Source organism: Paenibacillus sp. Y5S-9, from assembly GCF_036894235.1.
Lineage (GTDB): Bacteria > Bacillota > Bacilli > Paenibacillales > Paenibacillaceae > Paenibacillus.
In genome coordinates, this window is the sequence record NZ_CP145887.1 from 6459201 (window position 1) to 6574543 (window position 115343).

Consider the following 115343-nt stretch of genomic DNA (forward strand, 5'->3'; position numbering starts at 1 on the left):
AGTACCGGGGACAGGAACAGTGCGTTCAGCACAGACTTGCCTTTGAAATCGTAACGACTGAGTGCATACGCAGCCGGAACTCCGAGCACCAGCGCCAACAGGTTCCCCAGCAGGGAAATGATGATGGACGTTTGGAATGTGCGGAGGAAACCGCCTGTGTTGAAAATATTCTCATACCAGCGGAAGGAGAACCCTTCCGGCGGAAATTTGAGTACCGTTCCCGGTTCAAACGAAGTGACCGATATGATCAGAAGCGGGCCCAGCAGAAAGATAAAGACCAGCAGACTGAACAGGCCCAGCCCGATATGTTTCTCCCGCATATGTCTACCCCTTCGGATTTAAAGTTTTGGCCATTTTGTTCATGACACCGACCACGACAAATGTAATCACAATCATAATCGCGGCAACAACCGAGGCCAGATACCAGTCGTTGAGGGTCATGGCGTTTTGATACAGGAACGTAGCAATCACGCGTTGCTTACCTCCAAGGAGGGCAGGTGTGGTATACGCCGTCAGGCTTCCAACAAAGACAAGCACGGCACCGATCACAAGTCCTGGCACAGCCAGTGGGAACACGACCCGGCGGAATGCCGTAATGCGCGATGCACCCAGACTTTGTGCTGCTTTGAGCAGGTCACCGTCTATGTTCTCAAGCACACCCACCAGAGAGATAATCATCAGCGGCAGGAACAGATGCGTCAGACCGATCATCATCGCTGCCGGTGTATACAGAATATCCAGCGGCTTGTCCACGATACCCAGACCAACAAGGGTGTTATTGATCAGTCCTTTGCGTCCAAGGATAATCATCCAGCTAAACGAGCGCACGACCGGACTCGTCAGCAGTGGGAAGATCGCCAGTGCCAGCAAAATGCCTTTGCGGCGCGGCGCTTTCTGCGAAATATAATAAGCTGTCGGGAATCCGAGCACCACACAGACGATGGTGGTGACCACGCTGACTTGCAGCGTCGTAAGCAATATTTTCAAAAAGTATGGGTCTCTGAAAAAATGCATGTATCCTTCAAACGTGAAGGAGTTTTCTTGGAAAAACGTCGACCCGATCGTCAGGACAATCGGAATGATCATAAATGCCGCCAAAAACACGAATCCCGGCAGCAATAGCCAGTAGATTACTGATTTCTTCATCGCGATACTCCTGACTCTTAAAATGGTTTTATTCACACGTTTCAGTGGCGCACATTTCAAAAATAAACGTCCACGTTCATCGCACCAGCCGTTCCGGTTACGAATCGTTCTTACGATCGCTGTTATCCTTGGATTTTCTTGATCGCCTTCTTAATAGAAGGAAAAATCCAAGGATAAAGGCGAACGCTGCCGCTTCTACAGAATCGATTTCGTCCCCTCCACTACCAGCAAAATACGTGGGGTTGATTTTAGACTGAACCCCAATGCCGTGAAGATCATAACTACGCGTTTAACGCGTTGATAAACAGTTCAAGGAAGCTTTCTGCATCTACGGTTTCGCAGACGAGGGTGTTGGGCTGCTCGCCCAAACGGTTTTGGAAGTCACATACCATCTGGCCATCGCACAGGCGGCTGGCGGTTTCGACATCGACGTAATACGATTTGCGTCCTACCAGTTCCGGGGCAAGGGCTACGCCTACTGCCAACGGATCATGTAAAGCGCAAGCGCGGACGCCGTTCATTTGTTCGTAACGGTTGATGTAAATCTCCGTGCTTTGAGCAACGTACGCGCGCAGTGCAGGATCAGTGAGGCGCTCAATCGTTGCTTCATTCAGCAATGTTTGACGCGTCACATCCAAACCGACTTGGGTAAGCTTCTCGATGCCTGCGTGCAATACGATGCGTGCCGCCTCTGGATCAGCGTAGGTGTTGTATTCGGCTGTTGGTGTAATGTTGCCATGTCCGCGAACCACACCACCCATGAAGATGACTTCCTTCAATAAAGAAGGCAATTCAGGACACTTCATCAGCGCGAGTGCCAGATTGGTTAATGGAGCTGTCATGATCAATGTCAGTTCGCCTGGATATAACCTGGCCTGCTCCACGATAAAGTCCGGCGCAAAACCATCCTCGGCTTGCTTGGAAACTGCCGGACCAGGCAGCGCACCGCCCAATCCGTCCTGTCCATGTACCCGGTGTTCATAATGCGACTTGCGAGTGAGCGGTCCAGCTGCTCCGGCAAAGACCGGGATCGTTGGTGCACCCGCGAGTTCAAGAATTTTGCACGTATTCTCTGTTGCCTGCTGGAGTGATACGTTCCCACAGACTGTGGTGATGCCGAGAATGTCCAACTTCCGACTTTTGACGGCCAGCAAAATCGCCAGTGCGTCGTCAATCCCCGTGTCCACATCCAAAATGATGCGATTCAGCGCTTCACTCATCCGTTCTCAACTCCTATACGGTGATTGGTTGCTTGCTGCAAATGATATAAGTTTCAACTAAAGAATATTTACACTTACCACTCCGTTGACAGAACAACCTTCCGATCACTGTTATCCCCAGATTTTTTGATTATATTTTTCATAAGATAACTTTTAAGACATCCTGTTACTTGTTTTATTGTGCAATCTCACGGTTCCAACGATCTGTCCAGCCTTTAACCTGTTGATTCACGAATTCCATATCCAGCTTGTTCAGCTTCTCAACAACTTCAGCGCCGTATGTTACGCCTTCTGCTTCTTCAGCAGTCAGTTCAACCTTTGTGTTAACCGGGGAATCGACTTTAGCTTTGGCAGATTTTGCTTGTACATCCTGGCTAAGCTGCCAGTTGATGAACTCTTCAGCGAGCTCTTTGTTTTTGCTGCCCTTCACGACATTGATCGTGTTCATAACGGCATATGCACCTTCGCTAGGTGTAACAAACTTTGCATTAGGCACGGCTGCTTTCAGATCTTTGAAATACATTTCCATGATCGGTCCGCCAGCAATCTCTTCTTGGGAGAACATGTTCACGAATTCGGACGTTTGGCTGTAGAATTTCACCACATTGCCGCTTAGTTTTTTCAGTTCAGCAAATGCCGCATCTTCATTAAACGTATCGTTTCCAGCTACACGAGAAGCTGCATCCACAATCATTGGGCCTGCTGTTGCCGTAATATTCGGAATGGTCAGGTTACCTTCGAACGCCGGGTCCCACAGGTCACTCCATGAAGTCACTTCTTTGGATACGAGATCCGGGTTATAAGCGATACCGAGCTGTCCAACCGTGTAGGCCGGGCCATAATCTTCACCAAGTGGTGCTTTTGCAATATCATAAATGTCATTTACATTTGGAATTTTGGAGCGGTCGATTTTCTCAAACAGACCTTCATCGATACCTTGTTGTGCATAATAATCAGACAGGTAGATAACATCGACATTTGATGTACCCTGACGAATTTTATTCAGACGTTCAGCGTTATTGCCGACTTCGAGCACGATGTCTACATTATGTTCTTTTTCGAATGGACCAAATACTTCTTCATTGAAGAAATCTTCAGAGAAGCCCCAAGTGGAGATAACCAATTTGTTCGCTGCGGTCCCTCCACTGCCTGATCCGCCTGTTGCATCATCCGTGCTGCTGCCACAACCTGCAAGTAATACTGATGTCATTGCCACTGCTGCCAAACCGCTAATCCACTTTTTCATCATGATCCTGATTCCCCCTGATATGTGTGTTTTAACAACCCAACCATTAAGTTGAACTAAATTGATAACACATCTTACGTAGAAAACAGAAAGAACCTGGAGAAACGAAGTGTTCGCCTTTATCACAAGATTTCTCCCTTATTTAAAGGAAATAAAAGAAATCTGGGGATAACAGCGATCGAAGGGTCTTCCTGATTTTCGAAGAATCTGATGTGTTATACAGGGTTAGTTCGACTTAAAAAACAAAAAGAAAAGCATTCTTGTATAAACAAGAACACTTTTCTTCGTAAACAAAGGAAAGCGACACCCGCTGCCGGTACATCATCGGTTTCTGCTTCAGAATCAATCCAAAGACAGACGCCATCATATGAAATTGTACGGAACCTGATCATGAATCGGCCATAACCTCTGTATACATCAACAAGAATTAATCCTGAAGATCCATCCTTAGGCCTGTTCCAGAATCACATTTGTGATTGCCCACTGAGTGGACGCATCATAATCCCGCAATATAGCTTCAATTGGCAAACCCATGTGTTGCTCGAGCTTCTCCCGGAATTTCTTCTTATATAAGACAGACATGCGGAAGTCCACTTCCAGCTTTAAGCCGGGGGCCTCCCCTTCCAGGGCGTCAGAGCGCGGTGAACGTCGGTGCTTCGCGTAGAAGGTCACAATATTCTGGTCAATGGTCACTCTCAGGAGAGTGGTGCCAAATCCGAACAGTTCCTTCGAGATTTCGTTATAATACTGGCACATCTTCTTCTTGCTCTCATTGCTGTCCAGTAGTTCCATGAACTCACCCACATCTCTTACTACCGTACATTCGACGTGTTAACACGATTGATTATACATAAATCTTCTGAAATGAGCAACCCAAAAGATATACTTAACATGTAAATTACACACAGAAGCGAACGATAAGACATTTACCCTCAAAAACAATTCGTCTTAAACCACAGTGAATTTACATTAAAATGCCTTCATGTCAGTCCTATACTATTGTTGCTTCTAAACTACGTTTTAATACACAGCATTCGAGTCTTCGTTTCAACTTTCTCTCTGTAGGGGTATTAATTCCTGCGAAACATAGACAAACTTCGTCATCAACCGTTAAAATGAGACACAATGTTGACATGTTTTTATTTTCTAGAAATTGGAGGCTTATACCATGAAATGTCCAGTATGTAATCATGAAAATGGAGATGCCCATTTTTGCGAGAGGTGCGGCTCTAATCTAACGCAAACAACCTCATCACCAACTCCTGTACCGAACCCGGAATCTGCTGCTGCTTCCGAACCCGAATATACCCGTTGGTCCAGCACACAGGCTACCTCTTCCCAGGCATCCGCTCCATCCAACACACCATCCGTATCCATTCACAAGGAACAGGCGAGAGAATCAACAGGTACCAATGACCATGCTTCTGCAGGAGACAATAGCTCCAATCAGTGGAATAATATTGTGCAGAATGAGAAAGTTCAGCAAGCCAAAGAAGTAAGCAAACAGTATCTATCCTATTTCCTCAGTGTATTGGCCCGTCCTTATCAGACGATGAAAACTGTTGGCGACCAGCATTCCCTAAACGGATGGCTAACGATGGCGCTGATTGCAGTTCTATCTTCTACATACTTCTTAATTACCTTTAGTCGCATAGGCATGGACGGCTTGTTCATTGGTGGATTTTTAAGACCGCTATTGTTCACCATCATTATTCTGATTGCCTCTATTGCACTGATGTACGCTATTCTGAAGATTGAAAAAATAACCTTCCGTCCCAAAACACTGGTTGCCCAGTTCGGTACATTGCTTGTTCCTGCTGTAGTATCCCTTGTTCTGGCGAATCTGTTTATTATCATCTCTTATTCCATCGCGATCTCCTTGCTTGCTGTCTCATATATCATTGTCTTTGTCGCTCTGAACTCGGTGCTGTTCCAATATCCACTGAATCGCACCAAAGCAGCCATCGACAGCATGTACAGCGTACTCATCGCCAATGCGGTCATATTCTTTATTCTGTATCGATTGCTCGGTGAGATTATTATTGGACTCATCAGTCTGATGCTTTCACCTTTTGGACGTCTGTAAAATAGTTCAGTTGGAATAAAGCTGTTTACACTCGTTACTTCGATGACAGAACAACCTTCCGATCGCTGTTATCTCCAGATTTTTTTATTCACTTTTACAAAGGTGAAAATCTGGAGATAAAGGCGAACGCTTCCGCTTCTTCAGGTTCTTTCTGTCCTCTACGTTTCGTGTAAATGGTTATTCCAATAAATAAAATTTTACTGACTCTTTAAATTTATATTTAGGCGTTCCCTGCTCACGCGGGGAACGCCTTTTTTTGGTTTTCCAAGGCAGCGTTGCGCCGAGCATGTACAATACACTATAATGTGTAGTGCAACAGGTATGTTCTTATTTACGTAATAAACCAATCCAGCAACTCTCGTTACGTAATAAGAGGATTTATCGTTGCCATCAACACTACATAATGTAGTGTATTAATTACTCATTTTACAAAGAAAGCAGAGGAACTCTCTATGGACATGACTCATATGGATCATATGCAAATGGAGCACGAGGCAGGTACATCCTACCTGTGGCTCATCGTAGGTGTAATCGTGTTTCTGTTCTCCATCGCCGCCTATATCTGGGCATCACGCACACAGGGCAAAATCCTGGGCCACATGAAAAAGAAAGAACGCGCGGACATCCACAAAAAAAGTCGCTCCCTTCGGCTGGCTGCACACGTAATGATGGCTGTGTCGATTGTTACGTTTGGTCTGTTTTTCATGCAAGGTGCAGGTAAAACCTATAATGTAGCTGATCTGGAATCCAACGCAACAATCAATGTGACGGACGATAAATATTATGGGGCTGACCATACGGAGGACCCTATCCAGTATGAGATGAAGATCCCAACTTCAGGGCCGCATAATCCGCATGATATCAAGTTTGGATTTTACACCGACTTCCCGGGTTATAATTACCTGGTACACAATCTGGAGCACGGGGATATCATCATCTATTATCGTGAGAACGCAAGCGAGGACTTGAAGGAGCATCTAAAATACCTCGTCAAATTCCGGGAAGCTGGGGCAGGTATACTTGCCGTACCAAACAAGGATATTCCCGAAGGCAGTGAAGTCGTAGTGACCGCATGGACCAAAACGATGAAACTCGACCAATTCGACGATGCCAAAGTGGGTACTTTTATCAATAGATATATTAATCAGGGACCAGAAAAGATTCCTGCCTCTGTTCGCCAGGGCGGCGGAACAATGTAATGATGTAATGACGTAATCACTTAGTCATGTGAAGCCCCTCTAAGTCGTAACCATGAGGTTTGTTCCAATGATGGGCATGGTCGATATAGGATATAAACGTAATTAGCTCCCGGATCAAATTGACACGGGAGCTAATTCTTTATGGACCGGATGCCGATATTTCAAGTAGAAAACTGTACATTTGATATATACAATACATACGAACCAAAGAAAAACGACAAGCACTACCAAGTAAAGAGACAAAGAGACGATTCATCCAACAGATCAAGGGGGAACACTTTTACCAATGAACAGTTTGTTTATGCGGATCTTTTTATTTTTTTCCTGTCTGATGCTGGCCGCGGGTGCGGTTCTTGGCATTACAATGTACCGTTCATCGGCTCAACTGGTCGAGCAGTCCATGGGGATGCAGGCACAGGCTGTGGCTGAACGGGCAGCTGCACTAATTGACACTTCTCTTTATGCACCACTCAGTACCGGACAGGGCGAGACAGCGTATTATGGCACATTACGTGAACAGCTCAGTCAACTGCGCGAGGCCAATGGGCTCAAGTATCTGTATACACTTGGTACACGCGAAGAAAATGGAACAAATACATATTACTATGTTGTGGATGGAGCTGCTGCCGATGTGGCAGAAGATGACTTCTCCCCTTACGGTTCCGCAGAAGAGAACCATTATGAAGGAATGCTGCAAGCTTTTGAACAGAATGAACCTATTCGGGGCGAACTCACACAGGATGAATATGGCGCTACCATTACTGCGTATGTGCCGATCCACGGAGATGACGGAAAAGTACTGGGGCTGGTCGGTGCGGATCTGGATTCCACTGCGGTATATGAACTGATGTCACGCAACCGGATGACCATGATCTGGACAGCCCTGGCTATTGTGCTGCTCAGTGTCTTGCTGGTGTATGGATTCGCCCACTACTTGACCCGACCATTGGTGAAGTTGAAGAAGTTAATTACCCAGGTAGGAAAAGGCGACCTGACCGTCAACGTTGAACTTAGCCGCAAGGACGAGGTGGGACAGCTCGCTTCCGAGTTCAAACATCTGGTTACAGGTACCCGGGATGTCATGACGGGCATCCGTCAAAGCTCCGATTCTCTGCTACAGGCTGCAGAAGGAGTATCGAAACATTCACAGGCAACTGCCGAAGCTAGCCAGCGTATTGCCGAGCATACGAATCATACAGCCAGTGGAGCTGCCGAACAGGTGGCTCGTGCTGGCGAAGTTACGGTAGCCATGGAAGAGATTACGCGCAGCATGCAGCACATTGCGAATTCTTCTTCTATAGTCGCAGATGTATCACAGGAAACGACCAATAACGCGGTGCAAGGTCAAGCCAACATCAACACGGCGATGGACAGCATGGATAAAATTCATCAAGCAAATGTGCAGATGGTGGCCTCCACCTCTCAGCTGGAGCAGTACTCAGGTAAAATTGAATCGGTGGCACATCTGATGAAAGGCATCGCTTCACAGACCAATCTGCTCGCACTTAATGCAAGTATTGAAGCGGCTCGTGCAGGAGAATATGGCAGCGGGTTTGCGGTGGTTGCCTCAGAGGTTCGCAAACTTGCGGGGGAATCAGAGCAATCGTCCCAACATGTAACCGAACTGATCGCCGAGATGACACGCCAGACTGCCCTGTTGTCGGAACATATGTCTGCCAGCACATCAGCAGTCCAATCCGGTCTCGCTGTTGTTCAGGAGGCAGGCCGTTCGTTTACATCCATTCATACCGGAATCGAAACGATGAATGAACGTCTCCACGAAGTATCCGCAGCATCCGAGCAGCTGTCTGCCAGTGCAGAAGAAGTGTCCGCTTCCGTGGAGGATATGGAACATATCTCACGCGAATCCTCTTCAAGTATCCAACAGGTGTCTCATGCTACCGGAAGCCAACTGCAATCCATGGATGAGATGAGTGCATCCGCCGAATCTCTGCGGGTATTGTCCAGTGAGCTGAACGGATTGATTAGTCGATTTAAAATATAGCGGGCAGCTTAGATTGTTATACAGATTGAACTAAAGAATATTCACACATGCCACTTCGATGACAGAACAACCTTCCGATCGCTGTTATTCTCAGATTTTTTGATTCTTTTTTCAAAGGTTAAAATCTGAGAATAAAGGCGAACGCTTCGCTTCTCCAGTTTTTTCTGTCCTCTACGTTCTCGTGTAAAATGATTGTTCAATCTATATTGATCAGCCCACAACAAAAAAGCCGCACGGCAGGGACGGGATTATGGGGTCAACCCCATTTCCGGACACTGCCTGCGGCTTTATTTTTGTTGTACCTTTAAGGATGGCAAGCCCAGAGGCTGCCTGAATTAGTAGCGCTGCGGAGCAGCTTTTTTACCCAAATCCGTCATGTACGTAAAGAACGCTTCCGGATCGGTATCATACACCAGTTGTACTGGACGTCCGTCTGCTTGCTCCACCGTGCGGCCCTGGCTAGGACCATCCGGGATGACAATGCAGTTTACGGTTTTCTTCTTCACGATGTCCTCGCGTCCAACGGAAGCCGTTGTCAGCACATCCCACAGATAGTATGTGGAATTTGTCTCACTGTACACCAGTGGCGGACAACCTGCGTAACAGTTACCCAAGAAGTCAACGCCTTCGAAGCGACGCTCTGCTGCCCAGCGGTTACGAACAGCTGGTGTCAGAGGTACTTTGTTTGTGCTTTCCAGTGCAACCAGATCGATCTGTATGCCGCTCTGCCACACACGATAAGCCGCTTCCGGGTCCCAGAATACGTTCCATTCAGCTGTACCATCATGCTCAGGCTCTTCTACGTTACCACGCTCAAATGTGCCACCCATCCATACCAGCTTGTCGATTTTCTCTTCAATGTCTGGTGCTTCGTCGAGTGCACGCGCAAGGTCAGTCAGTGGGCCTGTGAACAGGAGCAACGTTTTGCCTTCGGTATTGCGCACTTTCTCGATCAGATGCTGGTGTGCTGGAACAGTAGAGAGTGGTGCTTCCATTTTGCCGGATTCATTCAGTACTGGAAGTGCATCTACATAGAAGGAATGCAGTCTCCACGCCGCAGGAAATGGATTTTTCCCTCTGGAGTTGGATTTGGATACCTCTACGGAATATGTACCGAAACGATCGATAATTTTACGGCTGGCATCTGTTGCTGGCTCCAGATATCCGTCTGCCGGAATAACCGATACGCCGGTTACATGTACATTGTCCATTTGCAGAAGCATGAACAGCGATACGAGGTCATCCACGCCGCCGTCATGGTTGAAATACACATTAAGTTGGTTCGTCATGCTTGCTTTCATCCTTCCCCTGGTTGTCCCATTGTTGTTAATTCTATCGTCTGCCCAAGGCCGACGCTTCCTCTATTATGTCCCAAAACACTTGGTTACGTAAACCTTCCCCATACAAAGAAAGCCAGGATCATGCCTCATCCTGCGGATATTTTACAGTTCCACCATTCCATCTCAGGAGGACAACGGGTTGAGGTCATCATCGTTCGGAAAATAAAGAAATGGACAGCAGGCTTCAAGCACCGCTGTCCATCTCACCAATCCATGCATTACACGGACTGGTTCTGTTTCTCCTCATTCTTCTCTGCAATTGGAACATACTTGCCTGGCCAGAAAGCCCATTTGCCCAGCAATGCGGTGATAGCCGGCACCATGAACGGACGAACCAGGAAGGTATCCAACATCACACCAACAGCTGTGATTATACCAAACTGCACCAACACCTGAATTGGCAATGTAGCAAGTACCGCAAATGTTCCTGCCAAGATCAGACCTGCAGATGTAATAACAGAGCTTGTCTCGCCAACACCTTCTCTAATCGCTTGACGAAGCGGCATCGTTTTGCGTTTCTGCCAGATGCTAGAGATCATGAAGATGTTGTAGTCTTCACCCAGTGCCACGAGGAATACGAAGGAATACAGCGGAATCGCTCCCTGAATGGCATCTGCGCCAAGTCCGTAGTGAATGATGATCCAACCCAGACCCAGTGCAGAGAAATACGACAGAACAACCGTTGCAATCAGATACGCCGTAGCTACAACTGAACGCAGATATAATAGTAATAACAATGTAATCATACCGATGACCACGGGAATAATGATCTTGGCATCCCGTTCTCCAGCCACTTCAATGTCATACTGTTCAGCCGTCTGACCATCGATCCAGACCTGACTGTCCACATTAGCTACACCAGCTTCTTGAAGCGCCTGTTCCGCAGTAGCCCGCAGATCTGGAATATGCTGCATTGCCTCCATGGAATATGGATTCAGATTAAATTCCACGTCAAAGGCGGTAATGTTGGCATTCTCGGCGCCCTGCTGGGCATCGCCTACTTTGCTAATGTAATCCAGCGATTCGAGACGCTGCTTCAGATCAGTTTCTTTGCCTTCGGCATCAACGATCACTTTCACTGGAGCCAGCTCACCTTGGGAGAACTGTTCACCGATGACGGTGAAACCTTCGCGGGAAGGCACATCCTCCGGGAAAGAAGACAACAGATCATACGTGAATTTAACCTGAGTAGAAAATGCCGCCAGTCCTCCCAGCAATACCAACGTAATTGCAAGAACGGTCCATGGCTTTGTTACTACAACACGGCCAATCCAGCTTTCCTTCACTTTGCGCGGGGCAGGAGCCGGTTTTCCTTTTTTCTTCGCACGTTCCACTTCCATCTCATGTGTACGTGGTACGAACGGGTAGAATGAACCCCGGCCAAAGATCGCAAGAAGTGCCGGAACCAGCGTCAGACTTGCAATAAACATGATAAAGATGGACAGACTGAATGGTACGGCAAAGCGATGATATGCACCATATTCAGCCAGCAACAGCACCAGTAGTGCTGCAACGACCGTGAATCCACTCATGGCAATGGCGCCGGAAGATCCGGTGATTGCCTGGAAGATAGCTTTCTTTTTATCCGGCTCATGATAGAGAATTTGACGGTATCTGGAGATCATAAACAGGCAGTAATCCGTTCCTGCTCCAAATAACAATACGGTCATGATCGAGATCGACTGTGCGTCCACCGTGATCCAGCCCTGATCCGCCATGAATCCGAGAATGGGGCTTGTCACCATATACGCGAATCCAACGGCAATGATCGGGATAATCGCCAGCACTGGCGAGCGATAGATCAACAACAGCAGTACTAAAACCAGTACAACCGTAGCAATCAGCAAGGATACATCGGCGGAAGAGAATAGCCCGCTCGCATCAATGGATATCCCTACTGGTCCTGTCACACGGGCAATCAGTGTATTGGTATCATCTATGGCTACATCGAACGGGTTTGACCCGAAGATGTCTTGTGTTTTTTGCTCAAGTGCTTCAATAGCTTCCTTCAATTGTTCCGAATCGGCACCTTCATTGAAGAAAAGTGGCATAACCAAAGTACTTCCGTCTTCCGAAAGCTGGCCTTTCAATGCCTGTGGTGGTAATTGATAGAGTGGCACAACGGACTGTTGTTGTTCTACCGGATCTTGATCCAGTCGTTCCGTTAATGCCTGTATGTTCTCAATCTGCTCATCCGTCAGACCGCCGGCTTGACGCCATACGATCAGCGCGGGCAGTCCTTCACCGCCAGGGAATTCCTTCTCGGCAAGTGCAGCTGCCTGAACCGATGGTTTGGATTCACTCAGATCCTGTGCGTTATTGGTTTCACGATCACCTACAGCAGGCCATACCATGCCAAGCACAACGGCGATAATGATCCATACCAACAGTGTAATCCATTTGCTTCGTTTGCCGGCAACCCAGCGGCCGTAACCCGAACCTTCCTGCATTGTCTCTTCATCTCCCTATTCTGTTTCTATGAAGCCCTAATATATATGATGGTGTAGTAATGAACCACGGGTCATAGTATAATCGAGTTAATTATATATACCGGAAGGTTAATTTTGCAATGCCTAATTTTGTGAACACTTCTAACAAGCAATTAAATACGTAAAGAGGTATGTACTTATGAGCAAAAAAACAAACATTCCCCGTTCACCGGGTAGACCCAAAACAGGTGTGGATCAAGCATCTGTGCAATCCAACATATTGATGACCGCTTCACGTCTGTTTATGGAATACGGGTATGAGCCCGTTTCTCTCCAGCAGATTGCTTCATTATGCAATGTAACCAAAGCATCGATCTATTATCACTTCACCAGCAAAGCCGATCTGTTCACCGTTGCCATTACCCGAATGATGGCGATGGGCATGCAGCAGACTTCGCTCCGTCTGGAAGAACCCGGCTCATTGCAAGAAAGGCTGGTTAAGGTTGCTGAAGCGAAGATGCAGCACTCCCATATTGAGACGGAGACCATGATGCGAGAAGCCGAGAAACATCTGGATACGGATCAACTCGCCCAGATTCGAGAAGCGGAGGTTCGCATATTTGAAGTGCTAGCCACCCATTTTCAGAAGGAGATGGACAATGGTTACTTGCGGGTCGGGAACCCCATGCTGCTTGCCCATGCATTTACGTCACTGCTGATGCTCGCGAACCGCGAAGATGTACGCAACATGAATGACGGTAGCATTGAGGAACTCGCACGGGAACTGGTGGCGCTATTTCTGGATGGAGCGGTTAAGCGGAACTAAAATATATAGCTGTATCTCAAAAGTAGTTATGCCAAAGAACCATCGGGCGATGCAATGAACACACCTACCGATGGTTTATTGGTTAAAATCTAATCATGATTATAGGACTCTGCTCCTGAAAGTTTTGAATTGATCCTGTAATTACTTACCTGGTACTTAATCGACAGTGATATAAATAGATATATTAGGGCCATCACTACTATTCTCCGTATAGAATTTACCTTCACCCGTTGGTCTTCCGTTTTTAAACATGCCCACATAGACTAACTTACCGTTTAAGTACCCTTTACCTTTGCCGGTAATAGCTCCATTTTTAGCCTGCCCATCATAGATGATTACACCATCTTCGTACAATTTAATTTTGCCAGAATACGTGGGTACTCCTTTATCAAATGCACCAACATAGGCAATTTCTCCATATTGATATGCTTTACCTTGTCCCTGTGGCAAACCATTCTTAAACGTACCCTGATAGAACATTTCACCATATTCTGTATACCACTTACCTTGACCATGAAACGAACCATTCAAAAAATCACCCTTATATTTAACCGTTCCATCTGGATAATATTCGGTACCCTTACCTGAAGGAAGCCATGTTTCCTTATCCACCTTACCAACATAATTAAAATTTCCATTTGGGTAATAAGTCTTTCCCTGTCCATTAGAAATATCCGAGTACAGCTTTCCATCTGCGTTATACCTTTTTCCTTCATGAGGCATTCCCGCTACAAACTTACCTTCAAAGCTCTTCTTCCCATTTGGAAAGTAGGATATTCCTTTACCATTAGGAACACCATTTTTGACTTCTCCCACATATCTGTGTTTCTCACCAGAAAGAGTAATATAGATTTCTTTTTTCGCTGCTAAGACCTGTCCAGGTGAAGTAAACAGCGGTGTAGCCAAAAATAAAAAAACAGTAAACCACTTCAAACAATTCTCTAACTTTCGCATTTCGTTAAATCCCCATTTCTATTCTTATAGAATCTATCGGCCTGCTAAGGTAAACTGATACGTCTCTTTAAGACTATGAATGTCTGGTTTACTACAACGCAGCTATGTATACAGTACAGCAAATCAAAATATGTAATTCGAGCAGAGTAATACGAATCTTCAAACCAGGTTTCTCTTCGACTTAGCAAGCACGACAATACTTATATCGACCATTATAGCTACAAGCATGAGAAAATATGGTAAAGTGTTGTTAATTATCTATTTCCCGTTGATTAATACGATACATAACATGAATAACACTAGCCTTGAACCCATAGGAGGAACAACTAATGTCACATTCAAAACCTTCCCCACGTATCCCCCGTCTGCTAGAAACGTCGCGCATATATCTGCGTCCTTTCGAGATTACAGATGTGGTGCTTATTTCCCCGGTCTGTGTGACGCCGAGATGCGTAGGCTGACAGGAACACAGAACAGTTTCACACGCGCTCAGGTTGAACGTTATGTTGAGAATGCAGCACAGGATGACTCCAGATTGATGCTACTGATTGCTTTACAGGAGAATGACCAGATCATCGGAGATGTCGTCCTGATGGACATGCATGCCAAGAATCGCAGTGCACACATCCGGGTTGCCATCAATCATGCCGAGCATCAAGGAAAAGGTTACGGTAGCGAGGCTTTGCTGCTTATGCTGGACTACGGCTTCGGCATCTGTAACCTGCATCGAATCGAGCTTGAGGTGTACGCCTTTAACGAGCGAGCCATTCGCACGTATGAGAAACTTGGATTCCAGCGTGAGGGTGTGAAGCGGGATGTCTTGTTCTACAACCATCAATATCATGATGCGATTCAGATGAGCATGCTGGAGGATGAGTTCAGACAACGTCATATGAAAGATCAGGTAAGGAATGTTCGATTTTTCGATCAGCTAAAATCTAACTAAAAAACCGGGGGATTTAATAACCCTCCCCGGTTAGAAACTTCAGATGACCCGTCAGCACCGACAGCTCGGCGGGTGTCTTCATATATAATTCGCCATCCGTGTCAGCTGACATCGGCGCATCTGTGTTCACTTTTAGCGTAGATGCCTTGAAGTATGAAATGCTCTCACTCTGAGGTTGCCAATCTCCCTCCGGCTTGTGCGACAGAATCTCTCGCAGCAGCGGAATGCCTGTCTCATGAATAATGAGCACGTCCAGTTCGCCATCCTGCAACGCATCCGTTGCAAAGGGCAGGGCATTTGTTCCCAGAAAACGGCCATTAGCTGCATAGATCATCACCGCTTCGCCTTCCATCTCTTCCCCATTTACTTCCAGTTGATAACGAAACGGCTCTGTATGACTAATCGTCTGCAACGTGCTGATAAAATAACTGAGCTTACCCAGCGCACCTTTCAGATTCTCGTTAATATTCTGCGATGCATCACTGATTAAGCCAATACCGAAAAAGTTCGTGAACACCCGATCATTGGCTCGTCCAACATCAATGGATACCACCCGACCTGCAAACATTTCTTGTGCGGCAGTCTCTGCATCCGGTGAAATGCCGAGCGAACGTGCAAAATCATTACAGGTACCTCCAGGCAATACACCAATCAACGGAGGATGTTGCAGATCAGCCAGTCCATTCACGCATTCATGTACTGTGCCATCCCCACCCAGGATAAACACCACATCGAATTGTTCCCCGCGCTCACGACACAGCTTCTCCCCTTCACCCGGTTCATCCGTACGCACAATGACGAGTTCATGCACAGCTGGAGCCAGCATACCAGCCACAAGGCCCACTGTATTCTCACGATTAGCCTTGCCCGAATGATGATGATGAATTAACAACGCTTTGTTAAACTCCATCCCTCTTCCTCCATTCCAATGCTTGTTAACCTTTACCCACAAAGGTCGAAGCCGTAAACAAGCCTTGCGCTAAGTACTCATCATGATTCCGAATAGGTTTCCCAATCAGGTATGCATCCTAATCCTCATTCATTCGTAATAGCTATATAAGTTCAACTAAGAATATTCACACTTGCCACTCCGATGACAGAATAACCTTCCGATCGCTGTTATCCCCAGATTTTTTTGATTTAATTTTGCAAAGGTGAAAATATGGGGATAAAGGCGAACACTTCGTTTCTTCAAGTTATTTCTGTCCTCTACGTTCTCGTGTAAATGTAAGGTTCAACTTATAAAGATGACCCGTTTATCTTATAAAACCATTTCCTTGTTTAACCAGATGTATGCATGGAAAAAAGGGTTTCTCCGCACCTTAATGTCATAAGGCCGCAAATTTTGCTGGTGAGAACCCATTCAAATCGAGTCAAAACGGTTATATCTATACCATATACGAATGGAGGGATTCCCTATGATTCCGGCAACGTTGGAACAATTGGAGCAAGTTCGCAAGGAATGCCGTACCATGGTTCGCAAAAGAGCTACCGCTTCTGCCGGCACAACACTCGTTCCGCTGCCCGGTACAGACGTACTGGCTGATGTGGGGATGCTGATGCAGCTGTTGCCTGCCATTAACAATAAATTCGGATTATCACAAAAACAGCTGGATGGCATGGACCCCGAGACCAAATCCATGATCTATGGATTCGTCATGTCCATCGGAAGCAAAGTCATCGGTCGTATGATCACCAAGGAATTGGTGGCACAGGTTCTGAAAAGAGTCGGCGTACGCGTAGCCACCAAATCCGTCGCCAAATTCGTCCCATTTGCAGGACAGGGACTAGCTGCCGCACTCAGCTTCACAGCCATGCGCTATGTGGGTAACAAACATGTGGATGACTGTTATGAAGTCGTCAAACGCATGATTGAGCAGCGCGAATTGATCCCGGGTGAACCCGCTCCGTCTGCACTGGAGGAAGTGAACAGCGACGACGCAAAAGTAGAAGTGAACTCGATCTCTAGCAACGGAGCAGATGAACCTGCAAAGGAGACTAAGGATCAGTAAATAAATACTTCATATCTCAGCGTCAATCCTCTGGAGATACGACAAATAGCCGGGAACCCTACTAGGGTGCTCCCGGCTATTCTTTTTAATTACATCTGTAATCAGATCGCCTGCGGTTGTTGCTCCGCAAATTGACTATTGTACAGATCCGCGTAGAAGCCCTGACTTGCCATCAATTCATCATGATTGCCCTGTTCAATCACATTACCATGATCCATAACCAGGATCAGATCGGCGCCGCGAATGGTGGACAAACGGTGTGCAATGACAAAGCTTGTGCGATCCTTCATCAGATCATTCATCGCTTTCTGGATAAATACTTCGGTCCGTGTATCCACGCTACTTGTCGCTTCATCCAGAATGAGGATGGCTGGGTTCGCCAGAATCGCTCTTGCAATGGTCAGCAACTGTTTCTGCCCTTGAGAGATGTTCGACGCCTCTTCATTCAGCACCGTGTCATAACCATCAGGTAGTGTACGGATAAAGTGATCCGCATGTGCCGCAACGGCTGCCTTGATGACATCCTCTTCCGTAGAACCTTCTCGACCATAAGCGATGTTGTCCCGAATTGTTCCGTTGAACAACCAGGTATCCTGAAGCACCATGCCGAACAGACTGCGCAACTTGCCACGCTCCATGTCCTTAATGTCGGCACCGTCAATCGTAATCCGACCATCCTGAATTTCGTAGAAACGCATTAACAGGTTGATCAGAGTTGTTTTACCGGCTCCCGTTGGTCCAACAACGGCTACCGTCTGTCCCGGTTTTACATCAATATTCATGTTATGAATGAGCAGTTCATTTTCTTTATATCCAAAATTAACACCTTGGAATGCAACCGCACCTTTAGGCTGCTGTAATTGCACGGGTTGTTTGGACTCCGGAACTTCTTCCTCTTCATCCAGCAACTCGAATACCCGTTCTGCCGAAGCAATCGTTGATTGAATGATATTGGAGATATTTGCAATCTGGTTAATCGGTTGTGTGAATTGACGGGAGTACTGTGTGAAGGCCAGAATATCCCCGATAGAGATCGATCCGCGTGTAACGAAAATCCCACCAACCACACAGATCAGCACATAACCCAGGTTACCGACAAAACTCATGAGCGGCATAATAATACCCGAGATAAACTGGGCTTTCCAGCCGGATTCATACAGTTCTTCATTGACCTTCTCAAATTGCTGTACGGATTGTTCTTCACGTCCAAATGCTTTGACAACCTTGTGTCCCGTGTACATCTCTTCGACATGACCATTCAGTTCCCCAAGGGATTTCTGTTGACCTGCAAAGTGTTTTTGCGAACGGGATGCGACCAGCATGACAACAACCAGACTGAGTGGCAACGTCAAAATCGTGATCAGCGTCATCCATGGACTAATCGTCAGCATCATGATAATTACGCCGACAATTGTGACGATAGACGTAATGAACTGTGCCAAACTTTGCTGAAGTGTATTACTGATATTGTCCACGTCATTCGTGGCACGGCTAAGTGTCTCCCCAGTTGTGCGGGAGTCAAAATATTTCAAAGGAAGACGTCCAACCTTCGCACTGATCTGCTCACGCATGTCATACACAATACGCTGGGCCACACCGGCCATCAGATATTGCTGAACATACATAAATGCAGCACTGAACAGATAGAGTCCGCCAAGCAGATATAATACTTTCATTAATGCAGGAAAATCAATCCCGGCTCCCTGCACACCCTGAAGGATGGCAATGGCGCCTTTACTGAGAATATCCGTTCCTTCTGCCATAACTTTTGGACTGATGATGCTGAATACGGTACTCAAAATGGCTGCAACCAGCACACCTAACAGACGAGAACTATGGGGCTGGAGATAACGAATCAAACGACGCAGTGTGCCTTTGAAATCTTTTGCTTTCTCAGCGGGAGGTCGCATGCCCATTCCGGGACCTGGACCCGGCCCACCAGGGGGACGATGCGACTTGCGTTCTGTACGTTCACTCATGCGATCTCCTCCTCTGTCAGCTGGGAGGATACAATCTCGCGGTACACTTCATTGTGCTCCAACAGCTCTTTATGTGTTCCTGAACCGACAATTCGGCCCTCATCCATGACCAGAATACGATCGGCATCCATTACTGTACTTACGCGTTGGGCAACAATCAGCACAGCCGCTTCTGTCGTTTCGGTCTTCAGTGCAGCACGAAGTTTAGAATCCGTTTTGAAATCGAGGGCAGAGAAACTGTCATCAAAGATATAAACTTCTGGACGGCGAACAAGTGCGCGAGCGATAGACAGACGTTGCTTTTGTCCACCAGACACGTTGTTACCACCTTGCGCGATCAGGCTGTCATATCCATCTTTCATCTCGGTAATGAAGTTCTCTGCTTGAGCCGTACGAGCCGCATGAACAACTTCATCCATTGTGGCATCGTCTTTCCCGTGACGGATATTCTCTGTAATCGTACCCGTAAAGAGGACTGCCTTTTGTGGTACAAAGCCAATTTTGGCACGCAGATCTTCCTGCCGAATTTCACTCACATCCGTACCATTTACCCGAACACTGCCTTCGGTCACATCATAAAATCGTGGAATAAGGCTGAGCAATGTCGATTTTCCAGAACCCGTACCACCGATAATGGCTGTTGTCTCACCTGAGCGAGCTGTGAAGGAGATATTGGACAAAGCTGGATTCTCTGCACCCGGATAACGGAAAGTTACATTGTCAAACTCAATCATACCCTGCATGGATTTCATGCCAAGAGGCTGCTCGGGATTGCTAAGATCCGGCTGCATATCAAGCACTTCGTTGATCCGTTCTGCCGATGCCGAAGCTCTTGGAATCATGACAAAGATCATGGAAACCATAATCAGTGAGAACATGATTTGCATTGCATATTGGATGAAGGCAATCAATGCACCGATATTCATATTGCCGCTGTCGATCCGCATTCCACCAAAATAAAGGATGGCAATCATCGAAAAGTTCATAACCAGCATCATCACAGGCATGATGGTCGCCATGAGCACATTAACTTTGATCGATGAATCTCTCAGTTCGGTGTTGGCCCCGTTAAAGCGCACTTTCTCATGCTCCCCACGGTTAAAGGAACGAACAACCCGAATCCCTGTTAACTGCTCACGCAGCACCAGGTTGAGACGATCCAGCTTTTTCTGAATGGTTTTGAACAAAGGTAAACCCTTGGCACCAATTAGCGCAATGGCTCCACCCAGTACCGGAAGCACGACCAGGAAAATCGTAGATAATTTGGCGTCCTGAGATACCGCCATGAAGATCCCCCCGATACACATGAGGGGAGCCATAATCATCATGCGCAGCATCATCGTAAGTACGTTCTGTACCTGCGTAATGTCATTCGTCGTACGCGTAATCAGTGAAGCAGTACCCATCTTATCGAACTCCTGTAGCGAGAAGTTCTCCACATGGCGGAAAACTCTGCTGCGCAGTTGTTTGGCAAATCCACCCGCTGTTCGAGATGAGAGGTAACTGGCGATCACCGAACACGCTGTTCCACCAATCGCGATAACCAGCATCCATCCACCAATCTGCCAGATATACGGGATATCTCCTTTAATGATGCCGTCATTCACAATATCTGCCATTAGTGTAGGCAGGTACAATTCGGCAAGCGACTGAAACAGTACCAAAACCAGAATGAAGATAATCGGTATTCGGTAAGGCTTCAGCATGCGAAACAATTTCATCATGGCGTATCATCTCCTTGTGTGGACGTCTCCGTCTGTTGGAAAACCACTGTATCAAAAAAGGTATAAACCTTGGTCAACAACTCCGTCAAATGAATGCTTTCTTCCTCACCCAAATGCTCGACGAGCTGGTTGAATGTTTGCATGCGCTCCTCATGTGCCGCCCGAATAATGTTTCGCCCTGCCTCCGTAATGGTGATACGCACAGCACGGCGATCCTTCGGGTCCATCGTTCGTTCCACCAGCCCTTCGTCCTCAAGCCCACGAATAACCGGGGTTATCGTTGGTGATTTCACCCGCAGTAACGCACTGATTTCCGATACTTTTAGCCCTGGACGACTCTCATTCAGCTCTCTCTCAAAATCTGGCGGATTATCCCGCCAATCCAGACGTTCTCCCGGATGCGTACCATGCAGCAAACAAGCCAGCACCATAATTTCATTGTGATTGCGCCCATGAGGTTTATGTTGCCTCCATTTGCCTTTATTAAACTGCATGATGGAGTACAAAAGCTTCTGAGCGACCGGATCTATATCCGTCATAATGGGTCCCTCCTTCTTTCTCTTTATCATTCCATAGATATCCAACATCATAGGACATCTATTAAATAGCAGTACAATTAAATAGATTCACAATTAATTAGGTTTACTAAGTATATTATCGCAAGAAGCCAATGTCAAACATCTAAAAATAACCAATATAAACCCATAACCAAGAGCCCACTCGCGCTTGATTATGGGGTTTATCATTTTGCCGTCATTGGAGCCAGATATACTTATTATGTGCAATGCCATGAATCCAAATTACAAAAAAGCTCCCATTCTGACTCCAGTGGATGATGACCCTGGGTAAGCAATGGGAGCATTTTTATTGTAATGGAAAATTAGAAACTAGAGAATCTCCTGTATTGCATAACTTGCATGATTAAATGCGCTTGTTAATCATCAAGACTGTGAAGCAGAGACTGTTTTAAGCACTGAGGCAAAAGGGAAATATTCTTTTGCATTGTTGTAGGCAATGCCCTGTACGATCTGACCGAGCAGCTCCAGATCCTGCGGTGCCTCCCCTTGTTCGGCCCATTCACCAATGAGGTTGCAGACGAGACGACGGAAATACTCATGCCGGGTGTAGGACAGGAAGCTGCGTGAATCAGTCAGCATGCCGACAAATCGGCTGAGCAGTCCCACATTCGCTAGTGCCTTCATCTGAGCAAGCATGCCGTCCTTTGTATCATTGAACCACCATGCTGCGCCAAGCTGGATTTTGCCCGGAATACCCCCACCCTGGAAGCTGCCGATGATCGCCGCGAGCACCTCGTTGTCCCTTGGATTCAGAGAATACAAAATCGTTTTGGGTAATGCCTGTTGCTGCTCCAACGCGTCGAGCAATCTAATCATCGCTGCGGAAAGCGGCGTATCATTGACTGCATCGTAACCGGTATCCGGCCCAAGCTTGGCAAACATCCGCGTATTGTTGTTACGGGCTGCATTAATGTGGAACTGCATCACCCAGCCTCGCTCTGCATACAGTTTGCCAAGGAACGTCAGCGTTACCGTCTTGTACTTGTCCTCTTCCTCACGAGTTACCTTCTGACCCGCAAGTGCCTTGGCAAAGATGGCACCCGCCTCTTCGCGTGTAGCCACGCCGTAAGGAACATAATCGAGTGCATGGTCAGAGACTCTGCCGCCTACGGAATGGAAGAATTCCACCCGGGACTCCAGTGCGGTAAGGAAAGACTCATAATCGGAAATCGCGGTGCCGGATGCCTGTGACAGCTTGCCCACCCATTCCACGAAGGTATCCCGGTTCAATTCCAAGCCTTTATCCGGGCGGAAGGATGGCAATACGGCGGTATCAAAGCCTTCGATCTCCTGAATCTTCAGGTGATACTCCAGAGAATCGGTTGGATCATCGGTTGTGCACACAACAGTGACATTGGATTTGGTAATTAGATCACGTGCACCGAATCCGTCACTGTTCAGTTTGGCATTTACTTTGTCCCAGATGGTTGGTGCGCTTGTCTCATTCAGTACTTCGTAGACGCCGAAATATCGCTGTAATTCCAGATGAGACCAGGCGTACAGCGGATTACCGATCATCATGGGGACCGTTTTGGAGTAAGCCAGGAAACGATCGTAATCGGTCACTCCTTCGCCGCCGGTCACATATTGCTCTTCAATTCCGTTTGCGCGCATGAGCCGCCACTTATAGTGATCACCGTATAACCAAGCCTCTGTAAGATTGCCAAAGGTTTTGTTCTCGTAGATCTCCTGAGGACTGAGGTGGCAATGATAATCAATAATCGGCATGTCTTTGGCATAATCCTCATATAACTTGATCGCCGTTTCATTGTGCAGCAAAAATTGTTCATCCAGAAAAGATTTCATTCGCCTCGCACGCTCCCTTTAGGTGAGTTTACGTTCATATGGGTTCACTTCCCATCTTTACGCTACACTGTTTGCCATCAAAGTTCAATATAAAATGATAGCGTTATCAAAAAAGGTTGATTTAGGCATATATTCGGGAACAAGGTATACTGGATTTAACGCAAGGATGCTGATCTGAAGATCACACAAGGAGATGAAATGAATTGAAAGTTACTTTTCTCGGCACAGGAGATATGTTCAGCGTGGAGCAGCACCACAATAGTATGCTGGCTGAATTCGGAGACACGCATCTGGTCATTGATTTCCCAGAATCAAATGCTAAAGCACTCAAGGAATATGGGTTCGCCATGACCGATATTCACAATGTGTTCATTACCCATTTGCATGAAGATCATATTAATGGTGTACAGATGCTGGGTTATTACGCACAGATCGTAGGCGACCACAAACCTCGTCTGTTCATCCACGAACAATTGGTAGATCCGCTCTGGAACATTTTATCCCCCGGCATGCGCTACACAACGGATGGTGAACGTACCATGAGCGATTACTACGATGTCGTCCCCCTGCCAGATGGAGGCACATTCGAACTGGGCGGCGTGACGTTTGAGACGTTTCGGACCCAACATGTTCCCGGTATGGTCAGCAATGGACTTCTCGCCAAGCCTTACTTCTATTATAGTGCTGACAGTACACTCGACCAAGAACGGGTGGAGCAAGTTGCCGCTGATGTGCAGCTGATTTTCCATGAATGTCATATGCATGATCTGGTGATCAAATCCCATACCTCTTTGAAGGATCTGGAGCAGTTACCCGCGGAAGTGAGACAAAAAACCGTACTGATGCATTATCATGACGAGTACGCAGATGCGGACAAACGGGAACAATTCAACCGCAAGCATGATCTGCGGATGGTTGGCACGCTGGAATCCTTTGAACTGGAGCAGGTAAAACCACAAACCTGAGAAGCCTGGAGCATTTTCAATGGAACGAAGTGAGTTCAATCGTATGTGGGATACGATGAATCAGTATTTTGAAAAGTAATAATTTTACTATCTCAAATAGATGAACCGGCAGCGTCTACTCAGATACCTAATACGGGACTGGTGGGTGCTGCCTTTATTAATCTACTCTCTCCCAATACCTCATATACTCAATCGTTCTCGGAGACGGCTCGGCATGGATATAAAAATAATCTTCCGTTCGCTGATCATTTGGCCCATAAGAAATTTTGATATACATATCTGCATAACGCTGGAGGATATTGCTGTCGATCTCTACCTTCGACTTCAAAATATAATTCCTGCCCAAACTCAATCCAAGCGGTTCTTTATCTGGCTCCAGACTTATCTCGTATGTATTGCTCACATTGGAATGAAATAGCTCTCCGGCATCAATTCGATTCATCATCTCAGGACGGAGAGTGAATGATTGAATAACATTCACCATAGGCACACGAGCCCCATTAACCAAAATCTCATAAGAAATCCGGTCAACTCCAGATACATGACTCACATCGACTGTTGCTGTCAGGCTATACTTATCTGGTGAATGCCCCTGGAACGATTCTGGTCGCTTCGTAACCCGTTCATTCAAATCTCTACGCTCCGAATTATATGTATATTTATCGGTTCGTTTGGGTTCACCCCCTGGTCCCTGATTTGTCCCCAAACCGCAAGCTCCTAGACACAGGGCTATTACTAATAAATACGTGACCAACAGGAAGAAACGGTTCAACTCTCTTTTAGGACTCATGTCATCCCTCCTTCTCAAACCCTCTGTAAGAATATCGCTTGATTGTTACATTGTCTGATCTGATTTTCTCATTTGATTTTCTAACACTCCATATTTGGATTATTGTACCATACAGTAAGATATGCAACCCAACGGTTTCTTTTTCACTTCATGTTTTACTTCACGTTCATATTTGTAACAGTGATTGGTTTGCCTATGGTGAGCGTTAACCCACGTTAAGCTAACGAATCTGAGAGGCCTTATTCGGCTGAAATCTGAGTCTTTAATATTCTAACGAATCTCAGACGCGTTATTCTGGTGATGTTGCTCCAATTGGCACTATTTCAATCGTTTTTGAGAGTAATAAGGTTACTGAGATTCGTTAGAATTCCAATAACGCTAATTCAGTGCAAATAAGGTGCGCTCAGTTCGTTAGGATGGAGTTTTAGTTGTACCTAGAAAAATGCAAAAAACCACCTGGACACAGGTATACTCGCTCTCCTGTTCAGATGGTTTAACGATAACGATCTATCTATATACTGTTTGTATGCGGTCGGTGTACCTTTTCTTATCCTGCCTGGCACATGCCGTTACTCAGCGTCAGCGCAGTCCTCATTCTGTTCAGGAAGAGCCCATACCGAGACGCCTCCACCGCATACATGGAAGGTGGCCCAGCCGTCTTCCTCAATGGTAATCTGATCATCACAGCTGTTCGTCAGATCCACCCAGACTTCACCAGCACGATGCTCTCCGATAAACATTCTCTTCTCACCGTCATCCCCGTTGGAGATGACCACTGCACAACCGGAGCCTTCGATTTCCTCTACGCCGCGACGCACCCAGCCAATCGTATTCGCGTGATCGAAGTAATCTTCCTGCTCTCCATATGCCTTGTTGCAGCGGGCAGACAGCAGAATGTCCAGAATCTCCTTTTTGCCATCCACAGGTTCAGGTCCACCAATGCCATAATAATCTCCGTAAAATACAACCGGATAACCATCACGACGTAATAGCGTCAAGGCATAAGCGCTCGGCTTAAACCAATCTCCAATCCATGATTCCAACGCTTCATGAGGTTGTGAGTCATGGTTATCTACAAAAGTTACCGCATGGGTAGGATGCGTCTGCACCAGGGTGTCATCAAAAATTTTGGAGAGATCAAAGTCTCTGCCTGCAAGCGAAGCCTCATGCAACTTGTAGTGAAGAGACACATCAAACAGGTCGATCTGATAGTCTACCGTATCAAGGAATTCACGACATGCATCCAGGTTCGAATTCCAGAACTCACCTACGATGTAGAAATCCTGACCGCGTTTGCGGATCATCTCTGCTGCGAACTCCTTGATGAATTCATGATTGATATGCTTAATCGCATCCAGCCGGAACCCACCGCACTGAAGGGTATCGATCAGCCATTTCCCCCAATCGATCATCTCGCGCCGAACATCCGGGTGGTTATAATCTATATTGGCGAACATCAGATAGTCATAGTTGCCAAACTCATCATCAACATTCTCATTCCATTTTTTATTCTCTCCTGCGATGCGGAATACACCTGTTCGTTCTCCCTTGGCGTCAAAGTCTGTACCGTTGAAATGTTCAGAACTCCACTTAAAGGAGGAGTATTGATCTCCGCGACCCGGGAATGTGAATTTGGTCCAGCCCTTAATTTCGAACGGCTCAGAAATTTCCTTCGTTCGATCATTCGGATCAACCTCGATCACTTTGAACACTTCCGTCTCATCTGCTCCGGCCTTGTGATTCATAACCAGATCCACATAGACGGCAATGCCGTTCTTCTGACACTCAGCAATGGCCTCCACCAGTTCCTGCTTAGTGCCATATTTGGTTCGTACGGTACCCTTTTGATCAAATTCGCCCAGATCGTACAGATCATATACACCATAACCTGTATCTTCTGCTGACACTGCCTTGGTTACAGGTGGAACCCATACCGAGTCAATACCTTTGGCTTTCAGTTCCGGGGCCATTTCAGCCAGTCGCTTCCAATGATCTCCGTCTGCAGCCAGGTGCCATTCAAAAAACTGCATCATGGTATGATTTCTCTTCATTATAACCGACCTCCTTGATTGCTTTCGAAGCGGACCGCGGAACGGATAGGGTAATCGCCGTTGTTCGTTCGTTGCTAACCAAGTTATAACCCTTTCACCCTACCCTTCAATCATATAAAGGAAAGAAATCTGAGAAAATGTTAAACTTCTTGGTTCAGCATTTGCCTGATTCTATTGAAATTGCTGTGGAGATACATCATATTCAAATTCGTTTATAGTCCCGCCACTCCTCGGGCAGCAGGGAACGATACGGTTCCTGGATAAAACGATCGTCGACCAGCACCAGCACACCCCTGTCTTCCTCCGTCCGAATCAGCCGTCCACCCGCCTGCAGCACCTTGTTCATACCCGGGAAAATATAGGCGTAATTGAATCCGTTGCGTCCTGTCCGATCATAGTAATCACGTAATACGTTGTTCTCCAGACCAATCTGCGGCAGCCCCGCACCTACCACAACCACGCCATTCAAGCGATCTCCCGGCAGATCGACACCCTCTGAGAATACGCCACCCATGACGGCAAATACCAAGCGTGTTCGTTCAGGATTCGGCTGAAATCCATCCAAAAACTGCTCCCGTTCCATTTCATTCATGCCTTGCTTTTGTATAACCGTATCCGCTTCAATCGGAAGTTGTGCGTAGGTCTCATATATCTCGCGCATATAAGGGTAGGAAGGGAAGAACACCATTAGATTACTGCGCGGCCATTCGCTTACGAGCTGTTGTAGCATCTCTGCAATGGGACGCCGGGACTGTTCCCTGTCCTTATAACGCACAGATAAGGGCAGGAGTCTCACATCCAATTGTTCGCGCTGAAACGGCGATGGAATCTGCAATGTATAATCCTCTTCCTCTGCACCCAGCATATCCCGATAATAGCGAAGGGGTGACAATGTGGCCGAGAAATGAATGAGGGAGCGGAATCCTTTGGCCGTCTGACGAAGCAGTACCGAAGGGTCGAGACAAAATAACTTCACTCTCACTTCACTTCGAACACACTCTGCATACGTAATAAAACGTTCATCATACAGCTTGGCAATGCGCAGGAAATTCTGTGCCGTGAAGTAGGCATCCAACAGCAACTGATCCGTCTCGGCATTCCCCGAGCCACCTTCAACAAGGCATTGCTCCGCGACCATGACAAAAGGTTCCAGCCGTTCAATCAGTTCCTCCGGTGCTTCCTGCTGGATGATCTTTCCTTCTTCTCCACCGTTTTTCCGAAGGGTAATCAGATACTTATCAATGGCCCCCGTGTAGTCAACAATGGCTTTGGCAGCAGGCACACTGCTGTCCAGCGACTGGAACTCTCTTTTCACATCCAGAAATACTGCCTTCTCCAGCTCGGCGGAAAACATCATTCGGCCACGATCGACCAGATTATGAGCCTCGTCCACCAGTAACACCGTCTTGCGTTTCTGCTCTTCCAACATTCTTTTCAGAGAGATCCTCGGATCGAAAATATAGTTATAATCGCAGATCACCGCATCGGCTGCATACGCCGCATCCAGTGAAAACTCAAACGGACACACCCGATGTTTGCGCGCATACTGCTCGATGACCGGACGTGTCATCAACGTCTCATGTTCCAGCATGTCCAGCACGGCTCCGTTAATACGGTCATAATATCCTTCACACATGCCGCACTGCCCCATATCACAAGCTTCCTCTTCCTTAAAACAAATCTTGTCCTTCGCTGTCAGACTGATCACATGCATCTTCAATCCTTCCGACTGCATCCGGGCAAAAGCTTCTTCCGCCGCCACCCGTGTCGTCGTCCTTGCGGTCAGATAGAACAATCGGCTCGCTTCGCCTTCGCCAATCGCTTTGACTGTGGGGAACAGCACGGACATCGTTTTACCAATGCCTGTTGGTGCTTTGGCCATCAACCCCTGACCCTCACGGATCGTCTTGTATACAGCTCCTGCCAGCTTTCGCTGTCCCTCCCTGTATTTGCGAAAAGGAAACGGCAGCTCTCGCACACTGATATCACGCTTTTCTTCATACGCAGCGATCATCTCTGCATATGGCGCATAACCGGCAATCACTTCTGCAGCAAACCGCTCCAGTTCCTGTCGATCTGCCATTCGGCGAAACCGTCTTTCTTCATGGGTCACCGAATGCACATACGTCAACTGCACTTGCATGCGTGGTTGATCTTGCTGAACGGCGTACATGTAGGCATACATCATGGCCTGCGCCCAGTGTACGGGAAGACCTTCTCCCAGATCATCCAGATTGCCCGCAGTTGATTTGATCTCATCCACCGTCAACTGACCCTCCAACCGGATCAGGCCATCACATCGTCCCTCCACCACATAGGTCAGATCCCCATGTTGAATCTCAGCCTCGAGCACAATCTCTTTTAAATCCTCTTCCGTGTACTCCTTCTGTACCCGCTGATGGATTCGAGTTCCCTCCTGCATCGATGCGTTGGTCCGGAACCCTGGACGTATGCTGCCACTGCGGTACACATACTCCACCAAAGGTCTAACCGATATCCGAATTGTTGTTGTCATACGATCACCCGTTCTGTTTGTAGTGATTATACTTTATCATGAAATATGCTTTTGGACACAGCACCACCTCGAAGAAGTGGAAAATATTATAAAGAGAGATTGACTTCCCATCGTCCCATAAGTAAAGTTAACTTTACGTAAAGCAAACTTTACTTGTGGGAGGATATACTTGCAAAATCTAATTAGAGACAAACGAATACATATGCACATCACACAGGAAGAACTGTCTCAACGCCTAAAGGTCTCCAGGCAGACCATCATATCGTTGGAATCCGGTAAGTACAAACCTTCTCTTGTGCTTGCTCACAAGCTTGCCCAATTATTTGACTGTCAGATCGAGGAATTATTTATTTTTGAAGGAGATGAGAATATTGAGTTCTGAATTACTGAATCGGATGATCGGTATCGGTGGAATTGTAGCTGGTTTGTTATTTGCAATAATCATTATTTTTTTCACAAGGTCGATTGCAAAAAAGCACAACGGACTGGATGAGCGGTACCTCTATTGTATCACGAGAGCAAAGGCCTTCTCCTGGAATGCGACAACCATCAGTCTTGCTCTGGCTTGGATCCTTGTAGTTATCCTAGACGGGATATCGCTTTCCTTTTTCATTATTACTGCAGTGTTTGTCATTCATTGTTTATCTTCTATTGCGGCAAACCTGTACTACTCAGCTCGGAATTAGCCCACCTGTCCGATACATGTGAACCGATTGGACTCGCTGATTTCCATATGCTATCTTGAAATAGAATGTACTTAATAAGGAGGCAGCTTCTATGTATATCTATTTGGTTCCTTCACCGATTCCAGATGCACTTGCTGCATACCCGCATCTGACTTTGCGAAGCGAAGAGCAGGTGCGTCTGGCTCTTGAATCCGCAGAACGCCTGATGAATATTGAGTCTGATGATAAAGTAGCCGCATATGAAGCTTTTGATGCCGCAGGCTCCTGGACTGGCGGAGGTTTTGCTGTTCTCAACAATATCCCTGTCACAGAGGATGGACGAAATGATTTCGAAGAACGGTTTAAGAACCGTGCCCGCAAGGTAGAAGACGAGCCTGGCTTTGTCGGTATTCGTGTGCTTCGTCCTCTGAAGGATGACACATATGTCGTACTTACACTCTGGCAGTCGGAGGAACATTTCAAAGGCTGGCAGGAATCCCAAGCATATAGTCACGCTCACCGTAACCGCAGTACAAGCGAAGGGCTGACCGCACAGAAGCCCACCATGTTCCCCAGACCTTCTTACGTTACAACGTACACTATAGAATAACGAAATTGGGTCACATCTGGCTTTTATCGCAGTAGCCCATGCTTTTTCGAACCTCTTCCTGCATGGAAGAGGTTTTTTGCCGTCAATTGTAGAAGGCTCTCATTTTTGACACAGCCATGCTGAGATAGGATAATACTTGTTAAATGAAACTTCGGAAGGGAAGGCGGTACCTTGTCACGCAGTTCACTCACCCGATTTCTAAGCGGACCGTTTATATTCTTTACCATTATCATGATGATCAAAAGTTCACTGGCTTGGATCGTTATCTTCGATGACATCCCTGTCTGGAAACCACTGCTGACCGAATTGCCGCTCATCTGGATCGGATTCTGTCTAATTGAGTGGTTTGCTGCCAAGCGGCGGATGTGGATATACCTTGCCATGAATTTGCTGCTCTCAGGGATTTTCTTTGCAGCCATCATGTATTACAAATACTATGGTGTAATCGTTAACTATCATGCGTTGGCACAGGTGAATCAGGTGACTTCGGTCAAGAGCAGCATGTTCTCTTTGCTTGATCCCTATTATTTGTTTATTTTTGCAGACGTGCTGATCATTGGGGGGATACTCATTCGTCGTCGGATCAAACTCGGGAGTACAGAACGCCCGAACCGCATTCCGCTTGAACGACATGCCAGAAGACGTGTTGCTTCGGTCATTCTGACCCTGTCCATGATCCTCTGCATGCTTAACATCTATCCCAATCGGGCCAGCATGAGTGAGCTTACACAAGCAGAACAGATGGGCATCCTCGGTTACGAGGCGTATACCATCCTGGATCGACCTGATAAACCTGTGCCCATCGCTCACATTGATCAGACTGACATCGACCAACTGAAACAAACGACCGAACTTCCTGCGATTGTGGAGCAGGGTGCCACGAGCGGACGCAATGTGATTATGCTCCAGTTGGAATCGTTCCAGAACTTCCTGATTGGATTAGAGGTAGATGGACAAGAGATCACGCCTAATCTGAATCAATTGGCTAGACAGAGCCTGTATTTTCCGAACTTTTATCAGCAAGTGGGACAGGGAAATACATCGGATGCAGAATTTGTTGTGAACACATCGTTCTACACCCCGCCGAACGGGGCAGCAACAACTGTATATGCAGATAAAGCTCTGCCAAGTCTACCCAAGTTGATGTCAGCAAACGGGTATAAGACAGCCACATTCCATACAAATGATGTTCGTTTCTGGAATCGGGATCAGTTATACAAGGCACTTGGATACGACCAGTATTATGATATTGATTATTTTGGCACACAGGACTCTATCGCCTTTTCGGCCTCGGATGAAGTACTGTATTCCAAAACACTGGATAAGCTGGAATCCATGCAGTCTTCGGGCGATCCCTTCTATGCCCATATCATCTCCATGTCAGCCCACCACCCGTACACTTTGCCTAAAAACAAGGTGAAACTGACGCTGCCAGAGCGTTACAAGGATACGTTGCCCGGTGATTATCTGATATCACAGCATTATGCAGATCAGGCGGTTGGACAGTTGATTGCTGGATTGAAAGAGCGGGGATTATGGGAAAATAGCTTGTTTGTCTTGTATGGCGATCATCTGGGGCTTCCCATCTATTCACTGGATCGGGAAGACAAAGTCGTCATGAAAGAGTTGTATGGTCGGGAATATACATCAGCAGATATGATTAATATTCCACTCATTATCTCGGCACCGGGCGTTACCCCGGGTGTACAACTGGAACAGATCGGAGGTCAGGTGGACATTCTGCCAACGATTGCGGGACTCACCGGAGTATCACTGGAGGACCAATTACATTTCGGACAGGATCTGCTGCGTGAAGGCGGAAATCTTCTACCGGAACGATACTACCTTCCTTCCGGGTCTGTGCTAAACGATGCTTCTCTCTTCATACCGTCAAAAGGATACGGGGATGGGACGCATTATTCCCTAGCTGATGCGGGCAGACAGGATGCCGGACAACAGCAGATGGATGTTCCTTTAGAAGAAGTGCCGAAGATTTCTGCGGACAAAGTACCTTCAGCATTCACCACACCCAATAACAGTGGGGTGCCCTCTTCACGGTTTATAACAAAGGAACAATATGATCGAGCATTGGATCTTGCACACTTGTCCAACAGTTATTTGAGCCAGCTACCGGATCGAAAGACTATACAATAATTGAATTTTTTCACTCGAACTCATCCATGCGGCGACCTTCCTCTTTATCATAGAGAGAACGGTCGCTATTTATATTACGGAACCAGACTAGTGGCTATCCATTCGTGTGAAGACCATCAAAGAGCCAATTTCCTTCCTCGGAACGAATGAAATAGAGATCCAATGCACTGTTTCCATCAGACCATACTATAGCCATATGTAAAATGACACGATCTGAATCCAGAGGATTAAATCCACGGTACTCCAAATTATTCAGGCTAACGTTCTGCAGGAAAGGGACTTCGAAATCCCCCTGTTCCAGTTTCGAAATAATGATATTGTTCTGCTGCGATATTTCTATGTTCGGTGAAGACACCGATTCAAGATATGTATAGTTATTGGATTGCATCGCCGCCATCAGTTTAAACGTTATGTTCAGCGTTTCTCTTAAACTTTCTAATTCTTCCTGCTCTTTTGCATCTTTTTCCTTCTGAATTTGTTCGGTATCTATGGCATCCTTGCGCTCCCTCTCCTGTACGTCTAGTAGGGAAGCATCGTCACTTGAACTGCAGGCTGTTAAAAATAAAGCGAGCATCCATATCAACAAGATTTTGCTTTTTCTCATCCAATCCCCTCCTTCATAAAATAACACAAACACATATCTTCCATATTTATGGTAACATATTCCATATAAAAAAAGAGTATCTTGTTCGTTCTGAAAAATAAACAAAATAAGACCCGAACCTGTTAGTCCAGGCTCGGGTCTTTCATATGTTTACAACGGCAGTAACGCAACCGACTTGCGAGCAGTCAATTGATCCACCATGGCAAGCCATTCTTGCGGTTTATTCGGTAACACCGCATAATATCGATTCAGGAAATCAGCCACTAAGCTCGCTGACAGTTCACCAAGCGACTCATCACCTGGCATGAAGCACAGGTCCAATCCGCCAACCGCTTCCCCGTCCCCTTGCCAGGATGGATGAACATATGGGAAGTCCAGACGCTGATATCCCAGATGGGACAGCACTTCGCGACGCACATACGGGTCCATCGGCTTGATGCCGCCAAACTCGTGATCCTGACTCAAATAAGGGTTATAGATTTCGGCAAACATGCCGAACAATTCTTTCCCGTTTGCCGCAGCCAGCTTCTGCAGATCACGCTTGCGGTGATTCGCCAGGAAACTGCCAATTCCCAGACCTTCGCGCCCAATAATCGTGAAGTCCGTCATGGCTACGTTCCAGTCCTCGTAATATCGGTACTCTGTCGCTCCAACAACCTGTCCCTCATGCACAGCCACGAACACCCGAATACCCGGATCTTCCAGCGGTTCTTCCCACAGGGGGAAGTCCAGCACTTCTTCCCGCGGGAAGATCTCCTGCATCAACTTGTGCATTTGGGCAAACAATGGATCTTTAATGGATGTAATACGCGTGAATTCCATGACTAAATGCCTCCTCGATCGATGATGTATTGCATTTGATATTTTTTATTTGAACGGGTTCCGCCACTCCATCAGGGCCGCATAATTGCAGGACTCCTCATCGTCCAGATAATCTGCGGTTACGCCTACTGGCATGCGGCCACAGCGAAGCAGGAACGATATCACCGGGTCACGTTTCTCTCCCGCTGCTACCTGATCCAGATATTCCTGCGCAGACAGTTGGTCTGCAACCAGATGATAACCGGGCATTCTACCAGCACCTAGTAACCGGTCCATCCCCTGAGCGATGACAAGGTGGTACATCGCCTGCATCATAAGCTGAGCCAGTCCCCATTTGCGGTACTTTGGACGAACACAGAGATCAACAATATACAGCGTGTTGCCATCTGGCTGGTGGTTACGAATATAGCCGTCATCCGTTACTTCGGCCCAGGTATGACTTGCTGGATGTGCAGGGTCCCACTGCATCCGCAGCGAGGTCATTGAGCCAGCCAATTCTCCACCCACTTCAATACAGATGGCACCCTCCGGGTAATGCTGCACATGACTTGTGAGTTGCTCGTGACTCCAGAGCAGCTCTTCCGGATAAGGAGGAGGGAAACTCTCCGCCTGAATGCGAATGAGTTCCTCAAAGTCGGCTGTAACATAATTCCGGACGACTGCTTTTACCCTTTTGCCACTTCGCTCCGGGTCGGTGATCAGCATTTCTTTGGTATACATGTTGCCGGGTCACCCCTTTCCACTGACAAAATGAATTCCCTGCTCGTTTCGTTCGGTTTTAAGAGCAACTTGCTACTCCCAATCGGTATACAGATCAGTACGGCGGTCACGCCAGGTCGTTACCGATCCACGTTCGCGTACCTCATACAACAAGTCCAGATCCAGATCGGCGGTCACGATCATATCGTTGTTAATCTCACCTTCGGCCAGAATGCCACGTGGCGGGAACGGAATATCATTTGGTGTAATAATCGCTGCCTGTCCATAGTTAGCACGCATGAAATCAACGGTTGGCAGGTTGCCCACTGTTCCGGTTAACACAACGTACACCTGATTCTCCACCGCGCGGGCATGACTCGTATAACGCACACGGTAGAATCCGTGACGATCGTCCGTGCATGAAGGACAGAAGATCACGTCAGCACCTTTGGCTTTGGCCATCCGCACAATTTCCGGGAACTCAATATCGTAACAGGTCAGCATCGCAATACGGCCTTTATCCGTGTCGAACACCTCAAGTCCATCCCCGGGAGCCATATTCCATTCCTGCACTTCGGTTGGTGTAATGTGAATCTTGTCCTGGCGCGCGATGCGACCATCCGGGTAGAACATGTGGGCTGTATTATACAGCTTCCCCTCACGTCGAATGACGTGGGTTCCACCGATAACGTGCATACCGTACTTGGCAGCAAGCGACGTGAACAGTTTTTCATATTGCTCCGTAAAGTTCGGCAGATCCTCAATTGTCAGTGCATTGCCTTGTTTGTCCCCAATGGACATTAATTGTGTTGTGAAAAATTCCGGGAACAGCACAAATTCGGTTCCGTATTCGCTCGCTGTCCGTATGTAATGCTCAGCCTGAGCGGCGAACTGCTCAAACGAGCTGATTGTATGCAATTGGTATTGTACAGCGGATACCCGCAGTTTCATGTTCGTACACCTCCACCATAATTATGCTTCCATTGTAACAACGATCCGGGGTCAACAAAAGAGTATTTACACTGGGCACTACAATGACAGAATAACCTTTCGATCAATCCCTTACTCACCCAGCATCGACTGTGTGAATCCAATCCATTCTCTCGTGGCAAATGAAAGATAGCGATCCTTCCGCCAGATCATGCCGAGCTGCCATGGAATCACCGGTTCCACCACGGGTATGATGCGCACGCGCATATGGTCCACCTCACGACAGATCGTCTCTGGTAATAAGGCTACACCCAGATTGGCGGCAACCATCGCGCTGAGCAGATCCCACTGAGAGCTCTCATATACCACCCGGGGTTGGAACCCGGCATGCTGACAGGCCACAATAATCCGGTCATGCAATGCAAAATCTTCCCGAAACAGTACAAAGGCGTCATTTTCCAGTTCATGCAGCGCAACCGCTTCTTTCCCCGCAAGTGAATGTGAGGGGTGTACAAGCAGGTTCAGTTTCTCTTTGACAAACACAAAATGATCCAACAACTCATCCACGGTTGGCAGTACGGCAACGCCAATATCCAGAGCACCACTGATCACATCGGCCTCCACTTTTTTGGCACCATCCTCAAATAGTTGAATGGTCACCTGCGGGTAGGCTTTGTGAAATTCACCAATAATCATGGGAAAAAAGCTGGACCCTACCATCGGCGGCAAGCCAATCCGCAGATGGCCTTTCTTCAAGTTCATCAGATCGTCCAATTCGGATGACAGACTGCGGAATGATTTTTCAATCTCAAGTGCCTGCCGAAAAAACACATGGCCTGCATCGGTTAGTTCAACTTTCTTCCCATAACGGTCCAACAACGTGATACCCAACTCCTCTTCAAGACTCTTGACCGTCTTGCTGATCGTGGGCTGGGTGATATACAGCACCTCGGCGGCTTTTGTAAAACTCTGCTGCCGGGCAACTTCCAGAAAATATTGCAAATGGCGGATATCCATCGGTTGATTCCCACCTCTCATAGATAAATGGAATAGTAAACATTCTTAATATGCATTTTACTCATGAAAGAATGCCATGTAAAATTTGTGATATCAAATGAATCATTTTCATTTTCATAATAATTCAAAGGATTACGTTGATTATATAAGGAGGGATTGAAGTGAAAAAGTGGGGCCTTGGTATTGCACAGGTTGCGCTCTTAATGGTTTTTTCACTGCTCATGGACCTGCTGGCCCGTACTCTCCATCTTCCTGTACCGGGTTCAATACTCGGTATGGTCGTGTTATTCATTCTGCTTCAGACCCGTGTCGTGAAGCTGCGCTGGATTGAAGTTGGAGCTGCCTGGCTGCTCGGTGAACTATTGTTATTTTTTATCCCGTCAGCCGTTGGCATTATGAACTATATGCCCATGTTGGAGCATGACGGATTGCAAATTTTATTCATCGTACTGCTTAGTACTTTCCTGGTCATGTCCTGCACAGGCCTGGTTGCTACACGAATTGCCAAACGAAAGGAGCGTCACACCGGATGATTGGATTTCTCTGTCTGCTGTTAACCGTCGGTATCTATGGAGTCGCCAAACGAATGTATCGTAATCTGCCAAAAGTATATCTGTCTCCGTTGCTCATTACACCGCTTCTTGTCGTTGGCATATTACTTGCAACCGGAACGGATTATGCCACGTATAGCAGTGGCGGCAAATGGCTGAGTCTGCTTCTCCAACCGGCCACCGTGGCTTTTGCCGTTCCGCTTTATACCTTTTTCCATGTACTGAAAAAACATATTTCCGAGATTGTCTTCAGTGTCATGACCGGCTCGGTCGTTGCAGTACTTTCCTCTGCCCTGCTCGCCAAATGGTTGCGTCTGGATTCCGGTCTCATTCATAGTCTGATCCCAAGATCGATTACCACCCCAATTGCCATGAACGTTTCGGCTACCATCGGTGGCATACCCGCAGTGACAGCTGTTTTTGTTATTATGACTGGTCTGCTCGGGGTGATTATGGGCCCTTCTATCGTCAAAATGCTGCGCATCGATGGGGAGATTGCACGAGGCACACTGTTTGGAACCGGTGCCCATGGCACAGGGACATCCAAGGCGTTTGAACTGAGTTCCCTGACCGGTACCATCTCCAGCATCTCTATGGTGCTCGCTGCATTGTTCACTTTAGCGGTTGCACCCATGCTTTCCAAACTTATTTTCCCATAATAGATGGAATTATCCCACTTTTTTGAAATATTATTGTTGTATTAAAGCCCTTTCTTCCTTACAATAAGGACAGGTTTTAATTGTGAATATTGCGGGGGAGATGCGATGAAAAGAACCGGAATGAAGAGATCTCTGGACCGTCTTGGACGAATTGTCCTTCCCAAAGAAATGCGGGATACGATGGAAATCCATATCGGCGATCCGCTTGAGTTTTTCATTGAAGGGAAAGAGTTGATTTTAAGAAAGTACAAATCAACATTATGTATTTTTTGCGGTGATGTAGATACGGAAATGTATTTCAAAGAACAATTCATCTGCCGGACTTGTGCAATTCAATTAAAACACCCGGATGACTCTCCCGACTGGTTCGTACCTCAGAACAAACAGGCTCCTGCACCCGTGGAGCGTCCTGCTTCCAAATCCGCCTCAGTCTCATCTCCCGCTAGGGAAGAAGGGACCACAGCTGACAACCAAGAATACCCGGACCTGCGGCCAAAGACGGCACGCATGCTGCAACAGATGAAAGAAATTGTTGAACAGAATCCCGGTTTGGCTCAACAGCAAATTGCGGAAAAGCTTGGCATCAGCCAAGGACGCGTCTCTCAATTAAAAAAATTACTATAATCAAAATGGCATTCGATCATTTATAGTCAGAAGACCTTCCGATCAGGAAGTCCCGCTGCAAGAGAACCCGTTGTTTTTCGTGGGTTCTTCTTTTTTTATATTCATATCGTAATGGAAAGGAGTTCTATGGATAAAATTCTGTATTTATCACAATTCGACCTCATGTCCTCCTTGTCGGAGGCAGACCTGATTGAAATGGATGGGATGACTTCTATTACGACCATACCCAAAAACAAACAGATCCAGACACCCGATACGTTTACAGAAGGTTTCTATTTTGTAAAACGGGGAAAGGTTCGTTTATATACATTAAATCCGGAGGGCAAACAGTTCACTCTCGATATTTTGACGGAAGGTAACGTGTTTGGAGAAATGAACGGAATCTCACTCGGAACACGCACCGTTTATATCGAAACGATGGAGGAGTGTGATATTTGCCTGATGAACAAACAACGTTTTGAGCAGTTTCTGATTGAACATCCGAAATTCATGATGAGACTGATGAACGTACTAAGCGAGCGGATCAAGCAAATGAGTGAATTGACACAGACGCTCGCACTCGGAAACCTGCATGAAAAGGTGCTACATAATCTCTTCCGCCTGGCTGAACAGATGGGATGGATCGAAGAAGATGAGTTCTGCAATATTCAACTCGCACTGACCCATCAGGAGATTGCCTGGATGGCAGGAGCCACACGGGAATCGGTCACCGTCGCCATGCAAGAGTTAGCAAGAGCAGGCCGTATTCGTACCGGATTCAAGTCAGTTTCCCTTCATCGTGACGAAATCGCCACCCTTCGGAAAATCACTGCCCACTTGTAAGATGCCTTACATCCCTGTCCTCCAGCAAGTTGTAACGTATAACTCATGATGTTATACAACCAAGGAGGAATATACTGTTGAATGCTAAGCCAGATCTATTTATCCCTGAAGACATTTTTCTTCGCAAAGGTGCCCGTAAAGCAACGGAAATCCCTGAGCATATCCGCAATTGGCTACAAGCAGGACATATCGAATCGGTCAATCTGACCGAATGGCTGGCTGTAGATCATGTTTCTCTTTTTCAGAAGGTTACCCATGAATGGGGAATAGATGCCGAAACCAGAGCAATTACAGAGCAGTTAACACAGATGGATGAGCAGCGGATCATGAAAATCATCCTGGCCATAGCCATGCAATGGCGTAATCTGTTGAAACGTCTAACAATGAATGAACAAACGAATCTCTTTCGTTCCATTGCAGAACATCGTTCAGATAGTGTTCGCTGCTGGGCCGCTTATATCATTGGGCTGGATTCCGGTCTGAACCTGACTGAAAAGTTGGAACATATTCGGCCCTTTGCAGCAGATCATCACTTTGGCGTAAGAGAAATTGCCTGGATGGCTGTACGGGAGTCCATTTCTGCCGAATTGTCCTCAGCTTTGCACGATTTGATCCCATGGAGCGTTGACCCTGATCCACTGATCCGTCGCTTTGCCATAGAATCAATCAGACCTCGTGGCGTCTGGGCCAAGCATATTCAGGAGTTAAAAGAAAATCCGGCCATGGCCCTTCCCTTGCTTGACGCGGTGAAATCCGATGCCCATAAGTATGTGCAGGATTCGGTAAGTAACTGGCTGAACGACGCCAGCAAGACGAATCCAGAGTGGGTGCGGCAGGTCTGCGCCACTTGGACTCAGCAGTCGGATACCCAACATACGCGGCGAATCGTTACACGTGCCACGCGAAGTCTTACATAAAAAAAAGATGACCACCGCTCACTGGCAGTGGTCATCTTCTGCATAGGCATCCGCGTTTACATTCCTTTTGACAGGAATACCTTTTCCACGGTGAACAGCCCAATAACGTCCCCTCTTATCTTTAACTTACGCCTGAACTGCGTCCATCTGACCTTCTTCTTCCGCTTCCAATCTGCGCATACCCACAACCAGAACAATAATGTTAGCTACCAACAACACAGCCGGGAACGGAACAGCAGCGTATTGTGCATAGATCAGATGACTTCCCACGGCCCCAATCAGAATAAATGTCAGTATGCCAGAAGCCAGGATGCGAGTCCGTGGAATGCACAATCCTACTGCACTAAGCAACTCCGCGGCACCGAGCAGATACATCGTCCATGTTGGATAAGAGAAACTCTCGAATGTCTGAATCATCATGTCTGCTCCACTAATCTTGTTAAACCCCGTCATGACGAAGACACCTGCTAACACAACCAGAAAAACGTAACCCAAAATCTTGTTCATATGTAGATCCTCCTGTAACAAATTATATGTTCCTACTATGTAATGATTATTTTTGCTGCACATTGTAAAAAAAGAATCTATGTAAAAGTTCCCAAAGGTCACTTTGTTTTCAACCATTCAGCCCAGTTCAATTTTCAGAATAGTACGCGTTCATATTATACGTATTATTTATCACCAACTTACTTTTGTGAAGTTAGTATATAATAATAATATAATTTCTTCAAGTAATTTTTCACTGTATGATGTATAATACATACAAAAGGTATGTTACAGTATATTTTGTAGTAACCCTCATTTACTTGGATGTCCTATATTCTTAAAGCGGCAGAATCCATGTCCTTTCATATACAACCTGCGAAGAAAATAATCATGAATCGAGGTGAACACGTTGAAGCTGAAAAAAGTAAAAGCACCAAGTCCCTGTATGATCACTCAAGCCATAGACATCATAGGCAAGAAGTGGGTACTGTTAATCATGTACCAACTGTTGTCCGGACCCAAGCGGTTTACGGAGCTTGAAGCAGAGATGGCGATCAGTGGACGACTTTTATCGGAGCGATTGAAGGAAATGGAGACGGAAGGTATCGTAACCCGGCACATGTTTCCCGAGATACCTCCCCGTGTAGAGTATGAATTGACACCGAAAGGCAGAGCCATTGAACCTGTCATTGATCAGATCTACAGTTGGTCATCCGACTGGTTGAAACAGCAGAAATCCGAGTAGTTGAATTGCTGCTCAATAATCTCTACTCAACACAAATACGCCTGAATCAGGCTGATCTGCGGATCATTCCCTGATTCAGGCGTATTTATATTACCTTCAACCTTTTAATGAGAGAGATGTTTTGAAGGCTGAAGCTGTACAGGCAGACCGGAATCTGCCGATGCCAGCGCCGCCGTCGTAATCTCCTGTGTACGGCAGGCATCCGCATAATCGGACAGAATTCGTGAACGGTCTCCCGTACGCAGGGCATGAATGAACGCTTCATTCTCACGCTCGTATGGATTATGTCCTGCCGGAATCTCCAGACCTGCCATCGCATGTGTTGCTGCACTTGGCAGAAGCAAACGTTCTGGCGTCCAATCCCACACGCCTGCATCCGTGTAGAACTGGAGCCCTGCGCCGCCCTCACCGTCTGGCAACAGACATGTATTGGCGATACTGGCAATCGCTCCACTTTCCAGCTTGAGCGTCACATTCGCCACATCAGCAACGGTCACATGCTCATGCTTCTCATGCATGCTTCGCTGAGCTGCTACAGCATATACCTCCGTAACTTCTCCTGCACAATACCGAAGCAAGTCTACAATATGTGTAGTCTGCTCGACGAATTGTCCTCCTGAACCGTCCTGACGCCGCCACCAGGCGACCCCTGGCATTCCGCCCATCCAGCGGCCAAGAGCCATGCCGACCGTCTGTTCTTTCATTGCTTGCTGCAGGACCTGCGCAGCCTCCTGATAACGGAAATGGTAACCGACAGAGGTTAACAATCCGCTCTTTTGCACCTGATCCAACACCTGACGCGGAACATCCATTCCGGTGCTCAAAGGTTTCTCCACCAGGAATGGAATACCGCGGCGAATTAATTCGGACTCAATCGATCCGTGAGACATCGGAGGCACACAAATATACACCGCATCCAGCTTCTCACCATCCAGCATATGTTCAAGTTCCCCGTAACCAACAGCATCATAAACCGAGGCCATAGCCTCTGCCTTTTCGAGCGATGTTCCACAGACACTCGCAACACGAACACCTTCCATCCGTGCGAGAATATCCGCGTGTACCTTACTGAACCAGCCTGTTCCAATGATTCCGATCTGTAATGTCATGGATGTAATCCCCTCTCTATGTTACACGCTTACATGTTCCATTCGACTCTCGATCTTGAAATCCTGCCTTAGATTTTGCCGGATGCTTCCAGCAACAGCTGATCCAGTTCCTGTGTATGTTTAACCTCTTCCTCTTCAGACCAGTTCAAACGACCTGCCATATACGAGATAACCGCTGCTTTATAGCGACGAACTTCATCAATACGGAAGAATAAATCACCTGTTCTTCGTACCAAAAAATCAGACGGAGTTACAGCCATCTCTTCATCAATCGCGTAACTTAACATCAACAATAGCTCCTGTGGCATGCCATGAAGTTCGGACTTGGTGCGTGGATCGGGCATTCGCTCATATAGTGCCTCCACATTGGAACCATACGTGCGGACCAGTCGCTCCGCAGCAGGTCGAGCAAGTCCCAAGGCAACACCATCCTTGATCTTGCGCTCCGCGTACGATACAAATCCAGCCGAACCCCCTACGTCACCGCCAGAGATGGGCATCTTTTTTGTTACACAAGGGCCTATGGAATGTCCACTCTCCTGTTTCATCTGGCGTGCGACCAGATCAACAACCATCTCGGCCATTTTACGGTATCCGGTTAACTTGCCCCCGGCAATCGTAATCAGATTGGATTCGGATACCCAGACTTCATCTTTACGTGAAATTTCGGAAGGATTCTTGCCTTCCTCATGGATTAGTGGACGTACACCCGCCCATCCGGATTCCACATCCTCGGTACCAATCCGTACATCTGGAAACATGCCATTAACTGCATCAATCACATAATCGCGATCCGAGTCGGAAATTTGCGGGTGTGCAGGATCATCCTGATATACAGTGTCGGTTGTTCCTACATAGGTTTTGCCATCACGTGGGACAGCAAATACCATTCGACCATCTGGTGTATCAAAATAGACGGCCTGCCTCAATGGGAATCGTTCACCATCAAAGATCAAATGAATGCCTTTGGTCATCTGCAGCGTTTTCCCCTGGCGCGAACCATCCAATTCCCGCAGACCGTCCACCCATGGACCGGAAGCGTTGATCACCTTGCTTGCTTTCAGCGTATAAGTCTGCCCATCGATCTGATCCATGGCTTCAATACCTGTAATCTTGCCATTCTCCTTCAGGAAACCTTTCGCCTTAACGTAGTTCACTGCCTGTGCCCCACGTTTGACGGCTTCTTTCATAACTTCTATGGTGAGCCTGGCATCGTCAGTCCGGTACTCCACATAGAGTCCACCACCCAACAACCCCTGTTTGCGTAATAAAGGTTCACTATCTGACACCGCTCCAGCATTCAACATTTGGCGTCGTTCACTGCGCTTCACCCCGGCGAGCCGATCATACACCATCAGTCCAATGGATGTGCTAAAGCGGCCGAACGTGCCTGCCGTATAGATCGGTAACAACATCGGTTCCGGTGTTGTCACATGTGGCCCATTCTCATAAACGACAGCCCGCTCCCGTCCTACCTCAGCAACCATCTTCACTTCATATTGCTTCAAATATCGCAATCCGCCATGGACAAGTTTGGTCGATCGACTGGATGTACCTGCTGCAAAATCCTGCATTTCTACAAGCGCTGTCTTCAATCCACGGGAAGCCGCATCCAATGCAATCCCTGCGCCTGTAATCCCACCACCAATAACTAATACGTCAAAATGTACATTCGCCATGTTTTGCAAATATTCGGTCCGGTGTGCTGACGAGAACGTTTCTGTCATTCTTGAACCTCCCATTAATTTCCTTTATGTTTCCGTAAAAAAACAAAAAAAGGACCACGTCATTCGCTCAGCAATTGCTGAGCGGCACGTGGTCCCTCCCGATCTCCAGACATCATTTTTTAACTTGTGCCTTTATCCTATCACAGATTTTTGACGGCGTGAAGTCCTGAAATGACACATTATTCAAAAAAAATTCAAAAAGTTGTTCTGCCAAAGGATGGAATTTCAAATGAATCCACTAACCTTGTATTTTTCCTTATAGTGGGTATATATTCCGCCTTCTTCAGGAAGAATAACCCTGTAAATCATGCATCATTTTCCACCAGTAAATATCATTTATAACATATGTTTAGCTAAAAAGTACAAATACCCACACCAAGAAATATTCATTTCATTCCTTTTATTTAAAAGCCATTGCTGCGTTCACTGCACGCTTCCAGCCTGCATACAGTTCTGTTCGTTGTTGCTCAGCCATAACAGGCTGGAAGACACGCTCCGTATTTTCATGATCCGTCAGTTCATCCGCACTCGTCCAATATCCAACCGCCAATCCTGCCAGATAAGCCGCACCCAATGCTGTTGTTTCATTCACCGTTGGACGTTCGACAGGAATGCCCAGAATATCACTCTGGAATTGCATGAGGAAATCATTGGCCGCCGCCCCGCCATCCACACGCAGAGCATGCACGGGAATACCCGAGTCGGATTCCATTGCCTCCAGTACATCTTTGGTCTGATACGCCAACGCCTCAAGCGTAGCACGGATAAAGTGTTCCTTCGTCGTGCCTCGGGTCAAGCCAAACACCGCACCCTTAACCTCACTATCCCAATACGGACTGCCCAGTCCCACAAATGCAGGTACCATATAAACACCGTCTGTTGAAGGTACACGTGAGGCGTAATCCTCGCTATCTTTTGAAGAGCGAAGCATTCTTAATCCGTCACGCAGCCACTGAACCGCAGACCCTGCAACAAAAATGCTGCCTTCGAGCGCATATTCAACCTTGCCATTCATCCCCCAGGCAATCGTTGTAATCAGTCCATGATTGGATTGTACCGGGCTCTCGCCCGTATTCATAAGCATAAAACAACCAGTACCATATGTATTTTTCATACTGCCCTTGGTGTAACAGCCCTGACCAAACATCGCTGCCTGTTGATCTCCTGCCGCTCCCGCAATCGGAATCCGATGACCGAAGAAATGATAATCTGTTGTGTGTGCATACACCTCGGATGAACCTCGCACCTCTGGCAGCATCGCCTTAGGAATGTCGAGGATATCCAACAATTCGTCATCCCATTGCAGATCATAGATGTTATAGATCAGGGTACGTGAGGCATTGGATATATCCGTGACATGTGTACCCCCGCTCAGTTTCCAGATTAGCCAGCTATCAATCGTGCCAAACAGCACTTCCCCCTTCTCTGCCCGCTCCCGGGCACCAGGGACATGATCCAGAATCCACTTAATCTTTGTTCCCGAGAAGTAGGGATCGATCAATAATCCTGTTTTGCGACGGAAAAGGTCCCCGAGTCCCTGTGTCTTCAAATCTTCACAGATGTCTGCGGTCTGTCTGGACTGCCATACCACTGCATTATAGATGGGTCTGCCTGTTTCTTTGTCCCATACCACAACGGTTTCCCGCTGATTTGTAATTCCAATCCCGGCAATCTGGACAGGCTTGATCCCGCTCTCTGCCAGACATGAAGCCATCACGGCAAGAATGGAACTCCAGATTTCGTTGGCATTCTGCTCTACCCAGCCCGGCTTGGGGAAATATTGAGGGAATTCCTGCTGTGCAATGTGCACAATCTCTCCGCCACGGTTAAACAGAATAGCTCGAGAGCTTGTTGTTCCCTGATCCAGAGCCAATATATATTTTTCCATACAGACAACCTCCTGTTGTGGGTTCTTTTTACGGTGTAAGCGATTTCTCGAAGTGTCGGATCAGATCTGCGTTGGATGTGGTCACTGCCGTAGCCCCGACGCCAAGCGCAAGTTCAACCTCTTCCGGTGAACGGATCAATCCCCCCGCAATAATGGGTATCCCCGTACGCACAGATACTTCCGCAATAATATGCGGAATGACGCCAGGTAGTACTTCAATATAATCAGGTTGAGTTTTGGCCAGCAAGAGATAACTCTTCTCCAATGCATGGGTATCCAGCAGAAAAATACGTTGAATCGCTGTAATGCCTTTCTGCTTTGCTTTCTGAATGACACTCGCTCGCGTAGAGATCAGTCCTGCCGGGCGAATGTGCTGACACAGATACTCTGCCGCATACTCATCGTTTTTTAAACCCTGAACCAAATCTGCATGCAAAAGTATCTTCTTGTCATACCGCCGCGCCTCGTCCATTACACTCTGAAGCTGTGCAATATGGGTTTCCAGCATCACCCCATAGGTATAAGGGCCTTCAATCATCGCTTCAAACTGCTTCATGCTCTTTGCAGCCGGCAACATACGTTGTCCCTCAAATGGCACCTTCGTTCCTCCCGCATTCATCAGATGACTATATTGTATATTCCGTACTGTGAGAACGGCAAGCCATTCCGTGAATCAGGAAAACCTGATCGCTAACCTATCATCCATACAAAAAAAGCCGCTGCTGCACTTCTCCATAACGGAGAGTACAACAACGACTATTCAGCTAATCGAATACGTCTATTAATAATGATTAAGCCTGCGCATGCGGAAGCAGCGTATCTGCCCCAGCCCATCCATCACTTTCTGCCAAGTGACCGGAACGGTTCACTTTCGTTTGCAGGTACTTTTCGTTAAAAGCAGAGCGATCTCCCCATAGTGGAACACGTCCGCCCACATTCAATCCCGCTTCCTGCAAGGCAGCCAGCTTCCGTGGATTGTTGGTGATCAATGTAACCGGAGCAGAACGAAGCGCACGTAACACAGCAATGGCATCGTCATAATTACGAGCATCGTCCGTGAATCCGAGCTGCAAGTTCGCATCTACCGTATCCAGACCTTCTTCTTGCAAAATGTACGCCATGGCTTTACTGAACAGACCGATGCCACGTCCCTCATGGTTCGCAAGATAGAACAGTGCACCTGCTCCGTGAGCGGCGATCATTTTCATGGATTGCTCCAATTGGAAGCCACAATCACAGCGTTTGCTGCCAAAAATGTCGCCTGTATGACAGATGCTATGCATCCGGATCAGCGCTTCTTGTGCTTCGGCAAAGTCACCATACACCAGAACACTGGATTGTTGACGCTCTGCCAGTTCAGCACTAGCAAGAGATTCGATTAACTCGCCGCTCTCCATCGCTTTGTCCGATTTCATCCAGCTGTACCACTGGAATGTCTTGGTCTCCCCATCGAGGTTAACCGGCAGCTTGATTGGTCCCACCAGGTATATGAACTCTTTTCCACTCGGAAAAGTCTGAATTTTGGGGGCAAGCAGTTGAATAATATGTGAATTGATCATTGTCGTTCCTCCTGTTTAGGCCAACTTGTATGTTGATTGATTCGCATCCAGAGCGAAATTGGATCACTTGGATATTATATAGTACGTATCTATATTATTCTCATCATCATTAGTTACTTTATGTAAGTTAGTTTAGAATAAAAATTATAATGTGTCAAGTAACTTTTATTTTTAAAGTAACTACCCAATTTATGTTACGCAATCGACACAAATATGTGTTTCATTTCAGGAATATTGGGTATGAGTTTATAAACTGCTCATACACTAATGTTGTAGTCCAAAGCACTTCATGCCTCGAACTTAACGATGAGGGGGTAATACACATGATCCGCCGGAAAAGAACATGCTGGACAGCCATACTGATGGTCTGCGTCCTGCTCATAAGCGGATGCTCCATCTGGCCCGGACAGGACGATTCAGCGAACAACAAAAAGGTAACGCTTACATTATGGTACTGGAATCGTTCCATCGATGATAAGTTGATTGCCAGGGCTAAGGAAAAGTTCCCCAATATCGAACTGACAGCTCAGAAAATCGGCGGTGATTTCAAAGCAAAACTCAAAACAACACTCGCTGCACGCTCAGGTGAACCAGACATTGTGGCATTGAACGACTGGATCATGGAGCTATTCCCCAGTGAGGACCGTTTCTATAATCTGTATGATCTCGGTGCAGGAGATATTGAAGACCAATATCTGCCGTGGAAATGGAAGCAAGGCGTTACGCCAAGCGGACAGATGATTGGTTTCCCGATGGATACGGGCCCAACAGCCCTCTTCTACCGAGAAGATCTGTTCAATGAAGCCGGATTGCCATCTGATCCCGAAGACGTTACACGCCAGATCAACAGTTGGGATGCATATGCTGCTGCCGGAGAACAGCTCAAGGAAAAATTCGGAGGCAAGGTTTTTCTAACCGACAATATTGCAACCGTTTACAATCAAGTCATATCGCAGTCTGCGGAGCGTTATTTCCGGCCGGACGGGTCCTTTATCGGCATGGATTCCGCTACTGTGCGCAAGAGCTGGGATACGGCCGTTGCTTTCAAAGAGAAGGGACTGCTAGCCAATGCAGATGGCTGGACTCCAGGCTGGAACGCCGCGATGAATAATGGCGAAATCGCCTCTTTTGTAGGTGCTGTCTGGATGAAACAAGTTCTTCAGGAAGCCGCTCCGGATACATCCGGGAAGTGGCGGGTCGCTCGGGCACCGGGGGGAGATGGCAACAACGGAGGATCATTCCTGTCCATCCTGAAGTCGAGTGAACATCCTCAGGAAGCCTTTGAACTGGTTCGCTGGCTGCAAAGTCCCGAAAATCAACTGGAGCAATATCAGACATTGAACCTTTTCCCTTCTGCACCAGGTGTATTTGATGATCCTGCCATGAAAGAAAAAGAACCTTTCTTTGGTGGACAGGCGACAGGGCCTGTATTTGCCGAATCGGCACAGGATGTGCCGGATGCTTTCTTTGGCGAAAGATACCCATCCGTTCACAACATTATCACCCGGCGGCTGAATGATGTCGCGAAGCAAAATGCCGATCCACAGCAGGTCTGGACGGATACGGTACACCGCGTCGAGCGGGAATTGCAGCGTTAACCTGAAGAACGTGTGGTTTCGTTATCCGCAAAGGAGGAATTCATATGGCTGTAACTGAACCTCGTCTTACTCCCGATCCCGGACATGCAAGACCTGATCTGGATCGGCAGAAGTCACTATGGGCGAGAATGTGGGAACATCGTGCACTTTATGTTGCGATATCGCCGTTTTATATTCTGTTTGCGGTATTTGGGCTGTTCCCAATCGGGTTCTCACTCTATCTGGCTTTTCATAAATGGGATGGCATCGGTGTCATGACGTTTAACGGACTCAACAATTTCAAATACATGCTGACTGATGCCGAGTTCTGGCAAGCCGTGGGCAATACGTTCATGATCTGGATCTATTCGACGATTCCGATGCTCTTCTTCGCCCTGATTATTGCCTTTTTGCTGCATGCACCATTTGTGAAGTTCCGTACCCTGTTTCGGGTCGGTTATTTCCTGCCAAACGTCACATCCATTGTGGCGGTAGCCATAATCTTCGGTGCTTTATTTGCCAACAATTATGGCTTTCTCAATTATCTGTTGCAGTCGGTCGGGCTACCGGTTGTGGAGTGGCTTAATGCACCATGGGGCATCAAAGTTGCAATCTCCTCCATGGTGGTCTGGCGCTGGACCGGATATAACGCCGTCATCTATCTGGCCGGACTTCAGAGTATTCCGCAGACATTATACGAAGCAGCCAAGATTGACGGCGCATCAGCGATACAGTCCTTTTTCCGAATTACAATTCCGATGCTGCGTCCAGTGATCCTGTTTACGGTCATTACATCAACGATCGGGGGTATGCAGCTGTTCACCGAGCCTCAAGTATTGGTAGGTAATGATGGCGGCGCTGGCGCAGCAGGCATGACGATTGTACTCTACCTCTACCGTGAATCCTTCATTAACAATTACTTCGGATATGGCGCTGCCGTTGGTTGGGGCATGTTCCTCATTATCGCCCTGTTCTCGATTGTGAACTGGAAGCTTGTTCAAGGCAAATCATCCTGATGTGACAAGGGGGAGCGCTTATGGCGTCCAAACACCTCAAATCGCTGGTGTTGTATACCGGTCTTATCGGGGGCATGCTCATATCCATGTTCCCGTTCTATTGGCTGATTGTAATGTCTACCCGGACAACGTCCGATATCTACAAGTTCCCACCGCAGCTCTGGTTCGGGGGTGAACTGTGGAATAATATTACGCGGGTGTTACAGCAGATTGACTTCTGGGGTGCCTTTCTGAATACGTTGTTTGTGTCGGGCCTCGTGACCATTCTTGTACTGTTTTTTGACTCACTGGCGGGGTTTGCGTTTGCGAAGTTTGAATTTCCCGGCAAAAAGTGGCTCTTCATCCTGCTGCTCGCCACCATGATGGTACCTTCTCAGCTGTCGCTGGTGCCTTCCTTCGTACTCATGGCTACGTTCGGCTGGGTCGGTTCCTTCAAAGCCCTCATTATTCCGGGCATGGTGAACGCCTTCGGTATCTTCTGGATTCGCCAGTATGCGACAGAGTCGATTCCGAACGATCTGCTGGATGCGGGCCGCATCGACGGCTGTAATTTCTTCCGCCTCTATTGGAACGTGGCGTTGCCGATTCTGCGACCTGCCTTTGCTTTCCTCGGCGCGTTCACCTTTATCGGCGTATGGAATGATTATCTGTGGCCTTTGATCGTCCTGACGGATGAACGCAAATACACGTTGCAGATTGCGTTGTCTCAATTGAACGGACTGTACAACACAGACTATGCCATGGTCATCGCAGGCACGTTGCTTGCCGTCATCCCACTCATCGTGATGTTCCTGTTCATCAGCCGCCAGTTTATTTCGGATATTGCCGCTGGAGCAGTGAAAGACTAAGATTGTGGCATTTTGATCCATCCCTCAAGTCTGATATTCTTATCTATAGATGAAATAACAGATGCCATATAAGTTGGATGAATAGCGCCACGTGCGCGGAGGGGACAGAAAGAGCCTGAAGAAATGGAATTAAAAGTTTTCCAGAGGAAAGCTACTTCGAAAGCATATGCTTCGCATTTACGCGATCGGAAGGCTTTCTGTACCCGAAGTGTTAACGTGTAACAGCATTCATTTCACTTATATATTCAAGAAAGAGGGATGACAAAATGGCTTCTTCACCCTATATGATCGGCGTAGATATCGGCACAACCTCCACCAAGGCCGTCTTGTTCGAACAGAACGGAACCATTGTGGCACAAGGCAGTGCCGATTATCCGCTGCACACCCCCACACCTGCGATTGCGGAGCAGGATGCGGAAGATATTTTCAAAGCAGTCATTACATCGGTTAAACAGGCTACCTCCAAAGCTGGAGGTAAGCCAGAGGACATCCTGTTTGTATCCTTCAGTTCGGCCATGCACAGCATTCTGCCTGTCGATCAACACGGCACACCGCTGATGCGGGCCATGACATGGGCAGATAATCGCAGTGCCGAGTGGACTGAAGCACTCAAATCCGAGATGAATGGTCATGAGATCTATCTGAGAACAGGTACGCCGATCCATCCGATGTCCCCACTCACCAAGATCATGTGGCTCACTCGGGATCAACCGGAACTGTTCCAACAGACACACAAATTCATATCCATGAAAGAATATGTCTTCTATAAATTATTTTCTGAATACGTCATTGATCACTCCATGGCCTCCGCCACCGGACTCATGAATCTGGAGAAACTCGACTGGGATGCAGAAGCGCTGCATGTGGCGGGCATTACGCCAGAACACCTGTCCCGATTGGTCCCAACCACACATGTGCTGAAACATGGATTGCACCCGGAGTATGCCAAGGAGATGGGCATTGCGGTCACCACACCGTTTGTCATCGGGGCAAGTGATGGCGTGCTCTCCAATCTGGGCGTTAACGCCATTGATCCAGGTGTCGTGGCCGTGACCATTGGTACCAGTGGAGCGATTCGTACAGTCGTAGATAAACCGGTGACCGATCCAAAAGGACGTTTCTTCTGTTATGCGCTCACGGAGGATGCCTGGGTCATTGGTGGACCGGTGAACAATGGCGGTGTTATTTTCCGCTGGATTCGGGACGAGTTTGCGGCTTCCGAGGTCGAGACGGCGAAACGACTTGGAATTGATCCATATGAAGTGCTCACTCGTGTTGCGGAAAATGTACCTCCGGGTTCGGAAGGTCTCTTGTTCCATCCGTACATGACAGGTGAGCGGGCTCCGCTCTGGAATCCGAACGCACGTGGCTCGTTTTTCGGCCTGACGCTACATCATAAGAAAGAACATATGATTCGCGCTGCGCTCGAAGGTGTATTGTTCAACCTGTACACGGTCATGCTGGCGATTGAAGAAAAGATCGGTCGTCCGAAAAAAATTCAGGCGACAGGCGGCTTCGCCCGCTCTGAGTTGTGGCGCCAGATGATGGCCGATATTTTCGATCAGGATGTCATCATTCCTGAAAGTATCGAAAGCTCCTGCCTCGGCGCAGCCGTACTGGGCTTGTACGCCCTTGGCCGCATCGATTCCCTGAGTGCCGTCTCCGGCATGATCGGATCAACGCACCGGCACCAACCAGACCCGGACAGTGTCCGTGTTTATCGGGAGTTGCTGCCCATCTTCATCCGCATCTCCCGCAAATTCGAAGAAGAGTATGCGGATATCGCTGCTTTTCAGAATAAGACGATGCAAGGATAATTGCGGCAGGGGATTGCAGGCAGGATGACCGGGGATAGGACGCTGTGAGGAATAGAGGGTCAAAAACCCAGGAAGTTGTTACACGTTGAACGGCCAAACGTTGAGTGAGGAATAGGCTAACGAATCGTAGACGTCTTATTTAAAGCTTTTAACATGTTTTCAAAATCTAACGAACCTGAGACACCTTATATCGGCGTACATGCGCACAAAACTGCTCTAGAACCTAATATGTAGCCAATTAACGTGTCTGTGGTTCGTTAAAAAATTATTTTCTCCAAATATCCTCCAATAGCGCGTCACAGGTTCGTTAGAATTAATACGAGATGCCGTAAGTTAAAGAGGCCCACCCCGCCATGGTTATGTCCATATGGGAGTGGGCTTTTTTTTCATGCACAGACTATATAAACTCTATTTAGATTGGATCAAATTTATCTCTCAGCATACTTGGAGCTTCCCTTTATGTTCTATTAAAGTATCCAGGGGCCGCCACAGCAACCGTCCTAAAATAGAAAAATCTCTTTTCCAGTTCCTGATTCTCTGGTGAAAACTCGGTCAGAAACTCAACTGAATTCAACATTTCTTCGGTCATCACGCTAGGTCTCCACAAAGCCAATTGGATGTCTTTGAAAATAAAAGAAAATCCCAACTCCGCATCGATGTCTCGAGTATATGGTGTCTTACTATCTATTAGCTTAACGAGATCATCAGCCTTTGTTCGAAAAACATCAATATTATCATATGTAAGGACAACATCAGACTCATCAGGTGGATAATCGTGTGGATTACTTACTTCAATGAAATAGAGTTTATGTTCCGAATCATACTCCAATTGGTTATAGAGCTGACTAATCTCCGGGGTGATGCACTCAATGATCTCTTCTACCTCTGATTTACTCATTCCCAACTTAAATGGTCCAATACCAACCATGGGTATGACCTCTAAAGGTTCCATGACGTTTCGGTTCCCAACTTCGTTCATGTAGTTCACTCCTCTTTATTCCAACAAATAAGAATTATAACATTCATCCCTGTATTCTAATCCTACCCTAAAAAGAATGATTGATCATGTTGGGTATAACAAAACCCCACAGCTTGAAAAAACGGTGGAGTTAAGTTTTCCTATCTTTTATTGACTCAGATTTCTAACCACTATAGAAATAAAATCCTAGATTTTAATTATTGATTATACTTGCTGAACGCATTCTGGTCGGCTTGTACATTCTCCAGATACACAATCTGCCCCGCATCATTTACACGCGCGATATCAATGCCTGCTTTGGCATATACCGTTCCGTCCGCCGCTTGTCCGCATACTGCCCAGTTCGTTTGGTAGCTGCCGTCAGGCTGTTGCACCCACGCATCCCACATATGTTTTACATCCTTATTGTATTCGTAGAAAGCTTTCATGAAACCGTCGAATCCTGTTCGACTAGTGCCGTTAAGCACAATCTCTGCGTCAGGTGTAAACAGGGACAATAAATCCTGCATGGCGCGATCGTCTGTAAGTGAAGCATCAAATAAACGGAAATAGTTGTTCAACAGTGTAGTTGTATTTGTAGTACTCATTCATATTCCTCCTAGAATAAAAAGCCGTTTTTCAATCTTTCAGTTCGAATATTTTCGAACTAACTGAAAAGAAATGTATCATACTTCTTATACTCCCCGCAAGGTATAGTTCGAATTTTTTCAAACATTGAAAGGTACAGCCGAATATGCTAACGTCATAGATATGAGAACTCCAACGATACCTATGGCTTCGGAATTGAAACTGACCACGGTCTGCAATGCATTGGGCGATCCGATCCGCATGAAAATTGCACACTGTCTGGCCAGCTCTGGCGAGAAAAACTGTTCCGCCTTCGAAGTAGACCATATTTCCAAATCCACGTTGTCCCATCACATCAAAATTTTACGTGAAGCTGGCGTGATCCAGCCTCGCATTGAAGGTAAACAGCACTTTTATTCCCTACGAAAGGAAGAACTAAACGTACGTTTTCCAGGCCTCGTCGAGATGATTCTGAATACAACCGAGGAATACGCTCATTAAGTGGGTCTGAGATAAAGCATCACATTGATCATGATCGCAATTCCCATAAAGGAGGCTAACCATATGGACAAAAAAGCGGCAAAGATACTGCTGAGCACCTTCTGGGGAGGTGGGGGCTGGAAAACAACCTCTCTACCCTTCTCCGGGGAGGAATTTGAATATGCCAAAAGTAAAGGTGTCATGTTCGATCCACTCACGATCACGCATGACGAGATTGTCCAGCGTCTGTACGACATGCATCAGGATGACTCGTTTAAAGAACGGGTAATTTCGGCCTTTTTACATAGTCTGTCCACCAAAAAAGTCTATCTACGCAGCGCATTATCCAGCTGGGCTTTAACATCGAACATGCCTTTGCATACCTACGCGGAACGCCCTGCCCTTCACCCTAACACCAGTGCATGTGGAGATTGTAACTTCCTGCGTCTGCAGTCAGACAAAGAATATTCCAACATCGACCTAAACGTCCTGAACTTTGAACGGATCAAGTGGGGCGGCGTGCGTCACGGCTGGCTTATCTATTGCCTGATGGATCTGGAATTGCTGCTTCAGGACAACGATGCAAACTATGAAGTAACTCCTGAAGACCAAGCCATCCTGGTCAACCTGCTTGAAGCAGCGCAGACGGAAGATCCCAAGGACAGTGCACGTTCACTGGAGAAGAAGTGGAAGGATCTCTTCCCTTCCAGCAAACAGGAGCGAGATGCCCTGCTGGAAATCTGGGCAGCAGCCGGCATACTGGTTCCTGGAGATAAACCGAGAAAACGCAAAGGTGGTTCCAGCGATTTCGTCTTTGCAGCAACCTGGCAAGGTGATGATGGGTATCATGCAGAAGCCGTAAAACATTATTTCGGCTCCTATCTTCCTCAAATGTGATAAAACCTGAACTTTTGCTCACCTTGACGTGTGTCTGGTTACAATAATGACATCGACAGATTTCCTGTTTAACTCGTATAATAAGGGGAAATTGGTAGATGGGAGTGAAACAAGCGAGTTTATGGTATACATACTGGCTTTTATAGTGTCTTTTGCTGTCGTGGTTCTGCTTATTCCGCCGCTTGGTCGATTGGCTCACCGGCTCGATTTTGTGGACAAGCCTCGGGAAGATGTGGAGCGTAAGCTGCACAGGCAACCTATCCCGCTCACGGCGAGTTACGCGATATTTACTGGATTTTTCCTGACATACATTGCTCTGACCAAAGAAATCACATGGGAAACAGCGGCTCTGGTCGCTGGTGGTATGCTTCTGCTAACGATTGGTACCGTTGACGACTGGTACAAAACAAAAGGCAAAGATTTTCCTGCCCTGCCCAAAATGCTCGTACAAGTCTCTGCGGCAGTACTCGTATTTGCTTCTGGTATTGCGTTCACCGGATTCGTGAATCCCTTCAATGCGGAATATGTCATGCTTCCGATCTGGCTGCAATTCATTCTCACGATCCTGTGGATCTTCGGAGTGACAACCGTCATCAACTTCTCGGACGGCATGGACGGACTGGCTGGCGGATTATCAGCTATCTCGGCGATTACCCTGTTCATCGTGGCGCTTGCCAAAGGTCAAACGGATTCCGCACTCATGTCGATCATTCTGGTCGGTGTAACCATCGGTTATCTGAAGTACAACAAAGCTCCTGCCAAAGTGTTCATGGGTGATGCAGGTGCTACGTTCCTTGGCTTCATTTTGGCGGTTATCGCTCTGGATGGTGCATTCAAACAAGCAACCATGTTGTCCATCTTCATTCCGATTTTGGCGCTCGGTGTACCGATCTTCGACAACATCTTTGTCGTTATCAAACGTTTCATTCAAGGTAAAGCGATCTATCAGGCCGACGCGAGTCAAGCACACTATCGACTGCTGCGTGCCGGATTGAATCATAAACAGGTTGTTGCTGTGCTCTATCTCGTCAGCACTTGTCTGTGCCTTTCCTCCATCATATTGATGTTGGTAGAGATGTAAGTATCCGCAACAAAAGCGGTCATATCCGAATATAAAAAGAGACGAGTCCAAGATTACTTGGCTCGTCTTTTTACTATGCTTATCTGATTCGGCGCTCACTCGCTACTCATTCGGTGGCATTTGCTAAGATGCACCTTCATGTGTATAACAGTTCGGTTCAACCATCTGGACTGGTAAGCAGTATCCACATGTCTTAAACCTCAGACGCTCACAGTCTCACACTTATCTGGAAGCTACGGGTGGCAACGGTTGTGCCTGTTGCTGCCGACCTGTCCATCCCGGCCGATCAAGTTCAATGAGACGGCGGTATCGCTCTTCCCCAGCCAGCAATTGTTCGTGAGAACCCTGCATGGCGATCTTTCCATTTTCCATAAAAATAAGTTCGTCCATCTGTTCCGCACCAATCAGGTGATGGGTGACCCAGATCATCGTTTTGCCCTGCAAGCTGTCCAGAATGGTTCGCATAAGCTCGCGTTCAGTCACAGGATCAAGCCCAACGGTTGGTTCATCCAATATAATAACAGGTGTCTCCCGGAGCAGTACCCGGGCCAGTGCAATTCGTTGTCTTTCCCCACCGGAGAAACGCAGACCTGTCTCCAGCATCGGCGTATCATACCCCTGCGGTAAAGATTCGATCAGACCGGATAACCCTACTTGCGCGGCCACCTGACGAATCTCCTCATTCGTTGCATGTGGACGACCAATCCGCAAATTATTGGCTACCGTGGTGTCGAACAGGTGAGGACTCTGATTCAGCACCGCGACAACATCAGTGACACTCTCACCCAAGGTCTGCACAGACATATTATTGATCAGAACTTTCCCCGCAGACGGAATTAATGCCCCCTGAATCAGCTTCAACAATGTCGATTTGCCGCCGCCGCTTCGTCCAAGAATAGCTAATCGTTTGCCTTGTGGCAGATGAAGAGATACATCCTGTACGGCGTAGGAATCATCCGCTGCATAACGGTAACTTACGCGATTAATCTCGATGTCTGCTCTGAGTTTGGGTGGAATGCGAAGACGAATTCGTCTGTCCGGGGTATCATTCGCAGCTGGCACAGACTCAGATGGCTTCCTAGCCATCACGATGCCGTTTTTTACTACAGAGATCGAGTCACCCGTTCCGCCAACATCGTCCGCTCCATGCTGCACCGGAAGATGCTCTTTCCCTTCCAGCTGTTTCAAGCGGTCCAGCGATTCCCGGTATTGTGGAAGATGCTCCACTGCATCCCCTACAGGCAGAAGTGATTCCGTAAGTGGAAATAACACCAGCACAAAAGCAGCAATCATCACGGCAGGTAACTGTCCGACAGAAGCGGCGTTCCCAGCCCATAACGTAACCGATAATACCATCAGGCCAATGACACACTGGGCCATCAGATCACGCCAGCGTGTCCAACGCCGCAACTTGCGAAGAATCGCGTCGACCTGTTCCTCCGCCTCTTCCTGCTGCTGAACAAATTCCGCGGCTCGCCCACTTGCAAGCCAATCCCCCAGTCCAAGCACACCGTCAGTCAGACGGGTATACAACCTGCTATTTTCCTTTTTCAGCCGTACACGCCATTTCCACGTCACTTTCAGGGAAATCGCAGGTAACACGGCAACGAGAAATAACATATACAAGCCCATCCACACCGCAAATCCCAGATCCACACTGCCAAAAGCAATCACAGCTGCACCGTACATCACAAGCGCGGTAACAGCGGGAAACACGGTACGCAGATAGATATCTTGTAACCGCTCCACATCATCGGCAAGTGCTCCAAGTACATCTCCTGTCTGCATTCGAGAGCGCAGGAACAGGGCCTGTGGCTCCAGAATGCGATATAACTTCACCCGCTGATCGGCCAACACCCGCAGTACGGCATCATGGCCTGCCAATCGCTCGATATATCGAAAGACGGCGCGGAATATCCCAAATGCACGTACACCAACAATAGGTACATACACCATCAGAATATTTTCAGGACGCAGCGCAGACTTGGAGATCAGAAATCCGGAGGTGAACAACAACAAAACCGCACACAAGGCAGCACAAGTGCCTAGCGCAATGACTGCAATGAATCTCCAGCGGTACTGTGTCACATACGGAGCAATCCAGCTATTTTTTTCTTTTCCGTTACGGACGGTCTCCATATGTTCATATCCGGACTTCATTTTATATCGCCTCCATCTGGGCCTGAATCATCTGATAATATACACCTTGTCGTGCCAGTAATTCCTGATGTGTTCCCGTCTCTGCCACTGTGCCGCCATCCATGACAATAATTCGATCCATATGCGGCATCCAGTGCAGGCGATGGGTAGCCAAAAATACAAGTTTTCCTTCAAACAGCGGCATCATCGTCTGTTTCAATTCATACTCTGTTTCCACATCCAGATGAGCTGTCGGTTCATCAAGCAGCAGGATGTTCCGTTTACTAAGCAGGGCTCTTGCCAGCGCCACCCGTTGCTCCTGCCCACCACTGAGCTGTCTGCCGCCAGCCCCAATAGGCTCATGCAACCCACCGGATAATGAGGACAGCAGCTTGGTTAATCCAGCTGCGCTAATGGCCTTAGCCACCTCCGCATCCGAAGCCTCCGGCATGTAGAAACGAACGTTATCGGCCAGACTTCCACTAAAGATATACGGATGCTGCGGGATAGCTGCCGTCTGTCTTCGCCAGGATTCGAGCATATCCGATGTAACTGGCTGTCCGTTAGCCAAAACTTGACCCGACGTAGGCAATTGGAAACCAGCCAACACATCAATCAACGTGGACTTGCCTGCTCCGCTGGCGCCAATAATACCGATTTTGCCGAGACCTGTAATCTGAAATGTGACATCCTTTAGCGAATAAGGACCTTCATCATCATGCCGTACCTGTACATCCGTTAGAGCCAATCTGCTATTCTCATTCCAAGAGAACACTGAGGAAGAGGAAGAAACAAGCTCAGGAGTAGTAGAAACAGAAGCAGGATCAGGAGCAAGATGCCCCGCAGCCGTTTTATCATTCAACACGACACGTATGGTCGAAGTAGTAGCTTTCCCCTTACCCGAAGATAACGATGATGCAGATCCCGTCCCATCCTCTGCCATGTCCGCGTGCGCAACAACGTTTGCATAGGCTTCTTTCTGTTTCCGCTCAGCAGCTTTCCCCCGTTCAATCACCTGATTAATGGCCGCTCCGGCTTCCTTACCGTCCAATGTGGCATGATAATCAGCGCCGAGCATACGTACAGGCAGGAAATATTCGGGTGCCAGAATCAGTACCGTCAGTGCAGGACCAAGCAGCATATGCCCTTCCGTCAGACGTAATCCCAGACCAACCGCCACGGAAGCAACGGACAGCATGGTGAAGAAATCGAGCGCAAACGAAGAGAGAAAGGCCATGCGCAGGGTAGACATCGTCGCCTTCCGATACCGCTGACTGACCCGCAGAATGGACCCTTCGTGTGTTTTGCTCTGTCCCAACGTTTTCAGCGTTTCCAGACCCCGCAAGGTATCAACAAAATGGTTAGCGAGTGCTTTGTAGGACCTGAATTGTCCATCTATCTTGCGCTGCGCAGCCAAACCAATCAGAATCATGAACACGATCAGGATCGGGAGTGTCAGCATTAGAATAACCCCGGACATTAGATCCAGCTTGAACACATACAGCAGAATGACGATAGGTGTGAATCCTATGCCCAGCATACGAGGAATGAATAGTTCGAGATACGTCTTGTATTGAGCTGTTCCCTCACGTGCCAGGGTAACCAGATGGCCTGTGCCTTCCGTCTTGGCATAACGCGGCCCGAGCCTGAACCACTGCTCCACCATCTGTCTGCGCAGATCAGTCCCTGTCCTCTCCGCATATCGCGAGGTCACGAGTTGTAACCAGAAGGATAAGGGGTAGCGGGCGGCAAAAGCAGCCAGGAACAGCAGCAGTACCGGGTACTGCTCCGTTACGGATGAACCTTCAAACAATGCCGTGATAGCCTGTGCCAGCCATTTGGCTTGCATAATGATCGTCATCGCCTGTAGCAGCACCAGCGCTGAGGCCAGCGCAAGTACCGGCCGGATGCCCGGCAGCTTCATCAGCCCCCGTCCCATATCAGTACTCCAGGTGGTGCTGCTCGTTCAGACGTTTGCGGAAGATATAATAACTCCAGATCTGATAACCGAGAACAAACGGTAGCAGTGTGCAGGCTACAATTGTCATTACTTTCAATGAATAAGCGCCCGATGCGGCATTGTATACAGTCAGGTCATATGCCGCTCCAAAGGAACTCACCATCACTCTTGGGAAAAGTCCGATAAAGACCGAGGCAAAAGCAATTGCAATCACTGCCCCAGTCATCCCAAAAGCCCAGCCTTCACGCTTCTGACGAACAAAGTATGCCGCAAGTGCAAGCGAGACTGCGCCGAGTACAACCATAATCCAAAGAGCCCAGCCGCGTACGGCGAACACATCGGTCATGAAATACGTCATTAACGCGTAAACAGCGAGCAGTGCAGCCAGCGGCAGCATTAATTTTTGCGCTGTCTTCAAGGCACGCTCTCTGAGATCACCTACTGTTCGTAGTGATGCAAACAGCAATCCATGAACCAGACACAGCAGGGTTACGCTCAAGCCACCAATCACGGTGTACGGATTAACAATATCGAGGAATCCTGCACGCAGCTGCATCTCCCCATCAATGGGCAGACCTTTCATCAATGTGGCAAAGACCACGCCGAATAGGAAAGGCAAGAGCGCGCTGGAGACAACAATGATGATGTCCCACGTTTTGCGCCAGCGCTGCTGTTTCATTTTACTGCGGAATTCGAAAGCAACTCCGCGACCAATCAAGGCGAGTAACACCACTACAAGTGGCAGGTAAAAACCACTGAACAATGTGGCATACCAGTGCGGGAAGGCGGCAAACATCGCGCCCCCTGCTGTAATCAGCCATACTTCATTACCATCCCAGAACGGACCAATCGAGTTGATCAGAGTCCGGCGTTCACGATCTGTTTTGGCGATAATACCTGTAGACATCCCCACACCAAAATCAAAACCTTCCAAAAAGAAGAAACCAACAAACAATACGGCAATCAGCAAAAACCACAACTCACTTAGTGACAACGGAATAACCTCCATCCACGCCGAACGGATCGGCCGATTCATCGTGATCTTCTGGCTTCTCGACCGCAAACGGCCCTGCCTTGATCTCACGTACGAACAGGTATACCATCACGATTCCGAGAACCGTATACGCAGCTGTGAACGCAATGGTCGAGAACAGGATCATTCCTGCGGATACATTCGGTGAGACTCCGGCTTCGGTGGTCATATAACCAAATACCGTCCATGGCTGTCTTCCAACCTCGGTCATAATCCAACCTGATGTATTGGCGATAAACGGCAAGGATATAGCGAATACCATCAGACGCATAAACCACTTCCCAGCGACCTCCAGCTTCTTACGCATGGCTAGGAACGTACCGTATAGCGCCAGTGCAATCATCAAACCACCCGCTGCAATCATGATACGGAAACTCCAGAACGTTGTCCGTACTGGCGGGATATAGTCCCCCGGTCCATACGTCTGTTCATACTCAGCTTGAAGCTCCTTCATGCCTTTGACACTACCGGAGAACTTGCTGTAGGACAGGTAACTGAGCAATCCAGGGATTTTGATCTCACCCGTACTCTCCTGTTTATCCGGATCGATAAAAGCGACCACTGTCCATGGTGCCGGATCTTCTGTCGTTGTCCATGTGCCTTCACTGGCTGCCATCTTCATCGGCTGTGTCTCCACGAGATATTGAGCCTGGAAGTGTCCGGAGAAAGCTACACCAAACGAGGAAACAAGAGCGATAATGATCGCAATATTAAACGATTTGCGGAAGATCTCCACATCCTGCTTTTTCATCAATTTGTAAGCACTGATCCCGGTTACGACAAAAGCCCCTGTCATCAATGCCCCAAAAATCGTATGTGGGAATTCGACGAGAAGCTGACCATTCGTGATGAGTGCAAAGAAATCATTCATCTCGGCTCGGCCGTTGTTAATCTCAAACCCGACAGGATGCTGCATAAATGAATTGGCTGCCAGAATCCACAGCGCGGACAGGAATGTGCCGACAAACACCAGCCAGATGCAGGCCAGATGCACTTTTTTGGACAAACGATCCCATCCGAATATCCACAACCCAATAAATGTAGACTCCATAAAAAACGCCAGTAGCGCTTCAATAGCCAGTGGCGCACCGAACACGTCCCCGACAAATCGGGAGTACTCGGACCAGTTCATACCGAACTGGAACTCTTGCAAAATACCTGTGACTACCCCGACGGCAAAGTTAATCAGGAACAGCTTGCCCCAGAACTTGGCCATCGTTTTGTAGATTTCCTTCCCCTTAACAACGTACAACGTCTCCATAATCGCAACCAACAGTACAAGACCGATGGATAGCGGGACAAAAAAGAAATGGAAAATCGTTGTAAGTGCATATTGGATACGCGATAACATAATCGGATCCATACCGTTACCCCTTCTTTCTGTTTACTTCGCAGTATGTGTATCTGGCATTGAAGCTGCACCTTCGCTGTCTGTCCGCCAAATACGTTGATGAACGTATTGTGCCAGATTACCTATTTTATACATGTGAGAATTATCACAATCTTCGTCTCTAGAGCAAAAAAAAGTGATCCTAGTCACACAAAAGATAAAATTCAGCCTATTATCACAGCTTGCCAACTGCATCTATTCATGGAAGATACTCATGTTTGGGACGGAATGCCCATATGTTAGTCTCAGGCATATCATGCGAAGTACCGTGAGGGCTTTACATATGAAGTGAAAGCATGAAGCAAATGCAGAGCGAATGACGCTCCATATTACAGTCAAGGTGAGGTGAACTATTCATGGAAAAACCTGCACTACTACCAGGTAAAGACACCGAAGCCAGCCTGGATAAGGTCAGTACAGCACAGTCCCCTGTCCGATATGTTCTCTTCCCTCGCAAAGGTGGCTGGTCATCCTTTCCCTATCCCGATATTGCTGCACTGCTGTCGATCGAGGGAGAGGTCTTCTATGTCAGCAGCCTGACGCAAACAGAAGATGTACCTCCGGTCATTACCGTCATCTCCCTCCCTGAAGCCGAGCAGCTATTGCTGGAACCTCGCACCGTAGCCGTAGTCACTCATCCTTACTGGCTCATGGCTGCAGCTTCGCTGGAACCGGAGCTATGTATTGTTCTGCTCCCTGAGCCTGCCGGAGACGAAGCATCTTCCCCACTGTGGGAGAGCAGCATTTCCAAACTGGTCGGTATCGCTGATCTGGTCGGTACATCCTCCGAAACACGATATATGAAGCTGTTATTCCAAGGCGTACGCGCCATCTGGCTAGGAGGTGAAGATCCTTCACCCGCGGGTACGATGCAAAAGGATGATCTCGAAGTCCCTCTCCGGGACTATGAACTGTTCTTCCTGTATGCACTGCGGCAGATTCTGTCAGGCACTCTGGATAGTGTCTCCCTGCTTCAATGCAGTGTACGTGCCGACTTCTACCGCCAGCTTCGTGCCAAAGCAGGTGCACATGAGACGATATCCTTTTTGCTGGCAGCCTATGAATACTTGCTTGAAGATCGGCGGGCCGTCCATTCGTTGCAAGAGGCCTTCACCCATGCAGTCATGAATGGTCGCAGTGATTGTGTGATCTCCCATTATCGATTCCTGTCTGCCATTCATGCCCGGGTTGGAGAGTTGGAGGACGCCCTGCGAGTGTACGGAATTAGTGCATCCGATGAGCAGGAACGGCATCATTATGAACAGTTATGTCGCTGGCTGGAGGCAGGAGAAGATCAACTTGTACGAGCGGAACTACTGCGTATGAACGATGATTACGGAAATGCCCTGCGTATCCTGGACGAACTTGGTGGAGAAACGGCGAGACATTGGAAATTCCGCATCTACCAGGAGACTGGACGTGTGGAAGAGGCACTGGCTCTGGTGCATGCAGTCGATATTCAGGATGATGCCAGTCGCCGGGATTATCAGCAATTATCCGGCAGTGCGCTGGCACTGCGAGGGGAACGGCACGGGGCAGTCCGACATTTTCTCGAAACGGCACTGGAGGATGAAGATGCGCTCGCCCGGATTGTCGAACTGGAGTTGTTGGATCATGCTGTACAGCAATTGCTTGGGGAGGTGCCATGATGCTGGACCCTAAGAAGCGTAGACAACAGTTGAATGGGCCAATGGTTCACAGGGATATCCGAACCGAAACCACCTACACGCCAATCGAAACAGTCGATCGAACACATAAAGACGCATTGGAAAATGGAGATCACACCCCGAATCATGCGCAACCAACGCAGGACATCCGAAGCCAAGTGCATCACTGGAATGATTCACAAGGTCAGGAAGAACAGAGTGCAGCTATAACACAAGAGGAAACAAGTGTATTCAAAGAGCCCTTCTCCATTCGTCGGGTTCGCAAAAGCAAAGGCAACAAGCTGACCGCCATGCTCCAGGTTCGCAATGAACGTGGCCGATACCTTGAAGAAGTATTGCATGATCTGAGTGAGTTCGTGGATGAGATCGTGATTGTGGACGATGCCAGCACAGACGGAACACCGGACATATGCAAAGCCTATCCAAAGGTGGTCCGTCTGGAGGTATTGGAGAAACCACTGTTCGTCGAGGAATGGCGCCTTCGCAACACCTTATGGCAAGCGGCTGCGGGAACACGTCCCGACTGGTTGCTTTCAGTTGATGCGGATGAGCTGTACAGCTCAGAGGCCAAGAAAGCCATACGCACTCTGATTAATCAGGAGTATGCGGACTGGTTTGCATTTCGATTCTACGACATGTGGGGTGGCCGGACCCACTACCGGGAAGATGATCTCTGGTCTCTGCACAAACGGCATACCGCTTCACTTGTACGGTATATGCCTGGATATCCTTATTTTTATCCACAACAGAATCATCACGTCCCTCGTCTTCCCTTGTCCTGCACTGTATTGCCTGGGGTCAGTACGGAACTGAAGGTTCAGCATCTCGGCTGGGCCGGCAGTCTGGAGGACCGGGTTCGTAAATATTTGCGTTACAAGCGCATTGATCCTAGCGGTGAGTGGGGTAATCTTGCACATTACGAGTCTATTCTCGATCCGGAACCTCGGCTGATTCCCTGGAAGGAGGGACCGTAAGATGGGCGTGGTGAGTATTCTGACGCATAGTTTCACCGACGGGTACAACCGGGAATTCGGTCGTGTATTTGGGGGTGGACTGGAACGCTATATTCTGGATCTGTGCAGTGTCATCCGAGGACTCGGGCATATTCCCGAGGTTCATCAGCTGTCCTATTTTGAAGCATTCCAGACTCGGACGGAGCAGATTGATGTATTCGGTTATTCGTACGACATGGATAATGTACCGGAAGCCTTTGACCGGATGGCAGCCGCAGCGCGCGGCCCCGTGATCTATGCCAGCTGTCTGTGGCAACCCATCACCTACAAACCCGGCAGTCTTGGCATCTGTCACGGCATTAACTGGGATCGTCCCGGACTGCCACTGGAGACAAAACAACAAGTAGCAGAACACATTCAGCTGGCTCTGGATGGACTCGTGCGCATTGTATCGGTGGATTCTCATTTCCAGACCTTTTGCCGAGCTGCATGCACCTATACCGATCCAAGACAGGTTGTCCTGATTCCCAATGCAGTGGATACGTCCTATTTCACACCTGCCCCACCAACGCGAACCTTTGAGCAAGAACAGGAAGACGAATGGCTTGTCGCATGGAAGAATGATCTGGCGAGTCATGAAGAAAATGTTGGTGCATTTATATCAGGGGTGCAAGCTGTGGAAGGCCAGGGTGGAACGAGTGGTGATGGAGCGAACAGTGGTAAGGCTAACAGAGATGGCGATGGGGATACAGATAGCGATCAAGAACGAGAGGGGAAAGGAACGGTAGATCTCCATTTGCAGTTATCGAAACTGGAAGAAGTCGAGGCAGATGGCGAAACGTATAGGTTTGCTCATAACCACCGAAATTCAAAGGATTGGGCTACAGATATTCTAGCAGAAGCAGATGCTGAGTATCAGGTTAATGGTCCGATTCAGGGACAGGTTGAAAAGGAAGCTATTGATGCTCGTGTGACCTCACCCCGCCCAATTCGCATTATCTACCCACGCCGCATCAGCATGGAACGGGGTATTATTCCAATGATGCTAGCGGCGGATAAACTACTTGGAGCCTTCCCGGATCTGGAGGTTGAATTTGCCGGGGAACTGGTCGAAGGCAGCACGGTCGGGAGAGTCTTTCGTTACTGGCACTGTACTCATCCACATGCGGAGCGAATTAACCAGCGCACGTATGATTTCCGGGATATTCGGGAGGCCTACCATCAGGCAGATATCGCCGTAATTCCAACCGTCTTCTCGGAAGGCACCTCCTATGCCTGTCTGGAAGCAATGAGCTGTGGACTCCCGGTAATTGCCTCCAATGTTGGCGGATTAAATGATCTGATTCAGGATGGTTTTAATGGGCTGCTGGTACCTCCTGGTGAGCAGGAACTAACCGCTGCACTGGTGCGTCTTGTACAGGATCGGGCCGAGCGAGAACGACTGGGAATCTATGCGCGAGAGACTGCACTGTCGTATGATCTTGCCAGGTGGCGGAGCCGGTGGAGCACGGTGTTGGAATCTTTTTTGGCAGAGACAGGATTAAAGGAGGGAATTCGGGGATGATGGATACGCCCAAGGCAACGGAATTCATGGAATCAAGATACATTAGGCAAAGTGACCCTAAAACGGACACATTGGTCTTCCCGCTGCATCCGGCATGGTGGAGCCGTCCCTACGAATATGAATGGGCCCGGCGATTTGCACGTCCAGATGATGTTGTCCTTGATGCAGCCTGCGGCATCTCCCATCCATTCAAATTCTGGCTCGCCGAACACTGCCGCGAGGTTCACGCCTGCGACTGGGATGAACGTATTTTGTCTGAAGAGGCGATAAGACTGGATATTGTTTCTGATTTTGGCGAGCAAGCCGCCCAGGATCTGCCGGAATCAACTCTCGTCCAATTGCACCGTGCGCAGGCCAATCTGGCCCAGCTTCCGTATGAGTCTGGTAAGTTTGATCGGGTGTTCTGTATCTCTGTACTGGAGCATCTGGATACGGGTACTATGTTGCGGGCGTTCCGTGAATTCGCCCGGGTGCTGAAGCCAAACGGACAGTTGATCGCTACCTTCGATGTACCCGAGATGCGGCCGGATCTGCTGGAGACAATCATGGCTGTCACCGGATTAACCATTGAAGATAAGCTGAATGTGGAAGAGCCGGACGATGCTATCTGGTCTGACATGTACGGCACGCCGATCCGCTGTTTTCGAGCGGTGATATGCAAACGTTGAGACAAATTGGGTTACGTTGAGTACAGAGTAAGGAACGAAGGAATGAGGGATCGAGCTATTGGCAACGGAACCATGCACGGTTCGGGAAATGCTCCGATGACCGGTAGCTCCGTTGCTTTTGCATTTTCAATGGGATAGGCTATTGAGAAACAGTTCGGGATTAAAGGGATTGGGGGTTGGGGACTAGAGACTAGAAATAAGAGATTAGTGATCAAAGATCAAAGATCAAAGATCAAAGATTAAAGATTAAAGATTAAAGATTAAAGATTAAAGATTAAAGATTAAAGATTAAAGATTAAAGATTAAAGATTAAAGATTAAAGGAAATTATAGGTGTACCAGTAACATGTTGCACTGGTTGGTGTACTCTTTGGCAGAGGCTGCGCCGGGTGATGTCAGGCGCAGCAGGGTGTGCAGGCCCGGCGGGATTGCTGTCGCCGGGCGACCTGTGGCGGCAGATTGCCGCGCAGTGAGTTGGGCCGATTTGGCCCATTCACGTGCCTGGTTCTGCCGCCCGGCGAGCAGCGCGAGCGTGCCCGCGAGGAGCGCGTGAGCGGTGCGCTCCGGGGCGGGCACTTCGTCCGCGTGGGGCTGCTGCGCGCCGTCAGGCGTGCCGCATAGCGCAAGCAGCCCTTCGCGGACGCTATCGGGTGCGCGCAGCAACCCGCAGCGTGCCGCAGGCGGAAGCGCTGCAAGCAACGCCAGCGCGCCGCATGGCGGCAGGGCTTGCAGCAGGCGCAGCCATGCGGCCCAGGCGCCTACGCCGGCGAGCGCTTGCGCAGCGGCGAGCACGTCGCCAGGCGCAGGCGTGGCCGGGCCAGCGGGCGTTGCGCCGCGGGGCGGGCTGCCGCAGCTGCACGCCGAGGCGTAGCTGCCGGCCAAGGCCCCGCGCTGCAGCAGCGCCTCGGCGGCGTGGGCCGCAGCGGTTAGCGCTGCCTGCTGGCGAGCCGCCGCTCGGGCGTTGCGCCCGCCGGGCTGCTTGTGGCCCAGCGCCCACAGCGCGAGCGCCGCCTCTGGCCCGTGCTGCGCATGCGCCGCCCAGGGCTGCAAAGCCGCCCGAGCCTCGGCGTCCTCGCCCAGCTGGGCCAGCACAAGCCCGGCGGCCAGCGGCTGTGCCCGCAGCGGGCCAGCAAGCGCAGCCGCATGGCGCAGCAGCCACTCCGGCCGATGCGCAGCCAGCGCGGCCGGGATCAACGCTTGCCATGCCGCAGGCGGCAAGCTTACCCGAGCGGCGGCGCTGGCGATGGCGTGCGGCCGACCAGTGGCTGCGGCCAGCAACAACAGCCGCTGCCATGCAGGCAAGCTGCCGGGTTGCATGCTTAGCGCCGCCGTGTATGCGGCTTCTGCCTCTGCCCAGCGGCCAGCCCGCTCATGCGCCATGCCTTCCAGCGTCAGGCTGCGGTAGGTTCCAGCACCAGAGACTGATGTATACCTGCTGGCTGTGGAAGCAGCGGATTTAGCCTGTTTTAACCAGTTCAAGGCCACATCCTCTCTCCCTTGATCCAGTTCTAGTACAGCACCAAGCTCCAACAAATCCGGGAAATCCTCATACACGGGTGCCCATGCTTCCACCACAGCAAGCGCCCTGTCCGTGCTGCCAATCTCTCGCCAGGCGTAAGCCGTTTTCAGCACCAGATCCGAGTGATATCCGCACTCCGGTGTAAGCTGTGCCAATAATGGCTGCAACAACCGGAGTGCTTCATCATACTTCGCTTGCTGAAACCATTCGGCAGTCAGAGCATATAACAACTCCGGTCGATCTCCCTCCTGATTCAACGCGGAACGTATCAACTGCATGTTGCGTGCACCTTTATTTTTGGCAGTAATCGCCTGCTCCAGATATCCGTAATGAATGACTTCAAGTCCAGAATGAAGCACACCTTGCGGAGCCAGTGCCATGATGGACGAAGCAATCTCTTCATGAATTCTGCCCTGAAAGGCAATTCGGGGATCATTTCGGAACAATCGACATACCGCATCCGTCACACGCTCTTCACCGGACACACCCAGCAGACTTGTGACCTGTATCCAATATCCCCATACGTCGTCTCTGCTTGCCGCTAACAACTGCACGAGTTCTGCCTTCATCTGCGGGGTCTGTACCCAGACTTCATCCGCATCAAGCACCAAAATCCACGGTTTCGTAGCAGCCGCCAGCGACAGATTACGGGCTTCACTGAAATCTCCGTTCCATTCCGCACGGATTACAACAGCACCATGGAGACGTGCAATTTCAGTTGTATCGTCTATCGAGCCTGTGTCCACAACGATGATCTCATCCACAACATCCTTGACTGCATTCAAGCACCGCTGTAGTGACCCGGCCTCATCCTTCACGATCATGCACAAGCTGATCCCTGACTCCACATTCACCACCATCCCTCACCAACGGAGTTCGCCCCCATTCAGAACCCAGCTGTATATACTTTAACTCCCTCACTCACCTGATTCCTCTCAGCTCTCAAACCCGTCCGCTCCCGGCAACTCCAGCCGAATATGCTGAACGACAGGCCAACAACGGTGCCGCTGTCCATCTGCATGCTGAGCGAACACCTCCAGATGATGGTCCGCAGCACTGACCAATCCTTTCACCAGCCAGCTTGTTCCCGTCAGGGTATCCGAAGCCCCAGGGAACGACTCCATGTCACCGGCCTTCCCGTTTTCCTTTTTCCCTTCCATCTCTTTCTCCTTCTCTTCCACTCGACCGCTCTCTCCCACCAATAACCCTGCTCCCGCCAATTGCTGTCGACACATCTGAATCAGACTATGCAACTCTTTCCATCTCCCCGACTGTACACATCCTTCCATCATCAGTCCGAGCGCCTGCCAGCCGTCATACTCTGCTCCCGCAACCGTTACGTCCATGCTGGAGTTCATATCCTTCTTCTTTGCCACTCTCAGACCAACCGTTCTCCCCGTCTGCACAGTAGATTCCTCATCATTAGTTACTGCTGCACCTACCTGAGAACTACGCTTCAACCACAACGCCAATGGATCATCTCCGTTGACTTCCTTGCCCTCGATCCACTCCAACCGTTCGAGCCATCGGGCAGACGAGATCGCAAGCAGCCCTTTTTTCCGCTGCACAGGTTCCAGTTTCAGACGCGCCTTGTTCCATCTTCCCTGTTGGATTTGGAGCATCGCCTCCGCCACAGATAAGCGCTCCCTCATCTCTCCGGTGGGTTGTGAGGATACATCCGGTAACAATTGAAGAGCCGCATCATAACAACGGGATTGTTCCAGAATGCCCAATACTTTGTGTGTTGCCTCTTCCGAAACGAGTGCAAAGCACTCCTTCACCAGCTCTGGAATCTGATGTTCCTGCCCGGAGACTCGCATAATGCGGAATATCCGATAAAGCGGCGGCAACAGACTGGATTTGGTGCGCACCGCTTCCACGTAAGCATCCACCGCACCCTCCAGATCTGCCCTTCCTTCCAGCAATCGTCCTAACGTATACCACGTCTGATAGGTGCCGATGCCTTCTTCCGTATGGTATATGGGCGGAGGTGGCCCCATACGGACAGCTTCACGCAGCGAATATTCTGCCCGATCTGCATCACCCAATGCGTCTGCACATACCCCGCGATGGTGCATCAGATCCGTGTACTCTGGAAAGAGTTCAAGCGCAGCATCAATGCGATCTAATGCCTCCTGCCAGCGATTCAGATGCTGGAGACAACGAACTTCATACTTGAACAGCAGATGCGCGTAACTGGTCACCGCAGGATCAATCCCCATCCGAGCCACACCAAACGTCTCCAACGCCCGCTCCGCTTCCCCCACACGCAGATACTCGACACCCAGATTATAGTGATGGAACGGCTGATCCGGTTCTTCCTCCACTGCCTGTTGCAGCAGGCGGACATTGCGGTTCACCTTATCTTTGCGCTCCACAATCGCCGTCTGATACCCATAATGATGGATGACCATGTCCGTCACATGAAAAGCAGCCTCTGGATTAATACGGCAAATCGCCGCCGCAATCTGCTCATGAATCCGACCTTCGAACCGATGGCTAGGAGCATTGCGGAAGAGACGCAAAACCGGATTCACGGTAACCCCTTGCTGACCCGTACCTGTATAGTTATGAATGTTTAAAAACAATCCGTCACATCCGCTGACCGCCGTCCAGCTCCTGATCTGCTCCCGCGCAGCCCTATCGAGCGCCTCGTCCGCATCAAGAAAGAGAATCCAGTCGCCGGAAGCGCGCTCCAGGCCAGCATTCCGTGCTGCGGCAAAATCTTCGCACCACTCAAATGCCACAACCACCGCTCCATATTGCTTCGCAATCTCCGCGCTGCGGTCCGTCGAACCGGTGTCCACTACAATCATTTCGTCCACCGCTCCCTGGACACTGGCAAGACAATGAGGCAGCAACTCTTCTTCATCCTTCACGATCATGCATAGGGAAATTCGTTCCGCTCGCAAGCTGATTCCTCCTTTCCTTTGCATGGAAAAGCGTACGCCACGGGATGCCTTCGGTCGTTCGTAGCCTTTGTTCCAGTGCAGTATATTGTGCAGAGAGTACACCTGAAGACGAAGAACGAACCATTTCCTGCTGGATGGCCTCCATTGCCAACCGCATGTAACATACAGCTGCTCCAGCTCGGGCCTGCCATATATCAGGCTCCCGCTCCAGAGCCTGCTCGAACAGAGAGAGCGCTTGATCATTGTGGCCTTTGGCATACAGCGTTTCACCAAGCCAGAATAACCCTTCGGCATCCAGCTCACTCTCGGTCATGCACTGAATCAGGATGTTCGCGGCTACCATGGTATACCCCTGACGATACAGCAGACTTGCAAACTCCCGTCGTAAAGTTACAGCCGTTCCCCAATGATCACACATCATCATGGCCCGTAACTCATGCAGTTGCTCAGCAAGTGTAAGCTGTCCTGTCTTTACGGCTTGCTGCACAACCTTTTCTGCTACCATCTCTGCCTGCGGACCCCATTGCATAAGCTTTTGTTCCTGTGAAGCAGGTTTCATGCTTTGCGGCTCTTTGGTTAACTGATTCAGCAGTCGATCCATGACCTTCCAAACGTTCTTTTCTTGTTGAAGCGTAGTTGCGAGGAACGCCTCGGATAATCGTAATCCGTTGGTCCAACAAGCCAGTGCCCAATCCATTCTGTGCTCCCCCAGCAGATTGACTTCATTTACACACCCTGCGCTCCAGTGTTCTTCTGCCAGTTGCAGCGCTTCGGAAACCCTATTCGCACACAACATCCAATGTATTCGATCCGCTACATGGATACGAGCGGTACGCACATCAGTATCCAGCATTTTCAATGCCTGTTCATATGCCCCACAGCCTGCTAGAACATAAATCAACTTCACCAGATGGTCCTCATTTGTCACTGCATATGAATGGGGCATTTCACCACGAATCGAATCACCGCGACCCGATTCCTCGAATCCTCGGCATCTGGCGAGCAATGTTTCTGCTATGTTCTCATCCGTCTCACCGGATTGTTGCAGCACATCTGCCAATCCTGCCCATGCCGGAGCATACGTGAACATGCTGTCCAGAGCCAGCCCGTACAGGTGTGCAGACTCATTCAGGAATCCCCGTTTCTGCGCAAGTCTTGCCATGGCGGTATAGGCGCTGTAACTGTCAGAACCTGCTTCCGTTACATACTGTGCATCAAACTTACCTCTGCCATCACTCTGTCCAACACGGTCCATTCCCTCCCGACAGTTCGTTGCTCGGGCATACGATTGATATGCACGCTCCTCCAAACCTTGCTGTTCCAACGTCTCCCCATACAACAGATGCAGATCAGCATAGGATGGATAACGCTGTCTTTCCACAGCCAGAATTGCATGCGCCTCGTCGTAATGTTCCGATCCTACAAGGGTCTTTGCATAATCTCTAACCAGTGTAGAACGATATGGCGCGAGCGACTCTGTCAGGCGCAATGATTCACGGAACGCTTCAATTGCCTTTTCGACCTGACCAAGCTGGCAATATGTTACTCCCAGATTGTACAGGTGAAAAGGCTGTGCAGGCTCATCTGCGAGTTCCCGCTCAATCAGTTTCAAATTACGTCTTGGCTTATGCTCTTGCGCAATCGTTGAGGCCAGATATCCATCATGAACCAGACATAGTGGAGCAAGCGGTTCAGTCTCGATCAATTGGCTTTGTTCATCTGTATAGGTCTCGCTCTTATTCATATCAGCAGCCTCATCCAGGACAAGCTTGCTTGGCATACAACGAACCAACTGCTCATGGACACGTCCCACATATCGATATCCCTGATGAGCACGGAACAGCCTCACTGGCTGAGAGATAACGCTCTCTTCCACCCCTTCACCGTATCGATTTTCTATGGTAATACGTAATCTCGAAATGCTTTTATGGACTTTAGGTAAATAATTCAGCAGTTCTTCCAATCCCTGCGTAACGTACTCATCAGCATCCAAACATAGAACCCATTCCGTACTCGCCAGAGGCAGACTGATATTTCGTGCATGGGCAAAATCATCTTCCCAACAGGCGTGCAACACCGTTGCTCCGTACGTTCTGGCGATCTCGGGTGTACCGTCAGATGAGCCAGTATCAGTGATAAAACATTCCGTGCTGATATGCTTCAAGCTGTCGAGACAGCGGGGCAGGTGATGTTCTTCATTTTGCACAATCATATGAATTCCAAGTAAACGGTTCTTCAAATGCAACCACCTCCAATACAAAAAAGTACATGAAGTCCACCAAAGGAACTCCATGTACCTATATGACAAATAAATGGGTTATGTGCCTTGTCCATTGAAGAACACATCAATCGTGCTTGGTGCGCCGATTAGGCTGGAGCGGTAGGAAAGACGCGTATATTTGAGAAAACGCTGTGGTACCAATACATCCACTGACCCGGACAAAATGCCCGTTACTGTCGTCACATCCGTGTACCAGTTTGTTCCGTTGGCGCTGATCTCAACAAGAGCATCTACCCGGTTTACACCCGGCCCCCGGTTATATACAAAGAAAGAATACGTGCCAAATACACTGGTCGTAACCGCTGGAAGCGCTGTGAAGGTGTTGGCGGTCGGGGTGCTTATGAGTTGAGACTCCTGAAAACTCTTCTGTGAAATGGACGTCACACTGCTAAGTGTCCCCGCTGTAATTGTGGCTCCGAGCACACTGGTAATCGTTCCGTTCAACAAGTTTGTCAGTGTTCCGGCGGTGATCGTTGCCCCGAGTACACTCGTAATCGTACCATTCAGCAGGTTCGTTAATGTACCAGCAGTTACGGTTGCGCCAAGTACGTTTGTAATGGTTCCGTTCAATAAGTTCGTCAGTGTTCCGGCGGTAATGGTTGCTCCCAATACACTCGTGATCGTACCATTCAGCAAGTTCGTCAACGTACCCGCTGTTACCGTTGCACCGAGTACACTGGTAATGGTTCCGTTCAACAGATTCGTCAGTGTTCCTGCTGTTATTGTCGCTCCGAGTATACCTGTGATGGTACCCGCTGTAATCGTGGCCCCGAGCACACTGGTGATCGTCCCGGCGGTAATCGTCGCTCCCAATACACTTGTGATTGTACCATTCAGCAAGTTCGTTAATGTTCCCGCTGTCACCGTGGCCCCGAGCACACTCGTGATTGTTCCGGCTGTAATGGTCGCTCCCAATACACTGGTAATCGTACCATTCAGCAAGTTCGTCAGTGTTCCCGCTGTCACCGTAGCTCCGAGTACACTGGTGATCGTTCCGGCTGTGATCGTCGCCCCAAGTACACTTGTGATCGTACCATTCAGTAAGTTCGTCAGTGTTCCTGCGGTCACCGTGGCTCCGAGCACACTGGTGATGGTACCATTCAGCAAGTTCGTGAGTGTTCCCGCTGTTATGGTTGCCCCGAGTACACTGGTAATCGTTCCGGCCGTAATCGTTGCACCCAATACACTGGTGATCGTACCATTTAGCAAGTTCGTTAATGTACCCGCTGTAACTGTGGCTCCAAGCACACTGTTGATCGTACCTGCCGTGATCGTCGCTCCAAGTACACTCGTGATGGTTCCGTTCAGAATGTTGGTAATGGTTCCGGCGTTAATTGTAACCGTGGTCAGACCTGAGATGTTACTGATGGTTCCGTCCAAAATAATACCAACCACGTTCCCGCTCGTATCCGTTCTGACAGGCTGGGCTGTGCCTGTACTATCCTGGCCAAAAATCAACGTTCTCAGATTGTCCGGATTCGTATTAAACGTTGTAAAGTTAGGCATGTGCCTCGTCCTCCTCCCTGGTCAAATCTGTGAGATCATAACTCCCTTACGGCATACGCTGTGCCTGAAAGTAAACATCGAGCCGGGTCGGTTGATCCGGTTCAACGGATCGAATTGCAAGCCGGGTATAGTGCAAAAATCGCAATGGTACCAGCGCTTTGGTCTGACCTCCCGCGACCACCTCCTGGCTGTCCACAGCATAATCCACGGCATTGGGGCTGATCTGGATCTGTACAAGAGCCGGATGTTTTCCCCGATTCACAACGCCATAGGTATACATGCTGAGTGATGAGGTGTCTTGTGCCGGGAGTGAATCCATGCTGCTACTGGTTTCGGCTCCGACATACGTATGCTCTGTAAAACAATGAATAGCACCAGGGAGTTTCGTGCGTGAGGAAGCACCCTGCTTGAACCGGGGACGAGTAATCCGGGAACAAGGGGGTTTCAGCAATTTAGCGCGGCAGGAATGACGGGAGCGGCGGCGACTGACATATTTAGTTGCTTGCTTCGTTCTCTTCTTGCTTCGCTTCGCTGTTCGACTCATCTCGATTTCCCCTTAAAAAATGTGCTTACGCATCGTATGCCCGGTTTGTATATGCGGGCACGGCATCTGCCGTTATTTCCAGATATACGGCTCAGTCCCCAATCCATTTTGCTTCTTTTCACATACACTGCAAGTACAATGAAATGCGAATCAATCGGAATGTTGCTCAAATGAACTGGTCTATGGGAGGTGGATGAGATGACCAACTATAATGTATTCAACCAATCTAATCGTCCCCTGTTTACTCAACTGACCAATACCTTCTCAGCCCCCGGCATTGAAGCGTCACCAGACAGCGGTGCAGCTGCTGCAGGCAGTTTTTTTGCCCTGACGACCAACAATTCCTCGATTCCTTCCAACCAGAACCTTCTTCTACAGATCCTGAATGCGGCCGGCAGCGGCCGAACAATACGCATATCCAGCCTCACAGGAGGCACAACAGCGGCAGCTACTCTTGTTATCTATTCTGGAGGAACCGTGACTGTTGGTAGCACACCAGTGCCCGTCAATACGTTACTTGGAAATACCAACGCCAGTGTAGTTACCACAAGGCAAAATACTGGTACCCTGGGGGGAACCTTCACGAGCATTGCAAGTATTCCGCTCACCGCAGGAATGTATTCACTGGATCTGAATGGCTCCATTATTGTGCCACCGGGACAAACATTATCCATTAGCGTAGGCACGGGGAATCAGACGGCAGCCATTAATCTGTTCTGGTGGGAATTCTGAGTTTGATCCTGATAAAAGGAGGTGCACACATTGCCAAACAATAATGTATTCAATCCGTTAAGCCAGCCCGTCTATACGTCCAACACAAACACGTATATTTCTCCCGGCATTGTTGCACCTCCGGAGAATAATGCTGGCAGTACAGGAAATCTGTACAATGCGGGTTCCACCAACTCCACAACACTGGGCTTGCTGGGAGGAACGGTTATCGCCACCGTACAATTGGCCAATCCAGCAGGGAGTGGGAAAACCCTATACGTATCACGGCTCTCCGGTGGAATCACGGTTGCACTGAATCTGTTGTCATCCTTCAGCGGTTCCATGAGTCTGAGCGCTAATGGAACACTGACATCGCCCACCACACTCACGCCGGTAAACAGCAATCTTTCCAGCAGCAATACCAGTGTAGCCATCGTACGATTCTCTGCTGCTGCGCCTTCAGGAGCGACCCCATTGATGGCTATGCCCCTTCAAGCAGGGCCGTTTCTGTCCAATGAATTTGGCCGTTATGTGGTTCCTCCAGGTCAAGCTATTAACCTCTCTGTCAGCGGATCACTTTCGGTTGGTGGACTGATGGCCTCTACTGCTTATTTTGCTTGGTGGGAAGTGTAATTCGCTCAATCGTGCTTAACAATGCAATGTGCAAACAGCCGCCTTCGGATGAGTACCGAAAGCGGCTGTTCGTTATATTGTAGATTTAATGATGATTAAAAATGTCCGGACAGGCTGTCAGACCGATTCCTGCGGAATGATCTCTTTGGCTTCAGACACGAGAGGCTGCTTCCCTTCCCACAAAATGCGTTGCAGCAGTATGCCGGCAAGACCAATCACCAGCGTAGCGAGACCGATATATTGAAAGGTAGGACTCGGCCCTGCAACTCGGATGAGCGCCCCACCTGCAAGTGGAGCTACGACCAGTACAACACTGGATAGTGAATTTTGGATGCCGAAGACGCGCCCTACATAGGCAGGAGGGGTCTCTTTTTGCAACAAATAATTCAGTGTTACCATAAAGAGTCCATTACCTATCCCGATACAGAGACCCCAGATAATGACCCAAATTTCAGGTGTTTGTGGGCCGATCCACCCCAATGCAGCGATTCCAGCACCTACGAACAGATATCCTCCACCCAGTCCCCACCCATACCCAATTCTCGGCAAGCGATTTAACAACAAAATGATGATTACTGCCCCTGCGCCTGCAGATGAACCCAACCAGCCGAGCAGTGATTCATTACCTGGCTTGATCTCCCGAAACAGGGTCGTAAACTGATAATCAATCATTAGAATGGCCATGAGTCCAAAACAGCCGAACAGAATCGTACTCAGCACGGTGCGACTGCTCTGTATAAAACGCCAGCCTTGCTTCCACTGGGAGAACAAAGATTCCGATCCATCCTTTTCACTATTAGCACTTCCGTCTGATTCAACGGACTCCGACTTCTCCACCAAACGCCGCAAGGGCCATAATACCGCACCCGACAACAGGCGGGTACAGGCATTAATGACAATACAGATTTGTGGTGAGAAAAAGGCCAAAATGACTGCACCCAGAAGTGGTCCCGCCACTTTCGAACACTGGCTTACAAAACCGTTTAGGGACGATGCCTGAAACAGATGCTCCTCTGCCACCACCTGGCGGGTTAACGCCTGCTGAGCTGGAACGTGAAAAACCCCCATCATGGCACGTAGAGCAAGAAGTGGAAGCAGCCAGATCGGGCTTGGTGCGAATAAAATAGCAACGGTTAATCCCACGGTGATCACATCACACAGGATCATGATTTTCACTTTGTGCAGTCGATCAGCAAGGGCACCTGCAAAGGAGCCCAGCAGTATGCCCGGGACAGCCATACATACAGGAATAAGCGCAATAATCAGCGGATCGGCACCCCATCGGTAGGCCACCATCACCTGGATGGCAAGTGCATCGAACCAGTCTCCAAACGTAGCCAGCGAGTATGCGATAAACATGCGGACAAACCGGAGGTTGGTCCATAAGCTTTTGGAAGATTGCGCAGATGAGGCGGGTGATTCGGTGGGTTCATTGGATGTGGGTTCATTTGAAATGACGGTCATACATGTACTTCCTCCCTTGATTACAGCCGCTTGTGGTCTGTATGTTCCTTGGCTGTAATCATAAAGGAGTTATATCAGAGGAAGATCAGAGGATGGGGAGGTAGGAGATAAAAAGTTACGTACTTCATCTGCAATTTGTTGTCCATATAAGGGAACACCGTAACTTTTGCCGATCTCAGCGTACACTTGACGATACTTACTCCGAAGTCTGCCTTCGATTCGATGATGACCCAGGAATAGGAGAATCTGATATGCAGCATTCAGATATAGCGGTGCGTTCAGCGATATTTTCAATACATCCAGACCGTCATCCATTCTTAACTCTGCCTCACGAACTCGTCCTTGCCGAAGTAACCATAACCCCTCCATCACCTGAAAACGTCCGATCTCTCGCAGATACGGGGCATCCTTCAATCCCGCTCGCAGGACTGCCATCTGGGCCTCAATAGCTTCACCGCTGCCACCCCACAGTTCCACATACAACGCTGCAAGTGCTACAGGCAGTCTGAAATTCTTGAGCTCGTCAGTCTCTATTACACGATATGTTTCTTCCAGCTGCTCTTTGGCACGTTGATATTGGCCCGCCTCTACATAGACTTCAACGATGTTTAGAATGCGGAGTTCCCGAAGCTGATCGGCAGACAATGCCGATGAATTCAGCGCCTGTTCATACAAAGGTAAGCTTTCTGATGGTTCAATTAGCGAATGAACAAAGATCAATAACCAGTATAAGCGCTCTTCAAAAGCAATTTCTTTCGTTGTAATCAGCCATTCCAGATCTCCCTGTATAAAACGGATATACAACTGATAATACGGGACAATCTGAATACCGAGTGTTTCCTGCTGTTGGACTAGGGTCTGTATGGCGTTTCCCTGCCCAAACAAGTGATATTTACGAAGTAATCCGTGAATGGCTTCCTGCATTTCTGGGTCTTGAGTAGATGGACTCGCGGGTAGAGCGGACTTGTTCTCATGCACAGCAAGTCGATATCCGTAGCCCCGTACTGTATCCAGACGGATCTCATCCCAGCGTTTCAATTTCTTGCGCAGGCGATAGATATGATCGTCCACAGTGCGTTCAACCGGATATTCAAGCGGCCATACCCGATCCAGCAATTGACTGCGGGTGAAGGCTTTCTCCTTGTTTTCATACAGAAAATGCAGCAGTGCAAATTCCTTGGCGAGCAGGCGAATGGACTCTGTACGCCGCGTGACCGTATATGTCCCTTCATCCAATTGCAAAGACATGCCTGGTTCCTCCTACTATGTATAATTCGCTGATCCGAAATCGTATAGATTCATTCCATTTTTTCAACGTGTTCAACATACCATAAAAACCCTTTGCGAGAACGCAAAAGGTTTTTATCGTCTAACTTATAGATGGCTTAGATTGTGGATTACGGTACGTATAGCTGTTCTTCCAACAAGTGTTCCCTTGTCTTAACCCAGCACGACACGATCATCTGCCATTTTTTTGCCGCTAATCCGTTCGAATTCACCAAGCAACTCAGGGACAGTCAACGTACGCTTGCGCTCTTCGCTGACATCCAGAATTATTCGGCCTTTGTCCATCATGATCAGACGGTTACCCAGACGAATGGCCTGTTCCATATTGTGCGTCACCATCAATGTAGTAAGTCTCATCTCACGCACAAGTGTCTCCGTTAGTTCCGTTATCAGTTCGGCACGTGATGGGTCAAGGGCTGCCGTATGCTCATCCAATAGCAAAATTTGCGGCTGGGTAAACGTAGCCATTAACAGGCTAAGTGCCTGGCGCTCCCCGCCAGACAAGAGACCCACTTTTGCATTCGGCCGCTTTTCCAGTCCAATTCCCAGCTTCTCCAGTTGCGTGTTGAAAATCTCCCGTCTGGCACGGGTAACTCCGAAGCCCAGTCCGCGTCCTTTGCCACGTTTGTATGCCATCGCCATGTTTTCTTCAATGGACATATGTGGTGCTGTTCCTGCCATCGGGTCCTGAAATACCCTGCCAATCCAGCTGCTGCGTTTATGCTCCGGCAGGTTTTTAATGGAGCGGTCATTGATCAGCACATCACCCATGTCCGGCTTCATCACACCCGAAATGATGTTCATCAGCGTGGATTTACCCGCTCCGTTACTGCCAATCACCGTCACAAAGTCTCCCGGATTCATCGTCAGATTCACACCGACCAGCGCGGTCTTCTCATCCGTTGTACCTGGGTTGAACAGCTTGGTTACTTGCGTAATCTCCAGCATGATCACATACCTCCCTTCGCCTGTTGACCCCCGGATCGCATCAACTCTTCCGTTCGTTTGCGAGCCAGACTACGCTGCTTCATGGAGCGTTGCATCGTTGGGAATACAAGAGCAATAATAACGATCACCGCGGTGATCAACTTCAGATCAGATGTATCAAACCATTCGACTTGAAGGGCAAGCGCAACCACAATCCGATAAATGATTGAACCAACGATCGCTGCAAGTGTAGCCCAGAATACCGTTCTTGCTCCAAGAATGGCCTCACCGATAATCACGGAAGCCAGTCCGATAACGATCATACCGATGCCCATCGTGATGTCTGCAAAACCTGATTGCTGTGCAATAAATGCACCGGACAGGGCAACCAATCCATTGGATAAGCTGACCCCTACAATCGTAGTCACATCCGTATTTGCACCAAAGCTGCGAATCATACGTTTGTTATCACCTGTCGCGCGAAGTGCCAGTCCAACATCTGTTTTCATGAACAGATCAAGCATGATTTTAAACACCAGCACCACGATGATAATTAACACCATGACATGCTCACCTGAGAATGGATTATCCATACCCATAATGGATTTATTCGGTGCGCCAAGAATACGCATATTAATGGAGTAGAGCGCGATCATCATCAAAATCCCGGATAATAATCCGTTGATTTTGCCTTTGGTATGAAGCAGACCTGTACAAGCCCCAGCCACCATGCCGCCAGCCATTGCCGCCAAACAGGCTAGCCAAGGAGAGAAGTCATTGGAGATCATAACCGCCGCGATTGCGCCTCCTGTTGTAAAACTTCCGTCTACGGTAAGGTCAGGAAAATCGAGTATGCGGAACGTAATATATACACCAAGTGCCATCAGTGCATATAAAAGCCCCAGCTCGATCGCCCCTTCAATTGAATTCCAGCTTATACTCACACTACTTCCTCCCTGTCTATCGAAAAGAATGAGGCGAACCCGTTGCACGTTCGCCTCGCATCCATACTGCCGGATTACATTCCGGTCAGATTATTGAATCAATCTCATAACTCATTATATTAATTCTATTGAATAATGTTGTTTTCCTGGTCTTTTATTTCCGCTTTCATCTCATCCGTAACCGTGATACCTTGGGCTTCAGCTGCTTTCAGGTTCAGGATCAGATCCAGTTTGTCCGGAACGGTGACTTTCATATCACCAGGTTTTGTACCATTTTTCAGAATGTCCGCGGCCATCTCACCCACCTGATATCCATGGTCATAATATTTGAAGCCAACGGTTGCGAAAGCTCCTTTTTCAACGGTATCCCGATCACTGGAGAAGAACGGAATTTTATTACTGTTGGCCGTTTGGATGATCGTATCCACCGCACTCACGACAGAATTATCCAGCGTGATGTAGAAGGCGTCTACTTTGCCAACAAGAGAATCCGTTGCCTGTTTTACTTCAGATGTATTCGTAACTGGTGCTTTCACCAGCTTGATATTATGTGTTGCGAGTGCTTTTTCTGCGTTATCTGCCATAACCACCGCATTTGGTTCACCTTCGTTAATGACCAAGCCTACCGTTTTCACATCCGGCAGATTTTTAGCGATAAAGTCAGCCAATTGTACGATAGCCTCCGGATTCGTATCCGATGCACCTGTAACATTGCCGCCCGGCTTGTCCATATCGGTCACCAGTTTGGCACCCAGTGGGTCTGTCACTGCTGCGAACAGCAATGGCTTGTCCTTCACTTGTTGAGCCAGCGCCAGAGCAGATGGTGTTGCGATTCCGAGTACGAGGTCATTTTTGGAATCACCCGAGATTTTCTGTGCAATGGACAAGTTGTTCGTCGAATCACCTTGCGCGTTATTGTAATCGATTTTGAGGTTCTTGTTCTCTTCAATGCCTGCTTCCTTCAGGGCTGCGATGAAACCTTCGCGTGTAGCATCCAAGGATGGATGTTCAACAATCTGTGAGATGGCAATCTGATATGATTTTTCCTCACTGCCTCCACCTGTTGTAGTCCCCGATCCTTCGGATTCCGAGCCTGTACCGCTGTTATTTCCGCAACCTGCTGCAACGATCATTGAAGCAACCATCATCAGTGACATCCAAAATTTCTTTTTCATGTGTGAGAACCCCTCTCCATCTTATAAAATGTGGTTACCCTTATCTAGATTCCATTGACACGATAGGGCGGGACAAAACAAACGCTTCAACGCATTGTTGCTTTGATCGACAAAAGCAGACAAATATAGACTTTTCTCATGCGACTGAAGTCCATGACCCGTGTTGGTGTTTTATTGTTCCCCTAATATTAAGGGGCGTCCCGATATCCGTCAATGGTTGAACCGCTTCCAATTTACTTTCATCATATGGTTGTGATAGAAAACATTACATAAAACATAAAAACCACCCACATTGTTCTGTAGATGGTCGCCATGGGTACAACAAATAAGGTCCTACTCATGAAAATGGAATATGAAGTCTTCTTCTAATCTCGTCCACGAGCATTGTTTTCTCCCCTTCCTATATGGCATCCGCGATCAATTTGCGTACCGCAACAAGCTTAATCCAGGGTTCGATATCTGCATAACCAATACCGGACAACTTCTCATACTCCTCCATAAAGATGCGAATGCTGGAATAAAGGTATCATGCTCTCGAAGGAGTATGTTACCCGGGTTGGGATTACCGTGACATAGTTGCTGCTTCATGGGTAATTGATAACTGGGCAATCACGGCAGCTATCTCCGCTCCAGACAAGTATTGTGCTTCATCATGAGATTTTTCATATTTAAAATTTTCAAAAAAAGAGGCATCCCTCCCAATGTACTTTGGGTATGGTCGCCTTATATCAATCAAAGGATAGCTCCAGAGTGCTTATTCCTTTTCTTTTTGCAGTTCCTCTAATTCAGATGAGGTTAGCCCGGTAGCCTTAATAATTGTAGCCTGATCAAGACCTAAAGTGAGCATATTCATTGCGATTTTCCGCTTGCTCTCAGCTTCACCTTCTTTGATCCCTTCTTCGATTCCTTTTTGAATTCCTTCCTCCATGCCTTTCTTGAGACCCTCTTCTCGTGCACCCTCAATCATGGAAGCTTCGTCCCATAGAAATTTCTGACGGTCGATATATCGTTGACGTGCTTGCTCATCCTGGCTCAGAAACTCTAATACACTCATGGCTTTTTTCAAAGCCGGTTCCGGTTCGTGCATCATTAACGCCTCCCAGCTTGATTTAGTCATTCCTTTCAGAAATAACAGCCAACGCACCAATCCATCCTTTATTTGAATATTTTCATCATTCAGCTTTGGTATTTCCATAAAATGAATCTCTATAACATCCGTCAACGGAATATCAGTATGGTCTTCTCTTAAATGAAATACGTTGTGGTACTGATCATTAGCGAGCATTTTAAAATTAACAATGTTGATCGCTACGCATTTTTTGAGTTGACTATATCTCTGTCCTTCAAGTAATTGTCCGGAATATTGTTTACCCCAATAGAACAAAGTCCTCTTCTCTAAATCATACTGATTAAACAACTGCATTTCAACATTAATTAGCTCACCTTGATCTGTTTTGGCCCGTATGTCCAGTATGGACTGTTTATCTCTCGGTGTATCCTTGTCCAGATAAGGGTTAATTAACACAATCTCGGTCAGTAAAGATTCACCTGCATTTTTGAAGGTATGATTCAGAAAAGCCAAAAGAACATCCTTATTCTCTTCACTTCCAAAGATTCGTTTAAACACATAATCGTTCTTGGGATCAAGCAACTCTGTCATTATTATTCACTCCTACGCGCAAAATGGACAGGATATATCTGCTGAAGTATCAGCAAATATAAGGATGCGAACATGCATTGGATTTTAGTTCCATTATAACACGCATCGCCATACGAAAATAGCGTTTATACGTAATTAATTATCAAAAAAAGAGACTATTTCGACGAATCGAAACAATCTCTTTGTATAAACCAGTTAATTCCCCGACGCTTCGCGAATCTCATACTTGCACCTTTTGCCGCCATCGGCGTAACATTCGGTACGCTCCACCTCAGCTTGAAGCAGCGAGCGGAACAGATCGAGTTCACAGCGGCAAGCCTGCTTGTATACACTCGCGACTTGCACAATCGGGCAATTCATTTCCGTAATGACGTAGGTTCCATCTTCTTCTCTGGACGCATCCGCCATATATCCGTTGGCATTCTGGATTCGCGCGAGTTCCTCCACCCGTCCGGCCAGATCCTGGCCCTCCATCTGTGGCAATCCGCTACGAAGCAGCTTGTCCCGGCGACTCTCGAACAATGCATCCACCACACCGCTCCCGGCTGAGTCAGACAATTCTTCAAGTAGCTCCAGCGTAAGGGACGAATATGATTTCGGGAAAAAGCTGTCCCCACGTACCGTCAATTGGTACACCGAGGACGGACGTCCAGCCGTAGCCCGCGCCTCCCGAACCTCGATCCAGCCGTCCTGCTCCAGTGCCGTCAGATGACGGCGAATGGCCATGCCGGTCAGACCCAAATCAGCTGTCATTTCCCTCGCGGTCAATGTGCCTTGCTGCTTCAGCATGAACAAAATCCGTTCACGCGTCGTTCGTTCCTCTTCACGCTTCACGATCAGCACCTGCTCTCCTGCTTATGCGTGTACCGGTGCTGCCTCCCGGCAAGCATCCGAGCAAAAGCGGTTATGCGTCTCTTCGCAATCCTCACAGCTTACGTGCTGCAGGTTGCAGGTTGGACAATTAATATATCGGTCATGTGTCGTTCCACAGTGATAACAGCTGGCAATGACAATATCCTCGTCTGTCCGGTTAATCGGCACAGAGATTCGCTCATCAAACACGTAACACTTGCCATCAAACAGATGGCCTTGTACTTCAGGGTCTTTACCGTACGTGACAATACCGCCATCCAATTGAGCCACGTCCTGGAATCCTTCATTGATCATGAAGCCAGTCAGCTTCTCGCAGCGAATGCCGCCAGTACAGTAGGTAATAATCGTTTTGTCCTTCATGTCACCCAGGTTCTCCCGAATCCACTCCGGAAACTCACGGAACGACTCAACATCTGGACGGATAGCCCCGCGGAAATGGCCGATTTCGTATTCGTAATCATTGCGACCATCGATAACGATAACATCATCACGTTGCAGATGCTCATGGAACTCTTTCGGTGAAAGGCGTTTGCCGCTAATCACATTTGGATCAAGGTCTTCGTCCACGCGGAACGTAACCAGCTCTGCTTTGTGACGAACAAAGATTTTTTTGAACGCATGCTCTTCCACATCATCAATCTTGAACACCATATCGCTGAACAGCGGGTTCGCATGCATGTCTTTCATATACTGTTCCGTCTGTTCTGGCGTTCCGGATACCGTGCCGTTAATACCTTCGGATGCGATCAGAATACGGCCTTTCACACCGAGGTCCTTGCAGTATTGCAGATGCTCTTGTGTAAACGTCTCAGGGTCTTCAATCTTCACGAACTTATAATATAAAAGCACGCGGTACGCGCTGTTACACATGTATATCACCTGTTCCTATTCCATGTTGTTATTAGCCGGATCATCCGGCAAGACGACTACGTTGCACCCTTACTTGTAAAAAGAAAAGAAACAGCCGCCCGAAACTTCGTCTCGAACTGCTGCCTGACATTCGACTTTTATTCCTGCATTCTAGTTTATCGGAAGCGGAATAGCTTAGTCAATATAAATGTATAGAAAGGGATGAAAGATATGGAACATATCTATCCGCAACAATTATCCTATTCCGAGATCGTAATGACCGAGGTCACAAAGTGATAAGACTCGTTCTCCAATATGGCCTGCGATAAAAGAATCTTGTTGCCTTTCGGACTCCAGGCGAGCGGGTCAGAGGCGTTGTCCATATCCGCCGAGATCTGGAACTGCTCAGCCGACTCCGTGTTGGAGACAAACAGCCCTTTCTCATTATCATTCTCAGAATTGATGGTGTATGCAATCTTGGAATCATCACCCGACCAGCTTGTGCCGAAAATCTGCGTGCCTCTGGCGAGAGTGGCCTTCTCATTGCCTTCTAGATCGGTGAGCACCAGCGCCCGTTTGGTATCCGCTGTTCTTTTCACAATCGCAAGCCTTGTTCCGTCATTGGAAGGAATGACCCACTCCACACTTTTCAGCACCTGTTTCACGTCACCCGTCTTCACGTCATATGCATTCAACTGGCCGTCTTCGCCCGTAATATAATAGATGGTATCATTCGCAACCTTGATGCTTCGAACATTGAAATTGCCTGTCTCCACCAGCACTTTCGTTGTACCGTCCACACTTGCCGAGATGAGATCACCCTTCATATTGGGAAAAACAACATGGTCATTATCGAGCCACGCACCCTCTTGGATAAATCCATCCTCCTTACCAGCAGGGGTTGTTTCCCCGTTATGCAGGTTCAGAATATAGCCTTTTCCCGTGTTTTCCTCCGGCTCCCGATAGAATAGGTACTGACCATCCGGTGACACCAGCGGTGCACCAAGATTCGCTTCACTTTCCTTGAGCGGCGTATCTGTACCTTTGGTTAGATCATACATGTATAAGTTATGCGGGTACCTTTCCTGACCTTCAACGGTGACGGGTTTCAAGGACTTGTTCTCCTTGTCGGATACAATCCAATCATCACTGAGCCAGGTAATCCCGCGCATATTTGGCAATTTATCTATTTTCTCCAGCTTAAAGCTCTGGTAGACGGATGTGTTGGTGTTATCTTTCACCGTAATATCGGTTCCCGTCTTCCCGCCTTGTGTGTTGTCCCCCGGCTCTGTTATTCCCCCGCATGCTGCTGTTGTTAACAGGACGATGGCCCCGAACGTGCCCAAAGCTGCTTGTTTCCAATTCATCATGGTCCCCCCTGGTTTCTCTTCTATAAGACCAAGCATACACACGGCATACTTCCAAAGTTATTCAGACTTGTTTCGAACTTGTAAACTTGCATCAGCCAAAGGAAATACGAGTTGGAATGCCACACCTTCCCCATCTTCTGGATCACCCGACAGCAGGGTGATTGTACCGCCCTGTTTTTCAACAAACTGCTTCACGAGAGATAGTCCCAGTCCTGTTCCGCCAGTTTTTCTGGCCCTGTCTTTGTTCACGGTGTAAAAGGGTTCAAAAATCTTCTCCCGTGCCTCTGCCGGAATCGGTGTACCCGAGTTGTAGATGCGAATGACCGCTTGACGCCCCTGCATCCGTAGTTCACTCTTCACCCGGATCACACCATCCGGAACGTTATATTTGATCGCATTATCCAGCATGTTGATGAAAATATGCATAAGACTCTCCCGATCACTGCGGATCACCGCCGGTTCAAGATCCAGTTCCATGTTCAGCGCAAACTTCTCCGCTTTCCCACGCATCCGGCCACAGGCATCCTCCAGCAGAGCACTGACCTCTACATCTTCGGCCTGGTTCTCGAAGTCATACTTCTCCAGGGCAGATAAATGTAATACTTTCTCCACCATCTCGTACAGCCGCTCCGTTTCTTTGCCAATGTTACTTGTGGCATCATCAAGCAGTTGCGGATCATCCTTATACATGTCGAGTAGCTCCACATAAGCTTTGATCGACGTTAGCGGTGTCTTGAACTCATGGCTGATGTTACCGATATATTGTTTCTGTTGCTGTTCCAGCGCCTGAAGCTTCTTAATCGCCAGTTGCAGCTTCTCCTGCTCCGCATGCATGGCTGTGATGTTTTGCTGAATGGATGTACTCATATAATAAATGCCCTGCCCCAGCTCCCCCAGTTCATCCTTGCGCCTTACAGGAGACTCCGTAATGTAGTTCCCTTCGCGAATGGAGTCTGCGGACCTCTTCAGCCGGGTAATCGCGACAGCAAACCGATTGTAGAACAGATAACCTAATATGAAGCTCAGCGCCACAACGGTAATTCCGGCCCAGATGAACAATTGAAGGATGCGAGTATAAAATTCATGGTAGCTCTGGACAGGATATTGTATCCATACGGCGCCCATCTGTCCATCCGGACCATCCAGCGGTGCGGCATAGAGCAGGGTCTCACCCTGCTCATGATAGGCTATTTTATTTTGCAGCGCATAGTCTAGCGTTTCCTGAACAAGTTCACTCTCGCTGGAGGCGAAGGATGCTCCCACCTGCTGGCCTGTCATGTTATAGAGTGCTATTGGCAATCCGGTAGAGTTGGCCAGTTCCTGTGCCAGCCTGCGGCCATTTCGCTGTAAAAAAACGTCCTGATCCAGATGAACGGACTCGGTGTAGTAGGACTGTCTCACATTCAGATTCACCAACCGTGTCTGCTGCGATAAAATACCTTCAATCTGTGACTGCTGATTGCGTTCAATACCGCGCAGGACCAGTGAACTAAGTACAACCACGGTCAGGATAAGCAAGGCTGCCAGAAAAACACTGAACTTCAGCTTGATGCTGACTCTCATATGGCCCCGCCTGTTTCAGGAGCAGATGCTTTGTAACCAATCCCGTATACGGTCTGCAATTTTTGCTGATCTGTATCTCCAATTTTCTTACGCAAACGCTGGATGTGAATGTCCACGGTCCGTGTCCCACCCGCATATTCCATACCCCAGACCCGATCCAAAAGATCATCTCGTGTATACACACGCTCAGGATTAGACATGAGAATGGTTAGCAGATCGAACTCTTTTGGGGTCAGATCCAGCTTCTCCTCATTCACGGTCACGGTGCGGTGAGCAACATGAATACGCAGTGTGCCATTCACGATGGCCTGATTCTTCGAATCGTCAGGTGGTGGACTGCTTTTCTCGACACGGCGCATGAGCGCTTTCACCCTTGCGAGCAGTTCACGGATCTCGAATGGCTTGGTCATATAATCATCGGCGCCCATTTCCAGGCCAACGATTTTATCCACGATATCATTTTTGACAGTTAGCAAAATAATGCCGATATCCTCCCGGTCTTCCAGCCTCCGGCATACACCGTACCCATCAAGTCTTGGCATCATGACGTCCAGAATCATGACTTGCGGGTGAAACGATGCGACCTTAACCAAGGCCTCTTCGCCGTCACTCGCAGTCTCTACTTCATATCCTTCGCGCCGCAGCGCGTAAGCAATGGCACTGACGATGCTTGATTCGTCATCTACCACGAGCACTTTTTTATTCATGGGATTCATCCTCTTTATCTATGTCATGAGTTAGTTTATGGGTCTATGTTAGCAAGGTCCGTGGGAATTAGCTATGGATGAGTTTGCAATTTGTATGAGAGACTTTCATCCTCTCAGCTTGGACTTGGCTCTACTTTCTTTATACCCCAAAGGCAACAAAAAGAGCCAACCCATCATTGGATTAGCCCTTGATCTATAGATTTCCAATTCATGTTACTGTTTATGTCAGCCGATTAATGCCACCTTCTGCATTTACTCCTCAAATGACAGATTCAGCGGATCGTCCGGCATCTCATACTCTGTCTCCATATGTGTCAGCGGTGTGTTCAGATCAACTTCTTCGAAGCGGAAGCTGTCGACCCACACTTTTCCTTTACCGTTCAAAATAACCCCGAATGAAATGACCGCGCTGCCCTCCGGTACATCAAGCACAATACTATACTGATTCCATGGCTGCGTACCCGTAATTGGCCGATCATGCATGTTATCAAATTGGAGTACATCATGAACGTTATTATCCACACGCATCCATAATCCGCAGAACGCATCCACATGCTCGGTCTTCACGAATCCCGATAACTTCATCCGCTTGCCCACATACTTGTCTGCTCTGAACTGTTGCATCATAGTTGCAAATTCGTTGGGCTCCATCGGCGTAACTGCCTTCAAATATCCTGAAGCTTTTCCCTGATGCACTTCGGCAGGATCAATGCCCATCTCATAATTTTGCGGATGACTTCCGGTTAACATCCAACCTGTAATCGTTGACGTCTGATTCATCTGTAATTCCCCTCCTCTGGTTCTTCCTTCGAATAATTTCAGATCGAACAATTTGCGAAAACGTCCTGGTGGCATGCCATATAATTTACGAAATGCACGGGTGAACGCTTCCTGACTCTCAAAGCCACATGCCAGCGCGATGTCCAAAATGCCCGCATCCGTCGATCGGAGGGTCGTGGACGCCAGACTCATCCGACGGTTTCGGATATAATCCACCACGGTCATGCCCACCTCATTACGGAAAATCCGATGGTAGTGATATGGCGACAACAAGGCCTCGGATGCCACTTCTTCCAGTCCAATCTGCTCATGCAGATGAGTCTCAATATAGAACAAACTTTGCTGAATCATTGCACGGTAACGGCTCAACTGTGGTAAAGCCCCCTTCCATATCCTTACTATACGTGAATGATGTCATCGCCGTTTTGATCATTTTTGCTATCTTCACTTCGGTTGGCCTCTATCCCGAACGCAAAAAAGAGCCAATTACGGATGGAATCCTTTCCGTAATTGACTCTTCTGGGAAACTGCTGCCCTGTGGCTACTGTAGAGCCATTTCATTGATCTACAGCAGGTTCATTTAACTATTTGCTTTGTTTATCCGCACAACACTTCGTCAGACAGCCGGTACCGGCTGTGCACCAACCTCTTCGTCATCATGCTCCACCAGTTCATGTTTCTCCCAAGCTCTACTCTTCCAGCGGAAGTACATAATAACCGCGCGGGTCCACTCATCCGCCGCAATGGCAAGCCACACACCAGCGAGCCCCAGATGAAGCTTGAATATGAGCAGGTACCCCAGTGGCAGACTCATGCAGACCATGGAGATCAGCCCCATGTATACCGGGAATTTTGCATCCCCTGCCGCACGCAGGGAACCAATGATTACAATATTGCAGGTACGTCCGGTTTCGAGCAAAAGACTGAGCAAAATTACCTGAGCCCCCAGCTTGATAATTTCCGGATTATCCGTAAATATGCTCATCAGAGGCACACGGAAAAAAATGATGATTACATCAATGATAACCGTGGCCAGAAGGGCCCATTTTACACTGTCAAAAACACGTTTGTACGCATCGTCTTTGCGCCGCGCACCCACAAGCCGGCCTACAATAATCGATGTCCCCATACCAATCGCCATGCTGAACAAGTAGATATAGCTGGAGATATTACCCGCATACTGCTTGGTTGCCATAGCTTCTGCACCCAGATAGGTCACATACAGCGTGAACACGAGCTGGCAGGAATGATATACCATCGATTCCATCGCAGACGGAATGCCAATCCGCAGAATTTTGCCAATGAATTTCTTGGACAACTTAATGTAGTATTCAAAATCCACCCGTACCTCGCTCACACGATACAACAACCAGAAGAAGATCAGCAGGCAGATAAACCGGCTTCCCACCGTGGAGATTGCTGCACCTTCCACCCCAAGCTTTGGCAGGCCGAAGTGTCCAAAGATCAATGCATAGTTACCAACAACGTGAATCACGTTCATGAATACAGCAACATACATCGTTTCTTTGGTGTAACCATGTGTACGAATCGTCGCAGCCAGCGCATTAATGAGTGCCTGGAGGAAGATCCCGCCACCAACGATATTTATATACGAACGGGCAAAATCATAAATTTCGCCTTGAATATTCAGAAGTGTTAGCAATTGTCCTCCGAACAGAAGGAAGATTCCGCTCAGGACCAGACCTACGATAAGATTCAGTGTGATCGCATTACCTGTAACCTGCGCTGCTTCACTTAACTTTTTCGATCCGATATATTGTGCGACTACAATCGCAGCACCATGTCCAATGACTTCCAATACAAGGATAGCGATAGAAATAATCTGATTGGCTGCTCCAACGCCGGAGACCGCATTATCGGACACCGAGCTGAGCATGAGCGTATCCACGCTCCCCATCAACATAAATAAGAAGAGTTCCAAGAAAATAGGCCATGTCAGTCGAATCAGATTCAGATCCTTGGCATCAGAACGAAGGGACTCTTTGGTTGAGGATATTGCTGTCATTTTCTCACCTTTCCCATGTGGGCTTTAATTCTTAGGGTATGTTAGCACAGGTGGTTTGAAAATGCAGTAGTTTTGCGAAAATAGTTGAAAGTTTTTTGTAATTCCATAAATAGGTATTTTCAGCGTTTTCATCAAGCCCTGTTTCCGTACGCCTGCCCGAGGTTTTAGAAGATAAAAAAGGCCCCTCCCGACTCGCTTTTAAGCAAGTAATGGAAGGACCTAGATCCTTAGCCTTTTAACCTTTAACAGAACCCGCAGCAATTCCCTCTACGATTCGATTACTCAGGATGAGAAACGCAATCAGGATCGGCAAAATACTAATCATCAGCGTTGCACCAATCGCTCCCCAATCTGTTGTATATTGACCGATAAAGTTCTGTACCCCAACAGTTAAGGTCTTGTACGAATCTGTACTGATGAACGTATTAACAAAGATAAATTCATTCCAGTTATAGATCATGTTGATGATCGCCGTTGTGGAAATGACCGAAGACGTCATCGGCAGCACAATCCGAAAGAAAATCCGATGCACGGAGCAGCCATCCATCACTGCGGCTTCTTCCACTTCACGGGGAAGCGCGTAGTAGAATCCCAGTAGAATCATAATGGTAATTGGCATATTAAAGGCAATATAAGACAAGATGACTGACAAAGGATGATCGGTGAGATTAAGCTTCAGGAACAAGCTGAACAGTGGGATCAATGTGGAGTGCACAGGGATCATTAGACCCACCATGAATAACCCCAATATCAACGAGCGACCCTTCCAGCGCATACGTGTAATGGCAAAGGTCACCAGACTGGCAAACAGCACGGTGAACACAACCGAGACCGCCGTAATCCATACACTGTTGAAGAAGTATAAGCTGATATTTCCCTCTGTCCATACCTTGACATAGTTTTCCCAACGCGGGGTAGCAGGAAGGGAAAAAGGCGCCATGTCGAATACTTCCTGATTATTTTTAAGCGAGAATAACAGCAGCCATACCAAGGGCAAAATTTGCAGCAAAGCTACCAGGGACAAGAGGAAATACAGCAGAACATATCCGAATCTCCTTAACCATGCCGAACCTCGGCCTGTCCCCGGGTAAGTTGGCAATCTTACAGCCGTATCCGTCTTCACCGGGATGGACCTCCTTTCATTTCACTAGGGCGTGTCTGGAAACTCCGAAGGTGGCAGATTTTGCCGAATTTTCGTTCCAAGCAAGGAAATTTTCCGCAGGCGTGCCGGGGCACGTCAAGGGAAAGTGACGCAGCAGGGGGCGAAAAGGCGGTAAAAGATGCACTTCAGCGAGTTTTCAGACACGAACTAGCGTCAGGAATACTGGATCGTATCTTTGGATGCTGTCGCTTTTCGAAGCAGCCAGGTAACCAGCAGACAGATCAAGAGCAGGAAGAAACCTACAGCACTGCCGTAACCAAAGTCGAAGCTACGGAACGCCTGACGATACATATAGGAGGCCATCACTTCGCTGGAACCATTCGGTCCGCCATCGGTCATCACGTAGATGAGATCAAAATACTTGAGTGAACCTACCACAGCCAGTACAACGGTCACCTTGATCACCTCAGTAATAAGCGGCAGCTTGATTCGAAAAGCGATCTGCCAAGGGCTTGCTCCATCAATCCGGGCTGCTTCCACCAGAGATTCCGGAATATTTTTGAGTGCCGCATAATAGATCAAAATATAGAAGCCTGCATACTGCCACAGTATCGGTACGAACAATGCATACAGCACCAGGGATGGTTCCGCCAGCCAGGCTGGCGGATTGCTGAAGCCGATCGCTTCCAGAAAGGTGTTCAGCACACCATTGCTGGGATGATAGATCTTCAGCCATAACTGGGCGATCGCGACCGAAGACAGCAGCATCGGGATCAAATATATTTTGCGGAACAGATTGGCACCCTTGATTTTGCCTGACAGCACCAAAGCAATCATCAGATAACCGATCAGACTCAGCGCAGAGAACAAAGCAAGCAAAAAAGTATGACCCGCACTCTGCCAGAATGTTCCGTCCTGAAGCAGTCTGGCGTAATTATCCAATCCAATATAGGTCATTGCACCGATCCCGTCCCATTGCATCAACCCATAATACCCGGTGAGCACGATCGGGATGTAAACCAAGACCAGCAGCAGAAGCAGTGCAGGAAGCACGTACAACGCAGCAACGAGACGGTTGGACATGACTTTGTCCATCACATTATCCTCCCTTCAAGCGTTCAAACGTGTGTACGTCAATTGCCTTTATCAATCGCAGCCTGATGATTCTTCACAAAGTCCTCCGGTGTTACCGCTTTGCCAAACAACGCCTGAATCATATCCAGATGAGCCTGAGCGGCTGCCGGTTTCATCTGTACGTCTGCAAAGAGTGTGAGACTGCTGGCCTGATTCAATTCGTTCAGCAGGTCAATATAGAGCTGTGGCAGCTGTACTGCAGCCGTATCCACTTTGGTTGCCGGGATGACGCCTGCTTCAGTCACCGAACTCTCACCCCATTTTTCTACAAAGTATTGCACGAACTTCGCCGGTTCTTCCTTCACTTTGGAGTTCTGGGCCACGAACAGCCCTACGCCTGGTCCACCTACCCAGCTGTTAATATCGCTCTTGCCATCTTCCATCGTTGGGAATTTGAAAAATCCGATCTTGTCCTTGAATTCCTGCGGGATGTCCGGGTTAGTCGTGAAGTTTGGCAGTTCCCAGGTGCCCATCAGGTACATGGCCGCCTTTTCGTTCATGAATTCGGATTTGCCCTCATCGTTGGACAACCCGTTGAAGCCTTTGTTGAAGGCATTCATATCCACCAGCTTTTGTACCTCGGCAGCAGCTTGAGTCAGCGCAGGATCGTCAAACTTGCCGGAGCCATTGATCGCCTTTTCCAGTGCATCTCCACCTAACCGATTCGCCAGATACATATACCAGAGTGAGCCAGTCCAGCGGTCTTTATTACCCAGTGCGATCGGAACCTCACCGTTATCTGTCAGTGTCTTAAGCACACTCAGGAATTCATCGTATGTTGCTGGCGGCTGCAAATTATATTTCGCAAAAATGGCTTTGTTATAATAAATGGGGGAGATATTCAACTCGATTGGTAACGCATACGTTTTGCCGTCTATGGCATAGGCTTCTGTTGTTCCGGCTATGAATTTTTCGCCCAGCGAGCCGCTCAGCAGATCATCGACCGGTGCAAACAGATTCCCCTTCACATAAGGCTCCAGAAATCCAGCAGCCCAAGTTACACCCACATCGGGAAGTTCATTGGATGCCGACAGGATTTTCAATTTGTTCTTGTATTGTTCATTCTCCAGCACTTCCTGCTTAATGGTCACATTGGGATGATCCGTCTGATACTGCTTGATGATATCGTTGACCAGTTTGTTTTGCTGTGCGGAACTGCCTGCTGGCCAGAGGTGCATGAATTTGAGGGTTACTTTCCCATCTGTGCCGTTGCTGCCTGTTTCACCCTCTTGATCCGAACTTGAACTGTTACATCCGGATAAAATTATGGCGAGAACCAGCGTCCATGACAGAAGAATGGCCATCGTCTTTTTGCTCATTATTCCAACCCCCTTGGTTTGTTCGGTTAATGTAACCGCTTTAACCAAATTGTAGCACGGGCCTATCACACCTATAAGACCAGAGTAATTTGGAAAAACTCCACTTTTTTGAGGTTATTTGTTATCTCGTTCAGATAGGGAATGCCGATATTTGCTTGGACTTAGCCCCTCAAGGCTTTTAAATACCGTGATAAAATACTTATCCGTTTGATAACCCACCTGTTCCGCAATCTCCGAGATGGGCATCGTTGTCTGCACAAGCAACTCCTTCGCGCGCTGAATGCGTTTGCGGGTAAGATATTCACTAAAATTGATGCCGATCTGTTCCTTAAACAATACGCTGAAGTAACTGGAGTTGAGATGGAGCAAATCAGCGATTTCACGCATGGTCACATGTTCACCCAGATGAGTATCCACATAGGTCAAAGCTTCACTGATCTGGCTATTGAGCCTTTGTTCCCCGCGCTCTTTAACATCCAGCAGCTTGGGGTCAACCATTTCTTGCATTGTTTGAATACGTCGCTGTTGTTCGCTGAACTTTAGGGCTTTTTCGACGGTCTGCAGCAATTGTTCCTTATCAATCGGTTTCAACATATACTCCACAACACCCAACTTAATGGCCTGCTGGGCGTATTGAAAATCGGCATGTCCTGACATAATCAGGACAACAGGCTTGTTCGAAAAATGTTGAATGGCTTCAATCAGAGACAAGCCGGAGAATTCGGGCATGCGAACATCCGTTATTAACAGGTCTGCCGGCTTTTTCTTGAGCCATTCGACAGCCTCGACGCCACTTTCTGCAGTCTGAATGTGATTTCGTCCTGCCGACCATCCTTCCAGTGTTTTGCGAATACCCTCTCTTGTACGCGGCTCATCATCCACGATAAGAATTGTTTTGTCATGAATCATATGCACCCTCCGTTCCCATGGGAATCTCAAAGCAAATGACAGTTCCTTCCCCAACCTTACTTGTTATGGAAAGCCTGCAACGTTCGCCAAGTTGGCTGCCAAAGTAAAGCATCAGTCGCCGATGTACGTTGATTAGACCTACACCTGTCCCCTTCTTGGACACAGCCGGCCCGCCATGTAAAGCATGAATGACAGATTGTAGCCGTAATTCATCCATACCGGGACCATCATCCCGAACCTCAATGCGAACCAGATTCGCCTCGGTCGAAGCATCCACATGGATGCTTATCTTTCCCGGTCCCAGTTTACTTTCAATCCCATGGAGAATCGCATTTTCGACCAAGGGCTGTATAAGAAGTTTAGGAATTGCGACCTTACGCACCGTATCACTCAGCTGAATCTCCCATTGCATTCTCTCTCCCAACCGCATCTGCATAATTTGAAGATAACGCTCAGCGTGTTCCAACTCTTCGGCCATCGTAACCCATTCATCCTGCTGCGAACTGGAGATGATGTAGCGAAATAATCGGGACATCGCCACAACCATACGTGCCATCTCCTCGTCTCCCTTTTCCTCAAGGGACCAATAGAACGCCTCCAGGGTGTTGAATAAAAAATGGGGATTAATCTGAGACTGCAACGCCTTCAGCTCAGCCCGGGACTGCATGACTTCCTTCTCATGAACCACACGGGTCAATTCGTTCTGCCTGTAGACCATCTGGTTATATACGTCGTTAAGTTCATTGATCTCCATAGTAAAGCTGACCATTAGATTAGGTCTCATTGCTCCCGGCTGTGCACTGCGCATGGCCCGCATCAGGCGTATGAGCGGACGTGTAATCATCGTGGACAGAAAGAAGGACATGATAAGGAACAGAACAACACCAATCATTCCCGAGACGAGCAGCGCCGTCCTCAGGATGGATACACCTTCCGTTGTCTCCCGCAGCGGGGTCAGGACAGCAAGTGTCCATCCCGTTAACTCCGATTTTTGCCGGACGACGATGTAGGATTCCTCCCCGTTTTGCACGACTGATCCGCTGTCCAATATGGCTTTGGGATCAAGATTAATCTCCAGATCGGAAGTCACCACTTCTCCTGCCCCATCCAAGAGCATGATCGAGTCCTGCGAACCATCTGCCCCGTTCGAATCATTGAGTTGAAAAAAGCTGCGCTGCATCCGCACTACCACATATCCCCCATGTTCAAAAGAATGATCCAGCAGGTTAATCCGCCGAATAGCCAGGAGCACACCAGGATCTTCAGGGTCAGCACCTGCCCATACCAGTCTGCCTTTTCCTTCATCCGCCAGGTTGATCCAGTTGCGCTCTACTCTGAGATCGAGGGATCGGTCATCCATCGGAAATATGCGGTTATAACCCGTAGTGTATATCTCCATACTTTGCGCTCCGTTGATGAAAGACTGATAACTGCCTGCAATCTGCAAGAGCGCTTGGCGCTGATTAAAGGTAGCCGGGTTGCCTTGCTTCTCATCGCTAAGCAGACGCTGCACGTATGAATCATCCGCTACCTGGGCGGTCAGCGAATTCACTTGTGCAATGAGTGCATCCAATCTGCCACTGGCTTGGACAGCGGTTTGATGAATATGTTTCTCTGCATTGCTTTTCAGCAGAGCAGCTACCCGATCATAGGCCGATATGCCTGCGAGCAGCAGAACAACAAGCATCACCATAACAAAACCAATGAAGATCTGATTGCGAAGTGAGTTAAATTGTCCTTTTCTCCCGTGCAACTTCCCCATTCTCCTCTCTTTTTGGCATGTAAAAGAACCCACCACCTTACGCCCGTGCTCTTGAAGACTGGGTACAAACGATGCCGGATTTATCTACGTATTCAGTTCCCCTATATAAAATGAACGAAAGAATATTTACACTAGCCACTACGATGACAGAATAACCTTCCAATCGCTGTTATCCCCAGATTTTTTGATTCCCTTTTTAAAGGGGAAAATCCGGGGATAAAGGCGAACGCTCCGCTTTTTCAGGTTATTTCTGCCCTCTCCGTTCTCGTGCAAATGTTTAGTTCAATTTATATATTTAAAGCGCTTGCAAAATTGAACCTCAATCTTCTTCTCACTATCTTTGTTTACCGATTAAACTAACGACTAAAAAATAGCATAGTTTTACAGGTTAATCAATCCTCTCAATAGTTCCCAAACGTTAAATGACAAGGATCAAAAACAAAGAGAGGGGACTTTTACAGTCCACCTCAGTTTACTCATCTTCCCTTTACATATGTCCATTCCTTTTACATCTATCTTTTTCTTCCCCACATAATTTCAGTTATTTCACAGACCCTTGCGTAACCCCGTTAATGATCCACTTCTGCGCAAACAGATAGATGATAATCATCGGCAGCAACGCGAGCAAGTAGGACGCAAATGCAAGGTTAAACTCGGTATTGAACTGCCCTTGGAATACATATTGCACCAGCGGCAGCGTGTACTGTCCCGGATCACTGATAATAATGAGAGGCAGCAAGAAGTCGTTGTACGTGGACAGGCAAGTCAGAATACCAACCGTGGCACTGATGGGTGCCATGAGCGGGAAAATGATTTTCCAGAACGTGCCCCAGGTTGTCGCCCCGTCCACAAACGCCGCTTCCTCCAGTGCTACCGGAATGGACCGGATGTAGCCAACGTATACAAATACGTTGAATGCCAAGCCATAAACCGTGTGAAGCAGGATCAGACCTACCAAGTTCGTCATCTCCAGCGATGCGGTCAGTTTAACAATCGGCAGCATGATGATCGGGAACGGAATGAACATCGCGCTGACGAAGTAATAATACAGTCCTTTGAAAAACTTGCGTTTCTCCATATTCCGTGCAATCGCATAGGCCACCATCGAGTTACTGAGCAACGTCAAGAGCACAGTTGATGCGGTAACGATTGCACTGTTACGGAACGATTGGAAGAAGTTTGTCATGTCGATGGCTCTCGCGAAATTCTCCCAGTGAAGTGTCGTCGGAATGGCAAAGACCGATTGGGCCATCTGTTCCGGATTTTTCAAAGCTATTGTAACGGTCATATACAATGGGAACAGGATAAACAAGGTACCCAGCACAACAAGCAGCATAACGAGCCAATTAATTCGTGTACGGCTTCTCATTACAGATCCATCTCCCTTCTTTGCAGGAACCGGATTTGCAGAATTGAAATCACCGCAATAACGATGAAGTAAATAACCGAGTTCGCAGATTGATATGCATATTCGCCGCCTTCAAATCCTCCGGTGTAGATCAGATGGGAGATGGACTGCGTCGCCCGTCCGGGACCACCGTTGGTCAAGGCTACGATTTGGTCGAAGACCATAAGTGAGTTTTTCATCGCCAGCACCATATTAATGGTGAAGAAAGGTGCAATCAGCGGGAATGTAATGCTCCAGAATTCACGCCATTTGCCTGCACCGTCGAGGTTGGATGCCTCGTATAGTGTCGTTGGTATCGTTTGCAGACCAGCCAAATACAGAATCGTATTCAGGGCCACGGATTGCCATACTGCAACAATGACGATACCGATCCAAGCCAGACTCTCGCTACCAAGTATGTTGGTGGATAGCGCGTTGATGCCCAGATTTTGCCCCCAGATCGGGAATACGTTGGAGAACAGGTAGTTAAATATGTAACCTACAATCAGTACACTCAGAATATTGGGCAGGAAGTAGATGCCGCGGAAAAAGTTACGGAACTTAATCTTGGCATTCAGCCCGAGTGCAATGAGTAAGCTCAGAATATTGGTCAGGATCGTCACCACGATCGCGAACTTGAACGTAAACCAGTAGGCGTTGCCTACATTGTCATCCTGGAACAAGTTGAAATAGTTTTTAAAGCCAACAAAATCATACTCTTTCCCGAATCCGTTATAATTCGTAAATGAATAATAGATGCCCTGGAGGGCCGGCAGTGTCATAAATACAAAGAACAATACAACCGCCGGAACCGTCATCCAGTAATAAGGTGCGATACGCTTGTTCATATTCCATCCTCCTTCAGACAAGGCCTAGCGCCGATTGGCAACCTTGTCCCATTCTTTGTCGAGTGTATCTAGATAGTTGTCGATGTTTTGGTTCTGCAAAAAGGACTGTACGATGGAATTCAGCTGCACCGCAGCCGGAATATAGTGATCGGGAAAGTCAATAACTTTACCCTGCTCGATATATGGCATCAATTCCTGTACGGCAGGATCATCCTGCTTCACGCCTTCTACCGCAGAGAACAGCGTCTGTTCGTCAATATATCTTCCGATATTTTCAGGCTTTAACAGGAACGCAATAAACGTCTCTGCCTGCTCACGGTTAGGCGTGTCCGCCGCAATGGTAAACAGGGAGTCGATCCCGTTCACCAGCTTGATCTCGCTTGCATCGTTGCCCGTTGGGAATGGGAAGAAACCAATGTCTACATTTGGGTTCGCTTTGCGAATCTCCGAGATGGCCCAGGTTCCCTGGATGTACATGAAAGCTTCACCGTTAGCAAAGGCACGGTTACCGTCCGAATAAGCTTTACCAAAGTTATCTCCGTGACCGTACTTCATGATTTCCAGCTGCTTCTCAGCTACCTCGCGGTACTTCTCCTTGAACGTCACTTTGTTATCGCGCCGCTCTTGGTAGAAATCAATACCGACCAGATTGGAGGCCAGTGCATTGAACGGCAGGCTTGTCTGCCAGTCATCCTTGTATGTGAAGTAAAATGGAATCTCACCTGCATCTTTTATCTTTTGGGCGGTTGCAATGAGTTCATCCCACGTCTTGGGCACGTCCAATCCCATTTCCTTAAACAGCGTTTTATTGTACATGATGCCGTTTGCATTAGTCGCGTAAGGGATACCAGTCACTTCGTCCATACCTGTGAGATCATTGAGCATTTGTATGTAGTTTGGATCAATCGTCTGGAGTAATGAGCTGTCCGTCAGATCGGTGAAAATATCACTCTGGGCCAGAATGGAATAGGTGTCGGTTGCACCCATGGCCATAATATCCGGTATATCATTTTTGACGACACGGGTCTTCAATACCGTCTCCGCATCCGGCGGATTCACCTGTGTCACCTGAATATCGTCATGCTCCGCATTAAACGTTTTAATTAATTCATCAAAGGTTGTTTTAGCTTCAGGCTTGTTCTGGAAAAATTCAATCTGCACTTTGCCATTCGCGCTATCTCCACTGGTACAGGAAGATAAAAGTACAGCCATCATTCCACAAAGCAACATTGTCCCGAGAGCCTTGGTAAGCGTTGTTCTCATGTTGTACCTCCCTCAGCTTTATACGTAAAGATTTACCCATCCAAATGGTAAATAACCATATGGTTAGTCCTTCCAAACCAACTTCAATCTGAATGGATGATATAAGTCTTTATTATTTCTAAAACGGTTTCGGTAAAAATGAATCACGGCAGTTCTTCCCATCACCTGAATCAGGCATAACAAAAAGGACACTGGATGATATCCAATGTCCCTTATTTATTAAGCTTATATTCAGCCACTGTAAAGCTTCTATCCACGTGTTACGAACGCTAAACTTTTGGCAAAGCATTACGTAAACGCTTGGCGCGATAACTCTGATATGCACGAATCAACATGCCGATGATGATCATGACCACACCGATGTTAATTGCGACATCAGCGAGATTCAAAATCCCGCGTCCTGACGGAAACACGAGGAAATCCGTTACCCGCGCATATATAAATCGATCGATCGCATTTCCTAAAGCCCCACCGACCATAAAACCCGCGCCAGCTTGCATCCAGAAACCGCGAATCTCACCTTTACTCCGATAATACAGCATGCCCGCTATGAACAGAACAGCAATCACACCGAACAGCCGTGCATTTCCCTGAAACATGCTGCCCGCCATGCCACTGTTCTCGTAATGCTGTAACTGCATGCCCGAGTTACCCAGTCTCATGACGTCGCCAACTTCCATATACATCCTCACTGCAATCTTGGTTCCCTGATCCACCAAAGTCACCAGCAGTGCTACAAAATAAAACAGCATCGTGCTTCTCCTCCTGCCTACTTAGCGATAACTTATTTTAACTTTAAGAGTTTTGAGTATATTAGGTTCCCTTCACTTTAACACAGCCGATGTATGCTCTCCAAATGAGCCGTCTTCAACCACGCCTATAACATCCACTAACATCGTCCAGTCCGCATTTGGAAGGTACTAAACCTATTCATGTCGAATGTAGACATCAATCATATATGTAAAGGGGCTGCCTGTAATTTGAACCTGACCATGATCGAAAAATTAAAGGAAATGCAGCAGGAAGAAATGGACTTGGTATTTGGCACATTTGATTCTGAAACGGCGCTTAACCTTGGCCTGCATCTGGTTGAAGAAGCGAAGCGTCGCTCCCAAGCCGTGACCATCGACGTTACCCTGAAAGGACATCGTCTCTTTTTGCATGCGATGGAAGGCACTCATCCCGACAACGAAAACTGGATTCGCCGCAAGAACAACGTGGTGAATCATTTCTCCTCCAGTTCTTGGCATACGGCTCTACGCCTAAGAAACGAGGACCAAACGCTTGAGCAGGATTTCAACCTGCCTGCATCTGACTATGTTCTGGCTGGTGGCGCTTTCCCGCTTATTCTGAAAAATGAGGGACAAGTCGGCACCATTACAGTATCGGGTTTGCCTGATGAGGAAGACCATGATCTGGTCACGACAGGCATTCGCTCGTTTTTGTTGCAGCAGCGTTAGATTAAATGGCGCAAAAAAAGCCCACCAGATCAATATAGATCAAGTGGGCTTTACTAGCTAAAGCAGCATGCTCAGGACGGATTTTTGCTTTTCATAATATGGTACACATTGCTAAAACTCCCGGAGAGAATGCCTGTAATCGGGAATATGGCCCAATTGATATCCCACCGTTGATATACAAAGCCTGTGAACAAGAAGATAGCTGTCGCCAGCGGCCATACAATCGCTTCCACGGCTCTCACAACCTTTACTTCTTGCTTCTTATCTACCGTCAACTGGTGCTTCTCCAGCAAGTTCGTGTAAGCCCCCTGAATATTACCGTAATATACAAACAAGAATGCTCCTACCCCAGCCATGACCATAAAGGCAGATACACCATAAGAGGCGTAGTTATCATTGATAGAGGAGGCTGCGAAAATAAACACAGGAGACAGAATGCAGAGGCAGACACCCGTAATGATGGCTATTCGATAAGTCAGAGCGAAGCTCTCCCGACTATGCTGAATACTCATTTTAAGTGTATAAGGAAGCTGGAAGCCCTTCTCCATATAACTGAAGCGTTCAAGCTTCATGCCACTGTGAATGAACATGCCCACCGCAATGGCAATGAGCACGAACATGCCGATCAGGCCCAGTACAGCCCCCGTTTCCACCGAACGGTTTGCAGCTGAAGTGGCATAGTTCTCAAATAAAGTATCCATGAAAATCAGAAACGCCACACCCACCGCGCACAATAAAATACCCAGCCCGATCCAAAATCCGGCATTTCTTTTGGCAGTGGTATATGCGTAGGCTTCTTCTTCCGTCAGCACAGGTACTGCCTCTTCCGCACTGACTGGCTGAATACCGAGTTCTGCAGTTAACTCCTCGATATTACCAAATTCCGAGATCACAATGCCGATGGCTTCATTCTCCGACTTGCCTTCCCGCTTCAACTCCAGGTACTTATCTTCCATCCCCGAAAGAAGCTCCTGCTTCAGATGCTCCACCTCGGGGGTCTTCGGCAGACCAGCAAACATGTTCTCCAGATACACCATAATTGTCTCCATGTTTCGTCACAACTCCCTGATAAATAGATTAACAACCTCCTGCGTAACCTTCCATTCCTCACACTTTTCTCTGTAATAGTCGAGGCCGGACGGCGTAATCCGGTAATAGGTACGACGCTTTCCCAAACTATTCTCATCCAGGTAAAACGATTCAATATAACCGTTCTTCTCCAATCGGGTGAAGGCCGAGTATAACGTCGTCTCCTTCATGACGTACTTTTCCTCTGTCAGCTGCCTAATGTTCTTGGAAATCTCGTAGCCGTACGACTCCCCTTCGAGCAGCATGTAGAGGATCAGCGTATCATTGTAGCCACGTATAACGTCACTGCTGATCACAAAAGATACTCCTCCTCATTACTTCATCTGTCGTAGTAGTTGAAGTATAGCACAATTTACTACGACAGGTGAAGTAGTTATTCCAAAAATGGGAAATAAAAAATCCGTACCTGGGATAGGCACGGATTTTCTTCTTTTTCCTGCAGTTAAATTCCTGCGTTTATTGAATCGCTGACAGAACATCCAGTAGCATGGATTTGAATTTCGGCCGATCAATGCCCTCACAGACACGTACATTGGGCTCTTTGCCAAAACGTCCGTTGATATCAACCACACTGTATCCACGTGTCAGTTCTCCTGCAGCTTCCACATCCACATAATATTGACCCGACTTGGTCATGATGGATTCATCTGCGGCTACAGCCATCAACAACGTATCCGGATGAGTGGTGCCATTGAGTTTATGTACCGACTTGTTGAACTTCATAACCACTTTGTTGATTGCGGTGAAGAAATCGGCACCCGATGTTCCGAGAGCTGCAATCTCTGCATGATCGTCATCGTCCATGACTGAATATTGCGTACACATTTCCCAGCCAACCATCGTGATTGGAATGCCCGCATGCAGTACAATTTTCGCCGCTTCCGGGTCCACGTAGAAGTTATACTCCGCCGCTGGTGTGATATTGCCCAGTGCATTATTCGTTCCGCCCATAATGTACAGGTGAGCAATTTCTGGAATAATCGTTGGGTCTTTCTGGATCGCCATTGCAATATTGGTCAGCGGGGCAATCGCCAGAAGTTCAATTTCACCCGGATGTGCATGCACCTTCTCAATGATAAAATCAACCGCATGCCCGCTCTCGGGACGTTGATCCGCCTTGGGAAAATGCGCGCCGCCCATGCCGTCATCGCCATGCACATCTTCCACTGTCCGGTGCTGAGCCTTTCCGTAGGCCATTAGTGGACGCTCGCAACCTTTATACACAGGGACCTTGCCGCCATGTCCAGCAACCTGTACCGTGTACAGGGCATTTTCAACCTCCTGGTCGAATTGTACGTTACCGCCCGTAATGGTGATGCCTTCCACCTGAAAGTGGTGCAATGCGGTCAGGATCGCAATTGTATCGTCTCCTGCTGTATCTGTATCGATGATGACTCTTCTCATGATGCCGCGCTCCTTCTACCGTTTGATAGTAAACTCTATAAACACTATGTCTTATTTTACATCAAAAATGTACCGATGACGATGGAAACGCCGATGATAATCGAACGCAGCAGTTGTGCTACTGCCATATTGCCTCGTGCGATTTCGTCACATACACGCATTTTGGGAATCAGGAAATCAAATATAATATAGACCAGGCACAGCACAATAATTCCAAACGCCGACCACAGCAGCATATCCAACCACGAGTGCGTCGAGAAAGATACCATGCCCACAATAATACACAGTCCCAACAATTTGCTGCCCATGTACATGCCTGCCGCCTCGTTACCTTTGGCGATTTCCTCACTATCGTTATACCGGGTCAATTTGCTAAAAGCGAAATATCCACATACCAATACCACCAGCAGAATGCCTACACCCACTGCCACATTCACGAGGTTTAATCCCAAGTTCTCCATTCCTTCTCCTCCTCATCATTCATCCGTTCACGAACCGTAGCCGCGCAATAATAAGCCATATCTCCAGTTACTTTCTCCCCGATCCGGGGCAGTACTCCTGCCAAACGCCCACCGATAACAAACACCCCTGTAAGCAGATAACCGCTGTACGCTCCATCTTCTGTCTCGATCACGGCCTGTTCCATCGGAACCAGCTGCTGATAGATTTTGGGCTGATTTTCGTAATAGGCTGTAATCTCTTCATCCTCGTCTGTTGCCCCAGTTGCAAGATTCGATTCTAACTCCTCGTTTAGGGGGTCCTCTATATTCTGCTTTCCAGAAGCACTGTCCGTTCTACCATCCAGCAAAAGAGTTCCTCTGCCTTCGCGCCCCCAATAGCTTTTGGCTACATATGGCGTGGCGTTCAGCTCGAAAGGCTCAGCCGAAAAATAGGTTGGTAGCAGATATCGGGAAATCACATCCATTTCTGCTTCATCAAAGAGGGTAAACCCGCAATATTCCCTGGTTTGCTCGTTACGCTCGTAGAGCGACCAGATCGCCGCCATGAAGCCTTTGCTCTGCATCAGGACATGCTGAACGGGATTCATCAGGCCCAGCCGTCCCTCACGTACAAGATCAAGTAGTGCAGCACCAATGTCCACCCCGGTCGTCTCATCCCGATCATCGATCAGATACTCCAGTGGATAAAGGCGATACAGTAGATTAATCTCCCGACCCTTATGGTAAAGCGCCTCTCCCGGAACAATCTCCAGTTCCTCAAGTGGAGCATAAAAGACTTCGTATCCGGCTTCACGACAACGTCTCATCAAGTATTCCGTATTTGTTCGATCTTCGACATGTTCGCCAAAAGAAGTAAACGTCACCGGACCCTGCAATCCTTGGTTTGTATAGAATTCCAGCCATATCCTGAAACACTCCCGAATACGCGTATCCATCTCGGCAGATGGCGCAGTTAGCGTAGCATCCTCAGCAAGACCGACCAGGATATTTTCTAATGCAGCAGCCTCCGGTATGCCTGTTGGAGTGTCCGTATTATTTTCAATACACTTGGGCCCAGCCTCTCCAATAATCCAGTCCTGACGGGTAATGCCTCCAGTTACCATCTCCATACGTGCCGCCGGAATAAGCCCGGGATGGATACCCAACTGATGCTCCAAAAAGGAATCCGGCATGTATTGCTGGATAAATCGCATCACTTTACAATAAATGCCGTCTACCGCCTCAGCTGCGGTACGCAGCTCTTGTATCTCCGAGGGAGAATAGACCGTCAATGTAGGTACACAATACTGCTTCCCGTACATTCGATGGTATGGAATCTGTTGTCCCGCTTCACCCTGAAACACCTCTTCGTGACTAAACGGCAGTTGAACCACTTGCCTCATCCGGTTATCCTCCCGAACTGCGGAAGAAGCTACCGAAGCCGCTTGATTTGGACTTTGATTTGCTATAAGAGCTGTTACTGTCCTTATTGCTTCGATACGACGACCCACCGTAGTAATAGTGCCCACTGCTGGAATCATATTCACATCCGGTATCATACTCCGGGTCACATTCATCATTGTTGCTGCCACAACCGGATAACACGGCAGGAACCGCCAGCATCAGGGAGAACGCAACCAGCTTTGCTTTTGAACCGGGTTTTGATGCTTGCCCCCGCTCTTGGTCACTCATCACAGATCCACCTCTTTCATATAAAACAACACTTTCTTGCGATCCGCATCCAGCACGGAATACAGGAACTCATACGTCTTGCCACCGCGAACCATGTAATGGTCCAGCAGTTGCTCGGCAAGCTCCATCGTATAGGTGGATGAAGTTGTGAGCTCCAACTCCTGAAACGAACTTCCATTCCACAACATATACTCTGCGCTGTACATGGAAGACATTTTGCACATCGCCAGCGCAGCATCCGCAATGGCTGCACCGTACTCATCCGGCATCTGTTGGTCATACGCCGTCACGTATACCGCATGTTCCCGCCCATCCTGGCATTCATTGGACAGATGCGCCCAGAGTTTGTTTTTCACCAGAGTGGCATCCACCAGTTTGCGCATGAACAGTTCATCGCGTGTGACTGAAGTCTGTTCCAGCACCCCCGTCTCCGCCTGTCGATCATCCGACCAACTCCGATACGTCAATGAATAATAGATACCAATAACCTCCCTTTTTGCGAGCTCTTAGGTGAGCCGTTTCAATTCATACAAACGTATTTAACGCATGTGGAGGTAAAAAGTTACACTAGGGAATCAATTTCATAGTACCTTTAGCTACTTCAAATCAAGGCTAGACATAGATCAAAATGGTTTAATTTGTCTATGTCTAGTTACAAAACTCCATTTTTAATAAGTTATGAAATTGATTCTATTCCCCATGACATGTAAAAATAAGAACAGGTTGTCGCCCAATCTCGGATCAACAAAGCTTGAAAAAACAAGTAAATTCCGCGTTTGGTATGTAACTCCGGCCCAAAAAGGCCGGAGAAGATTCTCCGACCTCGTATGTTCAATCTTATGCTCATGCCATTCGGACTTATAACTCAGCCCACTGGGCCAATAGATCATTGTATTCAGCGGACAATTGCTCATGTTCATTCCAGATTTGTTCCAATTCAAGCGGATTGTTCTGCACCGTTTCCAGCTGTTGATCCAGCACCTGAATCTGTGCCTCAAGACGAGCCAAAGTCTGTTCCAGCTTCTCCGCAGACTGTTTGTTGCCACTGCTGTTTCTATGATTCGATACAGCTGTTGCTGAAGGAGTTAACGCCTTACCTGATTCAGTAAAAGCTTCATGATCTCGACTTCCATCGATAGCTGCAACAGTGGAACCGTTCAATGCCGAGATTGCTTCTGATTTCTTCCCTGATCTGGTAGTCCCGCCGGGCGCAGACGTTAAACCTGACTTCACCTCAGACTTGGCGTTTCCACGAGAAGAAACTCCCACTCCTGCTGTAGCCTGAGTTGTCGCCGCCGAACGAGCTTGCAAATCAAGCTTCTTCTCGCGATACGCCTCATAGTCTCCCAGATAAGCGGTCATCTGCCCGTTCTCCAGTTCCCAGACACGGGAAGCGAGGCGATTGACGAAGTACCGATCATGCGAGATGGCAAGTACAGTTCCTTCAAAATCAACCAGTGACTCTTCCAGCGCTTCTCTGGATGCGATATCCAGATGGTTAGTTGGCTCATCGAGCAGCAGTACATTGGGTTTACGCTGCACCAGTAAGGCCAGCCGCAAGCGCGTCCATTCCCCGCCGGATAATTGCCCGACAGAGCGGAATACATCCGCTCCATAGAAAAGGTATCGAGCCAGAATGCCACGTGCCTCTCCTTCCTCCACGCCCGCTTCCAGACGGAAGTATTCAAGTACGTTCAGCTTTGGATTCGTAGGTTCCTCCTGTTGAGCCAGATACCCCACATCCACACGTGCCCCCCACTCCAACTTGCCCGCATTGGGCTGCTCGTCACCAAGCAACAGCTTGAATAGGGTCGTCTTGCCGGAACCATTGCGGCCAATGAGTGCAATTTTATCCCCATATTCCAGCAGACCCGAAACCCCGCGCAGGATTTCACGCTCGCCATAACTCTTTTCGACCTGTTCCAATACCGCTACCCGTTTACCCGTTCGATCCGTAGGACGCACATCGAATTCGGCATTGCGGCGCTCCAGCACAGGACGCTTCACCTGTTCCATCCGCTCGATGGCTTTACGCATAGAAGCCGCCCGTCTGAAGAACTTTTCATTGCCGCCCACACGACCCCATTCCTCCAGTTGGCGAATTGTTTCTTTCATTTTCTTGATAACCTTCTGCTGCTCCTTGAACTCTTCGAATTGCTGCAACAGCCGTTGTTCCTTCACTTTCATATATTCCGTATAACCGCCAGCAGACGTTTCCGCTTCTCCATCCTCCAGCTCCAGTGTTTGATTCACGACCCGATCCAGAAAATAGCGATCATGCGAGATCAGGACAATGGTGCCGGGATATTCTCGTAAAAATCCTTCCAACCACTCGACCCGCTCCAGATCAAGATGGTTTGTCGGCTCATCCAGCAATAACAGATCAGGTTTTACGATCAGCTGCGAGGCCAGCACAACCCGGGTCTGTTCCCCACCGGACAGGGAACCGAAGCGCCATTCATAATGCGCCTTGGCGATATCCAGACCGTCCGCCACCTGATCGATCCGCGCATCCATTTCGTATCCACCCTCACGCTCAAACTGGTCTTGCAGCGCTGCATAACGTTTCAACAGGCGCTCCAATTGATTAGGGTCTGCTGCACATGCCGGATCGGACATCTGCTGCTCCATTTCCTTCATTTGCGTGCGACATATCATAAGCTCTTTGAATCCAAGGCTCAGCACATCCAGGACGGTATGGTCATCCAGTCCTTCTGGAACTTGTGCCACGTAACCGGTCCGTGTATCTTTTTTAATCATCAATTGCCCTTCATCCGGCTTGTTCAGTCTTGCCATCAGGCGCATAAGTGTGGTCTTGCCGCTTCCGTTGCGGCCGATCAGAGCAACCTTGTCACCTTCCATAATTTCAAATGTAATGCCGTCCAGCACCAGATGTGCTCCATGGTATTGAGTCAGTTGTTGCGCGCTAATTATCATCATAATAAGGTTCCTCCTATGGTATGGAAGATCCTGACCGCAACACAAAAAGAGCCGCAGGAGGTTAGCTCCGCGGCCCTTCAGAATTCAAGCAATATCGCTTATCGTCCGAATGAGGTCAAGGCAGGCATCTTCTCGCAAATGTTAACTTCCGTATATTCAAAATTGGACAGACTTCTCCCGTTGGTCAGAAAAGTATGAACAATGCCAGCCATAGCAATCGGCAGCTGGCTAATACGGTTGTTAAGCATCTCGTGATTCACCTGTCTTCACCTCCCTTGTCATAATTAATGTCAATATATCACAGACGGTTGCGTTCCTGCAACCATCCCTTCGCCCAGTTCATCCTTACTCCACAGTAGCTTTACTGCTTGGTCTAGTGCCTGCCCCGTCGCCGAAGCATCACATCCCTGATCGCCACCGTAATAAGTGTTAACATTCCCGCGGCACCCAGTGATGCACCGAGCAGGGCATATCCGATGCCGTTCCACCCGCCAATATCGATGCTGATCATGATTACGACGGCACCGCCGAGCAAGGCCACACATGGCAATATATATTGAACCCACGTCATTCGCCGTCCTTGCAATCGGTAGATAAGCCATTCAATCAGCAGCTGCACCGCCCACATTCCCAATGTCCACAAGATCAGTATTTCCATAAGGTTCCCCTCCTGTTGCTGGATGGATCAAGCCCTTTGTTACAGACCTTACGTTACTTCAACCAATCCGAGAAAAAGTTCCGGTACCCTTCTTTCATCTTTGTGCGCGAAAAAGCACCAAACGCATACTCACGGTTGTCTTCTGACACACTGCGCGGCGCGGCCGCAGCCATGTTCGCCAGTTCAAACCAGTTATCCTCGTTGCCTGCAAAGGCATGCGTGGATCGAATGTGACCGTAGCAGGCATGCTCCGGTTTCACAACCATTTTGCCCATCGCCATCGCTTCCGTCAGCGGCATCGCAAACGTATCAAAGGCCGAACAGTTCCAATACACCTTGGATGAGTTCATCAACGTAAATATCTCATCCTGCGTGAGCGCAAACTTAAGCTTCACGTTGGGAGGAATGTCGTACTTCTTCATGGTTTCCTTATAGCGTACACCGCCAAACACCATATATACTTCCTTGTCCGGGTTCTGCCGAGCATATTCCAAAACTAGATCCGGTCGACGGTTTGCTTCATCCCGACCGATCCAGAGCACCCGATTATGCACAACCTGGCTCGGGTCATAGTGCCGATTCGCCAGCTCTTCGCTAAAACCAATCGGGATGACGTTCACGTCATGTACGCCGAAATTGCGGCCCAGTTCTGTTTTCAAAAACTCGGTCTGTACAATGGCTTTATCCACCATCGTATAAAATGGCTTCATCATCTCATATCCCGTCAGCGCGGGATCGGGGAAACTGTGCGGGAACAATACACTCTTCGGTAAGAACATCTTCAAGAACGTAAACCCGGATACGGTGTAGATGACATGCTCTATATTTTGGCTATGAATCTGATCCAGCACGATATCGTAGTTCACCAGGTCACCTTTCTCATGCTCATACCCCGGCAACCAGTCGTATCCGCTGACATGACGCTCCGGCGAGATGAACACAATATCCACACCCAGCTCCAGACCAATCTGCTTCAGCCGATCCGCAAATACGCGTGGCCCCTGTGCTTCCGTGAATTGAATTTTACGCATTACGAGTCCGACTTTACGCAACCTTCTCACCCCTCATCTCTATTCCTCACTTATCTGCTTCATGCACTGTTCCAGCGTTGCTGCCGTCTCATGCCACTGGTTACGCAACTGTTCCTTCGGCCACACACATTCCT

Annotated in this window: 102 protein-coding genes and 1 pseudogene (2 of these 103 cut by a window edge); 31 read left to right on the forward strand and 72 right to left on the reverse strand. The window is 48.2% G+C overall.

Annotation, left to right across the window (positions count from 1 at the left end; translation table 11 throughout):
- The 5 genes from V6669_RS28350 to V6669_RS28370 all read right to left on the reverse strand — a co-directional run.
- On the reverse strand, nt 1–320 hold the 5' portion of the coding sequence (locus V6669_RS28350) for an ABC transporter permease (RefSeq protein ID WP_017691790.1). It extends 472 nt beyond the left edge of the window; 320 of the gene's 792 nt are visible here — the first part of the coding sequence; it begins with the start codon at nt 318–320; its stop codon lies off the left edge, out of view.
- A 4-nt stretch (nt 321–324) separates the two neighbouring features.
- Nucleotides 325–1146: an ABC transporter permease gene (locus V6669_RS28355; RefSeq protein WP_036612869.1), complete on the reverse strand. Its 822-nt coding sequence runs from the start codon at nt 1144–1146 to the stop codon at nt 325–327.
- A gap of 281 nt (nt 1147–1427) precedes the next feature.
- Nucleotides 1428–2354 (reverse strand): nucleoside hydrolase, encoded by a 927-nt coding sequence (locus V6669_RS28360; RefSeq protein ID WP_338595075.1) that lies wholly within the window; start codon nt 2352–2354, stop codon nt 1428–1430.
- 187 nt (nt 2355–2541) lie between these two features.
- Nucleotides 2542–3612 carry an ABC transporter substrate-binding protein gene (locus V6669_RS28365; protein ID WP_289392917.1) on the reverse strand — a complete coding sequence of 357 codons (1071 nt, stop codon included), beginning with the start codon at nt 3610–3612 and terminating at the stop codon, nt 2542–2544.
- Between the two features lie 447 nt (nt 3613–4059).
- The gene (locus V6669_RS28370; protein WP_017691786.1) at nt 4060–4404 is read right to left on the reverse strand and encodes a Na-translocating system protein MpsC family protein; all 345 of its coding nucleotides are present in this window, start codon (nt 4402–4404) and stop codon (nt 4060–4062) included.
- A 376-nt stretch (nt 4405–4780) separates the two neighbouring features.
- On the opposite strand from V6669_RS28370, the gene V6669_RS28375 reads away from it, so the two are divergent.
- From V6669_RS28375 to V6669_RS28385, 3 genes are all read left to right on the forward strand, one after another.
- Nucleotides 4781–5698, forward strand: a complete 918-nt coding sequence (locus tag V6669_RS28375; protein ID WP_338588991.1) for a hypothetical protein — start codon at nt 4781–4783, stop codon at nt 5696–5698.
- 452 nt (nt 5699–6150) lie between these two features.
- Nucleotides 6151–6897: a DUF3105 domain-containing protein gene (locus V6669_RS28380; RefSeq protein ID WP_338588993.1), complete on the forward strand. Its 747-nt coding sequence runs from the start codon at nt 6151–6153 to the stop codon at nt 6895–6897.
- Nucleotides 6898–7183: 286 nt separating this feature from the next.
- Nucleotides 7184–8902 carry a methyl-accepting chemotaxis protein gene (locus V6669_RS28385; protein ID WP_338588995.1) on the forward strand — a complete coding sequence of 573 codons (1719 nt, stop codon included), beginning with the start codon at nt 7184–7186 and terminating at the stop codon, nt 8900–8902.
- Nucleotides 8903–9237: 335 nt separating this feature from the next.
- Here the strand turns inward: V6669_RS28385 and V6669_RS28390 are convergent, their stop codons facing one another.
- The gene (locus tag V6669_RS28390; RefSeq protein WP_091035973.1) at nt 9238–10191 is read right to left on the reverse strand and encodes a nucleoside hydrolase; all 954 of its coding nucleotides are present in this window, start codon (nt 10189–10191) and stop codon (nt 9238–9240) included.
- A 269-nt stretch (nt 10192–10460) separates the two neighbouring features.
- A complete protein-coding gene (locus V6669_RS28395) occupies nt 10461–12692 on the reverse strand; it encodes an MMPL family transporter (RefSeq protein WP_338588999.1) in 2232 nt (743 codons plus the stop codon).
- Between the two features lie 178 nt (nt 12693–12870).
- Here V6669_RS28395 and V6669_RS28400 point away from each other — a divergent pair, with 178 nt between their 5' ends.
- Nucleotides 12871–13497, forward strand: a complete 627-nt coding sequence (locus V6669_RS28400) for a TetR/AcrR family transcriptional regulator (RefSeq protein WP_338589001.1) — start codon at nt 12871–12873, stop codon at nt 13495–13497.
- Nucleotides 13498–13653: 156 nt separating this feature from the next.
- On the opposite strand, the gene V6669_RS28405 is transcribed toward V6669_RS28400, so the two are convergent.
- Complete coding sequence (locus V6669_RS28405) at nt 13654–14451, reverse strand: hypothetical protein (protein ID WP_338589003.1); 798 nt, start codon at nt 14449–14451, stop codon at nt 13654–13656.
- Nucleotides 14452–14780: 329 nt separating this feature from the next.
- Here V6669_RS28405 and V6669_RS28410 point away from each other — a divergent pair.
- Nucleotides 14781–15397: pseudogene (locus tag V6669_RS28410) on the forward strand (GNAT family protein).
- A 13-nt stretch (nt 15398–15410) separates the two neighbouring features.
- On the opposite strand, the gene V6669_RS28415 reads toward V6669_RS28410, so the two are convergent.
- Nucleotides 15411–16307, reverse strand: a complete 897-nt coding sequence (locus V6669_RS28415) for a diacylglycerol kinase family protein (RefSeq protein WP_338589005.1) — start codon at nt 16305–16307, stop codon at nt 15411–15413.
- A 508-nt stretch (nt 16308–16815) separates the two neighbouring features.
- On the opposite strand from V6669_RS28415, the gene V6669_RS28420 reads away from it, so the two are divergent.
- Nucleotides 16816–17409: a hypothetical protein gene (locus V6669_RS28420; protein ID WP_338589007.1), complete on the forward strand. Its 594-nt coding sequence runs from the start codon at nt 16816–16818 to the stop codon at nt 17407–17409.
- A 101-nt stretch (nt 17410–17510) separates the two neighbouring features.
- On the opposite strand, the gene V6669_RS28425 is transcribed toward V6669_RS28420, so the two are convergent.
- From V6669_RS28425 to uxaC, 4 genes are all read right to left on the reverse strand, one after another.
- Nucleotides 17511–19388, reverse strand: a complete 1878-nt coding sequence (locus tag V6669_RS28425) for an ABC transporter ATP-binding protein (protein ID WP_338589009.1) — start codon at nt 19386–19388, stop codon at nt 17511–17513.
- Complete coding sequence (locus tag V6669_RS28430) at nt 19385–21112, reverse strand: ABC transporter ATP-binding protein (protein ID WP_338589011.1); 1728 nt, start codon at nt 21110–21112, stop codon at nt 19385–19387. The genes V6669_RS28425 and V6669_RS28430 overlap by 4 nt, the downstream gene beginning before the upstream one ends.
- Nucleotides 21109–21651 carry a MarR family transcriptional regulator gene (locus tag V6669_RS28435; protein ID WP_017691772.1) on the reverse strand — a complete coding sequence of 181 codons (543 nt, stop codon included), beginning with the start codon at nt 21649–21651 and terminating at the stop codon, nt 21109–21111. The genes V6669_RS28430 and V6669_RS28435 overlap by 4 nt, the downstream gene beginning before the upstream one ends.
- A gap of 402 nt (nt 21652–22053) precedes the next feature.
- On the reverse strand, nt 22054–23496 hold the full coding sequence (uxaC, locus tag V6669_RS28440; RefSeq protein ID WP_338589013.1) for a glucuronate isomerase: 1443 nt from the start codon (nt 23494–23496) through the stop codon (nt 22054–22056).
- 203 nt (nt 23497–23699) lie between these two features.
- Between uxaC and V6669_RS28445 the strand changes: the two genes are divergently transcribed.
- Nucleotides 23700–24461: an MBL fold metallo-hydrolase gene (locus V6669_RS28445; protein WP_338589015.1), complete on the forward strand. Its 762-nt coding sequence runs from the start codon at nt 23700–23702 to the stop codon at nt 24459–24461.
- A 157-nt stretch (nt 24462–24618) separates the two neighbouring features.
- Here V6669_RS28445 and V6669_RS28450 read toward each other — a convergent pair whose 3' ends face one another.
- The 3 genes from V6669_RS28450 to V6669_RS28460 all read right to left on the reverse strand — a co-directional run bounded on the left by V6669_RS28450 (nt 24619) and on the right by V6669_RS28460 (nt 29817).
- Nucleotides 24619–25251 carry a hypothetical protein gene (locus tag V6669_RS28450; RefSeq protein ID WP_338589017.1) on the reverse strand — a complete coding sequence of 211 codons (633 nt, stop codon included), beginning with the start codon at nt 25249–25251 and terminating at the stop codon, nt 24619–24621.
- A 569-nt stretch (nt 25252–25820) separates the two neighbouring features.
- Nucleotides 25821–27302, reverse strand: a complete 1482-nt coding sequence (locus tag V6669_RS28455) for an alpha-amylase (RefSeq protein ID WP_338589019.1) — start codon at nt 27300–27302, stop codon at nt 25821–25823.
- Nucleotides 27303–27504: 202 nt separating this feature from the next.
- Nucleotides 27505–29817 (reverse strand): ATP-dependent DNA helicase, encoded by a 2313-nt coding sequence (locus tag V6669_RS28460; protein ID WP_338589021.1) that lies wholly within the window; start codon nt 29815–29817, stop codon nt 27505–27507.
- A 169-nt stretch (nt 29818–29986) separates the two neighbouring features.
- Between V6669_RS28460 and V6669_RS28465 the strand changes: the two genes are divergently transcribed.
- The 4 genes from V6669_RS28465 to V6669_RS28480 all read left to right on the forward strand — a co-directional run bounded on the left by V6669_RS28465 (nt 29987) and on the right by V6669_RS28480 (nt 33246).
- Nucleotides 29987–30199, forward strand: coding sequence for a helix-turn-helix transcriptional regulator (locus V6669_RS28465; protein ID WP_074092651.1), 213 nt, complete (start codon nt 29987–29989; stop codon nt 30197–30199).
- On the forward strand, nt 30189–30503 hold the full coding sequence (locus V6669_RS28470; protein WP_338589024.1) for a hypothetical protein: 315 nt from the start codon (nt 30189–30191) through the stop codon (nt 30501–30503). The genes V6669_RS28465 and V6669_RS28470 overlap by 11 nt, the downstream gene beginning before the upstream one ends.
- A gap of 91 nt (nt 30504–30594) precedes the next feature.
- Nucleotides 30595–31092 carry an antibiotic biosynthesis monooxygenase gene (locus V6669_RS28475; RefSeq protein WP_338589026.1) on the forward strand — a complete coding sequence of 166 codons (498 nt, stop codon included), beginning with the start codon at nt 30595–30597 and terminating at the stop codon, nt 31090–31092.
- Between the two features lie 171 nt (nt 31093–31263).
- Nucleotides 31264–33246: an LTA synthase family protein gene (locus tag V6669_RS28480; RefSeq protein ID WP_338589028.1), complete on the forward strand. Its 1983-nt coding sequence runs from the start codon at nt 31264–31266 to the stop codon at nt 33244–33246.
- 94 nt (nt 33247–33340) lie between these two features.
- Here V6669_RS28480 and V6669_RS28485 read toward each other — a convergent pair whose 3' ends face one another.
- The 5 genes from V6669_RS28485 to V6669_RS28505 form a co-directional block, all read right to left on the reverse strand.
- Nucleotides 33341–33850 (reverse strand): hypothetical protein, encoded by a 510-nt coding sequence (locus V6669_RS28485; RefSeq protein ID WP_338589030.1) that lies wholly within the window; start codon nt 33848–33850, stop codon nt 33341–33343.
- Nucleotides 33851–34000: 150 nt separating this feature from the next.
- Complete coding sequence (locus tag V6669_RS28490) at nt 34001–34672, reverse strand: GNAT family N-acetyltransferase (protein ID WP_338589032.1); 672 nt, start codon at nt 34670–34672, stop codon at nt 34001–34003.
- Between the two features lie 45 nt (nt 34673–34717).
- Nucleotides 34718–35392, reverse strand: coding sequence for a GNAT family N-acetyltransferase (locus tag V6669_RS28495; protein ID WP_338589034.1), 675 nt, complete (start codon nt 35390–35392; stop codon nt 34718–34720).
- A 72-nt stretch (nt 35393–35464) separates the two neighbouring features.
- Nucleotides 35465–36322 (reverse strand): carbon-nitrogen hydrolase family protein, encoded by an 858-nt coding sequence (locus V6669_RS28500; protein ID WP_338589036.1) that lies wholly within the window; start codon nt 36320–36322, stop codon nt 35465–35467.
- A gap of 111 nt (nt 36323–36433) precedes the next feature.
- The gene (locus V6669_RS28505; protein WP_338589038.1) at nt 36434–37318 is read right to left on the reverse strand and encodes a LysR family transcriptional regulator; all 885 of its coding nucleotides are present in this window, start codon (nt 37316–37318) and stop codon (nt 36434–36436) included.
- A gap of 161 nt (nt 37319–37479) precedes the next feature.
- Here V6669_RS28505 and V6669_RS28510 point away from each other — a divergent pair, with 161 nt between their 5' ends.
- From V6669_RS28510 to V6669_RS28530, 5 genes are all read left to right on the forward strand, one after another.
- Nucleotides 37480–37851, forward strand: a complete 372-nt coding sequence (locus tag V6669_RS28510) for a CidA/LrgA family holin-like protein (protein WP_017691758.1) — start codon at nt 37480–37482, stop codon at nt 37849–37851.
- A complete protein-coding gene (locus V6669_RS28515; RefSeq protein WP_338589042.1) occupies nt 37848–38528 on the forward strand; it encodes an LrgB family protein in 681 nt (226 codons plus the stop codon). The genes V6669_RS28510 and V6669_RS28515 overlap by 4 nt, the downstream gene beginning before the upstream one ends.
- 105 nt (nt 38529–38633) lie before the next feature.
- Nucleotides 38634–39152 carry an AbrB/MazE/SpoVT family DNA-binding domain-containing protein gene (locus tag V6669_RS28520; RefSeq protein WP_076209663.1) on the forward strand — a complete coding sequence of 173 codons (519 nt, stop codon included), beginning with the start codon at nt 38634–38636 and terminating at the stop codon, nt 39150–39152.
- Nucleotides 39153–39278: 126 nt separating this feature from the next.
- Nucleotides 39279–39974: a Crp/Fnr family transcriptional regulator gene (locus V6669_RS28525; protein ID WP_338589046.1), complete on the forward strand. Its 696-nt coding sequence runs from the start codon at nt 39279–39281 to the stop codon at nt 39972–39974.
- Nucleotides 39975–40051: 77 nt separating this feature from the next.
- Nucleotides 40052–40891, forward strand: a complete 840-nt coding sequence (locus tag V6669_RS28530; protein ID WP_338589048.1) for a DNA alkylation repair protein — start codon at nt 40052–40054, stop codon at nt 40889–40891.
- Between the two features lie 126 nt (nt 40892–41017).
- Here the strand turns inward: V6669_RS28530 and V6669_RS28535 are convergent, their stop codons facing one another.
- Nucleotides 41018–41398 carry a DoxX family protein gene (locus V6669_RS28535; protein WP_338589050.1) on the reverse strand — a complete coding sequence of 127 codons (381 nt, stop codon included), beginning with the start codon at nt 41396–41398 and terminating at the stop codon, nt 41018–41020.
- A gap of 424 nt (nt 41399–41822) precedes the next feature.
- Between V6669_RS28535 and V6669_RS28540 the strand changes: the two genes are divergently transcribed.
- Nucleotides 41823–42122: a helix-turn-helix domain-containing protein gene (locus V6669_RS28540; RefSeq protein ID WP_026081419.1), complete on the forward strand. Its 300-nt coding sequence runs from the start codon at nt 41823–41825 to the stop codon at nt 42120–42122.
- 104 nt (nt 42123–42226) lie between these two features.
- Here the strand turns inward: V6669_RS28540 and V6669_RS28545 are convergent, their stop codons facing one another.
- The 5 genes from V6669_RS28545 to V6669_RS28565 all read right to left on the reverse strand — a co-directional run bounded on the left by V6669_RS28545 (nt 42227) and on the right by V6669_RS28565 (nt 48405).
- Nucleotides 42227–43231 (reverse strand): Gfo/Idh/MocA family oxidoreductase, encoded by a 1005-nt coding sequence (locus V6669_RS28545; protein ID WP_076251776.1) that lies wholly within the window; start codon nt 43229–43231, stop codon nt 42227–42229.
- Between the two features lie 68 nt (nt 43232–43299).
- Nucleotides 43300–44910, reverse strand: a complete 1611-nt coding sequence (locus V6669_RS28550) for an FAD-dependent oxidoreductase (protein WP_338595077.1) — start codon at nt 44908–44910, stop codon at nt 43300–43302.
- A 448-nt stretch (nt 44911–45358) separates the two neighbouring features.
- Entirely contained in the window at nt 45359–46846 is a 1488-nt protein-coding gene (glpK, locus tag V6669_RS28555; RefSeq protein ID WP_338589055.1) for a glycerol kinase GlpK, read from the reverse strand.
- Nucleotides 46847–46874: 28 nt separating this feature from the next.
- Nucleotides 46875–47444, reverse strand: a complete 570-nt coding sequence (locus tag V6669_RS28560; protein ID WP_338589057.1) for a glycerol-3-phosphate responsive antiterminator — start codon at nt 47442–47444, stop codon at nt 46875–46877.
- A gap of 193 nt (nt 47445–47637) precedes the next feature.
- Nucleotides 47638–48405 (reverse strand): GTP cyclohydrolase II, encoded by a 768-nt coding sequence (locus V6669_RS28565; RefSeq protein ID WP_338589059.1) that lies wholly within the window; start codon nt 48403–48405, stop codon nt 47638–47640.
- Nucleotides 48406–48767: 362 nt separating this feature from the next.
- Between V6669_RS28565 and V6669_RS28570 the strand changes: the two genes are divergently transcribed.
- The 4 genes from V6669_RS28570 to gntK all read left to right on the forward strand — a co-directional run bounded on the left by V6669_RS28570 (nt 48768) and on the right by gntK (nt 53663).
- Entirely contained in the window at nt 48768–50003 is a 1236-nt protein-coding gene (locus V6669_RS28570; RefSeq protein ID WP_338595078.1) for an extracellular solute-binding protein, read from the forward strand.
- A 128-nt stretch (nt 50004–50131) separates the two neighbouring features.
- On the forward strand, nt 50132–50998 hold the full coding sequence (locus tag V6669_RS28575) for a sugar ABC transporter permease (RefSeq protein WP_036613110.1): 867 nt from the start codon (nt 50132–50134) through the stop codon (nt 50996–50998).
- A 20-nt stretch (nt 50999–51018) separates the two neighbouring features.
- Complete coding sequence (locus V6669_RS28580; RefSeq protein WP_091035913.1) at nt 51019–51846, forward strand: carbohydrate ABC transporter permease; 828 nt, start codon at nt 51019–51021, stop codon at nt 51844–51846.
- A gap of 266 nt (nt 51847–52112) precedes the next feature.
- Nucleotides 52113–53663: a gluconokinase gene (gene gntK, locus V6669_RS28585; RefSeq protein WP_338589064.1), complete on the forward strand. Its 1551-nt coding sequence runs from the start codon at nt 52113–52115 to the stop codon at nt 53661–53663.
- Between the two features lie 457 nt (nt 53664–54120).
- Here the strand turns inward: gntK and V6669_RS28590 are convergent, their stop codons facing one another.
- Both V6669_RS28590 and V6669_RS28595 read right to left on the reverse strand, forming a co-directional pair.
- Nucleotides 54121–54642 (reverse strand): hypothetical protein, encoded by a 522-nt coding sequence (locus tag V6669_RS28590; RefSeq protein WP_338589066.1) that lies wholly within the window; start codon nt 54640–54642, stop codon nt 54121–54123.
- 197 nt (nt 54643–54839) lie between these two features.
- Nucleotides 54840–55229, reverse strand: a complete 390-nt coding sequence (locus V6669_RS28595) for a nuclear transport factor 2 family protein (RefSeq protein ID WP_338589068.1) — start codon at nt 55227–55229, stop codon at nt 54840–54842.
- A 163-nt stretch (nt 55230–55392) separates the two neighbouring features.
- On the opposite strand from V6669_RS28595, the gene V6669_RS28600 reads away from it, so the two are divergent.
- The 3 genes from V6669_RS28600 to V6669_RS28610 all read left to right on the forward strand — a co-directional run bounded on the left by V6669_RS28600 (nt 55393) and on the right by V6669_RS28610 (nt 57667).
- Nucleotides 55393–55710 carry a metalloregulator ArsR/SmtB family transcription factor gene (locus V6669_RS28600; RefSeq protein WP_338589070.1) on the forward strand — a complete coding sequence of 106 codons (318 nt, stop codon included), beginning with the start codon at nt 55393–55395 and terminating at the stop codon, nt 55708–55710.
- Between the two features lie 63 nt (nt 55711–55773).
- Nucleotides 55774–56586: a hypothetical protein gene (locus tag V6669_RS28605; RefSeq protein ID WP_338589072.1), complete on the forward strand. Its 813-nt coding sequence runs from the start codon at nt 55774–55776 to the stop codon at nt 56584–56586.
- A 121-nt stretch (nt 56587–56707) separates the two neighbouring features.
- Entirely contained in the window at nt 56708–57667 is a 960-nt protein-coding gene (locus V6669_RS28610) for an MraY family glycosyltransferase (RefSeq protein ID WP_062836785.1), read from the forward strand.
- A gap of 222 nt (nt 57668–57889) precedes the next feature.
- Here V6669_RS28610 and cydC read toward each other — a convergent pair whose 3' ends face one another.
- The 4 genes from cydC to V6669_RS28630 are packed head-to-tail and all read right to left on the reverse strand — an operon-like array spanning nt 57890 to nt 64162.
- On the reverse strand, nt 57890–59827 hold the full coding sequence (gene cydC / locus V6669_RS28615) for a thiol reductant ABC exporter subunit CydC (RefSeq protein WP_338589074.1): 1938 nt from the start codon (nt 59825–59827) through the stop codon (nt 57890–57892).
- Nucleotide 59828: 1 nt separating this feature from the next.
- Entirely contained in the window at nt 59829–61745 is a 1917-nt protein-coding gene (gene cydD, locus V6669_RS28620) for a thiol reductant ABC exporter subunit CydD (protein WP_338589076.1), read from the reverse strand.
- A gap of 1 nt (nt 61746) precedes the next feature.
- The gene (gene cydB, locus V6669_RS28625; RefSeq protein WP_244898245.1) at nt 61747–62802 is read right to left on the reverse strand and encodes a cytochrome d ubiquinol oxidase subunit II; all 1056 of its coding nucleotides are present in this window, start codon (nt 62800–62802) and stop codon (nt 61747–61749) included.
- Nucleotides 62747–64162 (reverse strand): cytochrome ubiquinol oxidase subunit I, encoded by a 1416-nt coding sequence (locus tag V6669_RS28630; protein ID WP_047840834.1) that lies wholly within the window; start codon nt 64160–64162, stop codon nt 62747–62749. Before V6669_RS28630 ends, cydB begins: the two co-directional genes overlap by 56 nt.
- A 383-nt stretch (nt 64163–64545) precedes the next feature.
- Between V6669_RS28630 and V6669_RS28635 the strand changes: the two genes are divergently transcribed.
- Genes V6669_RS28635 through V6669_RS28650 form a run of 4 tightly spaced genes read left to right on the forward strand, consistent with a single transcriptional unit; the run spans nt 64546 to nt 69041 of the window.
- The gene (locus V6669_RS28635) at nt 64546–65838 is read left to right on the forward strand and encodes a hypothetical protein (RefSeq protein ID WP_338589083.1); all 1293 of its coding nucleotides are present in this window, start codon (nt 64546–64548) and stop codon (nt 65836–65838) included.
- A complete protein-coding gene (locus V6669_RS28640) occupies nt 65835–66830 on the forward strand; it encodes a glycosyltransferase (RefSeq protein WP_338589085.1) in 996 nt (331 codons plus the stop codon). The genes V6669_RS28635 and V6669_RS28640 overlap by 4 nt, the downstream gene beginning before the upstream one ends.
- Nucleotide 66831: 1 nt before the next feature.
- Entirely contained in the window at nt 66832–68373 is a 1542-nt protein-coding gene (locus V6669_RS28645) for a glycosyltransferase (protein WP_338589087.1), read from the forward strand.
- Nucleotides 68370–69041, forward strand: a complete 672-nt coding sequence (locus V6669_RS28650) for a class I SAM-dependent methyltransferase (RefSeq protein WP_338589089.1) — start codon at nt 68370–68372, stop codon at nt 69039–69041. The genes V6669_RS28645 and V6669_RS28650 overlap by 4 nt, the downstream gene beginning before the upstream one ends.
- Before the next feature lie 326 nt (nt 69042–69367).
- On the opposite strand, the gene V6669_RS28655 is transcribed toward V6669_RS28650, so the two are convergent.
- From V6669_RS28655 to V6669_RS28675, 5 genes are all read right to left on the reverse strand, one after another.
- A complete protein-coding gene (locus V6669_RS28655; RefSeq protein ID WP_338589091.1) occupies nt 69368–71383 on the reverse strand; it encodes a glycosyltransferase in 2016 nt (671 codons plus the stop codon).
- 111 nt (nt 71384–71494) lie between these two features.
- Nucleotides 71495–73471 (reverse strand): glycosyltransferase, encoded by a 1977-nt coding sequence (locus V6669_RS28660; RefSeq protein WP_338589093.1) that lies wholly within the window; start codon nt 73469–73471, stop codon nt 71495–71497.
- Nucleotides 73428–75710 carry a glycosyltransferase gene (locus tag V6669_RS28665; RefSeq protein WP_338589095.1) on the reverse strand — a complete coding sequence of 761 codons (2283 nt, stop codon included), beginning with the start codon at nt 75708–75710 and terminating at the stop codon, nt 73428–73430. The genes V6669_RS28660 and V6669_RS28665 overlap by 44 nt, the downstream gene beginning before the upstream one ends.
- 78 nt (nt 75711–75788) lie before the next feature.
- Nucleotides 75789–77258: a DUF6385 domain-containing protein gene (locus tag V6669_RS28670; protein WP_338589097.1), complete on the reverse strand. Its 1470-nt coding sequence runs from the start codon at nt 77256–77258 to the stop codon at nt 75789–75791.
- Nucleotides 77259–77304: 46 nt separating this feature from the next.
- Nucleotides 77305–77802, reverse strand: a complete 498-nt coding sequence (locus V6669_RS28675; protein WP_338589099.1) for a DUF6385 domain-containing protein — start codon at nt 77800–77802, stop codon at nt 77305–77307.
- A 198-nt stretch (nt 77803–78000) separates the two neighbouring features.
- Between V6669_RS28675 and V6669_RS28680 the strand changes: the two genes are divergently transcribed.
- Both V6669_RS28680 and V6669_RS28685 read left to right on the forward strand, forming a co-directional pair.
- Complete coding sequence (locus V6669_RS28680; RefSeq protein ID WP_133386208.1) at nt 78001–78534, forward strand: hypothetical protein; 534 nt, start codon at nt 78001–78003, stop codon at nt 78532–78534.
- 30 nt (nt 78535–78564) lie between these two features.
- Nucleotides 78565–79146 carry a hypothetical protein gene (locus tag V6669_RS28685; protein ID WP_133386209.1) on the forward strand — a complete coding sequence of 194 codons (582 nt, stop codon included), beginning with the start codon at nt 78565–78567 and terminating at the stop codon, nt 79144–79146.
- Nucleotides 79147–79263: 117 nt separating this feature from the next.
- Here the strand turns inward: V6669_RS28685 and V6669_RS28690 are convergent, their stop codons facing one another.
- The 22 genes from V6669_RS28690 to lspA all read right to left on the reverse strand — a co-directional run bounded on the left by V6669_RS28690 (nt 79264) and on the right by lspA (nt 105247).
- On the reverse strand, nt 79264–80610 hold the full coding sequence (locus tag V6669_RS28690) for an MFS transporter (RefSeq protein ID WP_338589104.1): 1347 nt from the start codon (nt 80608–80610) through the stop codon (nt 79264–79266).
- 69 nt (nt 80611–80679) lie between these two features.
- Entirely contained in the window at nt 80680–81858 is a 1179-nt protein-coding gene (locus V6669_RS28695; RefSeq protein WP_338589106.1) for a winged helix-turn-helix domain-containing protein, read from the reverse strand.
- 192 nt (nt 81859–82050) lie between these two features.
- On the reverse strand, nt 82051–82845 hold the full coding sequence (locus V6669_RS28700; protein ID WP_036606660.1) for an ATP-binding cassette domain-containing protein: 795 nt from the start codon (nt 82843–82845) through the stop codon (nt 82051–82053).
- 2 nt (nt 82846–82847) lie between these two features.
- Nucleotides 82848–83768: an ABC transporter permease gene (locus tag V6669_RS28705; RefSeq protein WP_036606658.1), complete on the reverse strand. Its 921-nt coding sequence runs from the start codon at nt 83766–83768 to the stop codon at nt 82848–82850.
- Between the two features lie 125 nt (nt 83769–83893).
- Nucleotides 83894–84943 carry an ABC transporter substrate-binding protein gene (locus V6669_RS28710; RefSeq protein ID WP_338589114.1) on the reverse strand — a complete coding sequence of 350 codons (1050 nt, stop codon included), beginning with the start codon at nt 84941–84943 and terminating at the stop codon, nt 83894–83896.
- Between the two features lie 754 nt (nt 84944–85697).
- Nucleotides 85698–86603, reverse strand: a complete 906-nt coding sequence (locus V6669_RS28715) for an Rpn family recombination-promoting nuclease/putative transposase (protein WP_338589116.1) — start codon at nt 86601–86603, stop codon at nt 85698–85700.
- A gap of 195 nt (nt 86604–86798) precedes the next feature.
- On the reverse strand, nt 86799–87446 hold the full coding sequence (locus V6669_RS28720; protein ID WP_338589118.1) for a winged helix-turn-helix transcriptional regulator: 648 nt from the start codon (nt 87444–87446) through the stop codon (nt 86799–86801).
- A gap of 12 nt (nt 87447–87458) precedes the next feature.
- Nucleotides 87459–88346 (reverse strand): rhodanese-related sulfurtransferase, encoded by an 888-nt coding sequence (locus tag V6669_RS28725; protein WP_062836769.1) that lies wholly within the window; start codon nt 88344–88346, stop codon nt 87459–87461.
- A gap of 239 nt (nt 88347–88585) precedes the next feature.
- Nucleotides 88586–89695 carry a hypothetical protein gene (locus tag V6669_RS28730; RefSeq protein ID WP_338589121.1) on the reverse strand — a complete coding sequence of 370 codons (1110 nt, stop codon included), beginning with the start codon at nt 89693–89695 and terminating at the stop codon, nt 88586–88588.
- 57 nt (nt 89696–89752) lie between these two features.
- The gene (locus V6669_RS28735; protein ID WP_338589123.1) at nt 89753–91258 is read right to left on the reverse strand and encodes a HAMP domain-containing sensor histidine kinase; all 1506 of its coding nucleotides are present in this window, start codon (nt 91256–91258) and stop codon (nt 89753–89755) included.
- The gene (locus V6669_RS28740) at nt 91255–91965 is read right to left on the reverse strand and encodes a response regulator transcription factor (protein ID WP_338589125.1); all 711 of its coding nucleotides are present in this window, start codon (nt 91963–91965) and stop codon (nt 91255–91257) included. Before V6669_RS28740 ends, V6669_RS28735 begins: the two co-directional genes overlap by 4 nt.
- A gap of 252 nt (nt 91966–92217) precedes the next feature.
- Entirely contained in the window at nt 92218–93114 is an 897-nt protein-coding gene (locus V6669_RS28745; RefSeq protein ID WP_338589127.1) for an AraC family transcriptional regulator, read from the reverse strand.
- 247 nt (nt 93115–93361) lie between these two features.
- Nucleotides 93362–94771: an MATE family efflux transporter gene (locus tag V6669_RS28750; protein ID WP_253504043.1), complete on the reverse strand. Its 1410-nt coding sequence runs from the start codon at nt 94769–94771 to the stop codon at nt 93362–93364.
- 235 nt (nt 94772–95006) lie between these two features.
- Nucleotides 95007–95870, reverse strand: a complete 864-nt coding sequence (locus V6669_RS28755; protein ID WP_338595079.1) for a carbohydrate ABC transporter permease — start codon at nt 95868–95870, stop codon at nt 95007–95009.
- A 216-nt stretch (nt 95871–96086) separates the two neighbouring features.
- Complete coding sequence (locus V6669_RS28760; protein WP_338589132.1) at nt 96087–96968, reverse strand: sugar ABC transporter permease; 882 nt, start codon at nt 96966–96968, stop codon at nt 96087–96089.
- A 38-nt stretch (nt 96969–97006) separates the two neighbouring features.
- A complete protein-coding gene (locus tag V6669_RS28765; RefSeq protein ID WP_338589134.1) occupies nt 97007–98326 on the reverse strand; it encodes an extracellular solute-binding protein in 1320 nt (439 codons plus the stop codon).
- A gap of 114 nt (nt 98327–98440) precedes the next feature.
- Entirely contained in the window at nt 98441–99235 is a 795-nt protein-coding gene (locus V6669_RS28770; protein WP_076216806.1) for a response regulator, read from the reverse strand.
- Entirely contained in the window at nt 99225–100988 is a 1764-nt protein-coding gene (locus V6669_RS28775) for a sensor histidine kinase (RefSeq protein WP_338589137.1), read from the reverse strand. The genes V6669_RS28770 and V6669_RS28775 overlap by 11 nt, the downstream gene beginning before the upstream one ends.
- Before the next feature lie 550 nt (nt 100989–101538).
- On the reverse strand, nt 101539–102366 hold the full coding sequence (locus V6669_RS28780; protein WP_036606635.1) for a carbohydrate ABC transporter permease: 828 nt from the start codon (nt 102364–102366) through the stop codon (nt 101539–101541).
- The gene (locus V6669_RS28785; protein WP_036606633.1) at nt 102366–103232 is read right to left on the reverse strand and encodes a sugar ABC transporter permease; all 867 of its coding nucleotides are present in this window, start codon (nt 103230–103232) and stop codon (nt 102366–102368) included. The genes V6669_RS28780 and V6669_RS28785 overlap by 1 nt, the downstream gene beginning before the upstream one ends.
- A 24-nt stretch (nt 103233–103256) precedes the next feature.
- A complete protein-coding gene (locus V6669_RS28790; RefSeq protein WP_338589139.1) occupies nt 103257–104495 on the reverse strand; it encodes an extracellular solute-binding protein in 1239 nt (412 codons plus the stop codon).
- 269 nt (nt 104496–104764) lie between these two features.
- A complete protein-coding gene (gene lspA / locus V6669_RS28795; RefSeq protein WP_338589141.1) occupies nt 104765–105247 on the reverse strand; it encodes a signal peptidase II in 483 nt (160 codons plus the stop codon).
- A gap of 228 nt (nt 105248–105475) precedes the next feature.
- Between lspA and V6669_RS28800 the strand changes: the two genes are divergently transcribed.
- Nucleotides 105476–105955 carry a heme-degrading domain-containing protein gene (locus V6669_RS28800; protein ID WP_338589143.1) on the forward strand — a complete coding sequence of 160 codons (480 nt, stop codon included), beginning with the start codon at nt 105476–105478 and terminating at the stop codon, nt 105953–105955.
- Nucleotides 105956–106026: 71 nt separating this feature from the next.
- Here the strand turns inward: V6669_RS28800 and V6669_RS28805 are convergent, their stop codons facing one another.
- From V6669_RS28805 to V6669_RS28860, 12 genes are all read right to left on the reverse strand, one after another.
- On the reverse strand, nt 106027–107004 hold the full coding sequence (locus V6669_RS28805) for a permease prefix domain 1-containing protein (RefSeq protein ID WP_338589145.1): 978 nt from the start codon (nt 107002–107004) through the stop codon (nt 106027–106029).
- A 6-nt stretch (nt 107005–107010) separates the two neighbouring features.
- Entirely contained in the window at nt 107011–107340 is a 330-nt protein-coding gene (locus V6669_RS28810; RefSeq protein WP_133386233.1) for a PadR family transcriptional regulator, read from the reverse strand.
- 160 nt (nt 107341–107500) lie between these two features.
- Nucleotides 107501–108448, reverse strand: coding sequence for a nucleoside hydrolase (locus V6669_RS28815; RefSeq protein ID WP_338589149.1), 948 nt, complete (start codon nt 108446–108448; stop codon nt 107501–107503).
- 56 nt (nt 108449–108504) lie between these two features.
- Nucleotides 108505–108909 (reverse strand): DUF350 domain-containing protein, encoded by a 405-nt coding sequence (locus tag V6669_RS28820; protein ID WP_017691702.1) that lies wholly within the window; start codon nt 108907–108909, stop codon nt 108505–108507.
- A complete protein-coding gene (locus tag V6669_RS28825; RefSeq protein WP_338589152.1) occupies nt 108891–110291 on the reverse strand; it encodes a glutathionylspermidine synthase family protein in 1401 nt (466 codons plus the stop codon). Before V6669_RS28825 ends, V6669_RS28820 begins: the two co-directional genes overlap by 19 nt.
- Nucleotides 110292–110295: 4 nt before the next feature.
- Nucleotides 110296–110580 carry a hypothetical protein gene (locus V6669_RS28830; protein WP_036671603.1) on the reverse strand — a complete coding sequence of 95 codons (285 nt, stop codon included), beginning with the start codon at nt 110578–110580 and terminating at the stop codon, nt 110296–110298.
- The gene (locus tag V6669_RS28835; RefSeq protein WP_338589156.1) at nt 110580–111002 is read right to left on the reverse strand and encodes a hypothetical protein; all 423 of its coding nucleotides are present in this window, start codon (nt 111000–111002) and stop codon (nt 110580–110582) included. Before V6669_RS28835 ends, V6669_RS28830 begins: the two co-directional genes overlap by 1 nt.
- Nucleotides 111003–111438: 436 nt before the next feature.
- Nucleotides 111439–113520, reverse strand: coding sequence for an ABC-F family ATP-binding cassette domain-containing protein (locus tag V6669_RS28840; RefSeq protein WP_338589158.1), 2082 nt, complete (start codon nt 113518–113520; stop codon nt 111439–111441).
- A gap of 98 nt (nt 113521–113618) precedes the next feature.
- Nucleotides 113619–113780, reverse strand: a complete 162-nt coding sequence (locus V6669_RS28845; protein WP_017691697.1) for a hypothetical protein — start codon at nt 113778–113780, stop codon at nt 113619–113621.
- A gap of 113 nt (nt 113781–113893) precedes the next feature.
- Complete coding sequence (locus V6669_RS28850) at nt 113894–114178, reverse strand: hypothetical protein (RefSeq protein WP_338589162.1); 285 nt, start codon at nt 114176–114178, stop codon at nt 113894–113896.
- 53 nt (nt 114179–114231) lie between these two features.
- Nucleotides 114232–115230, reverse strand: a complete 999-nt coding sequence (locus V6669_RS28855; RefSeq protein ID WP_338589164.1) for a glycosyltransferase — start codon at nt 115228–115230, stop codon at nt 114232–114234.
- 18 nt (nt 115231–115248) lie between these two features.
- Nucleotides 115249–115343: the 3' end of a phosphotransferase gene (locus V6669_RS28860; protein WP_338589166.1), read on the reverse strand. 889 nt of this gene lie beyond the right edge of the window; 95 of the gene's 984 nt are visible here — the last part of the coding sequence; its start codon lies off the right edge, out of view — the gene reads right to left on this strand; its stop codon occupies nt 115249–115251.

What these genes read in the sequence shown, in the direction of transcription:
- V6669_RS28355 (WP_036612869.1), bottom strand. Translation starts at nt 1,146, where the DNA reads ATGAAGAAATCAGTAATCTACTGGCTATTGCTGCCGGGATTCGTGTTT.
- V6669_RS28365 (WP_289392917.1), bottom strand. Translation starts at nt 3,612, where the DNA reads ATGAAAAAGTGGATTAGCGGTTTGGCAGCAGTGGCAATGACATCAGTA.
- V6669_RS28370 (WP_017691786.1), bottom strand. Translation starts at nt 4,404, where the DNA reads ATGGAACTACTGGACAGCAATGAGAGCAAGAAGAAGATGTGCCAGTAT.
- V6669_RS28375 (WP_338588991.1), top strand. Translation starts at nt 4,781, where the DNA reads ATGAAATGTCCAGTATGTAATCATGAAAATGGAGATGCCCATTTTTGC.
- V6669_RS28380 (WP_338588993.1), top strand. Translation starts at nt 6,151, where the DNA reads ATGGACATGACTCATATGGATCATATGCAAATGGAGCACGAGGCAGGT.
- V6669_RS28385 (WP_338588995.1), top strand. Translation starts at nt 7,184, where the DNA reads ATGAACAGTTTGTTTATGCGGATCTTTTTATTTTTTTCCTGTCTGATG.
- V6669_RS28390 (WP_091035973.1), bottom strand. Translation starts at nt 10,191, where the DNA reads ATGACGAACCAACTTAATGTGTATTTCAACCATGACGGCGGCGTGGAT.
- V6669_RS28395 (WP_338588999.1), bottom strand. Translation starts at nt 12,692, where the DNA reads ATGCAGGAAGGTTCGGGTTACGGCCGCTGGGTTGCCGGCAAACGAAGC.
- V6669_RS28400 (WP_338589001.1), top strand. Translation starts at nt 12,871, where the DNA reads ATGAGCAAAAAAACAAACATTCCCCGTTCACCGGGTAGACCCAAAACA.
- V6669_RS28405 (WP_338589003.1), bottom strand. Translation starts at nt 14,451, where the DNA reads ATGCGAAAGTTAGAGAATTGTTTGAAGTGGTTTACTGTTTTTTTATTT.
- V6669_RS28415 (WP_338589005.1), bottom strand. Translation starts at nt 16,307, where the DNA reads ATGGAGTTTAACAAAGCGTTGTTAATTCATCATCATCATTCGGGCAAG.
- V6669_RS28420 (WP_338589007.1), top strand. Translation starts at nt 16,816, where the DNA reads ATGATTCCGGCAACGTTGGAACAATTGGAGCAAGTTCGCAAGGAATGC.
- V6669_RS28425 (WP_338589009.1), bottom strand. Translation starts at nt 19,388, where the DNA reads ATGAGTGAACGTACAGAACGCAAGTCGCATCGTCCCCCTGGTGGGCCG.
- V6669_RS28430 (WP_338589011.1), bottom strand. Translation starts at nt 21,112, where the DNA reads ATGATGAAATTGTTTCGCATGCTGAAGCCTTACCGAATACCGATTATC.
- V6669_RS28435 (WP_017691772.1), bottom strand. Translation starts at nt 21,651, where the DNA reads ATGACGGATATAGATCCGGTCGCTCAGAAGCTTTTGTACTCCATCATG.
- uxaC (WP_338589013.1), bottom strand. Translation starts at nt 23,496, where the DNA reads ATGAAATCTTTTCTGGATGAACAATTTTTGCTGCACAATGAAACGGCG.
- V6669_RS28450 (WP_338589017.1), bottom strand. Translation starts at nt 25,251, where the DNA reads ATGAGTCCTAAAAGAGAGTTGAACCGTTTCTTCCTGTTGGTCACGTAT.
- V6669_RS28455 (WP_338589019.1), bottom strand. Translation starts at nt 27,302, where the DNA reads ATGAAGAGAAATCATACCATGATGCAGTTTTTTGAATGGCACCTGGCT.
- V6669_RS28460 (WP_338589021.1), bottom strand. Translation starts at nt 29,817, where the DNA reads ATGACAACAACAATTCGGATATCGGTTAGACCTTTGGTGGAGTATGTG.
- V6669_RS28475 (WP_338589026.1), top strand. Translation starts at nt 30,595, where the DNA reads ATGTATATCTATTTGGTTCCTTCACCGATTCCAGATGCACTTGCTGCA.
- V6669_RS28485 (WP_338589030.1), bottom strand. Translation starts at nt 33,850, where the DNA reads ATGAGAAAAAGCAAAATCTTGTTGATATGGATGCTCGCTTTATTTTTA.
- V6669_RS28490 (WP_338589032.1), bottom strand. Translation starts at nt 34,672, where the DNA reads ATGGAATTCACGCGTATTACATCCATTAAAGATCCATTGTTTGCCCAA.
- V6669_RS28495 (WP_338589034.1), bottom strand. Translation starts at nt 35,392, where the DNA reads ATGTATACCAAAGAAATGCTGATCACCGACCCGGAGCGAAGTGGCAAA.
- V6669_RS28500 (WP_338589036.1), bottom strand. Translation starts at nt 36,322, where the DNA reads ATGAAACTGCGGGTATCCGCTGTACAATACCAATTGCATACAATCAGC.
- V6669_RS28505 (WP_338589038.1), bottom strand. Translation starts at nt 37,318, where the DNA reads ATGGATATCCGCCATTTGCAATATTTTCTGGAAGTTGCCCGGCAGCAG.
- V6669_RS28515 (WP_338589042.1), top strand. Translation starts at nt 37,848, where the DNA reads ATGATTGGATTTCTCTGTCTGCTGTTAACCGTCGGTATCTATGGAGTC.
- V6669_RS28520 (WP_076209663.1), top strand. Translation starts at nt 38,634, where the DNA reads ATGAAAAGAACCGGAATGAAGAGATCTCTGGACCGTCTTGGACGAATT.
- V6669_RS28525 (WP_338589046.1), top strand. Translation starts at nt 39,279, where the DNA reads ATGGATAAAATTCTGTATTTATCACAATTCGACCTCATGTCCTCCTTG.
- V6669_RS28535 (WP_338589050.1), bottom strand. Translation starts at nt 41,398, where the DNA reads ATGAACAAGATTTTGGGTTACGTTTTTCTGGTTGTGTTAGCAGGTGTC.
- V6669_RS28540 (WP_026081419.1), top strand. Translation starts at nt 41,823, where the DNA reads ATGATCACTCAAGCCATAGACATCATAGGCAAGAAGTGGGTACTGTTA.
- V6669_RS28545 (WP_076251776.1), bottom strand. Translation starts at nt 43,231, where the DNA reads ATGACATTACAGATCGGAATCATTGGAACAGGCTGGTTCAGTAAGGTA.
- V6669_RS28550 (WP_338595077.1), bottom strand. Translation starts at nt 44,910, where the DNA reads ATGGCGAATGTACATTTTGACGTATTAGTTATTGGTGGTGGGATTACA.
- glpK (WP_338589055.1), bottom strand. Translation starts at nt 46,846, where the DNA reads ATGGAAAAATATATATTGGCTCTGGATCAGGGAACAACAAGCTCTCGA.
- V6669_RS28565 (WP_338589059.1), bottom strand. Translation starts at nt 48,405, where the DNA reads ATGATCAATTCACATATTATTCAACTGCTTGCCCCCAAAATTCAGACT.
- V6669_RS28570 (WP_338595078.1), top strand. Translation starts at nt 48,768, where the DNA reads ATGGTCTGCGTCCTGCTCATAAGCGGATGCTCCATCTGGCCCGGACAG.
- V6669_RS28575 (WP_036613110.1), top strand. Translation starts at nt 50,132, where the DNA reads ATGTGGGAACATCGTGCACTTTATGTTGCGATATCGCCGTTTTATATT.
- V6669_RS28580 (WP_091035913.1), top strand. Translation starts at nt 51,019, where the DNA reads ATGGCGTCCAAACACCTCAAATCGCTGGTGTTGTATACCGGTCTTATC.
- gntK (WP_338589064.1), top strand. Translation starts at nt 52,113, where the DNA reads ATGGCTTCTTCACCCTATATGATCGGCGTAGATATCGGCACAACCTCC.
- V6669_RS28590 (WP_338589066.1), bottom strand. Translation starts at nt 54,642, where the DNA reads ATGAACGAAGTTGGGAACCGAAACGTCATGGAACCTTTAGAGGTCATA.
- V6669_RS28595 (WP_338589068.1), bottom strand. Translation starts at nt 55,229, where the DNA reads ATGAGTACTACAAATACAACTACACTGTTGAACAACTATTTCCGTTTA.
- V6669_RS28600 (WP_338589070.1), top strand. Translation starts at nt 55,393, where the DNA reads ATGAGAACTCCAACGATACCTATGGCTTCGGAATTGAAACTGACCACG.
- V6669_RS28605 (WP_338589072.1), top strand. Translation starts at nt 55,774, where the DNA reads ATGGACAAAAAAGCGGCAAAGATACTGCTGAGCACCTTCTGGGGAGGT.
- V6669_RS28610 (WP_062836785.1), top strand. Translation starts at nt 56,708, where the DNA reads ATGGTATACATACTGGCTTTTATAGTGTCTTTTGCTGTCGTGGTTCTG.
- cydC (WP_338589074.1), bottom strand. Translation starts at nt 59,827, where the DNA reads ATGAAGTCCGGATATGAACATATGGAGACCGTCCGTAACGGAAAAGAA.
- cydD (WP_338589076.1), bottom strand. Translation starts at nt 61,745, where the DNA reads ATGGGACGGGGGCTGATGAAGCTGCCGGGCATCCGGCCGGTACTTGCG.
- cydB (WP_244898245.1), bottom strand. Translation starts at nt 62,802, where the DNA reads ATGAATCGGCCGATCCGTTCGGCGTGGATGGAGGTTATTCCGTTGTCA.
- V6669_RS28630 (WP_047840834.1), bottom strand. Translation starts at nt 64,162, where the DNA reads ATGGATCCGATTATGTTATCGCGTATCCAATATGCACTTACAACGATT.
- V6669_RS28635 (WP_338589083.1), top strand. Translation starts at nt 64,546, where the DNA reads ATGGAAAAACCTGCACTACTACCAGGTAAAGACACCGAAGCCAGCCTG.
- V6669_RS28640 (WP_338589085.1), top strand. Translation starts at nt 65,835, where the DNA reads ATGATGCTGGACCCTAAGAAGCGTAGACAACAGTTGAATGGGCCAATG.
- V6669_RS28645 (WP_338589087.1), top strand. Translation starts at nt 66,832, where the DNA reads ATGGGCGTGGTGAGTATTCTGACGCATAGTTTCACCGACGGGTACAAC.
- V6669_RS28650 (WP_338589089.1), top strand. Translation starts at nt 68,370, where the DNA reads ATGATGGATACGCCCAAGGCAACGGAATTCATGGAATCAAGATACATT.
- V6669_RS28655 (WP_338589091.1), bottom strand. Translation starts at nt 71,383, where the DNA reads ATGATCGTGAAGGATGAGGCCGGGTCACTACAGCGGTGCTTGAATGCA.
- V6669_RS28670 (WP_338589097.1), bottom strand. Translation starts at nt 77,258, where the DNA reads ATGCCTAACTTTACAACGTTTAATACGAATCCGGACAATCTGAGAACG.
- V6669_RS28675 (WP_338589099.1), bottom strand. Translation starts at nt 77,802, where the DNA reads ATGAGTCGAACAGCGAAGCGAAGCAAGAAGAGAACGAAGCAAGCAACT.
- V6669_RS28680 (WP_133386208.1), top strand. Translation starts at nt 78,001, where the DNA reads ATGACCAACTATAATGTATTCAACCAATCTAATCGTCCCCTGTTTACT.
- V6669_RS28690 (WP_338589104.1), bottom strand. Translation starts at nt 80,610, where the DNA reads ATGACCGTCATTTCAAATGAACCCACATCCAATGAACCCACCGAATCA.
- V6669_RS28695 (WP_338589106.1), bottom strand. Translation starts at nt 81,858, where the DNA reads ATGTCTTTGCAATTGGATGAAGGGACATATACGGTCACGCGGCGTACA.
- V6669_RS28700 (WP_036606660.1), bottom strand. Translation starts at nt 82,845, where the DNA reads ATGCTGGAGATTACGCAAGTAACCAAGCTGTTCAACCCAGGTACAACG.
- V6669_RS28710 (WP_338589114.1), bottom strand. Translation starts at nt 84,943, where the DNA reads ATGAAAAAGAAATTTTGGATGTCACTGATGATGGTTGCTTCAATGATC.
- V6669_RS28715 (WP_338589116.1), bottom strand. Translation starts at nt 86,603, where the DNA reads ATGACAGAGTTGCTTGATCCCAAGAACGATTATGTGTTTAAACGAATC.
- V6669_RS28725 (WP_062836769.1), bottom strand. Translation starts at nt 88,346, where the DNA reads ATGTGTAACAGCGCGTACCGCGTGCTTTTATATTATAAGTTCGTGAAG.
- V6669_RS28730 (WP_338589121.1), bottom strand. Translation starts at nt 89,695, where the DNA reads ATGATGAATTGGAAACAAGCAGCTTTGGGCACGTTCGGGGCCATCGTC.
- V6669_RS28735 (WP_338589123.1), bottom strand. Translation starts at nt 91,258, where the DNA reads ATGAGAGTCAGCATCAAGCTGAAGTTCAGTGTTTTTCTGGCAGCCTTG.
- V6669_RS28740 (WP_338589125.1), bottom strand. Translation starts at nt 91,965, where the DNA reads ATGAATAAAAAAGTGCTCGTGGTAGATGACGAATCAAGCATCGTCAGT.
- V6669_RS28750 (WP_253504043.1), bottom strand. Translation starts at nt 94,771, where the DNA reads ATGACAGCAATATCCTCAACCAAAGAGTCCCTTCGTTCTGATGCCAAG.
- V6669_RS28760 (WP_338589132.1), bottom strand. Translation starts at nt 96,968, where the DNA reads ATGGACAAAGTCATGTCCAACCGTCTCGTTGCTGCGTTGTACGTGCTT.
- V6669_RS28765 (WP_338589134.1), bottom strand. Translation starts at nt 98,326, where the DNA reads ATGAGCAAAAAGACGATGGCCATTCTTCTGTCATGGACGCTGGTTCTC.
- V6669_RS28770 (WP_076216806.1), bottom strand. Translation starts at nt 99,235, where the DNA reads ATGATTCATGACAAAACAATTCTTATCGTGGATGATGAGCCGCGTACA.
- V6669_RS28780 (WP_036606635.1), bottom strand. Translation starts at nt 102,366, where the DNA reads ATGAGAAGCCGTACACGAATTAATTGGCTCGTTATGCTGCTTGTTGTG.
- V6669_RS28785 (WP_036606633.1), bottom strand. Translation starts at nt 103,232, where the DNA reads ATGAACAAGCGTATCGCACCTTATTACTGGATGACGGTTCCGGCGGTT.
- V6669_RS28790 (WP_338589139.1), bottom strand. Translation starts at nt 104,495, where the DNA reads ATGAGAACAACGCTTACCAAGGCTCTCGGGACAATGTTGCTTTGTGGA.
- lspA (WP_338589141.1), bottom strand. Translation starts at nt 105,247, where the DNA reads ATGCTGTTTTATTTTGTAGCACTGCTGGTGACTTTGGTGGATCAGGGA.
- V6669_RS28805 (WP_338589145.1), bottom strand. Translation starts at nt 107,004, where the DNA reads ATGGAGACAATTATGGTGTATCTGGAGAACATGTTTGCTGGTCTGCCG.
- V6669_RS28815 (WP_338589149.1), bottom strand. Translation starts at nt 108,448, where the DNA reads ATGAGAAGAGTCATCATCGATACAGATACAGCAGGAGACGATACAATT.
- V6669_RS28820 (WP_017691702.1), bottom strand. Translation starts at nt 108,909, where the DNA reads ATGGAGAACTTGGGATTAAACCTCGTGAATGTGGCAGTGGGTGTAGGC.
- V6669_RS28825 (WP_338589152.1), bottom strand. Translation starts at nt 110,291, where the DNA reads ATGAGGCAAGTGGTTCAACTGCCGTTTAGTCACGAAGAGGTGTTTCAG.
- V6669_RS28830 (WP_036671603.1), bottom strand. Translation starts at nt 110,580, where the DNA reads ATGAGTGACCAAGAGCGGGGGCAAGCATCAAAACCCGGTTCAAAAGCA.
- V6669_RS28840 (WP_338589158.1), bottom strand. Translation starts at nt 113,520, where the DNA reads ATGATGATAATTAGCGCGCAACAACTGACTCAATACCATGGAGCACAT.
- V6669_RS28850 (WP_338589162.1), bottom strand. Translation starts at nt 114,178, where the DNA reads ATGGAAATACTGATCTTGTGGACATTGGGAATGTGGGCGGTGCAGCTG.